The sequence below is a fragment of the Capnocytophaga cynodegmi genome (genome assembly GCF_002302475.1).
Lineage (GTDB): Bacteria > Bacteroidota > Bacteroidia > Flavobacteriales > Flavobacteriaceae > Capnocytophaga > Capnocytophaga cynodegmi.
In genome coordinates, this window is the sequence record NZ_CP022378.1 from 1,719,174 (window position 1) to 1,834,516 (window position 115,343).

The 115,343-nt window shown below is 35.3% G+C and carries 84 protein-coding genes, 2 tRNA genes, 2 other RNA genes and 1 pseudogene (2 of these 89 cut by a window edge); 50 read left to right on the top strand and 39 right to left on the bottom strand.

The genetic code is table 11. The features are described from left to right. Together CGC48_RS07730 and CGC48_RS07735 are read left to right on the top strand one after the other, a co-directional pair. Window positions 1–22 carry the 3' portion of a DNA polymerase III subunit gene (locus CGC48_RS07730; RefSeq protein ID WP_098029126.1) on the top strand. It extends 1,100 nt beyond the left edge of the window, so the window shows 22 of its 1,122 coding nt (coding positions 1,101–1,122); its start codon lies off the left edge, out of view; the stop codon is at window positions 20–22. Between the two features lie 10 nt (window positions 23–32). After that, the gene (locus tag CGC48_RS07735) at window positions 33–410 is read left to right on the top strand and encodes a hypothetical protein (protein ID WP_098029127.1); all 378 of its coding nucleotides are present in this window, start codon (window positions 33–35) and stop codon (window positions 408–410) included. Window positions 411–415: 5 nt separating this feature from the next. On the opposite strand, the gene CGC48_RS07740 is transcribed toward CGC48_RS07735, so the two are convergent. Then, window positions 416–1,165, bottom strand: coding sequence for a lysophospholipid acyltransferase family protein (locus tag CGC48_RS07740; RefSeq protein WP_098029128.1), 750 nt, complete (start codon window positions 1,163–1,165; stop codon window positions 416–418). 253 nt (window positions 1,166–1,418) lie between these two features. After that, on the bottom strand, window positions 1,419–2,510 hold the full coding sequence (gene bioB, locus CGC48_RS07745) for a biotin synthase BioB (RefSeq protein ID WP_098029129.1): 1,092 nt from the start codon (window positions 2,508–2,510) through the stop codon (window positions 1,419–1,421). A gap of 332 nt (window positions 2,511–2,842) precedes the next feature. Between bioB and CGC48_RS07755 the strand changes: the two genes are divergently transcribed. Further along, window positions 2,843–4,651, top strand: a complete 1,809-nt coding sequence (locus CGC48_RS07755; RefSeq protein WP_098029131.1) for a GNAT family N-acyltransferase — start codon at window positions 2,843–2,845, stop codon at window positions 4,649–4,651. Between the two features lie 13 nt (window positions 4,652–4,664). After that, window positions 4,665–6,053, top strand: a complete 1,389-nt coding sequence (locus tag CGC48_RS07760; RefSeq protein WP_098029132.1) for a leucine-rich repeat domain-containing protein — start codon at window positions 4,665–4,667, stop codon at window positions 6,051–6,053. A gap of 14 nt (window positions 6,054–6,067) precedes the next feature. Here the strand turns inward: CGC48_RS07760 and CGC48_RS07765 are convergent, their stop codons facing one another. The 6 genes from CGC48_RS07765 to CGC48_RS07790 all read right to left on the bottom strand — a co-directional run bounded on the left by CGC48_RS07765 (window position 6,068) and on the right by CGC48_RS07790 (window position 14,499). Then, window positions 6,068–6,949: a DMT family transporter gene (locus CGC48_RS07765; protein WP_098029133.1), complete on the bottom strand. Its 882-nt coding sequence runs from the start codon at window positions 6,947–6,949 to the stop codon at window positions 6,068–6,070. Between the two features lie 179 nt (window positions 6,950–7,128). Beyond that, window positions 7,129–8,298 carry a gliding motility-associated C-terminal domain-containing protein gene (locus CGC48_RS07770; RefSeq protein WP_098029134.1) on the bottom strand — a complete coding sequence of 390 codons (1,170 nt, stop codon included), beginning with the start codon at window positions 8,296–8,298 and terminating at the stop codon, window positions 7,129–7,131. A gap of 89 nt (window positions 8,299–8,387) precedes the next feature. Further along, window positions 8,388–9,410, bottom strand: coding sequence for a hypothetical protein (locus CGC48_RS07775; protein WP_157909889.1), 1,023 nt, complete (start codon window positions 9,408–9,410; stop codon window positions 8,388–8,390). A gap of 38 nt (window positions 9,411–9,448) precedes the next feature. Next, window positions 9,449–11,611 (bottom strand): hypothetical protein, encoded by a 2,163-nt coding sequence (locus tag CGC48_RS07780; protein ID WP_098029136.1) that lies wholly within the window; start codon window positions 11,609–11,611, stop codon window positions 9,449–9,451. A gap of 146 nt (window positions 11,612–11,757) precedes the next feature. After that, window positions 11,758–13,326, bottom strand: coding sequence for a sialidase family protein (locus tag CGC48_RS07785; RefSeq protein ID WP_098029137.1), 1,569 nt, complete (start codon window positions 13,324–13,326; stop codon window positions 11,758–11,760). A gap of 15 nt (window positions 13,327–13,341) precedes the next feature. Then, window positions 13,342–14,499, bottom strand: a complete 1,158-nt coding sequence (locus CGC48_RS07790; protein ID WP_098029138.1) for an AGE family epimerase/isomerase — start codon at window positions 14,497–14,499, stop codon at window positions 13,342–13,344. A gap of 226 nt (window positions 14,500–14,725) precedes the next feature. Between CGC48_RS07790 and CGC48_RS07795 the strand changes: the two genes are divergently transcribed. The 7 genes from CGC48_RS07795 (at window position 14,726) to CGC48_RS07825 (ending at window position 24,463) form a co-directional block, all read left to right on the top strand. Further along, complete coding sequence (locus CGC48_RS07795) at window positions 14,726–15,439, top strand: FadR/GntR family transcriptional regulator (RefSeq protein ID WP_098029139.1); 714 nt, start codon at window positions 14,726–14,728, stop codon at window positions 15,437–15,439. Window positions 15,440–15,518: 79 nt separating this feature from the next. Beyond that, on the top strand, window positions 15,519–18,272 hold the full coding sequence (locus tag CGC48_RS07800) for an outer membrane beta-barrel protein (RefSeq protein ID WP_098029140.1): 2,754 nt from the start codon (window positions 15,519–15,521) through the stop codon (window positions 18,270–18,272). A gap of 129 nt (window positions 18,273–18,401) precedes the next feature. Continuing rightward, window positions 18,402–18,950, top strand: coding sequence for a DUF3575 domain-containing protein (locus CGC48_RS07805; protein WP_041989337.1), 549 nt, complete (start codon window positions 18,402–18,404; stop codon window positions 18,948–18,950). A 94-nt stretch (window positions 18,951–19,044) separates the two neighbouring features. Then, a complete protein-coding gene (locus tag CGC48_RS07810; protein ID WP_098029141.1) occupies window positions 19,045–20,271 on the top strand; it encodes a 3-phosphoshikimate 1-carboxyvinyltransferase in 1,227 nt (408 codons plus the stop codon). A gap of 192 nt (window positions 20,272–20,463) precedes the next feature. Continuing rightward, on the top strand, window positions 20,464–20,769 hold the full coding sequence (locus tag CGC48_RS07815; protein WP_041989332.1) for an HU family DNA-binding protein: 306 nt from the start codon (window positions 20,464–20,466) through the stop codon (window positions 20,767–20,769). A 221-nt stretch (window positions 20,770–20,990) separates the two neighbouring features. Then, window positions 20,991–22,532, top strand: coding sequence for an Rne/Rng family ribonuclease (locus CGC48_RS07820; RefSeq protein ID WP_018279319.1), 1,542 nt, complete (start codon window positions 20,991–20,993; stop codon window positions 22,530–22,532). A gap of 161 nt (window positions 22,533–22,693) precedes the next feature. Beyond that, window positions 22,694–24,463 carry an aminopeptidase P family protein gene (locus CGC48_RS07825; RefSeq protein ID WP_098029142.1) on the top strand — a complete coding sequence of 590 codons (1,770 nt, stop codon included), beginning with the start codon at window positions 22,694–22,696 and terminating at the stop codon, window positions 24,461–24,463. 66 nt (window positions 24,464–24,529) lie between these two features. Here CGC48_RS07825 and CGC48_RS07830 read toward each other — a convergent pair whose 3' ends face one another. The 3 genes from CGC48_RS07830 to CGC48_RS07840 form a co-directional block, all read right to left on the bottom strand. Further along, window positions 24,530–25,375 carry a hypothetical protein gene (locus CGC48_RS07830; RefSeq protein WP_098029143.1) on the bottom strand — a complete coding sequence of 282 codons (846 nt, stop codon included), beginning with the start codon at window positions 25,373–25,375 and terminating at the stop codon, window positions 24,530–24,532. Between the two features lie 130 nt (window positions 25,376–25,505). After that, window positions 25,506–27,488, bottom strand: a complete 1,983-nt coding sequence (locus CGC48_RS07835) for a DUF5689 domain-containing protein (protein WP_198537133.1) — start codon at window positions 27,486–27,488, stop codon at window positions 25,506–25,508. Window positions 27,489–27,538: 50 nt separating this feature from the next. Continuing rightward, window positions 27,539–30,253: a carboxypeptidase-like regulatory domain-containing protein gene (locus CGC48_RS07840; RefSeq protein ID WP_098029144.1), complete on the bottom strand. Its 2,715-nt coding sequence runs from the start codon at window positions 30,251–30,253 to the stop codon at window positions 27,539–27,541. A 385-nt stretch (window positions 30,254–30,638) separates the two neighbouring features. On the opposite strand from CGC48_RS07840, the gene CGC48_RS07845 reads away from it, so the two are divergent. After that, a complete protein-coding gene (locus CGC48_RS07845; RefSeq protein WP_018279312.1) occupies window positions 30,639–30,890 on the top strand; it encodes a type B 50S ribosomal protein L31 in 252 nt (83 codons plus the stop codon). A 47-nt stretch (window positions 30,891–30,937) separates the two neighbouring features. On the opposite strand, the gene CGC48_RS07850 is transcribed toward CGC48_RS07845, so the two are convergent. From CGC48_RS07850 to CGC48_RS07860, 3 genes are read right to left on the bottom strand one after another with little or no spacing between them, the layout of a single operon-like run. After that, window positions 30,938–31,753 carry a 2,3,4,5-tetrahydropyridine-2,6-dicarboxylate N-succinyltransferase gene (locus tag CGC48_RS07850; RefSeq protein WP_098029145.1) on the bottom strand — a complete coding sequence of 272 codons (816 nt, stop codon included), beginning with the start codon at window positions 31,751–31,753 and terminating at the stop codon, window positions 30,938–30,940. 35 nt (window positions 31,754–31,788) lie between these two features. Continuing rightward, complete coding sequence (locus CGC48_RS07855; protein ID WP_098029146.1) at window positions 31,789–32,313, bottom strand: adenine phosphoribosyltransferase; 525 nt, start codon at window positions 32,311–32,313, stop codon at window positions 31,789–31,791. 35 nt (window positions 32,314–32,348) lie between these two features. Then, window positions 32,349–32,768: a nucleoside-diphosphate kinase gene (locus CGC48_RS07860; RefSeq protein WP_018279309.1), complete on the bottom strand. Its 420-nt coding sequence runs from the start codon at window positions 32,766–32,768 to the stop codon at window positions 32,349–32,351. A 163-nt stretch (window positions 32,769–32,931) separates the two neighbouring features. Between CGC48_RS07860 and ffs the strand changes: the two genes are divergently transcribed. Continuing rightward, window positions 32,932–33,030: signal recognition particle sRNA small type (gene ffs / locus CGC48_RS07865), an RNA gene on the top strand. Window positions 33,031–33,041: 11 nt separating this feature from the next. Here the strand turns inward: ffs and CGC48_RS07870 are convergent. Both CGC48_RS07870 and CGC48_RS07875 read right to left on the bottom strand, forming a co-directional pair. Then, window positions 33,042–33,788, bottom strand: a complete 747-nt coding sequence (locus tag CGC48_RS07870) for a TerB family tellurite resistance protein (RefSeq protein WP_098029147.1) — start codon at window positions 33,786–33,788, stop codon at window positions 33,042–33,044. Window positions 33,789–33,892: 104 nt separating this feature from the next. Continuing rightward, window positions 33,893–34,798, bottom strand: coding sequence for a helix-turn-helix domain-containing protein (locus CGC48_RS07875; RefSeq protein WP_157909890.1), 906 nt, complete (start codon window positions 34,796–34,798; stop codon window positions 33,893–33,895). 101 nt (window positions 34,799–34,899) lie between these two features. Between CGC48_RS07875 and rhaD the strand changes: the two genes are divergently transcribed. From rhaD to CGC48_RS07925, 10 genes are all read left to right on the top strand, one after another. After that, window positions 34,900–35,706, top strand: coding sequence for a rhamnulose-1-phosphate aldolase (gene rhaD, locus CGC48_RS07880; RefSeq protein ID WP_018279306.1), 807 nt, complete (start codon window positions 34,900–34,902; stop codon window positions 35,704–35,706). A gap of 109 nt (window positions 35,707–35,815) precedes the next feature. Beyond that, on the top strand, window positions 35,816–37,243 hold the full coding sequence (gene fucK / locus CGC48_RS07885) for an L-fuculokinase (RefSeq protein WP_098029149.1): 1,428 nt from the start codon (window positions 35,816–35,818) through the stop codon (window positions 37,241–37,243). A 4-nt stretch (window positions 37,244–37,247) separates the two neighbouring features. Further along, window positions 37,248–39,032, top strand: a complete 1,785-nt coding sequence (locus CGC48_RS07890; protein ID WP_098029150.1) for an L-fucose isomerase — start codon at window positions 37,248–37,250, stop codon at window positions 39,030–39,032. A gap of 37 nt (window positions 39,033–39,069) precedes the next feature. Then, entirely contained in the window at window positions 39,070–42,219 is a 3,150-nt protein-coding gene (locus CGC48_RS07895; protein WP_157909891.1) for a SusC/RagA family TonB-linked outer membrane protein, read from the top strand. Between the two features lie 18 nt (window positions 42,220–42,237). Then, entirely contained in the window at window positions 42,238–43,989 is a 1,752-nt protein-coding gene (locus tag CGC48_RS07900; protein WP_098029152.1) for a RagB/SusD family nutrient uptake outer membrane protein, read from the top strand. A gap of 226 nt (window positions 43,990–44,215) precedes the next feature. Continuing rightward, complete coding sequence (locus CGC48_RS07905; protein WP_232780477.1) at window positions 44,216–47,293, top strand: SusC/RagA family TonB-linked outer membrane protein; 3,078 nt, start codon at window positions 44,216–44,218, stop codon at window positions 47,291–47,293. Window positions 47,294–47,325: 32 nt separating this feature from the next. After that, on the top strand, window positions 47,326–48,837 hold the full coding sequence (locus CGC48_RS07910) for a RagB/SusD family nutrient uptake outer membrane protein (RefSeq protein ID WP_232780479.1): 1,512 nt from the start codon (window positions 47,326–47,328) through the stop codon (window positions 48,835–48,837). Between the two features lie 226 nt (window positions 48,838–49,063). Further along, complete coding sequence (gene fucP, locus CGC48_RS07915) at window positions 49,064–50,359, top strand: L-fucose:H+ symporter permease (protein ID WP_098029154.1); 1,296 nt, start codon at window positions 49,064–49,066, stop codon at window positions 50,357–50,359. A gap of 191 nt (window positions 50,360–50,550) precedes the next feature. Continuing rightward, entirely contained in the window at window positions 50,551–50,910 is a 360-nt protein-coding gene (locus tag CGC48_RS07920) for an SPOR domain-containing protein (RefSeq protein WP_098029155.1), read from the top strand. A 28-nt stretch (window positions 50,911–50,938) separates the two neighbouring features. After that, on the top strand, window positions 50,939–52,393 hold the full coding sequence (locus tag CGC48_RS07925) for a sensor histidine kinase (protein ID WP_098029156.1): 1,455 nt from the start codon (window positions 50,939–50,941) through the stop codon (window positions 52,391–52,393). A gap of 21 nt (window positions 52,394–52,414) precedes the next feature. Here CGC48_RS07925 and CGC48_RS07930 read toward each other — a convergent pair whose 3' ends face one another. Next, window positions 52,415–53,539 (bottom strand): formimidoylglutamase, encoded by a 1,125-nt coding sequence (locus tag CGC48_RS07930; RefSeq protein WP_098029157.1) that lies wholly within the window; start codon window positions 53,537–53,539, stop codon window positions 52,415–52,417. 187 nt (window positions 53,540–53,726) lie between these two features. Between CGC48_RS07930 and CGC48_RS07935 the strand changes: the two genes are divergently transcribed. The 3 genes from CGC48_RS07935 to porW all read left to right on the top strand — a co-directional run bounded on the left by CGC48_RS07935 (window position 53,727) and on the right by porW (window position 58,318). Continuing rightward, entirely contained in the window at window positions 53,727–54,947 is a 1,221-nt protein-coding gene (locus tag CGC48_RS07935; RefSeq protein WP_098029158.1) for an aminotransferase class V-fold PLP-dependent enzyme, read from the top strand. 28 nt (window positions 54,948–54,975) lie between these two features. After that, entirely contained in the window at window positions 54,976–55,716 is a 741-nt protein-coding gene (locus CGC48_RS07940) for a M15 family metallopeptidase (protein WP_232780481.1), read from the top strand. A 91-nt stretch (window positions 55,717–55,807) separates the two neighbouring features. After that, window positions 55,808–58,318: a type IX secretion system periplasmic lipoprotein PorW/SprE gene (porW, locus tag CGC48_RS07945; protein WP_098029159.1), complete on the top strand. Its 2,511-nt coding sequence runs from the start codon at window positions 55,808–55,810 to the stop codon at window positions 58,316–58,318. A 50-nt stretch (window positions 58,319–58,368) separates the two neighbouring features. On the opposite strand, the gene ilvA is transcribed toward porW, so the two are convergent. The 10 genes and pseudogenes from ilvA to CGC48_RS07995 form a co-directional block, all read right to left on the bottom strand. After that, the gene (ilvA, locus tag CGC48_RS07950; protein WP_098029798.1) at window positions 58,369–59,628 is read right to left on the bottom strand and encodes a threonine ammonia-lyase IlvA; all 1,260 of its coding nucleotides are present in this window, start codon (window positions 59,626–59,628) and stop codon (window positions 58,369–58,371) included. Window positions 59,629–59,812: 184 nt separating this feature from the next. Continuing rightward, on the bottom strand, window positions 59,813–61,282 hold the full coding sequence (gene ilvC / locus CGC48_RS07955; protein WP_098029160.1) for a ketol-acid reductoisomerase: 1,470 nt from the start codon (window positions 61,280–61,282) through the stop codon (window positions 59,813–59,815). 155 nt (window positions 61,283–61,437) lie between these two features. Then, window positions 61,438–61,977: an acetolactate synthase small subunit gene (gene ilvN / locus CGC48_RS07960; protein WP_098029161.1), complete on the bottom strand. Its 540-nt coding sequence runs from the start codon at window positions 61,975–61,977 to the stop codon at window positions 61,438–61,440. A gap of 78 nt (window positions 61,978–62,055) precedes the next feature. Continuing rightward, window positions 62,056–63,738 (bottom strand): biosynthetic-type acetolactate synthase large subunit, encoded by a 1,683-nt coding sequence (gene ilvB / locus CGC48_RS07965; RefSeq protein WP_098029162.1) that lies wholly within the window; start codon window positions 63,736–63,738, stop codon window positions 62,056–62,058. Window positions 63,739–63,820: 82 nt separating this feature from the next. Continuing rightward, a pseudogene (gene ilvD / locus CGC48_RS07970) lies at window positions 63,821–65,503 on the bottom strand (dihydroxy-acid dehydratase). Between the two features lie 419 nt (window positions 65,504–65,922). Beyond that, a tRNA-Leu gene (locus tag CGC48_RS07975) sits at window positions 65,923–66,008 on the bottom strand. Window positions 66,009–66,029: 21 nt separating this feature from the next. After that, window positions 66,030–66,102: transfer RNA gene (locus tag CGC48_RS07980), tRNA-Gly, on the bottom strand. A 121-nt stretch (window positions 66,103–66,223) separates the two neighbouring features. Continuing rightward, window positions 66,224–68,011: an arginine--tRNA ligase gene (gene argS, locus CGC48_RS07985; RefSeq protein WP_098029163.1), complete on the bottom strand. Its 1,788-nt coding sequence runs from the start codon at window positions 68,009–68,011 to the stop codon at window positions 66,224–66,226. Window positions 68,012–68,142: 131 nt separating this feature from the next. Further along, window positions 68,143–68,577: a DUF4268 domain-containing protein gene (locus CGC48_RS07990; RefSeq protein WP_098029164.1), complete on the bottom strand. Its 435-nt coding sequence runs from the start codon at window positions 68,575–68,577 to the stop codon at window positions 68,143–68,145. Between the two features lie 25 nt (window positions 68,578–68,602). Further along, the gene (locus CGC48_RS07995; RefSeq protein ID WP_098029165.1) at window positions 68,603–69,322 is read right to left on the bottom strand and encodes a hypothetical protein; all 720 of its coding nucleotides are present in this window, start codon (window positions 69,320–69,322) and stop codon (window positions 68,603–68,605) included. Window positions 69,323–69,515: 193 nt separating this feature from the next. Between CGC48_RS07995 and CGC48_RS08000 the strand changes: the two genes are divergently transcribed. The 6 genes from CGC48_RS08000 to CGC48_RS08030 all read left to right on the top strand — a co-directional run bounded on the left by CGC48_RS08000 (window position 69,516) and on the right by CGC48_RS08030 (window position 80,145). Continuing rightward, complete coding sequence (locus tag CGC48_RS08000; RefSeq protein WP_232780482.1) at window positions 69,516–71,873, top strand: hypothetical protein; 2,358 nt, start codon at window positions 69,516–69,518, stop codon at window positions 71,871–71,873. A 42-nt stretch (window positions 71,874–71,915) separates the two neighbouring features. Continuing rightward, a complete protein-coding gene (gene ruvX / locus CGC48_RS08005) occupies window positions 71,916–72,326 on the top strand; it encodes a Holliday junction resolvase RuvX (protein ID WP_098029166.1) in 411 nt (136 codons plus the stop codon). A 293-nt stretch (window positions 72,327–72,619) separates the two neighbouring features. Then, window positions 72,620–75,880 (top strand): SusC/RagA family TonB-linked outer membrane protein, encoded by a 3,261-nt coding sequence (locus CGC48_RS08010; protein ID WP_098029800.1) that lies wholly within the window; start codon window positions 72,620–72,622, stop codon window positions 75,878–75,880. 18 nt (window positions 75,881–75,898) lie between these two features. After that, complete coding sequence (locus CGC48_RS08015; RefSeq protein WP_098029167.1) at window positions 75,899–77,365, top strand: RagB/SusD family nutrient uptake outer membrane protein; 1,467 nt, start codon at window positions 75,899–75,901, stop codon at window positions 77,363–77,365. 212 nt (window positions 77,366–77,577) lie between these two features. Beyond that, window positions 77,578–78,873, top strand: coding sequence for a tyrosine--tRNA ligase (gene tyrS, locus CGC48_RS08025; RefSeq protein WP_098029169.1), 1,296 nt, complete (start codon window positions 77,578–77,580; stop codon window positions 78,871–78,873). A 72-nt stretch (window positions 78,874–78,945) separates the two neighbouring features. After that, the gene (locus CGC48_RS08030) at window positions 78,946–80,145 is read left to right on the top strand and encodes an OFA family MFS transporter (protein ID WP_018279270.1); all 1,200 of its coding nucleotides are present in this window, start codon (window positions 78,946–78,948) and stop codon (window positions 80,143–80,145) included. A 51-nt stretch (window positions 80,146–80,196) separates the two neighbouring features. Here CGC48_RS08030 and CGC48_RS08035 read toward each other — a convergent pair whose 3' ends face one another. The 4 genes from CGC48_RS08035 to CGC48_RS08050 all read right to left on the bottom strand — a co-directional run bounded on the left by CGC48_RS08035 (window position 80,197) and on the right by CGC48_RS08050 (window position 84,737). Next, on the bottom strand, window positions 80,197–81,465 hold the full coding sequence (locus tag CGC48_RS08035; RefSeq protein ID WP_098029170.1) for a PepSY-like domain-containing protein: 1,269 nt from the start codon (window positions 81,463–81,465) through the stop codon (window positions 80,197–80,199). 35 nt (window positions 81,466–81,500) lie between these two features. After that, window positions 81,501–81,938 carry a PepSY-like domain-containing protein gene (locus tag CGC48_RS08040; protein WP_098029171.1) on the bottom strand — a complete coding sequence of 146 codons (438 nt, stop codon included), beginning with the start codon at window positions 81,936–81,938 and terminating at the stop codon, window positions 81,501–81,503. A gap of 26 nt (window positions 81,939–81,964) precedes the next feature. Then, window positions 81,965–82,411: a PepSY-like domain-containing protein gene (locus CGC48_RS08045; protein WP_098029172.1), complete on the bottom strand. Its 447-nt coding sequence runs from the start codon at window positions 82,409–82,411 to the stop codon at window positions 81,965–81,967. A 139-nt stretch (window positions 82,412–82,550) separates the two neighbouring features. Continuing rightward, on the bottom strand, window positions 82,551–84,737 hold the full coding sequence (locus tag CGC48_RS08050) for a glutamine synthetase III family protein (protein ID WP_018279266.1): 2,187 nt from the start codon (window positions 84,735–84,737) through the stop codon (window positions 82,551–82,553). A gap of 259 nt (window positions 84,738–84,996) precedes the next feature. On the opposite strand from CGC48_RS08050, the gene serS reads away from it, so the two are divergent. The 4 genes from serS to CGC48_RS08065 all read left to right on the top strand — a co-directional run bounded on the left by serS (window position 84,997) and on the right by CGC48_RS08065 (window position 90,642). Next, the gene (gene serS / locus CGC48_RS08055) at window positions 84,997–86,265 is read left to right on the top strand and encodes a serine--tRNA ligase (protein WP_098029173.1); all 1,269 of its coding nucleotides are present in this window, start codon (window positions 84,997–84,999) and stop codon (window positions 86,263–86,265) included. A gap of 237 nt (window positions 86,266–86,502) precedes the next feature. Then, the gene (gene ileS / locus CGC48_RS08060; RefSeq protein ID WP_098029174.1) at window positions 86,503–89,979 is read left to right on the top strand and encodes an isoleucine--tRNA ligase; all 3,477 of its coding nucleotides are present in this window, start codon (window positions 86,503–86,505) and stop codon (window positions 89,977–89,979) included. 90 nt (window positions 89,980–90,069) lie between these two features. After that, window positions 90,070–90,240, top strand: coding sequence for a hypothetical protein (locus CGC48_RS11750; RefSeq protein WP_157909892.1), 171 nt, complete (start codon window positions 90,070–90,072; stop codon window positions 90,238–90,240). A gap of 21 nt (window positions 90,241–90,261) precedes the next feature. Beyond that, complete coding sequence (locus tag CGC48_RS08065; protein ID WP_018279263.1) at window positions 90,262–90,642, top strand: TraR/DksA family transcriptional regulator; 381 nt, start codon at window positions 90,262–90,264, stop codon at window positions 90,640–90,642. Between the two features lie 62 nt (window positions 90,643–90,704). Here CGC48_RS08065 and CGC48_RS08070 read toward each other — a convergent pair whose 3' ends face one another. Continuing rightward, window positions 90,705–91,469, bottom strand: coding sequence for an exodeoxyribonuclease III (locus CGC48_RS08070; RefSeq protein WP_098029175.1), 765 nt, complete (start codon window positions 91,467–91,469; stop codon window positions 90,705–90,707). Window positions 91,470–91,579: 110 nt separating this feature from the next. Next, window positions 91,580–93,697, bottom strand: coding sequence for a peptidylprolyl isomerase (locus CGC48_RS08075; RefSeq protein WP_098029176.1), 2,118 nt, complete (start codon window positions 93,695–93,697; stop codon window positions 91,580–91,582). A 299-nt stretch (window positions 93,698–93,996) separates the two neighbouring features. Here CGC48_RS08075 and CGC48_RS08080 point away from each other — a divergent pair, with 299 nt between their 5' ends. The 11 genes from CGC48_RS08080 to CGC48_RS08130 all read left to right on the top strand — a co-directional run bounded on the left by CGC48_RS08080 (window position 93,997) and on the right by CGC48_RS08130 (window position 104,610). Beyond that, window positions 93,997–94,560: a hypothetical protein gene (locus CGC48_RS08080; protein ID WP_098029177.1), complete on the top strand. Its 564-nt coding sequence runs from the start codon at window positions 93,997–93,999 to the stop codon at window positions 94,558–94,560. A gap of 23 nt (window positions 94,561–94,583) precedes the next feature. After that, window positions 94,584–95,273 (top strand): LOG family protein, encoded by a 690-nt coding sequence (locus CGC48_RS08085; protein ID WP_018279259.1) that lies wholly within the window; start codon window positions 94,584–94,586, stop codon window positions 95,271–95,273. Between the two features lie 8 nt (window positions 95,274–95,281). Beyond that, the gene (locus CGC48_RS08090) at window positions 95,282–95,689 is read left to right on the top strand and encodes a hypothetical protein (protein WP_013997262.1); all 408 of its coding nucleotides are present in this window, start codon (window positions 95,282–95,284) and stop codon (window positions 95,687–95,689) included. 233 nt (window positions 95,690–95,922) lie between these two features. Further along, complete coding sequence (locus CGC48_RS08095; protein WP_018279258.1) at window positions 95,923–96,615, top strand: DUF6261 family protein; 693 nt, start codon at window positions 95,923–95,925, stop codon at window positions 96,613–96,615. A gap of 80 nt (window positions 96,616–96,695) precedes the next feature. Beyond that, complete coding sequence (locus tag CGC48_RS08100; RefSeq protein ID WP_394336571.1) at window positions 96,696–98,876, top strand: S46 family peptidase; 2,181 nt, start codon at window positions 96,696–96,698, stop codon at window positions 98,874–98,876. Window positions 98,877–99,030: 154 nt separating this feature from the next. Continuing rightward, the gene (gene deoC, locus CGC48_RS08105; protein ID WP_098029178.1) at window positions 99,031–99,690 is read left to right on the top strand and encodes a deoxyribose-phosphate aldolase; all 660 of its coding nucleotides are present in this window, start codon (window positions 99,031–99,033) and stop codon (window positions 99,688–99,690) included. A gap of 85 nt (window positions 99,691–99,775) precedes the next feature. Beyond that, the gene (locus CGC48_RS08110) at window positions 99,776–100,252 is read left to right on the top strand and encodes a CvpA family protein (protein ID WP_098029179.1); all 477 of its coding nucleotides are present in this window, start codon (window positions 99,776–99,778) and stop codon (window positions 100,250–100,252) included. Between the two features lie 516 nt (window positions 100,253–100,768). Beyond that, window positions 100,769–101,821 (top strand): NAD(P)/FAD-dependent oxidoreductase, encoded by a 1,053-nt coding sequence (locus CGC48_RS08115; RefSeq protein ID WP_098029180.1) that lies wholly within the window; start codon window positions 100,769–100,771, stop codon window positions 101,819–101,821. Window positions 101,822–101,862: 41 nt separating this feature from the next. Further along, entirely contained in the window at window positions 101,863–102,969 is a 1,107-nt protein-coding gene (locus CGC48_RS08120) for a hypothetical protein (RefSeq protein WP_018279253.1), read from the top strand. A gap of 3 nt (window positions 102,970–102,972) precedes the next feature. Next, on the top strand, window positions 102,973–103,302 hold the full coding sequence (locus CGC48_RS08125; RefSeq protein ID WP_018279252.1) for a 2Fe-2S iron-sulfur cluster-binding family protein: 330 nt from the start codon (window positions 102,973–102,975) through the stop codon (window positions 103,300–103,302). A gap of 78 nt (window positions 103,303–103,380) precedes the next feature. Then, window positions 103,381–104,610, top strand: a complete 1,230-nt coding sequence (locus CGC48_RS08130) for a BaiN/RdsA family NAD(P)/FAD-dependent oxidoreductase (RefSeq protein WP_098029802.1) — start codon at window positions 103,381–103,383, stop codon at window positions 104,608–104,610. Window positions 104,611–104,684: 74 nt separating this feature from the next. Here CGC48_RS08130 and rny read toward each other — a convergent pair whose 3' ends face one another. The 5 genes from rny to mfd form a co-directional block, all read right to left on the bottom strand. Further along, on the bottom strand, window positions 104,685–106,256 hold the full coding sequence (rny, locus tag CGC48_RS08135) for a ribonuclease Y (RefSeq protein WP_098029181.1): 1,572 nt from the start codon (window positions 106,254–106,256) through the stop codon (window positions 104,685–104,687). 52 nt (window positions 106,257–106,308) lie between these two features. Then, a non-coding RNA gene (gene ssrS, locus CGC48_RS08140) (6S RNA) lies at window positions 106,309–106,415 on the bottom strand. 60 nt (window positions 106,416–106,475) lie between these two features. Continuing rightward, window positions 106,476–106,763: a cell division protein ZapA gene (locus tag CGC48_RS08145; protein ID WP_018279249.1), complete on the bottom strand. Its 288-nt coding sequence runs from the start codon at window positions 106,761–106,763 to the stop codon at window positions 106,476–106,478. Between the two features lie 8 nt (window positions 106,764–106,771). Next, the gene (locus CGC48_RS08150; protein WP_018279248.1) at window positions 106,772–107,062 is read right to left on the bottom strand and encodes a hypothetical protein; all 291 of its coding nucleotides are present in this window, start codon (window positions 107,060–107,062) and stop codon (window positions 106,772–106,774) included. Window positions 107,063–107,175: 113 nt separating this feature from the next. Then, the gene (gene mfd, locus CGC48_RS08155) at window positions 107,176–110,511 is read right to left on the bottom strand and encodes a transcription-repair coupling factor (protein ID WP_198537134.1); all 3,336 of its coding nucleotides are present in this window, start codon (window positions 110,509–110,511) and stop codon (window positions 107,176–107,178) included. Window positions 110,512–110,798: 287 nt separating this feature from the next. Here mfd and pruA point away from each other — a divergent pair, with 287 nt between their 5' ends. From pruA to CGC48_RS08170, 3 genes are all read left to right on the top strand, one after another. Beyond that, window positions 110,799–112,424 (top strand): L-glutamate gamma-semialdehyde dehydrogenase, encoded by a 1,626-nt coding sequence (gene pruA / locus CGC48_RS08160; protein WP_098029182.1) that lies wholly within the window; start codon window positions 110,799–110,801, stop codon window positions 112,422–112,424. Between the two features lie 521 nt (window positions 112,425–112,945). After that, a complete protein-coding gene (locus CGC48_RS08165) occupies window positions 112,946–113,704 on the top strand; it encodes a DUF6261 family protein (protein ID WP_098029183.1) in 759 nt (252 codons plus the stop codon). Window positions 113,705–113,889: 185 nt separating this feature from the next. Next, a complete protein-coding gene (locus CGC48_RS08170) occupies window positions 113,890–115,068 on the top strand; it encodes an aspartyl protease family protein (protein ID WP_098029184.1) in 1,179 nt (392 codons plus the stop codon). Window positions 115,069–115,239: 171 nt separating this feature from the next. Here CGC48_RS08170 and CGC48_RS08175 read toward each other — a convergent pair whose 3' ends face one another. After that, a protein-coding gene (locus tag CGC48_RS08175) for a 5'-methylthioadenosine/adenosylhomocysteine nucleosidase (RefSeq protein ID WP_098029185.1) crosses the window boundary here: on the bottom strand, window positions 115,240–115,343 show its end. Its footprint extends 589 nt past the window's final position; the window shows 104 of its 693 coding nt (coding positions 590–693); its start codon lies off the right edge, out of view; its stop codon occupies window positions 115,240–115,242.

A 115,343-nucleotide genomic window follows, 5' to 3' on the forward strand; every position in this document is an offset into this window, starting at 1 on the left:
ACGACTTTTACATACAAAATAACTCAATTTTTATGGATTTTGCTTTGGTTTTTGTATTTCTATTTCTGATTATAACATTTGGATATAGTGCTTTTGAGAAGATTGTAGATTTCAGAAAATCAGTAATTTATTATAGAGATTATCTTTCAGATACTTTTTTGGAGAAACATATCGCTGTAATATTGTTTTTTGTTATTGCCGCAGAAGTGGTTTCTACAATTTTGTTTTTGGTTGGGATTTTTGAAATTTTCAGTTTGGGAGCTGTTTTCTATGGCTTCTATGGGCTTGTTATCGCTTCTTCTACTTTGCTTTGTTTTTTGTTTGGACAACGTTTAGCAAAAGACTATGAAGGAGCCAGAGGAATTGCTATTTACTTTATTATCTGCTTGATAGGACTTCTTGTGTGTTAAAAGGTTTATTGAGTTGATTTTGCATCTGCTTCCAATTCTTGAAGTATTATGTTTCTGACTTTTTCTTTTAAAGAATTTTTGTCGTTAAAGGTTAGTCCTTGTGTAGGAACAAATGAATGTATTTTTACTCGCATCTCTCCTGGACTTCCAGCAAAAAAACGAAAAGGATACAATCTTTTATTATCAAAAAAAGTCATTGGAATAATAGGAATCTGAAAATCAATAGCTAAACTGAAGGCTCCATCTTTGAATTTATCTAACACAACAGACTCATCTGGTACACCTCCTTCTGGAAATATGCAAATACTTAACCCTGAATTGAGTCTTTTTTTAGCAGAAGCATACACCTGTTTTCTACTTTCCGCACTTGATCTATCCACTAAAATGGCAAATCTCTTATAGAAATAACCAAATACAGGAGTTCGTGCAAGTTCTTTCTTTCCTACAAAAACAAACGGATTTTTACTACAAACGTACATCAGCATTACGTCCGTTACACTGGTGTGATTTGCAACCAAGATATAACTTCCTCTTTTTTCAATAAATTGATTTTTAGATATTTCTGTATAAAAGCCCATTCCGTAAAGAATTGGTTTTGCCCAAAGGTTTCGTGCTACCCAGTAAAATTGTGGATACCATTTTTCTCGTAACGTAAAAACGAACAAAATTGGGGTCAATAGTAGTATAATGATTGTTACCAATACGTAAAACCATATTTTCCAAATGAGCCAAAAGGCGTATTTCAGAAAAGTCATTCCTTTTTAAAATTTTGAGGGTGCAAATATACAAATTTGTTGAATATACATTTTTGAGGATTTTATTATGCATTGGTAGTGATACATAAAAAAGTAAAACACGGCAATTGAACCGTGTTTTTATGTTTCCTTTTTGTTTACTCAGTTGATAAACTTGGTATTACACAAGAATAGATTTATTGTTGATGTCCAAGAAAATCATTTCCCTGTATTTTAAAAAGAGATAAACTATAACTAATCTGACGAAATGTTTTTATTCTTTGATTTTTGTTTTTCGTTTGTTTTCGTTTCGTTCAATTTTATGTTCGGGGCGTGTCCATTTCGGATTTTCACCCAGTGCAACATATTTGGAATCTTCTGCTTCTGTGGTTGTAGGTTGTGCGTGTTTTTCAAAAGGTTTCTGTGTACGCATACCCAACATTTCGAACATCATCATATCTTCGTTGATATTTGGGTTGGGAGTTGTCAGTAGTTTATCCCCAGCAAAAATAGAATTTGCTCCTGCAAAGAAACACATCGCTTGTCCTTCACGGCTCATTTGGGTTCTTCCAGCTGAAAGACGTACTTGAGTTTCAGGCATTACAATACGAGTAGTGGCAATCATTCGAATCATTTCCCAGATTTCTACAGGTTTTTGGTCTTCCATTGGGGTTCCTTCTACAGCTACTAAGGCATTTATAGGAACAGACTCAGGTTGTGGATTTAAGGTAGAAAGAGCCACGAGCATTCCTGCACGGTCTTCTAAAGATTCTCCCATACCGATGATACCGCCACTACAAACAGTAATGTTTGTTTTTCGTACGTTTTCAATGGTTTGTAATCGGTCTTCGTAACCTCGTGTTGAAATTACTTCTTTATAGTATTCTTCTGAAGTATCTAAATTATGGTTATAAGCATAAAGCCCTGCTTCAGCCAATCTTTTTGCTTGATTTTCAGTTAGCATACCCAATGTACAGCAAACTTCCATATCTAATTTGTTGATAGTTCGAACCATTTCCAAAACTTGGTCAAATTCGGGACCATCTTTTACGTTTCGCCAAGCAGCACCCATACAAACCCTCGAAGCTCCTGATGATTTTGCCCTGAGAGCTTGTGCTTTCACGTGTGAAACAGTCATCAATTCCTCTAATTCAACGCCTGTGTGATAGCGAGCTGCCTGAGGGCAATAACCGCAATCTTCCGAACATCCTCCCGTTTTGATAGATAATAAGGTAGAAACTTGTACCGCGTTTGGATCGTGAAACTGACGATGTATTGTAGCAGCTTCATAAAGCAAATCCATTAAAGGTTTTTTATAAATAGCGATGATTTCTTCTTTAGTCCAATTATGTCGAGTTTTGTACATATCCTTATGAATTTATTTTTATTTTATGATGAGAAAAAGCCAGAAAAGAAATGGGGTTCTGGTAAAACTTTTTCGAGTTGCAAAAATAATAAATATAATGAGTTGTTAATTCTTTTTCATAACTTTTATGTAAAAAAGATAAGATTTATAAATTTCAATTTTAAAATAATTTTGATTCTATTTTTATGTAATTATTTTATTTTCAATTGTTTATTTGTTGTTTTGAGTGTTAAGAATATTGTGGTTATATTAAAACTTTTTATTTTTAAAATTAAATTCTCTACCTTTGTAGCTTCTGAAATTGTTAATAAAAACATAAGGATATTTAAAATATGGGTCTTGTAAGTGCAAAAGAGGTTGCTAAGGCTATAAACCTTGATAAATATGGTTTTATGGGGACTTTTGGAGGCTGGGTGCTGATGAAGCTACTTCGGCTTTCAAAGTTGAATGCCATTTATGACAGGAATAAACACTTACAAGGGCTTGATTTTTTAAATACAATTTTGGACGAGTTTGAAATTCAGTTTCAAATTCCTGAGGAAGATTTAAGAAACATTCCCAAAGAAGGAGCTTTTATCACAATATCAAATCATCCATTAGGAGGAATTGATGGAATATTGCTACTAAAGTTGCTTTTGGAGAAACGCCCTGATTTTAAAATTATGGCAAACTTCCTCTTGCAACGTATTGAACCTCTTGCTCCCTACGTGATGCCTGTGAATCCGTTTGAAAATCACAAAGATGCCAAATCAAGTGTAATCGGGTTTAAACAGACAATCAAGCATTTGCAAGATGGAATGCCTTTGGGGCTTTTTCCCGCAGGAGAAGTTTCTGTTAGTCGCGAAGGCAAACTTGTCGTTGATAAACCTTGGGAGGAAGCCGCTATGAAACTTGCTAAAAAGGCTCAGGTGCCAGTTATCCCCATTTATTTTCACGCTAAAAATAGCAGATTATTTTATTCGCTTTCAAAAATTAGTGATACGTTACGTACGGCAAAATTACCTTCGGAATTGCTAACTCAAAGGAAGCGAACTATCTACATCCGAATAGGAAAGCCAATATCTGTAAACGTACAAGAAGAATATAAGGATATTGATTCTTACACAGAATTTCTGCGTAAGAAAACGTATATTTTAGCAAATACATTTGAGCAAGATAGAAAATTTATTCCTTTAGCTGCTGTATTGAAAGCAAATAAATTTCCAAAAACTCCTGAAGAAATTATTAAACCTGTCGGTACAGAATTGATAGAGAAAGAAATAGAATGTATTACCGAGAAAGGGCATCGTTTGCTAAAGACAAACAATTATGAGGTTTTTTTAGCACCTTGTAAGGATATTCCAAATATAATAAAGGAAATAGGAAGGCTTCGTGAAATCACGTTCCGTGAAGTAGGGGAGGGGACGAATGCCTCCATTGATTTGGATTCGTTCGATGAATACTATTATCATTTATTTTTGTGGGATGTTGAAGCTAAGAGAGTTGCAGGAGCGTATCGTATGGGATTGGGAGCTGAAATTTTTCCAAAATATGGAATAGAAGGCTTTTATACGCACGATTTATTCCGTTTCGAGCCCGAATTGTATGATATGATGAGCAAAACCATTGAAATGGGACGAGCATTCATTATTCCTGAATATCAGCAAAAACCAATGCCTTTATTCCTTCTTTGGAAAGGGATTGCACACACTACATTACGTTATCCAGAACATCACTATTTGTTGGGAGGCGTAAGCATAAGTAATCAGTTTTCGAATTTTTCGAAATCGTTGATGATTGAGTTTATGAAATCAAATTTTTATGATCCTTATATTGCTCAGTATGTGCGTCCTAAAAAAGAATTTAAAGTAAAAATAAAAGATGCTGATAAAGATTTTATTTTTGACGAAACTCAAGCTGACCTTAACAAATTTGATAAAATTATCGATGAATTAGAGCCAGGGAACTTACGTTTACCTGTTTTGATAAAAAAATATATTAAGCAGAACGCTAAAGTAATTGCTTTCAACGTAGACCCAATGTTTAACAATGCTATTGATGGTTTGATGTACATTCGTATTGCCGACCTTCCTGAGAGTACAATGAAGCCAGTTATGGAGGAATTTCAGGCAGAACTAGAAGCGAAAATGAAAGCTAATTAACTTAAAATTAATTATGTATAGGAATTACAAACTTCAGATTTTTTTTATCCTTATTTTAGCATTGTTTGTAAATAATCTTCTTGCACAGCAACATTCGGAACTTTTCTATATTGAAAATAATGTTTTAAAAGGTTGTAATCGTGAGAAAATTCCCGCTGATGGAAAGATAAAAATTCCGTATTTTGTAAAAATAATTGAAAAGGAGGTTTTCAAAGATTGTAATCAATTACAATATGTTGAAATTCCAAATACAGTAGAAATTATTGAAGAGAAAGCTTTTTTCAATTGTACTAATTTAACTTCAGTTGATATTCCTGATTCGGTTGTTCGAATAGGAAAGAATGCATTTACTTCTTGTGTTAATCTGACTTCTGTAAATTTTTCGGAATCATTGCAGAGTATTGAAGATGAGGCTTTCAAGTCTTGCTATAATATTGAGAGTATCAAACTTCCTAATTCGGTTACTTTGTTGGGAAAAGGGGCATTTATGGAGTGCTTCAATTTGAAAAATGTGATGCTTTCCAGTAAGATTTCAGAAATTCCACAAAAAGCATTTTATCAGTGTAAATCTCTTAAAGTCATTCAAATACTTTCAGGAGTTACTCATATTAGGGCAAGTGCATTCGCTTTCTGTGAGTCGCTTAATTCTGTTAAAGTATTGGGAGATTTGGAATATATTGGGAATGATGCTTTTGAACATTGTAAATCACTAAGAGAAGTGTATTTGCCTGATTCTGTGGTATATCTTGGAACGAGCGTTTTCTACAATTGTTCACGTTTAGAATCTGTTGTTCTTCCCAAAAATCTTGCACAAATTAAAAATGATACGTTTTTGAATTGCCATCGTTTACAAAATGTTATTTTGCCAGAAAAGTTAGAAAAAATAGGAATGCATTCGTTTCGTAATTGTCATAGTATCACATACGTAGAGTTTCCTAATAGTGTTACTGACATACTTTTTGGAGCGTTTAATGAGTGCAAGAATTTGCAAGAAATTAAGTTGTCTAAACTATTGAGTCATATTGGCTCTTTTGCATTTGCTAATTGCATCAATTTAAGGAAGATAGAAATTCCTAATCTGGTAACAGAAATTGGAGATAAAGCCTTTTATGATTGTAAAAGCTTGACTTCAGTTAAGTTCTCAAATCAAACTCAAGTGGTTGGTGTTCAGTCTTTTTATGGTTGTTCCTCTCTGAAAAAAATAAAACTTCCTGCTTCCATTACAAAAATTGGTTTGGAGGCTTTTCGAGGTTGTTCTTCACTGCTTGAAATGCGTTTAGATGCTATAACACCTCCCGAAATAACACGCACAATAGGTTATAAAGGAGTTTTGGTGGTGCCTCAAAAAAGTAAGGAAATTTATCAAGAAAATCCGTTGTGGAAGGATAATGTTTTTAAGTGATAAATTATTTGATTTCAATGAAATAACTTTTCGTTGTTTCTCTTTCTCGCTTTTATAACTCCATTCAATACAATTGCCAAAAGCATCACTGCTGAAGCAAGATAGAAAACAACACTCATATGTTCCGATCCACCAAAGATAAGATACGCAAAGAAAATACCATAAACGGGTTCTAAATTCACTGCCAAGACCAATGTAAAAGGTGATATATATCGCATCAATCGGATAGACTCAAACATCGGATAAGCTGTGAAAACGCTTGCTAGTAACAAGGTCCACCAAAAGTCATTTAGAGAAATAGTTCCTACTCCAACAAGGTTATCTGTAAACAAAAAATAGAGTGTGAGTATCAAAAATCCTCCAAAAATTTCATAGGTTATAATATTCCCCGAAGATGTTTGTCCGTGTAATCTGCCGTTAAAAACACTAAAGAGAGCTCCAAAAAAAGCACATAAAATTCCATAAATGATTCCTTCTTTGTATCGAATTTCTGTTTTGAAGATGAGTAACATACAGGCTGTAATAACAACTCCCATTAGTATTTCTGTCCAATCAATTCGTCGACGAAAAACCAGAGGTTCTATAAAAGCTACAAAAAGCGTGGCAGTAGAGATACACGCTAACGTGATGGATACATTTGATACTTTAATTGAATGAAAAAAAAGAAGCCAGTGAATCGCCATTAACGAACCTACTCCTACGAGTTTTACTGCCAAATCTCTTCGTACAAAGATGCTTTCCTCTTGAAAAAAAGTTATGAAGGCAATAAGAAAAACAGACGTAAGCCCCATTCGATACCATACTAAATGATTGGCATCTAATGAAATCAATTTTCCTAAAATGGCAGTAAATCCCCATAGGAAGACAATGAAATGCAAACGTAATTGTGCTGACATCTATTCTATTTTGAATTGGAGGGCTAAAATAAATAAAAAATATAAAACACAAAAAAACAACTTAGGAAAAAGCATTTCAAACCAATACACTTATTTTAATGATAAGAGGAGAGTTTCTTTGTGTAATAACACGAAAGAAATATAACACTTAAAGAGAAAAACAACGGAATATTCTAAAATTAAAGTGTACCTGAACGGATGTAAATGTATCCTGTCTTTTGTTTACCATCGTCAAAAGTAATGACATAGAAATAGGTTCCGTTAGGTAAAACCTCTTTGCTTACAGTGCGTTTGTGCTCGGAGAATCCGTTGAAGCGTTCACCATCAAGCATATAGTTTTCTTTCTCGTACACTTTTACTCCCCAACGGTTAAAGATGGTAACAACGTTTTTCTTGTTGCATTTTTCGCAATACTTTTTGAGGTCTTCTAATTGCCATACGTCGTTAGCACCATCATCATTTAAAGATAATGCGTTAGGGATAAACATCTTTTTAAAGTCTTCCTCACATGAATTGTTGGAAACAACCTCAACTAGTAGGCTTACTGCTTGGCTTTGACAGCCTTTTTCCGTTTGACAAACAGCATAATAAGTGGTAGAATTTGAAGGAATTACTTCAGACTGATTGATTTCCTGCGTAAGGGCAGCATCTTCAAACCAACATACAGTGTCATCACCACACTGAATACTTGTAATGCTCACCGACTGACCTAAATAGATACGTACAGGGAAGGCTGAAACATCAGGCTGGTTGGCTGGCACATTTCGTTCAATATGTACTGTTGTAAGCTCACTTTGGATGCCATTAACAGTTTGTTGCACCCAATAAGATATGGTGTTTCCTTTTGGAATGTCTTTAGTGTCTACTACAATCGAAGACGTAGTTTCACCTGTATTCCATAGTAATGTTCCAGTATAATTGGACGCCTCAAGCAAAGCCGTAGCGTTATCACAATTGTATTTTATATTAATTTTTGGAGGAGGAACAACTTCAACGACCTCAATAGTTCCTATTTTGAAGTTAGAAGAACATCCGTCAGAAACTTGTACTTTATAATAGTATTTTCCTGCTTCAAGCCACTGTACTTGTACTTGATTTCCAGTATTTCCGTTAAGAAAAATTGCTTTGGAAGGAGGACAATTTCCTGCTGTTTTGGCAAAATCTAAATTTGAAGTAGGTACATACAACTCCCAAGTGTACGTGCTTTGAGGTACGTCACCGACAGAAAATGTGGAAGTTTGCCCAACAACAATCTTACTCTGTGCAGAAATTGTACTGACAAAGCAACAAGTTAGTAGGCTTAATACCCACAAGAATATAGGAGTGATATGTCTGTTTTGCCTGAGCATTTATATTCTCTGTAAGAGTTGTAATTTTCTGGAGTATAAAAACCTCCAGAAAACTACGCTGCATATTTTGAGAAAGTTATTAGCTTATGTTATTGAATTTGAATTATAAACTCACCAGAGTCAGCTGTAATGGTAGGACGAGCCAATATTTTTTGATTTGTTTTTTTATCGTTTCCGTCTGTTAACTCTATGCAGTTATTATCAACGTCTCTTTTTCCTAAACTTCCGTCTGCAAGAACCATCTGTCCTTTTGTTGCAACTTCAATCGCCTCATCATTTAAGCCTTCGTAAGTGCCATTATCAATTGTTACTTCTAAAATAAATTCGGTTTTACTGGTTTTATCTACTGAGGTTATTGTCTGCATATTTCCATCATTGGTTAACGTTCCAAAATTTTCAAATGTATTTCCAGCACCTCCATTCCATTTAACAGAAGTGTACTTTCTTCCAACAGAGTTATCTTTTCCTGCAAGATTAGGTAATGTAATGGTTGGTTTCCATTCTCCAGAAAAGCCAGTCATAGTAACTTTATAGTAAAGGGTATTTGTGCCATAAATATACCTTACCTTGTCTCCTTCAATAGTAGCAGAGGTAATGTCAGCAGAACAAACTTGAGGATTGCCCACAAAAGGATTTCCTGCATTATCTATTACAGGTTTGATTTCCAATGTGAATTTATTCAAAGGTTTGATTTCCATTGCTTTCAAGTTTACTGCATTACATCCATTTTTAGTTTCTGTATATTTAATTACTAAATAAAAAGGATTCGCATCGGTTAAAGCATCAGGCTTCCAAGCTAACTGAAGGCTTTTGCTTGTCCCTGTGTTAGCATTATAAGGCGATCCTCCTCTCAAAGAAAAGAAATTATTGTTTTCTGGTAAGATGTTTGCAGTATTTAACAGATTGGCATCTTTGGTTACGTACCATTGATAGTTTCCATTTCCATCGAAATTATTAGGAGCAGTTCCTCCTGTAATGCTAACTTCATAGGTATAGGTGGTGCCTATTTCAGGCTTGTTTGGGGTTGGAGTACAATTATTTGCAGGTGTACCCTGTGCATAAGCACCTACTGATAAAATGGCTAAAGCCATACTTAAAATTAACTTTCTCATTGTTAAAAAATTAGAGTTAATAATTATTTATTAATATTTTATTGAAATTCAAGGTTAGGTCGTGGGGTAATCCGCACTTGTCGGGTTATATGGTTATATTTTTGTCCGTTGCATTCTAGCCAATAGGTTATGGTATAAGTTTTATCGGAGGAAGTTGCATTTTCAAAAGATATATTCCCCAAAGTGGAGGGTTGCCCCGTTCGTGTATTACTCAAATCGTTATTGATTGTCCATTTCAAGGTAGGATTTGGGCAACAAGGAACTGAATTTACCACTACATCAAGTGCCGTATCTCCCAAAGGTAATACATAACTATTTTCCATTATGATGGTGTTTCCGTTATTATCATAAACCGCCGATACAATTTCGGGCAAACACCACGCAACATCCTGGAAAGGAGCTATGAAAGGAGCTACTACATTTATTACCTTCTTCTTGTCAGTGAAATACGTAGTACAGCTGTTTGCGTCTCTAACCCATAAAATCTCATAAGTGAACTCGCCCTTATCATTAGGAATGTGTTCTATAACCAAACTATTTTGGTTATTTTCCAATGGGAATTCCTTTTCTTTAGGAGTTTCTCCCGTCTTTGTAGCTTTCACCCTCACGGTAAAGGGAGGTTTTCCTGTAAAAGTAACCCACGGAATTTGTGCTTTTGAAGTGTTTAAACATAGCGTGGTATTCTTCTCCAAGAATGTAGCTGTAGGCAAAGGATTTATTGTAATATTGTCAGTTTTGTGTATTGAGGTTGTACAGCCTTTGCCATCAGTGATGGATTCATATTCATACTTAAATGTTCCTGTTTGGTTGGAATTGATAGGAATATTGAAAGTATTCTCGTTGCTTTTGACCTGTAAAGTCACACCATTTAGCTTATAAGAAAGTGTAAAAGGCGGTGTTCCTCCACTACCACTATTTACCACAACTCTAATTTCAGCACTCCCTCCTTGGCAAAGCTTTTTTGAACTAGGTCTTATGCTGACATCAAGTTTTTTTAAAACTTCTATTCTTACAGGATTAGAAAGAATATTCTCCCTTTTTTCGGTCATTCCAATATTTTTGAAACGAACTGAAGCTCTTCTAAAAAGGTAATACACTCCTGGTTGATTAAAAGGGGTGGTTTGTGTATCTGGCGTATAATCTTTTGAAGTGGCTCCAATGATATAGGTATGCTTATTATCATCTAAAGACTTTGTGTAATACCATTGGAAGTCAAATACCATATTATAGCCTTGCTGTTGTCTTCTATTAAAGTCATCTCCCGTTATAGTAGAAGCTTGCTCACCTTGGCAAATAGTCTGATCTCCAATAATGGTGTTTTCAATAATTTTGTTATGATCATTAATTTCAAATAAATATCTGAAAGGTACACCTTTATTGAAGTATTCATAATTGAGTGTGTTGTTTCCCGTTAGTTTAATAATTTGATTCTCAACTGGGTTATAGCCTGTGCTATGGCTGGTTCTCCAGTTGTTATAGACTGGTTGATTGTCCACAGACAGGCGAGTACCATCATCAGCTCCCATTGTAACATAATATAAACCTTTTCGGGTGGTTTTCATAAAGGCTTTGGTAGAGAAGTAATTAGAAACTTTAAGTCTCTCAAAATTATTGGATAAAACACTTATAGGGGTTATATTGATATGTGAACTATAGAAATGAAAACTTTCATTTTCATCTCGATATCCTAAATAATTTTCGAATAGGACATCTCTTCCACTTTCTGGAGCAATATTGTTTTGTTCTCCATAAAAATGAATTCGCCATTTGTTTACCTCAGAGGGTGGTATGTTGGGTATGTCTGTTGTGTTTCTCTTTCCAGCGACCTTGATCTTAATTCTACTAAATACGCCTCTATAATAAATTTTTAACTCCCCAGAGAAAGGGGCAGTAAATGTTGTTTTTGGACTGAAAAATGATGAAGAAGTATTGTCTACATGTATCTCATGTTCTCCTGAGCAAATATTAAGATTCGTTTTATGTGCATCAATCTCATATTGAATGCCTTTTATTACATTAAGTGCTATATAGTTGTTTTTGCTTATAGGAGCCTCTATTCCTGCATTATCTCCAAGTCCCCACTCTGGCGTAACCACTTGTCCTATTTGCGTTCCGCCTTGGCATTGAGAATACAAGAAATATTCTCCTAAAAAAGAGAATATCAAACACGAAATAAGCTTTATTTTGAGTGAGTTAGTCATCTGAAAAGATGTAGAAATGGCATTGTATTTCTGGTGTGCAAATGTATATCAAAAAAAGAATACTGCAAAATTTTAACGATTAAAAAATAATAAACACAAAACTCTTACGAAAAACGTAAGAGTTTATGAATCATTTTTGATAAAAACTATTTTTGAATTAATTCCTCAACTGGTATTTTTTGAAAAATCAAGTCTCCTGCGCCTTCGTAAAGTATTCCGATGTATTTATCGTCAATAATCGACATACACGAATACCCAAATCCTTCGTTTTCATAAAGTTTTAGGGTTGGGAGTTTGTCCCACGTATTACCGTCATCATCACTTACCTTTATGGTCATATTCACACGCTTTTTGGCATCTGCTGGATTGGAGAAAAATAGATATTTTTTCCCATTTTTATCCAGTGAAATGATACTTGCCATACAATTGGGCTCGGTTAGTGCTTTACGTGATGTGCTGTGTTCTGTCCACGTTTTTCCAAAATCGCGAGTAACAGCCACTGAACGTCCGTGAAAGGCATCGGAAAGCGTGTAATTCTGCCGATTTCGGTCGTCACGCATATTAAGCATTATACTTCCGTCAGAAAGCTGAACCACCTGAGCCTCTGTGGTGTGCGATTTTGCTCCCGTTCCGCAGTGCCACGTTTTTCCGTGGTCGTCGCTATATATTAAGGTAGAATGTGGTACTTGGTTTTCATCTTTGTATTGTGCCGCAAACATTATTTTTCCATCGTTTAGGGAAATGCCACTACCTGGTCCGTTGAAGAAAAGATACCATTTCGGGTCTTTGGTTTGAGCCGTGATGTTGATAGGTTCGCTCCACGTGATGCCGTCATCTTCACTTTTAACGAGCATCAACTGACCGGTTTCGTGGGGTGTCATACCTGGTTTGGAAGCCCACCACGCCATTTTGTCTTTATCGTGTCCGTGGAGCCAAAACGCTGCTACCCAAATTGTTCCTGTAGTTTTATCAACCAATACGGCAGGGTCGCCAATTCCGTTGAGACGATTATCAAGTCCGCCCCATTCGCCCAAATCCATAATTTCCTTCATCGGTTCCCAAGTTTGTCCGCCATCGGTGCTTCGGCTCATTCCTACGTTTACATCTTCCTGCAAATCCTTGCAATTGTTGTAACGATTGTCGTACACCGCGATGAGCGTTCCTTTGTTGGTGGTCGCCAATCCAGGGATACGATAACATTCAATGCCGTCTTGTTTCTTATCGCGAAGCGTTATCCCAAAGCGTTGTGAAGCACTTTTCGGATTTACATATACGTATCGTGACCCATTTGATAAAAATTCGATTTGAAAAACTTTAATTTTGTTCAAAAGATTCGGATTTTCAGTGGTTTTTGTTGTCACCCAAACATAAGTGTTTTCAGTTTTGGGCAAATAATTACCTTTCAGAAGTGTTGTCGATTGAACGTTTTTAGTAGAAGCGAATTGTTGTGCTTCTTTAAAGTTTTCTTTATCACTTACATAGATAGCTATTTCACTTAAATCCAAAGATTTTAATTCGGATTTGAGTAAAACTTTTACCTCTGTGATAGCATTCAAATTTTTAGTAGCTAACTTGAAAGAAGCTAATAAATTCTCCTTGCCTGTGACCAAAGGCATTTCGGGCTGTGTAAATTCGCCTCCGCCGATTACGTTTTTTTGGCTTCCACAAGCCGACAAAAGAACAAAAGCGAATAAAAGATAAAAAATTCGATTCATTATGATGCGTTTTATTTATTGATTTTCAATTTTTTCAAAAGTTTTCCAACATTGGAACATAGCTCTCGGTACGTGGAAGCAACCTTTCCATTTTCCGCCTTTAAGAGTGAGCAAAGGTTTTCCTTCACGATTCAGGTAACCGAACCATTCACCGTACTCAGGGTCAGAGAAATGCGACCAAGCATAGTTGTGAACTTTTTCGTACCACGTCCAAATCTCCGAGTTTTTGGTGTGCAAATACGCCTTTGAAAGTGCTACCAAAGTTTCTAAATGCACCCACCAAAGTTTTTGGTCCCATTCCAATTGTTGTGGCGGATTTCCTTTGGAATCCATAAAATACAGAATGCCTCCGTGTTTTTCGTCCCAACTGTAATTGAGTATGTTAAGAATGGTTTGTGTCGCTTTTTCGATGAGCGATTGGTCACCACGACGTACGGCAATATCAATCATAAACCACATCGCTTCGATACCGTGACCGGGGTTTAGCAATCGACCGTTAAAGCTATCTTCTTTGCTCCCGTCAGGGCGAACATTCTCAAAAATAATTCCCGTTTCAGCATCTAAAAACACGTTCATTACTTCGTTGATACTGAAATCTATCGTTTTGTTGATTTCTTCTTCCGAAAGAACGCTTTCCAATTCCAAAACCAAATTAGAAAGAATCATCGGGAGTGAAAACCCTTTGAGCGGACGCACATCGGTTGTTTTTTCGTATTTGCCTTTGGGATTGTTTTGTTTTTTTAATATGTTGTGATATGTACTGATAGCCAGTTTTTTATAAGTTTCATCGCCCGAGGCTTTTGCATACTGACTGAAAGCCATCGCTGCAAAACAATCCGAAAAAATGTTGTAAGGTTGAACCAGCGGTTTGCCATCGCGAGTGACTGCAAAATAGAAATTCCCGTCGCTGTCTATTGCGTGATTTTTCAGAAATTCAACGCCTAATTTTGAGATTTCAAGCCATTTTGGGTTTTTCTCTACCTGATTGTAAAGCATTGCAAAGGTCCACGCTTGTCGCCCTTGCAACCAGATGAATTTATCGGTGTCAAAAACGTTTCCTTCGCGGTCAAGGCAAGTGAAATATCCGCCAAATTCGTGGTCTAACGAATGTTTTTCCCAGAAAGGAATAACATCTTCTAGTAATGTTTTTTTGTAAAGTTCGCTATGTTTCATTTTTCAATTTTGATTTTGTTTGAATTATTTAACTTTGTATTAAAATCACTTTTTTTATGGCAAAAATTTGCTTTTTTTATGATAAAAAAATATTTTAGCATCGTTTTTGAAAAAAGATAAAGTTAATCGCCACCTAACAAAGGCAAAAATATGGAAAAAAGTCGAATATAAAAAGGGATTATTTTTTATTTCGCTCGTATTTGTTACGTTTTAATTGCAATTAAGTATGGAAAAAATCAAGTTTCAACCCCTTGAAAATATCACATTGGTTGATCGCATTGAAAAGCATATTATGGAACATATTAAAGAACATAAGCTCAAACCTGGAGATGCTCTTCCAAAAGAAATGGAACTGGCTGAATGGTTGGGAGTGAGCCGAACAGCTGTCCGCGAAGCAATGTCGCGTTTGCGTACCTTGGGGTTAGTGGAATCAAAAAAGCATCGCGGAATGATTTTAAAAGAGCCAGACTTGATTAATAATATTCAAAAAGCAATTGATACTAAGATGTTGGACGAGAATACATTGCAAGATTTGTTTGAATTTCGTTTGATGTTTGAAATTGGTATGGTTGATTTTGTTTTTGCTCGGAAAACTCCAGAGCAAGTTGCTGAATTGGAGCGATTGGCAAGAGAGGCTAATTATGAGTATGTAGATAATTATTTTTCTTTGAAAGATGAATTTATGTTTCATAGTACACTCTATAAAATGGCTAATAATCAGACACTTTTGCGTTTTCAAGAGATGTTACTTCCTGTTTTTCAGTATGTTCACGATTTTCAGGAAAAAGAAATTACCAATTTAAATGAAGGGAATACATTAGTTACACATCTGGATTTGGTGGAAGAACTCAAAAATGGTACTCCACAGTCATTCAGAGAGGCAATGCGTATGCACTTAAGTCCTCATTTTCAAAGAATGAGAACACGAAGAGTAATTTAATTTTTAACTTAATTGTAAAGTATATTTTAAAACTATTTTGAATAGTTACTTTTGCTAATTATTTCTAAAAACAACCAAAATGAATAAGAATTTCACATTGCTATTTCTATTATTTCTGAGTTTTTCTGCTTATTCTCAACAATTTACCATTACAGGAAAAGTGTACGACAAATCTACTCAAAAACCTCTTGAAGCTTCTACAGTCTTTTTAAAATCGGTAAAAGATTCTACTTTAGTGAATTACACCATTTCTGATGCCAAAGGGATTTTCAATTTAAAAGGCAAAACCCAAGAGCAAGAGTTAGATTTGTTCATCACTCACATTGGGAATGCTCCTTACAAGAAACGAATTACCACACCCAAAGGGACACTCGATTTGGGGCTTATCCAAATGGAGATGCAATCCGAAGAATTAGAGGGAGTTACGGTGCTTTCCGAAGCTATTCCCATTACGGTGAAAAAAGATACCCTCGAATTCAATGCTGATGCTTTCAAACTTCGCCCTGATGCTACGGTAGAAGAATTGCTTAAAAACCTACCGGGCGTTGAGGTTGATGCTAAAGGAAACATTACGGTAAACGGAACGCCCGTGAACGAAATTCTGGTAAACGGAAAACCTTTTTTTGATGATCCTAAAATCGCTACAAAAAATCTTACCAAAGAAATCGTCAAGAAAGTCCAAGTGAGTGATACCAAAACCAAAGAACAGAAATTTACCAAAGAAGAAGGCGACCCGAACAATAAGTCGATAAACATTGTACTGAAAGAAGATAAAAACAAAGGCTATTTCGGACGAGCCACCGTGGGGTATGGTAATAAAGACCGCTACGAACTCAATGGTTTTGGAAATTATTTTCAAGACCAAACCCGTGTTTCCGTATTAGGTAGTTCAAATAATATCAATACTTTAGGGTTTCAATATGATGAAATCTTTGGAATGATGGGTAATGTGGAAAGTCGTACTGTTTCACGGGGTAGAATTTCTATGGACGGAATGGATTTTGGAGGCAGTGACGGATTTAATCAATCGCATATTGCAGGAATAAGTTATGTAGATGAGTACGGCAAAACGATGGAAGTGGACGGCAATTATTTTTATACCTACAATGATAACGAATCTTACTCACGAAACGACCGAGAAACTACCTTGCCCGACCGCCACTATTTTTCACGCAACGAGCAGTGGGGCAATTCGTGGAATGATTCGCACAATTTCCGAAGTGAATTGGAATACAAAATCGATTCGTTGACTCAAATTTCGGTACGTCCGCGAATTGCTGTAAGTAAAGGTAATAGCAGTAACAAAAGCGAAGAAGCCTCTTATGATAGTGATAGAAATCCTGTAAATCAGAGTCTTTCCAAAAGTAATTCGCATAATCATAATGTGAATTTTGAAAATCGGGTTTCTTTCAATCGGCGTTTTAAGGGGACAAAAGGTTCGTGGGGAATATCTCTGTCAAACACTAACAATCGTTCAGAACGAGAACAAGAATTGTACAATACACGTGTGATTTTCAGAAGCCATCCGCATCCGTTCACACAAATTCGTGACCAACACCAAGATACCGATAACCGAAGTGACCATTACTATGTTCGGGCAACTCTTCGTTATCCGCTTTTCAAAGATTTTTTGCTTCGGGCGGGATATAATCTATCTAAAACCGATGCTAAAAATAACGTAAATACCTATGATGTAGATGCTAACGGAAATTATACCGATTTTAATACAGCATTAAGTTCTGATTTTCTGACGGAAAACACACGGCACAAACCCGAAGTCGGATTTGAATGGCGTACGGGGAAATTCCGTTTTAATAGCGATGTGGGAATGATTTACAATAGAATTGAGAATCAGGATTTTCTTCGGAATTTGGAGTTAGATAAAACGTTTCGAAACCCAGATTTCCGATTCCGAATGAATTACGAAATGAAAAAAGGATCAAGTATCAATTTTAGCTATGATACCAGTACACGCGTACCGAGCGTAACTCAGTTGCAACCTATTGATAATGTGAATAATCCGCTACATACATTTACTGGAAATCCGGATTTGAAACCCTCTTTTATAAATGCTTTTCGTATGTCTTTCAGCAATTACAATTGGGAGACCCGTAGTGGAATATTTGTATATTTTACTACTGAATTTCAGGAAGATAAAATCACGTCAATTACTTTAACCAATGATGATTTGACTCGAAAAACCACCTACACTAATGTTGATGGCGATTTTTTGATTAATGGAGCTGGTAATTTTAACAAATCATACAAGTTGGATAAAAATAAAATCGGATACAGATTGGGCTTTTTTGGAAGTATTGATAAAAATAATCTTTTTAGTAACGGAACGCGTTATGCCATAATCAATTATGGGCTATATCCGACCGTTAATTTGGAATATAATTACGACGAAAAAGTGGATTTGGATTTTGAATACTCTCCTTGGTTTAAAAAAGCTAATTATGATTTGAAAGTTTTTAAAAATCAGAATTATTCAGGGCAACGTGCTTCGTTTAGAATTACAACATATGTACCTAAAAATGTGATTTTTGGTAGTGATATTGAGTTTTCTTATCAACCCTATATGAATGATGGTTTTAGAAAAACTTATTTTTATTGGAATATGAGTTTGGGCTATAAATTTTTGGGTGAAAAAGCCACTTTGCAACTTAAAGCCTTCGATTTGCTAAACCAAACCGTAGATGCGTGGCGAACCATCACACAAGATTACGTGCAAGACTCACAAAAACTGATGCTTAAACAATATTTTATACTTAGTTTTTCATACAAAATCAACAAAGTTGGTGGTAAAAAGCAATCAAAACCGAAGACGTAGTAATGTGAAAGTTTTCAGATAAGTTTGTCATTTAATTGTATTTAATAAGCTAAAGACGTAAACCAGTTTTGTTTTTTATTTTAAAGTATATATTTTTGTATCAATAACTTCAACAGAAATTTTATATTTATGAAAAGATGTTTTGTTTTTTTACTGCTACTTTCTTCGTTAATAGCGTACTCGCAGGAAACTTCCAGAAAGTTAAATCCAGATTTTAGAAAGAATGAACTTAGATTGAATGCTCTTCTTTTGCTTTTTGAAGGAATGGAGTTTTCATACGAACGGGCTTTGAATTATGATTGTTCAGTAGGAGGTTCTTCTTTGATTTTAGCATACAAAGATTCTGATTTAGAGTCTGGTATGAATTACAACGTAACTGCTTTCGGAAGGTATTATTTCGGGAAGAAGCCTGTGTCAGGATTCTTTTTAGAGACCTTTCTTATGTTCTTCAACAGAGATAATTTTATAGATTATTATGATTATAACAGGAGTTATTCGTTGAGAAAGATAGAAAGGGAAACTAATGTTGCTCTTGGACTTGGTTTTGGAGTGAAATGGATAAGAAGAAATTTCAGTTTTGAACTTAGTACAGGTTTAGGACGTGTTCCACGTTCTGCTTACAACGGGTATATTCCTTTTGTGGGGCGAGGTGCTTTTGGTGTAGGCTATCGATTTTAGTTTAGACAATAAATTTCTATAAAATTACCTGAGGAACAATACATTTTGTTGTTTTTCAGGTATTTTTTATTTTTGTGATGAATATAGACAAATTATGGATAAAAAATTGCCGAAATCAATATTGATTTCTGGAAAGAAAATTGAAATTTCAGGTTCAAAGTCAGAAACTAATCGTTTGTTATTACTACAAGCTATTTATCCCGAGATTGTTATGAAAAACGCCTCTGAGTCAGATGATTCTGAAGTGATGAGAAAAGCTCTTCAGCAACAAACAGGTAAAATAGATATTCATCACGCGGGAACTGCAATGCGTTTTTTGACTGCTTTCTTTGCCATTCAAGAAGGAAAAGAAGTGATTCTGACAGGTTCAACTCGAATGAAACAACGTCCAATTCATATTTTGGTACAAGCCCTTCAAGATTTGGGAGCAGAGATTTTATATTTGGAAAATGAAGGCTATCCACCGCTACATATAAAAGGTAAAAGTTTGGGAATTAGTGAGGTAACTATGTTGGCTAATGTAAGTAGTCAGTATATTTCTGCATTATTGCTGATTGCTCCATTTCTTTCTAAAGGTTTGAAAATAAAGCTACAAGGAGAACTTACTTCTGTTCCTTATATCGAAATGACTTTATCCTTGCTTTCTGAAATTGGTGTAAGTTCTGATTTTGAAGGAAATACGATATGTGTCCAACCTTTAAAAAATATTCAGAAAAAAGAAATCACTGTGGAATCGGATTGGAGTTCTGCTTCGTATTGGTATTCTTTTGTGGCATTGTCGGATATAGGAATATATTTAAAATTAAGTAGTTATAAGGAGAATAGTTTGCAAGGAGATAGTATTTTGTCGGAAATTTATACGTTTTTCGGCGTTGAAACAATCTTTTCTAATAATGAAATCATAATTCGTAAAACTAAATTGGCTAAAGATTTGATTTTTAAGTATGATTTACGAAATGCTCCTGACATAGCTCAAACCATTGTTGTAACTTGCTTTGGATTAGGATTGGCCTGTGAAATCTCAGGACTTCATACCTTGAAAATTAAGGAAACAGACCGTTTGGAGGCCTTAAAAACAGAATTATCGAAATTGGGAGCGAAAATAGAAGTATCTGATAAGGCTTTATTTTTAGAATCAGGAGGAGTAATTCGTCAGAATGTGAGTATTGAAACTTACAATGATCATCGTATGGCTATGGCTTTCACTCCGTTAATGCTCAAAACAGATATCATAATTTGTGATTCTGAAGTGGTTTCAAAATCATATCCTAATTTTTGGAAAGATGTAGAGAGCGTACTTATTCAAGATGAGATAGGTTAAATAAGGTTTTTGATATAGTGATGTGTTTTTTATTTATTGAAAATCAGATCGCTACGATTGTGTTTTGTTTAAAACCACTAAAAATGAGGGTGTAAATGAAAAAAAAGTGCTAACATTGTGTTTTTTAAATAATTAATTTATATCTTTGCACTCCGATTTTATTCAAAAATATTAATATAAAAAATATATAAAATGACAAAAGCAGAAATCGTATCAAAGATCGCTGATAAGTTGGGTCTTGATAAAAATGACGTTCAAGCAACGGTAGAGAATTTTATGGAAGAGGTGAAAGCTTCTTTAGAAAGTGGTAATAACGTGTATTTGAGAGGTTTTGGTAGCTTCATCATCAAAACAAGAGCAGAAAAAACAGGAAGAAACATCTCTAAAAATACTACTTTGAAAATTCCTGCACACAACATTCCTGCCTTTAAACCTGCAAAAGTTTTTGTTGAAGGTGTAAAAGCTAAAGTTAAAGTAAAATCAAGTAAAAAGAAATAATTAATTAAGGAGATAAGCTATGCCAAGCGGAAAAAAAAGAAAAAGACATAAGGTAGCAAACCACAAACGTAAAAAAAGAGCGAGAGCTAATCGCCACAAGAAGAAAAAGTAGTTTTTAACTACTTTTTTCTTCTTTTAAGAAATGTTCTTTGAAAAAAACTGATATGAATAAAAAGTATTCATAATCAGTTAAATAGTGTTTAACAAAAATCCAAAAAAGAGTGAATAAAGAATTAATCATTCGTTCTGGTTCCTCTTATATAGATTTTGCTTTATTGAAAGAAGGAAGGCTAATTGAGCTTCATAAAGAAGAAGGTTCAAACGGATTGGGAGTAGGCGATATTATGCTTGCCAAGATACGTAAACCTATTCAAGGGCTTAATGCCGCTTTTGTAGATGTAGGTCACGAAAAAGATGCTTTCTTGCATTATCACGACTTGGGTCCGCAACTTGCCTCATTATTAAAATTTGTGAAGCAGGTAATTTCAGGGAAACAGAAAGATTATTCTTTGAAAGACTTTCCCTTGGAACCAGACATCAACAAAGATGGCAGTGTGGTTGATGTCCTGAAGGCAAATCAGCCTATTTTAGTCCAAATTGTGAAGGAACCAATATCGACCAAAGGACCAAGGATAAGCTCAGAACTATCCATTGCAGGAAGATATTTGGTTTTGGTTCCTTTTTCGGACAGAATTTCCATCTCTCAAAAAATAGAAAGCAAAGCCGAGAAAGAGAGACTTCGACGACTTCTGCAGAGCATAAAGCCCAAAGGATTTGGGGTGATTGTTCGCACTGTTGCAGAGGGTAAGAAAGTTGCGGAACTAGACAAGGACTTGCAAGTTTTATTCGAACGTTGGGTTTTGATGTGTAGGAAGATACATAAGGCGGTGTTTCCGTCGAAGGTGATGAGTGAAATTAACCGAACGGGAGCCATTCTTCGTGATATGTTTAATGACACTTTCTCCGGAATTCACGTAGATAATGACCTATTGTATGAACAAGTTGTAAAATATGTTCAGAATATTGCACCAGGTAAGGAAAATATCGTTAAACATTACCGCTCATCGGTTCCAATTTTTGAAAAATTCCATATTGAGCGACAAATAAAAACAGCTTTTGGACGCACCGTTTCGATGACAAAAGGAGCTTATTTGGTTATAGAACACACAGAAGCTCTGCACGTTATCGATGTAAATAGCGGAAATCATTCTAATAAAGCAAACGACCAAGAGTCCACAGCTTTGGCTGTAAATTTGATTGCTGCCACAGAGATTGCAAGGCAACTCAGACTCAGAGATATGGGAGGAATTATCGTGGTGGATTTCATTGATATGTCAAATACAGACAATCGAAAAATCCTTTTCGACCACCTTCGTAAAGAAATGGAGGAGGATAGAGCGAAACATAAGGTGTTGCCTCCGAGTAAGTTCGGGCTGATTCAAATTACACGTCAGCGGGTACGCCAAGAACTAAACATCAAAACTAAGGAAGAAAATCCAAGTAAGGAAGGTGAAATAGAAGCACCAATCGTTCTGATTGATAAAATCAATACAGAACTTGAAAGCATTATTAAGGAGGGAACTTACAAAGGAAGGATTGTGCTTAATGCTCATCCTTTTGTTTCAGCATATTTAACTAATGGTTGGAATTCAATTCGTTTTAAATGGTTTTTGAAATACAAACGATGGATTCAGATTATGCCACGTGACGCATATTCTTACTTAGAATATCGTTTTAAAACAAAAGCAGGAACTCCTCTTTAAAAAATAGAAAGCTTTGCAAGAAATTGCAAAGCTTTTTTGTTTTCTTGAATCTAAAGAAAAATGAAAAAAATCCATAAAGTTTGAAAAATAATTTATTACCTTTGTCAGAGTCAATCATTAAAAAAAGTAATATTCAAAATACATTACAACATATTTACACAATGAATACACCAGAAAAAATATCTCTTTTAAGAAAGCAGATGCAGACTGAAAATATCGATGCATTTGTGGTTTTTAGTGCCGACCCACATCTGAGTGAATATTTACCAGAAGAATGGCAGGAACGCGTTTGGATTTCGGGTTTTACAGGTTCGGCAGGTTTTGTAGTTATCACAAAAGATAAAGCTGGACTTTGGACGGATTCTCGGTATTTTGTACAAGCTCCTATCGAGTTGAAAGGCTCTGGCATTGACTTGTTCAAGGAGGGAGTGGAAGGAACTCCTGATTATACCGAATGGCTTATTACGGAACTTCCAAAAGGAGCTACGGTGGCTTTAAATGCTTTGGCAACATCACATTTGGCTTGGGAAAAGTTAGAAAAAGCACTGAAAAGTAACGACATAAAACTTGTAAATAATCCATTACTAAAGCAAATCTGGACAAATAGAGATAAGGAAGCAATTCATCCAATTTTTGTCCATCCTGATAAATGGGCTGGGCAATCAGTAAAGGATAAATTGAGTTCCATTCGTAAGAAAATGTTGGAAAAGAACACGGACTTACATATAATCACAGCTCTTGATGATGTTGCTTGGACTTTAAATCTTAGAGGAAGTGATGTGGCTTATAATCCAGTTTTTTTGGGATATATTGCGTTATCTGAAAAAGAAGCTGTTTTGTTTGTTGATACGGCAAAGGTAAATAATGAAGTAGAAACTCACTTAAAGTCGGCTAATGTAACGATAAGTGAATATGATGATTTCTTTAAGTATTTGGCAAATATAAAAAATCAAAGAATATTGATTTCGCCAAATACAAATCAGGAGATTTTCAATGTTTTACAAGATAAGAACACATTGGTGCAAGCTCCTGCTCCAGGAAATTTGATGAAAGCGACCAAAAATGAAACAGAGTTGGAAGGATTCAGAACGGTAATGGTGCGTGATGGTGTGGCTATGGTTAAATTTTTGTATTGGTTAACACACCAAGTAGGGAAGGAGCCAATGACAGAATATAGCATAGGTAAGAAGTTACGTGATTTTCGTGCTGAAGGAAAGAATTTTGTAGGGGAGAGCTTTGGAAGCATAGTTGGTTATCAGGGAAATGGAGCGATTGTGCATTATTCTGCACCTAAAGAGGGTAGTAAAGAGGTTTTTGCAGAAGGCAGTATTCTAGTAGACTCAGGAGGACAATATTTGGAAGGAACAACAGATATTACACGTACTATTCCTTTGGGTAAAGTTTCTCAGGAATTTATTGATGATTGTACGTTGGTACTCAAAGGAATGATTCAACTTGCTATGGTTCAGTTTCCTAAGGGAACTAAGGGGGTACAATTAGATGCATTTGCGCGTATGTCTTTATGGAAAAATAAAAAAGATTACGGACACGGTACAGGACACGGTGTAGGTAGCTTTATGAACGTACACGAAGGACCTCAAAACATTCGGAAAGATATGAATCCACAGGAATTGTTAGTAGGAATGGTTTGTTCCGATGAGCCTGGCTTCTATTTGGAAAATAAATATGGCATACGTCACGAAAACTTAATTGCTGTACGTGAAGCGGAAAGTAATGAATTTGGAACTTTCTACAATTTTGAGACGCTGACTCTTTGTCCGTTTATGCCTAATTCAATCAATGTAGAATTACTTTCAGATGAAGAAAAAAATTGGTTGAATGATTATCATAAAACTTGTCAGGAGAAATTATCTTCACACTTGGAAGGTGCTGTGAAACAATGGTTTTTGGAAATTACAAAACCAATTTAAGATGTTTTTAAGAAAGGCTTCAAAATCAAACTTTTGAAGCCTTTTTCTTTTTTCAAGTTTAAAAATTTAGAAACGGAAAATCCCACCTACTCCTAAGATTGTTTCAAAAAAGAAAAATGTTTGATTTGCTTTATCCGTAATGCTCTTTGTAGTGCGGATATCATACATATTGATATATCCTCCCTTGAGTTCGCCAACAAGTAAAAAGTGTTTGAAGAAAACCAAATGTAATCCTGCCTTAGCACTCAAGCCATAACCAGCGATGTGAAATTCATCATAGCGTTCTTTGTTGAGGAGTTTTGTGTCTGAACGAGGGTAAAGCACTCCAGTACCTAATCCTTCTGTTAAGTTTACTTGAAATTTATCTGTATTTCTAATACCAAATAATTTTGAAATGTCATCAACTCGTGAAAATTCAATGGTAACATAATTCAATCCATCGGTATGCTCAAAAGTTAAAAAATCTTCAGTAAGTACTTTATCTTCATTGTTATATGTCCCGTCGTGAGGTGTTCCACTTCCGCTGATGTAACCATTTATTTTAACGGTTTGATCTTGTTTCATTACGTATTTCATATGATCAACTCCTGCTGAAATAGAGTAGTTGTTGCTAATGAAATACCCCACTCTTGCGTTTGTTTGAGGAATGGTCATTCGCAAAGGGTTGATGTAATCAATATGCCATCCTTTAGGTTTGTCGATAGCAGAAACATCACTCAGGGTAAAGTTATAATTACTTCCTTTGAACTGAATATCTGATTTACTGTAATATCCTCTATTTCCTCCCCAATACATAAAAAATTTACCTTTGTTGTTGGCTGTGTAACGCTCGGGACTAACTTGTCCTGTTTGTGCAGAAACTGAAAGGAAACTCATACACCCGATAAAAAATGTAGCTATACTTTTTCTCATATGTAAAAAAAATTAACATTAAAGGACGCAAAAGTATTGTATTTGTAATTAATAGCAAAATAATTTTAGCAAAAGGGTTAAATAAAAAAGAGGCTTAAAAAAAGCCTCTTTTTGTGTTTTTTTATATCTTTTATTCAGTCCACTCAATGTCATCTATAACAATTTGACCTTGAGTTGATTTTAGGGTTATTGTAGTGCTTTCTGATTTATTAATTTCTATAGTATGTGTACCAGAAGCATCTTTAGCAATTTTAATTTCATCTAATTTCGTATCACTATCTTTAGCACCAGAATATATTACCAAATTTCTATTTTTAGGGCTTGTGTAGGCTGCTTTATATTTGAATTTTAGTGTTTTAACTCCTTTTGAGAAAGTTATTTTTATATATGGATTATCTTTGTTGGAATGTAACATCAATCCTTTTCCACTGATGGCAAACTTATCCATATCTAAACGGGCTTTGTAATGAAGTGTTACATTGCCATTTGTTAGGCTTCCTGTGTTGCTATATTTGTTTGCATCAGCAATAGTGTTGTTAAGAGATTCAAAATCAAATATATTACTTCCTGATGAACCTCCTCCAGAGTTATCTCCATTGTTGTTGTCAGGAGCTGTACCAAAAATTAAATCGGCTTCTTGTGAGTAAACAATTTCTTTTATAGTAACTCCTGTTTTAGGATTGGTGTAATCTTCAAAAGTTCCTGTTACAGTAATTTCTTGACCCTGAATTTTTAGTTTGTTCTTTGTTTCTTGAGAAATTTTATCAAAAACAGCTTTTGGGGCATAGATTTGAACCATTGTATTGTCAGAAAATTTGAAATAAGGTTTGTTTTGTTCGATGACAATTTTCCCGTGAAGTTTTACTTTTTTTCCAACAACGTAATCAGAAGCAGTTGCTTTTGAGTCTTCTAATTCAACAATAGAAACGTTTGGAGTTGTTCCGAAAACTAAATCATCCTCCTGTGAATAAACGATTTCTTTTATAGTAACTCCTGTTTTAGGATTGGTGTAATCTTCAAAAGTTCCTGTTACAGTGATTTCCTGACCTTCAATCTTTAGTTTGTCTTTTGCTTCTTGAGAAATTTTTTCAAAAACGGCTTTTGGAGCATAGATTTGAACCTTTGTATTGTCAGAAAACTTGAAATAAGGTTTGTTTTGGTCGATGACAATTTTTCCGTGAAGTTTTACTTTTTTTCCAACAACGTAGTCAGACGCAGTTGCTTTTGAGTCCTCTAATTCAGTAATTGTTCCAGAATTTCCACCACTACCAACAACGATGATATCTTCCTGAGGATTATTTATCATAAACTGATATGTGGAACCATATTTTGTTAAAACTCCCGTAACTTCCAAGAGACCTGATGCAACAGGTTCGTTGATAAATTTTGCATACTTGCTGGTTCTGAAAGTAATGGTTTTTCCGTTGGAATCAATCAGGTTATAATTAGTTCCGTTTTGTGGGTCATTTTTAGCAATGTGATACGTTTTTCCAGAAGCACTACTTTCAAAAGAAACATTCTTCAGCGTAATTAATTGGTTTACATTTTCATTTGTCTTTAGAACATCAATCGAAGTATCTGCCTTTGTAAGCTCAGCTCTTTTTTTCAGAGACTCTTGCATATTGTAGACGTGTTTTTTGTAGATAGCCTCAGCCATTTGTCCTACGCTTTTTCTACCACTTCCGCTTGTGTAGATATCATATCCTATCTCCAGTCCTCCGTTGTTAATTTGAGTAGTAAGTCCTTTCAAACGAATTTGAACTTTAGCTCCCACAGGAAATTCTGTGTACAATCCACTTTTGTTGATGGATACAGAAACTCCAGCCGTTTTATCCGCATTTTGGATATAGATTTTCTTATAGAAATTTCCACCTTCATCGCTTGAAACAACATATCCTTCGATGGCGTCGTTGCTCGTATAAGGAGTAACATCTGTAGTTGCAGAAGCTGCTGCTTGGGTGAACGTTACTATTTTTCCGTCAAAAGCAGGGATATTCTTTTTTAAGTCTTCTAAGTTAGGAAGTTCATAATCAGTGTCTTTTACGCACGAAATAAATCCGATAGCTGAAAGTAAAAGTACACCATACATTAAAGTTAGATTTTTCAGTTTCATAATCTCAATTGATTAAATTTACTCAATAATTCAAAAATATTTTATAGTTATTACATACTTACTGCCAAATTGACCATATATGTTCGTCCGTAACCTACAAAGTAACGAGGACCAAATGAAGGTACACCATTGGCATTATCCCGAACCATATCACCATAGTTGGCAGTACGAGATTGTTCAAAGCCACCTGAAACAAATTCTCTTCCAAGAACATTGTTTATACTAGCAATCAGGTTGATATAAGTTTTCTTCACTCTCCACGATTTTCCACCCACAAGGTTTAACAAGAAGACATCGTCCAAACGCTCTTGTTTTAATAATTTGCGAGCAAGTGTTTCATCAATATTAGTGAAGTAATTTTTCGTATCAGGGTCGATGAAAAAGTTTCTAGTACGATTTATTGCAGAAATGGAGATGTAGTTTCGAGCTAACAAATTAGCTGTTGCTCCTATCCACCAATATTTTGGATTGCGATATTCCAATCCTAAAGAGTACGCTTGTTGTGGACCACTTGGTACACGGTAGTTTTTCAAATGTACTTGATCGATTTCAATCACTCCAATTTCTCCCGAAGAAACATACATTTTCGGATTGTTTATGTAAGTGTGTTGGCCAATAGCTGCAACTGCGGTTAATTTTAATGTAGGAATGATTTGAGCTTCTGCTCCAAATTCTAAACCAAAATGTTGTTTTTTGATGTTATCAACTGTCTGAGAAACAAAATCACTTGATATTTCATCAGTTAGTGTGGTTTCGGTAAAAAAGAAATTCGTTTCAGAAGTGTTTTCAATATGAGTGAAATAACCTGTTAACCGTGATTTAAAGTAGGGCATTCTCAGTATGTAACTTCCATCAACGGTATAAGCAGTTTCATTTTTTAAATTTGGAAGCAATCTGTTGGAATTTCGTATGTTAGCAAATGTATTACGTACTGATTGTGGTGTGTTAAAGAATCCTGTGTTCAGTTGAAATACGTGACGACCTGTAACAGCATAGGTAAGACCAGCTTTGGTACTCACCCCATTGAAAGTTTGTTTGGCACTTTTTCCGTATGAATCAGAAAAGAGAAGGTAGTTGAATTTTCCATCTCGTTGATAATCCGTGTAGTGGTAACGACCAGCAACAAATAATTCCAGCTTCTTGAAGTTAAATTCCACTTGTGTGAAGAATTCGCCTACATTGCTTTTTAACCCATAAAAATAATTCCATTTGTCGCCTACTTTCTTCTGTAAATCAATGTCATTTGCATCATAAGGCCTATTGGCAAAATAGTCATAATTCATAAAATGTGAACCTCCCAATAAATCATCAATTTCAGCATAGTTTTCAGAAGAAATGTTTTTGTAAACGATACCTGAGGTTAGTTTTATTTTCTCGTGAATTGGTGTTGAAAAATTAACATTTCCAGTAAAAGTACGTTCGTCGTTTACATCATTGCTTATAATGAAAGCACTTCTTCCATTAGTTGTATTATTATTTGCATAATAGAGTGAATTCCAGTCTAGTTGTGAATTGTTTAAGAAATAGTCTTTTTGTAAGTTTGCTAAATCCCAGTTTGCTCCCGATTCTTGATTGATATAATAACTTGGTAAATTTTTATAATAATTTGGTTCAGGATTTTGGGCATTTGCATAGCTAATTCGTGTATTTCCAATCTCTCCAAATTGATAACCCAAGTCAATATTCAGACGGGTATTTTCTTTGTTATAGTTATAGGATAGAATAAAAATAGGTTCGGAGACAATTCTGTTTCTTGAGTTTCGAATATCACCACCTTGTTTTCCCCAATAAGGATTGTATCTATATCCTTTCAAATCAATTACTTCTTGTGTTAGTGGAGAAGTTTTTCCTCTGCGAATGGGCGAAAACATAGCAATAGCATTTAAGCTATGATGATTGTTAAGTTGATATTCTAAGGCTCCGAAGAAAGAATACGCGTTATAAAGCGTTCCATCAACCCAACTTCCGTTAGCTGCCCAACGACGTGATGCAGATAAGCTATAAGCCAATTTGTTAGACAGAATTCCAGAATTGTAAGTAGCCATTATTCTTCCTGTATAGCTTCGATTTCCTGCTGAGGTGGAAAAACGAAGACCTGTTCGGTTGAGCGACGGACGAATATTGATATAGTTTGAACCTGACATTCCTCCAAAGGTATAGTCCGATTTGTTAATTCCTTGGCTAAGTTCCTGATTTCTGGTAACATCATTCAGTCCGCCCCAATTAGCCCATTGAGCTCTTCCATTTTCAATTCGGTTCATAGGAATACCGTTGATGAGTAACGTAACATCTTTGGAGTCGTACCCTCGCGGTTTGAAGAAAACAGAACTGAAATCGTAAGCAGCACGTCTGGTAAAAATGTCTTGAGAACTGTGTAATAACCCAGAAATCATATCAGCTCCACTTTCATCATCTTCCAGCTCACTTTCGGAGATAACAACAAGTTGTTCAGCTTCTTGCGTTAAGTCAGGCTCTAAATAAATTTCTGAAAGAGATATTTTAGGACCAAAAGCATCTACTGGCATTCGTACATCGTTGTATCCATTGAGTGAAAAATGGAAAGTGTAATTGCCTTCCGCAAGTTGTATGGAAAAATGTCCGTTGTTATCTGTATAAATTTCGTTTGAAGTTTCTTCTACGATAATTTTGACATTTTGTAGAGCCGTTTTTGTTCGAAAATCAATAAGTGTTCCCTCAACAACAGATTGTGAGAATATAGGAACAGACAAAAACATCATTAAACAAAAATAGAGTATTCGATACATATTAAATAGATTTTTAAGTATTTAATCATTTTAATTAGGAGTACACAACCCACAAAGTTAAACCAAAAGGCTCCTAAATCCAAAATATTTAACACTGTTTTTGGTTTATGGAAAAAACTTTAGAAAAGGATTGCAAAGGTACACAAAAATACGATTGATTCTAATGTAAATTTAAGAAATTTATCTATATGGTATTCTGGATAAAATTCTGATGATTTTGTAAGAAATTTCAAGATGATTTGAAAAATGTAGTGACAAATAACTTGTTGTTTAGTTCGAAGTTATAAAATTAATTTGATTTTTTTGAAAAAAGTGTTGTTAATTAAATAAATATCACTACCTTTGCCCCTTGAAAAATTTAAGAAGATAAAAAATATACATTGCAATGAAAAAAGGAATACATCCAGAGTCTTACAGATTGGTAGCTTTCAAAGATATGTCAAATGAGGATATCTTTATTACAAAGTCTACTGTTGATACAAAAGAAACTATTGTGGTTGAAGGTGTTGAGTATCCATTGGTAAAATTGGAGATTTCAAGAACTTCACATCCTTACTACACAGGTAAGTCAAAACTTATTGATACAGCAGGGCGTATTGACAAGTTCAAAAACAAATATGCAAAATTCAAAAAATAAGAAGAATTTAGAATATAAAAAAACCTCCCATCTTGGGAGGTTTTCTTTTATACAGACACATTGTATTCTCTCAAAGCGTCATTTAGTGATGTTTTTTTATCGGTAGATTCTTTTCTTTTGCCTATAATTAACGCACAAGGTACTTGAAAATCACCTGCAGGGAATTTTTTTGTGTAACTTCCTGGGATAACTACCGAGCGTTCAGGCACGTAACCTTTTAACTCAACTGGAGTTTCTCCTGTAACATCGATAATTTTAGTTGATGCGGTAAGTACTACATTGGCTCCCAGAACAGCTTCTTTTTCAACACGGACACCCTCCACAATAATACATCGGGAACCTATGAATGCTCCATCTTCAACAATTACTGGTGATGCTTGTAATGGTTCAAGAACTCCTCCTATGCCAACGCCACCACTGAGATGTACGTTTTTCCCTATTTGAGCACAACTTCCAACCGTAGCCCAAGTATCTACCATTGTTCCTTCATCAACGTACGAACCGATATTTACATAACTTGGCATTAGAATAACTCCCTTTGAAATGAAAGCTCCGTGACGAGCAACTGCATTGGGCACCACCCGAATTCCTTTTGATTCGTAATCTTTCTTCAACGGAATTTTATCGTGATACTCAAAGATTCCTGCTTCAAGTGTTTCCATTTTCTGAATGGGAAAATAAAGCACAACTGCTTTTTTCACCCATTCGTTTACTTGCCAACCCTTTTCGGTAGGTTCAGCAACACGTAATTTTCCACTATCTAGTAAGTTAATAACTTCTCTGATGGCTATTTGTGTGCTATCTTCTTGTAAAAGTTCACGATTTTCCCAAGCGTTTTCTATTTTTTTGCGTAATTCTGTCATAAATAATTAATGATTGATATTCAAAATGATTCATTTTAGTATTTCAAAATACTAAAAACGTCGTGATTCTCCAGTTTTTTTATACCATTAAGAAAGGTTAATTCTATCAAGAAGTTTAGTTGAATAATATTTCCTCCGAGAGCTTCAACCAATTTTACAGCAGCTTCGGCTGTGCCTCCAGTTGCTAAAACATCATCGTGGATTAATACATTTTCTCCTTTTTTGATGGAATCGGAATGTATCTCAAGTTTATCCTGTCCATATTCTAAATCATAGGTTTGGGCAAGTGTCGTAAACGGAAGTTTTCCTGGTTTTCGAACGGGTACAAACCCAGCGTTAAGCCGTTGCGCTAATAATGTCCCAAAAAAGAAACCTCGACTTTCCATTCCTACAACTTTGTCGATTTTTACATCTTTGAGTTGCTTTAGAAATAAGTCCAAAGCCTTATTCATAGCATCTGGGTCTGAAAGAATTGGTGTAATATCTTTAAATACCACACCTTCTTTTGGGAAATCTTGTATGTCTCTAATCTTATTTTTTAAATAATCTATTTCGTTCATTTAATGTTGTGATTTGAAGCCTAAAATTGACTTTTTTAAAAAATTTCTCTTCCTGAAAAGTGGAAATTACTTTCTAGTTCTGCATTTTCGTCACTATCCGATCCGTGCACTGCATTTTCAGTAACAGATTTTGCATATTTTTTGCGAATAGTTCCTTCTGCGGCATCAGCGGGATTAGTAGCTCCGATTAATTTTCTGAAGTCTTGCACGGCATTTTCTTTTTCAAGAACCGCAGCTACGATAGGTCCTCTTGTCATAAAAGTAACTAAAGTGTCAAAAAACGGACGTTCTTTATGAATTGCGTAAAAAGCTTCAGCGTCACGTTTTGTTAGTTGAGTGAATTTCATTGCTTTAATTTTAAATCCAGCCTCAACGATTTGGTTTAAAATTGCCCCTATATGTCCGTTTTCAACAGCGTCGGGCTTAATCATTGTAAGTGTTCTGTTTGTTGCCATAAGATAAACGTTATAAAATTCGTGATTATTTTTTATGCTAAAATGTTATATATCAATTTTTATAGTAAATTTTCTTTGTAGAAAAGGAGACTTCTGACTTACAAATATACACTTTTTTTTGTAAAAAAACTTGTTAAGTAGATAAAAGTATGTATATTTGCACCGGCAAGTCCTACACGACCAGCTCCTACAGAATCCTCCAGGGTGGGAACACAGCAAAGGTATGTGGTTGTAGCGGTGCGATGTAGGTAGCTTGCCTTTTTTTATTGGGCTTTATAGCCCTCTTTCTTTTTGTATCTGTTCATATGCTTTTTGCACTTGTTTGAACTTTTCTTCAGCTCCTTTCTTTATAGCTTCATCTTGTGTAATTACTCTATCGGGGTGGTATTTTTTTGCCATTTCACGATATGCTTTTTTTACTTCAGCATCTGTTGCGTTTTTATTGATTTCCAAAATGGTATAGGCATCACGAATACTTTCGGTTTGGCTATGAACGAACATTGCTTTAATACTTTCAAAATCGTTTGGCGAAATTCCGAAGTAACCTGATATTTCTTGTATTTGCTTAACTTCTGAATCACTAACAATTCCGTCTGCTTTTGCAATCCCGAATAAAAAATGAACAATTTGCAAACGAGTTTCGTAAGGAGTTCTGATTTTCAAATATGTACTCACTCGGTATGCCGAAATCTCTCGTCCTTTAACAAGTTCGTTAAATGTACGAAAAACTGCGTTTGCTCTTTCTTTTCCGTACATTTCCACAAATCGCATACGCACAAAGTCTAGTTCCGATTGGCTTACTTGCCCATTTGCTTTTATTACCAAAGAGCATAAGGATAACAAATTTACCTCAAAATCAGCAGGGCTTACAGTTTGTTGCTGATTGTTTTGAAAAATATTTCCAAAGCTTCCGCCTGTTTTTATTGTTGTATTCTTAAACAAATATCCTATGATAAAACCTAAAATTGCTCCTGGTAATTTAAAAAAAATAAATCCCAATACAGCTAAAATCCATTGCATACTTCTATTATTTTTCGGCAAATATAATATTTTTACATTATCTTAAGAGTTGAAATGAAGAATTTCTGTTTGAAATTATAAGCTGGTGATTTGATAGTTGTTTTTTAAGAGATTAACTTTCTGATTTTGCAATATTCACCAGGAGAGACGCCTCGTATTTGCTTAAAAATTCGAGAAAAATGATAACGATCGGAAAAGCCCAATTGATGTGCAACTTCTTCAATAGAAAGTTCGCTATGGTCAAAAAGTCCACAAGCATTATTAATTTTTCTTTCTTTTATAAAAAGCTGTAATGGGGTTTCCATTACATTGTGAAAAAGTCTTGAAAACGAGTTGGTTGCCATATGAACCAATGACGCTAACTCATCATTCGTGTAATTCTGGGAAATATTTCTGTCGATATATCGAATAACAGTAAGTACGCGTTTATCCATTCTTGCAGAATCCCATAATGTGCTGTTTAACTGTGATATAAATTCAAAAATAAGTGATTGTAAATACATTGTGGTGGAAAAATCAAAAACATTTCCTTTTTTTAGGTATTGAGTAAGATTTTCGAGTTTCTGTTTCTGAAAAGGGCTTAAATCAATCGTGTAAATACCTTCTTTTACATAGTCGAACGGAATCCCAAGATTGAAGTGGATATACAAATGTAATAGTGAATTTTTACTTATAATTTGTTCATCTTCGTCTTCATCTACTCGCTTGCCTATTACTTCATCGTTTTGTGAATTATCATTTTTTGATGAAAGAAAACACGAAAAATAGGGAGTGTTGGGTGGAATGATGTACAAAGTGTCTGGTGACATCGCATATTCTTTTTGGTTATAGCCGATAATTCCTCCATAGTTTTTATTCCAATAAATTCTCCAATAAGGGAAAGCCATATCTGTTGTATCCCATTTTTGCAACTGCCAATATCTACAGCACCATAACTTCAGTCTGACAGAAGTGAAGATTTGCTCTACTTTGGAAGGGTCACCCTTTTGTGCTAAACTTTCTTTCCTCATCTTAAAAATGTTTAAAACAGATACAAAAATACAAAAATTATTCATTTTTCAATCTGTTAGTTTTGAATAATTTTGTCTCGTAATTCAAAATACTATATTTAATGGAGACACATCAACTACCTAGTTCAGTACAAAAAGAAATACTTAAAGTAAGTGAAGTAGCAAAATATTTGTGGGAGCGTGAGTGGGCTGAGCGTAATGCTGGTAACATCTCAATAAATTTGACAGAGCATTTCTCTCCATCTGACTTTGATTACCTTACAAGCTATGTTGCTTCCCGACAACTTCCTTTAGAAGCTGCCAATCAAACATATTTTATTACTGGTACAGGTTGCTATTTACGTTCACTTATCAATAACATAGAAGAAGCTTCTTGTATTATTCATATTAATAATTCTGCTTCAGGGTATGCAATTGTTTGGGGAGGGAAGAGCAAACCTTTTGCTCCAACAAGCGAATTGATTTCACATATCAAAATACATTGTTTTAATCAAAAGTATAAACCTACATACAAAGCTGTTCTCCACACACATACCATTGAGTTGATTGTATTAAGCCATCACGATATCTTCTATGATGAGGCTAAATTTAATCATTCTCTTTGGAAACTTTGTCCTGAAATTCGTGTCTTTGTGCCTAATGGTGTTCACTGCTGTCCGTATGCTTTATCAGGAACTGAGGCTTTGGCAGATATTACTATAGAAGGCCTTAAAAATCACGACGTTATTTTGTGGGAAAAGCACGGAGCTTTAGCCACTGGTGAAGATGTTGTTAAAGCATTCGATTTTTTAGATGTAGCTAACAAAGGAGCCAAAATGTTACTTATGGCGTGGGCTGCAGGGTTTGAACCACAAGGAATGAGCGACGAGCAACTTAATGAATTGGAAAGAAACTTTTTAGGGAAATAATCATTTCTACTAAGTTTGTTATAAATTAGATATAAAAAAGATATAAAACTAACTTTTTCATTACCAGACCATAACCATCATTTATCAACCAAATTTAAAATTATTACCTATGAATCCGTTGGCTATCATTTTTGATTGTGGAGCTACCAATGTTCGGGTAGTGGCTATTGATGCACAGGGTAAGATAGAAGCCCAGCAGTCCTACCCGAATCAGACGGATATAGATCCTAATTTCCCAGAAGGACGCATTTGGAACCTTGATGTAATTTGGAATAAACTTGTAAGAGCTTGTAAAGCAGTAACAAGCCAGATAGACCCTCAACGCATTGTTGGTATAACCACTACAACATTTGGTGTAGATGGCACTTTCGTTGATGCACAAGGTAACTTGTTGTACCCTGTCATTTCGTGGCAATGTTCAAGAACTGTTCCCGTTTTAGAAAATATAGATAAATATTTGTCTAAGAGTGAATTATATTCTGAGTCAGGAGTTTATCCTTATAACTTCAATACAATAAACAAGCTAATTTGGTTCAAAGAAAATCACCCTGAAATTATCAATAAAGCTGAAACCTTTCTGTTTATGCCTTCTCTTCTGAATATGAAATTAACAGGATTGAAGTGCAATGACAATACGATGATTGGAACTTCGATGTTAGCCAACCAAAGCAGCCAAAATTTATCTAAAAAAATATTCGAAAAACTACAATTATCACCAGATATTTTTGGAAGAATAGGCAATTCAGGAGATGTTGCTGGAAAAGTAATTGCTTCAGCTTCACAACAAACAGGTCTTCCCGAAGATGTGCCTGTTTATCTCGCTGGTCACGATACTCAATTTGCTATCATTGGTTCAGGAGCGGACGTCAATCAGCCTGTGTTAAGTTCAGGAACTTGGGAAATTTTGATGACCCGAAGTGAAAAAATTACAACCTCTTCTCAAGAAATGGATTTAGGAATTACAACCGAATTTGATGCCGAAAAAGGAAAATACAACATTGGTGTAAACTATGTTGCTTCAGGAATTCTTGAGTGGATAAAAAACAATTTCTACGGAAATTTGTCTGGTTCAGAATGTTACGAAGCAATGATTCGTGAAGCGGAGCAAATCCCGCAAGGAGCTGAAGGTGTGCGTCTGAATCCTAATTTTTATGCTACACAAGGTGTTTCGAGAGGAAGTATCGAAGGGCTTACACTTAATACAACCAGGGGTCATATATATCGTGCAGGATTAGAAGCTTTGGCTAACAAACTCAAAGAAGCTCTTGTTTCGATTGAGAAAGCAGGTAAATTCAAAGCTGAATCTATCATTTGTGTAGGAGGAGGTTCCAAAAATGCATTGTGGAACCAAATTCGTGCTGATGTTTGTGGCATTCCTATAAAAGTTATCGAACAGAAAGAAACAACTGTACTTGGTGCTTCGTTTTATGTTTTTACATCTGCAGGTGTTTTTAGCTCAATAAAAGAAGCTCAGAAAATTGTAAAACAAAGCAGTATTTTCTATCCTAAAACAAAAATTACATCAATTAAAAGTTAAGAATATGAAGGAAAGATTAATAGGGCGTTTGCCTAAAATAGGTATCCGACCCGTAATTGATGGGCGTGAACGAGGCGTTCGTGAGTCGCTCGAAGTACAAACAATGAAAATGGCACAAGCTGCTGCCAAACTTATCGAAGAGAATTTACGTTTCCCGAATGGACAAAAAGTGGAATGCGTTATTGCTGATACAACTATTGGTGGTGTTGCCGAAGCTGCAATGTGTGCCGATAAATTTCAACGTGAGGGAGTGGGCGTATCGCTAACTGTAACTCCTTGTTGGTGTTACGGAACGGAGGTTATGGATACTGACCCGCTTGTCCCGAAAGCTGTTTGGGGTTTCAATGGAACGGAACGTCCTGGAGCTGTGTATCTTGCTGCGGCTTTGGCAGGTTATTCACAAAAAGGATTACCAGCTTTTGGTATTTATGGCCACGAAGTACAAGATGCTAACGATACTTCTATTCCAAAAGATGTTCAGGAGAAAATCCTTCGCTTTGCTAAAGCTGGGATTGCGGTCGCTTATATGAAAGGAAAATCTTATCTATCACTTGGTTATTCTTCAATGGGAATTGCAGGTTCAATGGTAGATATTCATTTTCTGCAAGATTACTTTGGTATACGTACTGAGTTTGTTGATATGATAGAAATTCTACGCAGGATAGATGAAGGTATTTTCGACCAAGAGGAATATAAAAAAGCAATGGAATGGACGAAAAAACATTGCAAAGAAGGTATTGACATCAACAAACCTCATAATAAAATAGACGATAAACGTAAAGAATACGAATGGGAAATGGTTGTAAAAATGACTATTATCATTCGAGATATGATGGTAGGAAATCCTAAACTTAAAGAAATGGGTTTTGGAGAAGAGTCACACGGACGAAATGCCATCGTTTCAGGCTTCCAAGGACAACGTCAATGGACGGACTACTTACCAAATGGCGATTTTGCTGAAGCTATTTTGAATTCTTCTTTTGATTGGAACGGCATCCGTCAGGCTTTTGTAGTGGCCACAGAGAACGACTGCCTCAACGGAATTTCAATGCTTTTCGGACATTTACTAACGGGAACAGCCCAAATATTCTCAGATGTTCGTACTTATTGGAGTCCTGAGTCGGTAGAGCGTGTTACAGGTAAAAAACTGACTGGCAGAGCAAAAGATGGGATTATTCATTTAATCAACTCAGGTTCTACGACCCTTGATGCTACGGGACGAATGCTAAACGATAAAGGAGAGCACGTTATGAAGCCTTACTGGGAAGTAACTGAAAAAGATGTTCAAGCGTGTTTAGAAAATACACTCTGGCCACAGGCTGACCACGAGTATTTCCGTGGAGGAGGCTATTCTTCACAGTTTAAAACTGTTGGGGAAATGCCAGTAACAATGTGCCGACTCAATTTGATAAAGGGTATTGGACCTGTGTTACAGATAGCTGAAGGTTGGACGGTGGATATCCCTGATGAAATCCACAAAGTATTAGACGAACGTACTAATCAAACGTGGCCTACTACTTGGTTTGTTCCGCGTTTGGATCCAACTAAGGATAATTTCAAAGATGTGTACTCAGTGATGGCTTATTGGGGAGCGAATCACGGAGCAATTTGTTATGGTCATATAGGAGCCGATTTAATTACATTAGCGTCAATGCTTCGTATTCCAATTCAGATGCACAACATTGCTGATAAGGATGTTTTCCGTCCGTCAGCGTGGAGTGGCTTTGGTATGGACAAAGAAGGTTCCGATTATCGTGCCTGTCAAACTTATGGGGCTCTGTATAAATAGCCTAAAAATTAGTAATCATTTTTTAAAACAATCAAATATGTTTAAACAATTATGTGTAATATTTGTGCTGTTGGCATTGCCATTATCAGCACAAGTTAAAGTAACTGGAAAGGTTACCGATGAGAGTAATAATCCATTGCCAGGTGCTAGTGTCTTGGTAAAGGGGACTACGCACGGAGTTAGTTCCGATTTTGACGGAAACTATGCAATTGAAGCCAAACAAGGTGATGTGTTGGAAATTTCTTTTATCGGGTTTCAGACCCAAACCAAAAAAGTAACAGGTAGTGGTAAACAAACTATTAACGTAATATTAAAGGAAGATGCACAACAACTTAGCGATGTGGTAGTTGTTGGATATGGTACTCAGAAGAAAGAGAATTTAACTGGTGCTGTAGCAACTGTTGATTCAAAAGTACTTGCAGATAGACCTATTACAAAATTATCAGAAGGATTACAGGGTGCTGTTGGAAACTTGAATGTAACAACTGGAACTGGAGGTGGAGAACCTAACTCAAGTAAAAACTTGAATATTCGCGGTTTTACAGGATTGGGAAGAAGTGATGGACCTCTTATTGTAATTGATGGAGTACAAGGCGGAGACCTTAACGCTGTAAACCCTAATGATGTTGAAAGTATTTCAGTAGTGAAAGATGCCGCAGCGGCAGCCGTATATGGTTCTTCTGCACCTAATGGAGTGATTATCATAAAAACGAAACAGGGACGTAAAGGAGCAAAAACAACTTTTTCTTACTCTAATAATTTTGGATATGCTCAGCCTATTGGAGTTCCTAAAATGCCAAATTCTCTTGATTTTGCAAATTTTTATAACGAAACAGCTGCTAACGCTGGGCGTTCTCCTTTGTTTGCAAATGAAGTCATTGATAGAATTAAAGCTTATCAAGCAGGAACTTTTCTTGATGAAACTGTAAAACAGCCAGGAGAAAATAAATGGAGCGAATGGATGGGAGCCAATGCTAACAACGATTGGTTTAAAATTTTACTAAAAGACATTTCTCTTTCATCTCAGCATACTATGAGTGTTAATGGAGGTACAGAATCAACGACTTATTATGTGGGATTAGGGATTAACAAAAAAGATGGTCTTTTCCGTTATGGGCAAGATACTTTTACACGTTATAATTTGAGAGCAAATGTGACTACTGAAGCAACAAAATGGTTGACTTTTGGTGTACGTCTAGCATATGCACGGGAAGATTTTGATAGGCCTAATAGAGGAGGTGGTTTAACAGGAGATAATTGGTTTCACCAAATACCAAGAAAATTCCCTACAGTGCCACTTTTTTTGCCTAATGGTGAATATTCTCAACATAGTAACATTCCATATATGGAGAATAGCCGTTTCAAAGAAATTTGGGATAAACCTTCATTAACAGGAGAAATAATTTTTAAGCCTTTCAAAGGTTTCTCTACAACTGTTAATTATACTTACTCAGGGTCTTTTGGAAATAACTACAATCATTGGGCTACGATTTACGAAACACTCCCTGACGGACAAAAAAGAGCTATGGAACACACTAGTGTTAACTCAATTGAACGTTATTTTGAGAGAAGAGAGGATCATACTTTCAATGCTTTTACCAATTATGATTTTCGTTTGAACAAACACGATTTTAAATTGTTGGCAGGTTTTGTAGGTGAACGTTCATCTTTTTTATCTATGTCAGCTTCGAATAATAACTTGTATTCAGATACTTTCCCTTCATTAAGTCTTACTTCGGGAGCTTCTCCTTCTATTTCAGACACTATTCGTCACTTGGTTAGTGCAGGGTTTTTTGGCCGTATAAATTATAGTTACGATGATCGTTATCTAATTGAGGTTGTCGGACGTTACGATGGTGCTTCTAAATTTTTAGCGGATAGTCGTTGGCGATTCTACCCTGGTTTTTCTGCTGGTTGGAATGTTCATAGGGAAAGTTTTTGGCCAGAAAATGATGTGGTTACATCGTTAAAACTTAGAGGTTCTTATGGAAGTTTAGGAGATCAATCTTTATCTATATATGAAAATGACTGGTATAAGAGAACTTATCCTTTTTTTCCTAACTTAGGAACAACTTCAACAGCCAAAAGTAATTATATTTTTGAGAAAGGACGTGAAGCTTATATAACATTGCCAGGATTGGTTGATCCAACTCTTACTTGGGTTACAACTAACACTATTGATTTTGGTTTTGATGCTTCTTTCTTCAAGAATCGTTTGTCGTTAGAATTTGACTGGTATCGCAAAAATGTGAAAGATTATATTGGACCTGCCGCCTTATTACCTAATACTCTTGGAACTGGGGTGCCACAAACCAATAGTGTTGGATTCCGTACTGATGGTTGGGAAGTAACTTTGAATTGGAGAGATCAAATTGGGGATAATTTTACGTATGGAGCGAAATTCATACTAAGTGATTACCAGGGAGTTGTTACAGAGTATCCTAATGAAAAGAAATTTATTAATAATTGGTATGTAGGAAAAAAAATGGGAGAAATATGGGGATATGAGACGGATCGTTATTTTAAAGATGATGCTGATATTGCTTCGTCGCCTGATCAAAGCAAATTGTACAAAAATTGGAGTGCAGGAGATATTAAATATAAAGACCTCAATGGTGATGGAGTAATTGACTGGGGAAATGAAACTCTTGACAATCCTGGGGATAAAAAGATTATAGGAAATGATACACCTCGTTATAATTATAGTCTTTTGCTCGATGGTAAATACAAAAATTTTGATTTTAGTATTTTCTTACAAGGTGTTGGAAAACGCGACGCTTGGGTAGGAAGTAACTATTTTTGGGGTATTACAGGTAGTGAATGGCAAAGTTCTCCTTTTACAATCCACCTAGAAGATCGTTGGACGCCAGAAACCCCTGACGGATATTTTCCTAAGTTTTATATGAATGGAGATATGATGAATAAAAACAATCGACAGCAAACAAAGTACTTGCAAGATGCCAGCTATTTGCGTATCAAAAACTTACAGGTAGGATATTCATTACCTAGTGATATTATTGAAAAACTAAAAATGAGTAGATTCAGATTATTTGTAGGTGTGGATAATTTGTATACTTTCTCTCCTATGAAAAAACATTCTGTGTTAGATCCAGAGTTATCCATCAGAGATGCTAAGATTTATCCTTTACAACGTACCTATTCTATAGGGCTTAATCTGGAATTTTAACAATTTAAAATATTCGAAATGAAAAACATATTTAAAATAGTAGCTTTAGGTGCTTTAGTGCCTTTTACTGCCTGTCAGTTAGATGAAACTCCTAAAGATCATATAAGAGATGAGGATTTTTGGAAATCCACCAATCAAGTACGTTTATACGCTAATAATTTCTATAATAACTATCTTCCGGGTGATATTAGGGCATACCATACCTTTGGACCTTATGGAAAAGATGCTGATGAGGGTAGTGATAATATGATTAAGGTTGATTATGACAGAAATAACCTTAATGGGGAAAGACAAATTCCTGCAAGTGATAATAATAATTGGAATTGGGCAAGTATTCGAAATGTTAATTACTTCTTAGGTAATTATCACAAAGTACCTGCTAAATTTGATGAATATAAAAAATATGTTGGTGAAGCATATTTCTTTAAATCACTACTTTATTTTTCTTTGTTGAAAAAATATGGTGATTTGCCTTGGTATGAAAAAGCATTGACACTTGATGACAAAGAAGAGCTTTACAAAGAAAGAGAATCTCGTTATGAGATCGCACATAAAATGATTGCTGATTTAGATAAGGCTATTGAATATCTCCCAGCCAAAACAGCAGGAGAATCTTTTCGTGTCAATAAAGAAATTGCACAACTTTTAAAAGCTCGTATAGCGTTGTATGAGGGTACTTGGGAAAAATACCACGCAGGAACACCTTTTGGTGTTGTAGGAAAAGATGGTTCTGACTTCTTGAAATTGGCAGCTGATGCAGCTGATGCAGTTATTAACTCTGGAGCGTACTCATTGGACAATGAAGGTGTAGAGAATGGCTACTGGTCATTATTTAACCAAACAGACTATTCCACAAGTAGAGAAATTATGCTTTGGAGAAAGTACAGCCCCTCTGATGGACTTTATACATTTTGGGCAAGATACTCTCGACTTGGGCTTGGAAAAGGGTTTACTAAGAGTTTGATAGATACTTACCTTTGTACTGATGGGAAACCTATTACAAGCAGTTCTCTTTATAAAGGAGATGCTACATTGGTAGATGTTGTGACGAACAGAGACCCTCGTTTGAATCAAACTATGCAAGTAAATGATGGTAAACATTTTATTACTCATAATTCAACTCCTCCTAATGCATTCAAGTATCCCGCATTTTACGGACCTAACGAGGATAAATGTGTGACAGGTTACCAGTTGTATAAAGGACATAATACAGACCAGACCCAACAAGAAATTGGCAAGGGCTCTGCGGGATATATCTATTTCCGTTATGCTGAAGCTCTTTTAATTAGTGCAGAAGCCAAAGCAGAGCTAGGAACAATCACTCAGATGGATATAGATAATACAATCAATAAATTGAGAAAAAGAGTTGGGATGCCAAGTCTAAACATTAATGCTATTGAAAAAGACCCCAATTGGCAGTTCCCAGCACTTTCTCCTATCATTAATGAAGTTCGAAGAGAACGTAGGGTAGAGTTAGCAATTGAAGGGTATCGTCACGATGATATTTGGCGTTGGGCAGCAGCTGATGAGCTTATTGTTGGATGGAAACCTAAAGGAGCTAAGAAAGCACAATTTGCACCATTTATTGATAAGGAGTTTACGCAAGACATTTATAACGCTTTACTACAAGATAGTAATGGCTACATAGACCCTTATCAAAAGACACTACCTTCTGGTTATCAATTTAAAGTTGAAAGGGATTACTTGTTGCCAATTCCAATAGATCAAATAACTTTAAATCCTAAATTAAAACAAAATCCAGGCTGGTAATTCATAATTAGAGAGCATATCTATGAATTGATAAAAAGAGACCAACTTTAAGTTGGTCTCTTTTTGTGTTAAATATTTTTTGGTATTAAAAAATATTTTTGTTAATTTTTTTTATAAAATAAAATTTTAATAAATTTGTAGAGTAAAAACTTGTTTTTTAAATGTGAAGTGTTTTCTAATACTTTCGATTTGTAATTATATCGAAACTTTTAAATTAAATCAAAATATGTTGAAACAATTACTTGCAATACTTGTGTTGATGTTATTGGCATTGCCACTATCAGCACAAGTAAAAGTAACTGGAAAGGTTACTGATGAAAACAATAGTCCTTTACCTGGTGCCAGTATCTTGGTAAAAGGGACTACACGAGGAGTTAGTTCCGATTTTGATGGGAACTATGCAATTGAGGCCAAACAGGGCGATGTGTTGGAATTTAGTTTTGTGGGATTTCAAACACAAACTAAAAAAATAGGACAGGGAGAAAAAATTACACTTAATGTAGTGTTAAAAGAAGATGCACAACAACTTGGGGACGTAGTAGTAGTGGGGTTTGGAGTTCAGAAAAAAGAAAATCTAACAGGAGCTGTGGCTACCATTTCTGCAAAGGAATTAAGCAAACGCCCTGTGACCAACCCTCAAACTATGCTACAAGGACAGGTTCCTGGATTGCGTGTTGTACAAGGTACAGGACAACCTGGAGCTGAAAATGTTCAAATTAGGGTGCGGGGACAAGGAACTTACAGTTCTGCAGGTTCAGATCCTTTGGTGCTTATTGATGGAGTGCCAGGTTCACTGAGTTCTCTAAATCCTAATGATATTGAAAATATTTCTGTATTGAAAGATGCTGCTTCTGCGGCTATTTATGGTTCACGAGCTGCTAATGGAGTTGTCTTAGTTACAACAAAATCAGGTTCTGATGGAGCTTTTAAGGTGGAATATGTTAATAATTTTGCTTTGCATACACCAACAAAGATGCTGGATATTGTTACTAATTCTGCTGAGTATATGCGTCTTTTTAACGAAGCAAAAAGAAATTCAGGGATTGCCTCACCAAAGGATACCTATACAGAAGAGATGATTAGAGCTTATGAAAGTGCTACCGATCGTGAGAAATATCCTAATTTTGATTGGTTAGATTATATGTTTAATCCTGCTTTCGTGCAAACGCATAATTTATCACTTAATGGCGGAGTGAAAGGTACCATTTATAATTTAGGTTTGGGGTATGTAGATCAACCTGGAACTATGAAAGGCTTTGATTTTGAGAAAGTAAATTTTCGTCTGAATTTGAAATCAGATATTAAACCTTGGTTTACAATTGGGGCAAACGTAGGTTTAGAGAGAGGCCTACGAGAACAACCTCGTCAAAACCAAGACGACGCTTTTCTTTCAACCTTAGCACAAGCACCTACCTATGCACCTTTTTTATCTGATGGGCGTTACGTGAGTAGTGCATATGATTTCGAATCTAGAAACAAAAATATGGCAGCAATTGTTGAAAATGATGTGTTGAAGAAGAATAAAAAGTATGATGTTAGTTCACAACTTTGGGCAGATATTAAGTTGTTAAAAAACTTAAATTGGTACACCAAAATAGCGGTTAACTATACGCAACAAGGGGAAAAAGATTGGCGACCTGATGTGGTTCAGTACAATTTTCATACAGGTGAAAGAACAGGACTCCTTGATGTGGGAGGACAGGGATTGCAGGTTACTGAAACGAGGAACTTCTATGCTAATTTTTTCTCTTACTTGAAGTATGCTACTACATTAGGAGAAAGTCATAATGTAAATTTACAGGTTGGTTATAGTCAGGAGGAAAACACATATAATTTTTTGAGAGGCTATCGTCAGTATTATCCCTCAATGATTTTACAAGAACTTGATGCAGGTACAGCAGCGGTACAAACTAATAAAGGTACATCTACTCAGTGGGCTTTACAATCGGTATTTGGGCGTTTTAACTACGATTATAAAGGACGTTATCTGTTGGAAGGAAATGTTCGTTATGATGGAACTTCACGTATTGCTAAGGATAACCGATGGGGAGTATTCCCTTCTTTCTCTGTAGGTTGGAGGGTTACTGAGGAAGAGTTTATTAAAAATGCAAACATAGGTTGGCTAAATAATTTGAAGTTTCGAGCATCATATGGTATGTTGGGTAACCAGAATATTTTTTTCACAGATGGAGGAATTGATTTTCCTTACGGTTATCAAGATTTGTTAGGATTTGAAGGAGCATATCCATTTGATAATCTAACTTTAAGTCCTGGTGTTGCTCAAACTGCTCTTGCGAATAATTCTATCAAATGGGAATCAACTTCAGTTACTGATTTTGGAGTTGATTTAACCTTGTTTAAAGGTTTATCTGTAACATATGATTATTATCGTAAACACACATACGATATTTTACGCAGAGCGCAGGTTACCAATGTTTTGGGGAAATCTGCTCCATATATAAATGATGGTGATATGATTAATTATGGGCACGAAGTTTCTGTTCAGTATAACGGTGCTATCAATGGAGGAAAACTAGATGGGTTTATGTATGGGTTAGGGTTTTATGTAGATATATCCCGAAATAGACTTACAAATTTTGGAACACGTGAAATTGATAGTTATGTTATTCGAGAGAATGATTTGCCTTATAATTCATATTACGTACTTGAAAAAATTGGAGTGTTTCAAAATCAGAAGGAAATTGAAAATTCTCCAAAACAGTTTAGTGATGCAGTCGTTCCGGGTGATTTTAAATATCGTGATGTGAATGGAGATGGCGTAGTAAATAATGATGATCGTATTGTAGTAAACGGACGTTTTCCAGATTTTGAATATTCCTTTAATGCCAATGCCTCGTGGTTTGGTTTTGACTTTTCCTTGTTATTTCAGGGAGTCCAAGGACGGAAAATTTATGCCAATGGTTGGGGATATGATCCTTTCAGGCAGGGAACACCTCCTACTCGTGATTTTGCCGATAATCGTTGGACGAAAGAAGGTTCCACTAATGAGTATCCTCGTTTGACCTTCGATTTTTCTAACAATTCACAAAATAGACGTCCTAGTACGTGGTATTTGCACGATGCGTCTTACTTGCGTTTGAAAAACTTAACATTTGGATACTCATTTCCAACTTATGTTACTGAAAAATGTGGGATAAGTAAGTTAAGAGTGTATTTTTCTGGAGACAATCTTTTCACTATAACTAATTATAAAGGGCTTGATCCAGAACGCTTACAAGATGGACGATTTGCACAGTATCCTCAAAACAGGATAGTGTCAATGGGACTTAATATTGAACTTTAAAATATGAAATGATGAAAAAGATAACTATATTAATGACGACAATATTCGTGTTGTTGGCTTGTGATCGTGATTTTTTGGAACTTAATCCAAATGATAGACCTTTTTCCAGCACCTTTTGGAAGACAAAGGCAGACTACACCTTGGCTTTAACTGCTTGTTATGGAGCGATGCAAGATACTTATTTCTCATCTCGACTTCCTATTTGGGATAATTTAACCGATAATGGTTTTGACCAACACACCTTTGGAGGCTCCTCCGATATTAAGCAGGGTAATATTTCTTCAACAAATCACGGATTTATAGCTGAGGTTTATAAAAGGTCTTTTGAGTACGTAGCACGTGCTAATGATTTCATAGAGAAATTACAGGCTTTTGAAGGGCTAAGTGCAGAAGAAAAAAAAGTTAGCGAAGCAGAGGCTCGTATGATTCGAGCACACTTTTATAGTTACCTTTATCGTTGTTATGGAGATGTTCCCATCATCGATAAACCTCTCACACTCGAAACACAATATCAACCTAAAAAGTCTGCAGAAGATGTGTATCAATTTATAATGAAAGATTTGGATTTTGCAATAGAAAACTTATCTTCTGGGACTTATCTTAGTGCTAAAGGACTATGGACACAAGATGCTGCTAAAGCTTATAAAGCTCGTATGATTCTGTATACTGCTTACGATGAACAAGGGAATGCCGTCTCTTCAAAAATGTTAGAAGCACAAACTTTACTCAATAGTATTTCAGGATACGAATTAGCTCCAAATTTTGAAGATAATTTTCTCAATGCTAATCAGGAAAAATGCTCTGAAATTATGATGTCAGTGAAGTTTTTAGCACCTAATAATTACACTCAAGCTGATGTTTGGTATGGCAATTGGGTAAATGTAGCTCCGTTGGCTAATTTTATCAATGAGTTTGAAATGGTTGACGGCTCTCAAGGAGTTCCAGTAGAGTACACAGGTAAAGGTATTGTTAATACGACAGTTTTCAACAAACAGGCTATGGCAAAACGAGACTCCAGATTAGCGAAAACTATCTTTATTGAGAAATATTCTGTTAATGGAGTTGAGTACAAATCAGGTAATCCTTCTCATACAAATATAGGTTTAGCAAAATTTTTAGACCCAACAGCACAAGTGCCTTATGATTATGGAACACAAAGTCAACAAGACTGGATAATTATGCGTTATGCAGATGTAATGCTAATGAAAGCTGAGGTAGAAAATGAACTTGGCAATGTGTCTATTGCTAAGGATTATGTTGATAAGATACGTGTGCGTTCTTCAATGCCTATACTTCCGAGTGGATTATCGCAAAGTGATATGCGTACTCGCATCCGTCACGAACGCCGTGTTGAATTAGCTTTTGAAGGGCTACATTATTTTGACTTGAAACGTTGGAGAGTTGCTAAAACCACTCTTAATGCAGTCAAAGATGGAATGTTGGACTACAAATTTGAAGATAAAAATTATCTTTGGCCACTTCCTCAATCAGAAATAGATAGAAATAAGGGGATATTGGTTCAAAATCCTAACTATGAAAAGTAAATAATTAAGCCTCCCTAAGGAGGCTTAATTATTTATAAAACACTTATTAGTAGTCGTAAATGTTTCGTTTCTTTCTTTTTATTCTGAATAAAAGATTAGATGTAATAAAAATTAAGAATTATTATTACTATTTTTCACTGATTGAATTTCTATTTATTTTGCTAGTTTCTTTTGAAAATATCTTTAAAAAGCATAACTTTACGCCATACAAATCAAAACCAACCATATGAAACCAAAAATAGTAGAAAAAAAGTACATTATTCCTTTTGTACTTATAACCAGTTTGTTCGCTCTTTGGGGCTTTGCTAATGATATTACCAACCCTATGGTAGCTGCATTTCAGACTGTGATGGAAATTCCTGTGAGTAAAGCCGCCTTAGTCCAGTTTGCTTTTTATGGAGGTTACGGAACTATGGCAATCCCTGCTGCAATTTTTGCACAGAAATATAACTACAAGAAAGGAATTTTATTGGGATTGCTGTTGTATTCCGTTGGGGCTTTATTGTTTTATCCAGCTGCACAAAGGCAAGAATTTTCTTTCTTCCTAATTTCACTTTATATCTTAACTTTTGGATTAGCTTTTCTGGAAACTACGGCAAATCCTTTCATTCTTTCAATGGGAAGTGAAGTTACTGCAACTCGTAGGCTGAATCTGGCACAAGCTTTCAATCCAATGGGTTCGCTTTTAGGAATGTTTGTTGCTTCGAACTTTGTCCTTTCTAATTTAGAATCAGATAAACGTGATGGTGCTGGAAATCTGATATTTCAAACTTTGCCCGAGGCAGAAAAGATATCAATCCGAACTCACGATTTGGGAATCGTTAGCCAACCTTACATTCTTCTCGGTTTTTTTGTTTTACTGATGTTGATTGTGATCTCTCTTGTTAAAATGCCTGAAACACAACAAAAAACTACTGAAAAAATAGATTTTTTAGGAAGCCTTAAAAGATTGTCTGTAAATAAGATATATCGTGAAGGAGTTATAGCTCAAGTTTTTTATGTAGCTGCTCAGATTATGTGCTGGACGTTTATTATTCAGTATGCTGAGAATATCGGTTTGGATAAAGCTACTGCTCAGAGATACAATATTTTAGCAATGGCTATTTTTCTTTCTTCACGATTTGTAAGTACTTTTTTGATGAAATACGTAAAGGCATCACTTATGCTCACGATTTTCGCCATTGGTGGATTTGTTTCTATTTTAGGAGTCATTTTTATCGAAGGAATGTTAGGTTTATATTGCTTGATTCTCACATCAGGTTTTATGTCATTGATGTTTCCTACAATTTATGGCTTAGCACTCGAAAATACAGGAAAAGATACAGGATTGGGAGCAGCAGGATTAGTTATGGCTATTGTGGGTGGTGCATTGATGCCTCCTTTACAAGGAAGTATTATTGATTTGCAAAAAGTTGGCAATCTTGCAGCTGTTAATGTTTCTTTTGTACTTCCGTTATTATGTTTCTTAATTATAGGTATTTATGGATTTCGAGTGCACAATAGCAAAAAATTAGGCTCATAATACTTTTAATTGTTTTTTATTGTAATAAATCTCTATGGAAGAAAATTCTATAGAGATTTTTTGTTTTCTGAAAAAAATTATAATTTTTCTAATGTTCTCTTGCATAACTAATTGTGTAAATCTAAAAATAATTTGTCTTTTGGGCTAAAATCATTATTTTTGCCTTCTATTCATCAAAAGAAAGAAAATTTATGGTTCGTTTACAAATTGTTTTGGGATTTATTTTTACACTTATAACTTCTTCTTTATATTCTCAAGTAACTATTAATCAGGAAAATAATATTTCTGAGTTAATGGAATTGAAAAAAGAAGTAGCAAAAAACGAGAGTGCTTATCAAATACAAATTTATAACGGAAATATTGCAGGAGCTAACGAAGCTTTGACAAAGGTTAAGGAACAACTCAAACAATATCCTTCTCAGTTAATTTTTGAAACTCCGAACTACAAAATCCGAGTTGGAAGTTTCAGAACTCGGCTTGAAGCTGAAAAACATTTGATTGAAGTAAAAAAAGTATATCCAGCAGCTTTTGTAATGGCTCCTAAAAAATAATTTTTTCAGAAAAGTGAGGGGTTTTGGTATGTTTAAGAAAAATTCGCTTCGGTTGCGTATCTTTCTGAGTATGACTTTCTTGGTGTTGATCGCTTTTGCTACTATTGCAGTGGTGATGATTCTTCAATACCAAAAACAAGCTGTGGAATATCACGATGAGCGATTGATAGACAAGGAAAGCCAAATCAAAACCCAAATTCAGTATGTTCTTTCACAAACTACATATCCAGTTGAAACATCGTATATTCCTTTGATTTTCAGGGAGTCAATATATAATATTGCTAATATTTTAAACGTAAACTTTGATTTATATGATTTTAATGGAAATCTCCTAAAAAGTTCACGAGCCGTAATTGGTAATAAAAAGGATACTTTGAAAATCTCAAAGGAAATTTTACAACAACTTTCAACAAATATTGATAAACGTTTTTCTGAGCATAAAGAGCTGGAAGGCAGGGGGTACCAGACTTCGTATGGCTACGTAAATGACTTGCAGTTTAAACCAATTGCCGTTTTAAATATTCCTTATTTTGAAAACGATACGTTCAATGAAAGAGCTTTGGAAGGGTCTTTGTACAATCTTTCAATGGTGTATTTTTCATTGTTGGTTTTAGCACTGATTTTGGCGTATTTTATCTCATCTTATATAACTAAGTCCTTGAAAACCATTGAAAATAGGCTTGAAAGAACTCGTCTTTTGGAACGGAATGAAAAAATTATACTTAAATCGCCAAGTACTGAAATAGGTCAGTTAGTAGGAGCTTATAATAGTATGATTGACGAAATTGAGAATAGTAAAGTGTTGTTAGCCAAGTCCGAAAGAGAACAAGCCTGGAGAGAAATGGCTAAACAAGTGGCTCACGAAATAAAAAACCCACTTACCCCAATGCGGCTTTCTGTACAAAGTTTTCAACGAAAGTTTGGAAAGCAGCCTGAAAATAACGAGGAAGTAAATGAATTTTGTGAATCGATGATTCAACAGATTGATATTCTGAGTAATATATCAACAGCTTTTTCTGCTTTGACCAATATGCCTGATAAAAATGATGAATACTTTAATGTCGTTCCGATAGTTAAAAGAACGTTGGATATTTTTGATTCTAAGCATATTACATTTACCTGCCCAGAAAAGGAAATTGTGGTTTTGTTTGATAAAGACCAAATGGGGCGTGTTGTAACTAATTTAGTGAAAAATGCCTTACAAGCAACTGAAGGTCAGGTTGATAGAAATATTATTGTTTCTTTGGAACAATCAGATGATTTTGTTGAACTATCTGTAAGTGACAATGGTATAGGTATTTCCTCAGAAAATATGGATAAGATTTTTGAGCCAAAATTTACTACTAAATCTACAGGAAGTGGTTTGGGACTTGCGATGGTAAAAAGTATTGTTTCATCTTACAACGGAACAATCTCTCTAACTTCTGAAGAAGGTAAGGGGAGCACATTTGTCGTTCGGCTAAAAAGTGAGAAACAGCAGTAAACCATTGTTTGCTAATTCTATTTATTGCATTGATTTTCTGTAAGATTTCCACCATCTTTCAGGTATAATTCCTTGAGTTGCTTCAATATATTCCTTTTGATTGCAAGGCATTAAGCCTAAAGGTAAATGATTTTGATGTCCTGAAAATTTGTCGCTTCCTGGTTTCATCCACCAACGACCTGTGGAGTTGCTTTTAAAAAATTCGATTTGGACATCGTCAATCGGAACGATATACTTTGTATAGTTGTCATCATTAACAATAGGTAATTCTTTGATTCTGAAATTATATCCTTCATAGAAATACCAAATCATTTCAGCTACTAATTCCGAAGCTAATTCCGTTTGTGGGATATTAAAAATTCCGTAAACTTGTACATTATTGCTGATACCTGCATAACGAGAAATAGTACAAATTTCTCGATTCGAAAATCCATTCACGTAGCCCGTTTCGCTATTTACATCACGAGCTTGAACGCTTGTCATATCTACACTTACAAGGTCTGCATCACGCACCGCTGGTTCGATTGAAGGTAAGTCATTGACCACATTTCCTAATCGGTAGGCATCGAAGCACATTTTGTCGAGCAAATCTAACTCTTCTTGTGCTACATAATAAGATTGATATCCTAAGTTGGTGAAGTCGAATAAGTTATTGGGGCTTTCTGTCAGGATTTTACTAAAATAAGAGTTTTCTGAAAATAGCTCTTCCTCATCATTAAAGTCGAATTTTGCATCAACGCTTACCAAATTTACCATTTGTTCTAACTCATCAAAACTTCGGTACAAGGCGTATGTTAAATGCTGTTCGCCACCAACCACGATTAAAGTAATTCCTTTTTTTGCAAGATAGCTGACCATTTCTCTGATAGCAAAGTAAGTGTCCTTTACCGAAGGACTTTCTATCAAATTTCCTAAATCTGCTATCGTGAAATTCCAATTTCCTACATAAAGGGAATATAATTTCTTCCGAAAATTGGTCATTTTTTGAGCTGAATTTTCAATACAGATAAATGCAATTTTAACTCCTTCCAAATCAGGTAATCCGTCTTCCAAAATATGTTTTTTAATTTGAAAACCAATTTGTTGTTGTTTGTATTCTTGCGAAGTGATTGAATTTGAAATAGGTTGTAAATAAAATAAAGGCATTTTGTGTATTAAAAATTAGTTATCAACTATATATCAATGAAATCTTACAATTGTGGATAAAAGTATCAAAAATATGATTTACCTTCAGCCACACCTGAGCTACAAAGTTACATTTTATTTTCAATTCGTTATAAATATCATAAAAAAATAAATACTTTTGCTTCTGTAGAATTTAAATCAATCACTGATGAAACCTATTGAAGAAATCCGAAAAGATTTTCCTATATTGGAACGAAAAATAAATGGTAAACCTCTGATATATTTTGATAATGCAGCTACATCACAAACGCCTGTTCAAGTGATAAATAGTATCGTACATTACTATTCTTTTTTGAATGCTAATATTCATCGAGGTGTACACACGCTCAGCCAAGAAGCTACAGATGCTTATGAGAAGGCTCGTGTGAAGTTGCAACGTCATTTTAATGCGAAAAAGTCATCTGAAATTATTTTTACTTCTGGAACTACAGAAGCTATTAATCTGGTAGCCAATGGATATGCCTCAATTTTAACTGAGGGAGATGAAATTATCATTTCTGCATCAGAGCACCATAGTAATATAGTTCCTTGGCAATTTGCCTGTGAGCGAAGTGGTGCAATTTTGAAAGTCATTCCAATGGATAAAAAGGGAATTTTGGACCTCAATGCATTTGATAAATTGTTAACCAATCGAACAAAATTAGTATGTGTACAGCACGTTTCCAATGCGTTAGGTAACATACACCCTATTGAAATTATCATTGAAAAGGCTCACGAAAAAGGAGCTGTGGTATTGGTAGATGGTGCTCAATCCTCTCCACACATTCAACCTGATGTTCAGGCTCTTGATGTTGATTTTTACGCTGTATCTGCTCATAAAATGTATGGTCCGACAGGTGTGGGAATACTTTATGGCAAAGAAGAATTATTAAATAAACTTCCTCCGTACCAAGGTGGGGGAGAAATGATTAAAGAAGTTCGGTTTGAAGCTTCTACTTATGCCGATTTACCACATAAATTTGAAGCGGGAACTCCCAATATTTGTGGAGGAATCGCCTTTGGAAGTGCAATAGATTATATTCACGAGCTTGGAATTGAAAATATAGCAAATTATGAGCACAAGTTGTTAGAGTATGCTACCCAAAAGCTCAAAACTATTGATGGAATTGAAATTTACGGAGATGATAATCTGGCTAAACGAACAGCTGTTATTTCATTCAATTTGAAAGGAATACATCCATATGATGTAGGTACTATATTGGATAAGTTAGGAATTGCTGTCAGAACAGGACATCATTGTGCTCAACCCATAATGCAGTTTTATGGCATTTCGGGGACTATTCGGGTAAGTTTCGCGGTTTATAATACCTTTAAGGAAATAGATTTTCTCATCGAAAGTCTCAAAAAAGCACAAATGATGTTACAATAATGCGAAAAATATAAATCAAATTCAGAAAATGAAAAACGTACTTTTTTTTATTTTCCTTTCTGTGTTATTTTTTTCTTGTAGAAATAATAATGAAAGTCGTTCTGCTAAAATGGAAATAGATACAGTTAAAGTAGAAAATATATATAAGGCTGATAATGTACTTATTACAGAAAATGAAGATAACGAGTTTGATATTTCTAAAAGAGAAGAAAAAATATCACCTCATACCGACTTTGTGAATATCAAGCGTTTATCAGATGATTTTATTTTGGATATCAAGTATGCTACTGAAGATAACTTTTTGAAACAAGCGGTATATGATTGTCCTGAATGTTATTTGCGTAAAGCTACAGCAAAGGCTTTGTTAGCTGCTAATGAGGAGTTTAAAAAATTGGGTTTTCGTATTAAATTATTTGATTGTTATCGTCCTCTTTCAGTACAGAAAAAAATGTGGGCAATTTTGCCAGGAACGCATTACGTAGCAAATCCTGCCAAAGGTTCAAAACACAATCGAGGAGCTGCAGTGGATTTAACTCTGGTTGATATGAATGAAAAAGAGCTTGATATGGGAACTCCTTTTGATTTTTTTGAAAAGGAAGCACATCATACTTACACAAATTTGCCTGAAGAAGTGTTGAAAAATCGAAAACTTTTGAAAGAAATTTTGCATAAACACAATTTTAAGTCGATTTACTCCGAATGGTGGCATTATGAATTTCGTCCTGAAATTAATTCAAAAGTAGAAGATTTTGTATGGGAATGCGAATAAAATCTTTTCCTAATAAAAAATTAAAAGTCTTTTTTTTTCAAAATAAAAGCAGTAACTTCGTGGTTCAATTAAGATTTTCATAAAACAAAAAATGAAAAAACGTGTTCAATATTTTTCTTTTTTTGCTGTGATTCAGTTGCTTGTGTTTGGGTGTACTCCTAATGCAAACACGTACTACAATCGGCAAATGCAACCCATCGTTACCAAGTATAATGTTCTTTTCAATGGTGAAGAGGCTTTTGATTTGGGATTAAAGGAACTTCAAGAGCAATACCAAGATAATTTTAGCGAGATTTTACCTGTGGAACCTATCAAGATGTCAGGAAAAATACAATTAGATGGTATTGAAAATCCAAATTTTGAACGAGCGGAGGAAAAAGCTATCAAAACAATTCAGCTGCATTCAATGGTTTTCAAGGGTGTCCAACGGAATTATAAAATTGATGACGCATACGTTCTGTTAGGAAAATCACGTTATTACAACGAACGTTTTCTTCCTGCTTTAGAGGCTTTTAACCATCTACTTACAAACTACGGAAAAAGTGAGCGTATTCCCGAAGCGGCTATTTGGGTACAGAAAACAAATCTTCGGTTGGGAAAAGACAAAATTGCTATAGAAAAACTTCACGAATTGCTGGAGACTGAAAAATTACGTAGAAACGATAAAGCAGAAGCTTATGCAACGTTAGGTCAGGCGTATATCAATCAAGAAATGTATCCCAACGCAGCTGAAGCCCTTTACTTGGCAGGAAAGTTTACTAAAAATAAGTTACTCAGAGGAAGATATTATTTCATTGCCGCCCAGCTTTATGAGAAGCAAAAACAGAGAGATTCCGCCGTTGTTGCCTATGAAAAAGTTATTGATTTGAACTGGAAAATTTCACGGAAATTGTGGGTGGAAGCTCAAGCAGGAAAAGCTCGAAATAAAGATTTTTCTCCTGAGCAGAAACAAGAATTCTTGGAATATTTAACAAAATTAGAAAAACGTTATGAGCATAAGGATTTGTTAGATGTTCTTTATTTTATGCACGGAGCATTAACTCAAGAAAATAACAAAGTAATTGCTACGAGTTTCTATCGTAAGTCGTTGAAAAACAATAAAGAAAATAATTCTCTTAAAGCAAAAACACACGAACGACTTGCAGAAATTCTGTTTGAACAAAAAGATTATACAGGAGCATACCACCATTTGGATAGTACGTTGGCTTATATTCCAGAATATACTTTTGAGCGTCTTTACATCGAGCGGAAAAAAGAAAATTTAGCTAAAATTACGGAACTTGAGTATGTTGTAAAACATAATGATAGTATTATAAAAATAGCAAGATTATCCAAAGAGGAGCAATTGAGTTTTTTTCAAAAACACATTGATTCCGTGCAAAAGGTTGTAGAACAAAAGCAAAAAAATATGACTTCTGCAGAAGATTTAGGTTCAGGATTTTATGTTCAAAATCTTCCTGAACAACAAGGAGGGAAGTTTTATTTTTACAATCCGATGGCTATTGCCTATGGAAAGCAACAATTTCAGCAGTATTGGGGAAATCGTGCATTGGAAGATAATTGGCGTTGGTCGTCAAAGGTAAAAAAAGCAACTACACAATCTTTGGAAGAATTTGATAGTGAGTTAGTTGCTGTTGAGGATGATTTTGTAACAGCAGAATCTTTTGTTGAAAAATTACCAAAATCGGAAATTGAAATAATACAATTAGAAAAAGATAGAAATCAGGCTTTATATCAATTAGGAGTTTTATATAGAGCAAAATTTGGAGACAATGAATTATCTATCAGTCGTTTGGAGAGTTTGCTAAATGCCAATCCAGATGCTAATTTAGAAGTTGGAGCCCTCTATGAGTTGTATAAAAATCATCTCGATTTGAATAGTTCAAAATCTGAAGATTTTAAAAATCAATTATTTAACAAATTCCCAGAGTCAGATTATGTTAGTATTTTGAAAGGAAATATATCTTCTCAACAGCAGAAAGACCAGAAAGCTCAAGAACTTTTGGATACGCTTACAGCTGATTTTCAGAAAGGAAAAATTTTAGAAATTCTGCAAAATTTGGACGAAAATAGACTTTCTTTCCGTGAAACAGCGGTAGCTCCCAAATTGGAAATGTTAAAGGCTGATGCGATTGCTCGTTTGTATGGCGTTGTATCTTATCGTGAAGCCCTTGAGCAAGTTAAGGTTAATTATCCCGAAACAGATGAAAGTAAACTTGCTGCTGAATTATTGGAAAAATTGAATAATATTGAGAAAGAAGAGTTTGTTTCCGATGAAAAGACGAGGTCTTGGAAAGTAGTTCTTGCAGATGTTTCTACGGAAAATAGGGAAGAAGTTAAATTACAACTTATTGAGAAGTTGGCTACTATTTCGGATAAAATTTCTATGTCAGAAGATATTTACAGCCCTGATGAAACTTGGCTTGTTATTCACGGACTTCAAAACCGAAATACAGCAGAAAGTATCATTGAAAAATTGCAAGAAATCCAAACAAATCATAAGTTTACTAGCTTTGTTATTGCAACTGAAAATTATCGCTTGGTGCAAATTAGAAAAGAGAAAGAAAAGTATTTTGATTACGAAAAGAATCTCGTTGAGTAACAATTTCATATTGAACATAAAAAAAGCTATCTATTTGATAGCCTTTTTTATCATACTAAAAACTGAAATAAATCGGGTTTGTTGTTCAGGTAATCCCCATAGAAGTTGCGTTGTTTCATCCGGTCGATAAGTGGTTGAAGGTCAGCTTCATTTTTAAGTTCGATGCCTACTACGGCAGGTCCGTTTTCGCGATTGTGCTTTTTGGAGTATTCAAAATAGGTAATATCATCTGTTTTTCCGAGGATTTCAACCACAAATTCTTTCAATGCACCAGCGCGTTGTGGAAATCGAACGATAAAATAATGCTTTAAATTGGCATAAAGCAAGGCACGTTCCTTAATTTCTGCCGTTCGGGTGATGTCATTATTGCTTCCGCTGATAACACAAACCACTTTTTTACCCTTAATTTTTTCTTTGTAGAAATCCAGAGCCGAAATTGATAACGCCCCAGCAGGTTCAACTACAATAGCATCGCGGTTGTACAGATCCAAGATGGTTTGACATACTTTCCCTTCAGGGACAAGCACAACATCATCTAAAAATCGGTTACAGATTTCAAAATTTAAACTGCCCACTTTCTTTACCGAAGCACCATCTACAAACTTGTCAATTTCAGTGAGTTCCACAGGTTTTCCTGCTTTCAACGCTTCTTTCATTGAGGGGGCACCTAAGGGTTCAACTCCAATGATTTTCGTTTGTGGAGAAAGCGTTTTAAATACGGAAGAAAGCCCTGCTGAAAGTCCGCCACCACCTATGGGAACAAACACATAATCAATCGGTTCGTTGGCTTGGTCGAGAATTTCCAGCCCAATAGTGGCTTGTCCTTCAATGACTTTTTCATCGTCAAAAGGAGGGACGAACGTTTTTGCGTTTTCTGTTGCAAATTTTATTGCGGCATTGTTGGAATCATCAAAAGTATCGCCTTCCAAAACTATGGTAACGTTCTCTCCGCCAAATATTTGTACTTGTTCAATTTTTTGTTGTGGAGTAGTTACAGGCATATAAATATCACCTTTGATATTTAATATTTGGCAAGAAAGTGCCACACCTTGTGCGTGATTTCCGGCACTCGCACAGACGATTCCTTGTTGCTTGTCTTGCTCGGAAAGGGAGCTGATTTTGTTGTACGCTCCTCGAATTTTATAGGAACGTACTTGTTGTAAATCTTCTCTTTTAAAATAAATTTCCGCTTCGAATAAATTGCTTAATCGCACACTTTTTGAAAGCGGTGTGGTATTTATCACAGATTTTATCCGTAGCATTGCTTTTTGTACTTCTTGAACTTGTGGTATGTATGTTGTTACCTCCATATATTTCCTTAATTTTCCTAGGTTATTTTGTTTTTCTTTGATGAAGCATTTATCTTTTTCTCGGTACAATTGTTCTTATGATTGACGTATTTATAGTTCTGAATTTTTGATGTAACATACTATTTTTTTATTATTATGTTTCAAGACAAAAGTATAAATATGAAAATAAATGATTAAATTTAAACTATTTTATCCGCTTCATATCAGTCATATAAGCCCTTAAATGTGCTCCAATTACTTCAATTGGGTGTGAGGCTATGGATTTGTTCACTTGAATTAAATCAATATTGTCGATTTGGTTTGAGGCAGTGAAATGACGCCCGATTACATTGTTTTCTACTCCGTCGATATAGGCAGCAATGAGCGATCGGCATTCGTGGTCAAACAAATAGCAGCCGTATTCGGCGGTGTCGGAAATGGTTTTATTCATTTCGTATAATTTTTTACGAGCTATAGTGTTGGCAATCAGAGGCAATTCGTGTAGTGATTCATAATATGCTGATTCGGCTTTTATGCCTGATTCGGTCATTACTTCAAAAGCCAACTCCACCCCCGATTTTACCATCGCTACCAATAATGTTCCGTAGTCAAAATAGGTTTGTTCTTCAATAGTTTCCGTAGTGATAGGAGTTTTCTCAAAATCGGTTTCAGCCGTAGCGGAACGCCACGTAAGCAAGTTTTTATCGTTGTTTGCCCAATCTTCCATCATCGTTTTTGAAAAATGTCCGCTTAAAATATCGTCCATATGTTTTTCAAAGAGCGGACGCATCATCTTTTTCAAATCTTCGGAAATGGCAAATGCTCTTACTTTGGCAGGATTCGATAGACGATTCATCATATTGGTAATTCCGCCGTGTTTTAAGGCTTCGGTAATGGATTCCCAACCGTATTGAATGAGTTTGGCTGCGTATTCAGGGGCAACTCCTTCGCGTTTCATCTTATTGAAAGCCAATATCGAACCTGTTTGTAAAAGTCCGCACAGAATGGTTTGTTCGCCCATCAAATCCGATTTTACTTCTGCTACAAATGATGAACGTAGTACTCCGGCAGTGTCGCTTCCCAAAGCTGCTGCGTAGGCTTTTGCCCACTCAAAACCTTTGTTCTCAGGGTCATTTTCGGGGTGAACGGCAATCAAAGTCGGTACACCAAATCCACGTTTGTATTCTTCACGCACTTCCGAACCCGGCGATTTTGGAGCTACCATAATCACGGTAATATCTTTGCGGATTTCGATGCCTTCCTCCACGATGTTGAATCCGTGTGAGTAGGATAAAGTCGCTCCTTGCTTCATCAAAGGCATAATCTTGTTAATCACCGAAGTATGTTGCTTGTCGGGGGTTAAATTACACACCAAATCTGCCGTAGGAATAAGCTCTTCAAAAGTGCCTACTTGAAAGCCGTTGGCGATGGTATTGGTGTACGAGGGGCGTTTTTCGGCGATGGCACATTCACGCAAAGCGTAGGAAACATTCAAACCCGAATCACGCATATTCAACCCTTGATTAAGCCCTTGGGCTCCTGCTCCCACGATAACAATTTTTTTTCCTTTTAAGGCTTCAACTCCTTGACTGAAATCGCTTTTCTGTAATAATTCGCAAACGCCTAATTGTGCTAATTTTTCTCTGAAATTTAGGGTATTAAAATAATTTTTCATTGTTTTTTCCGATTTAATTTAAAGATTTATATGGATTGTGTTCTTAAAAATATGATGATAACTTTTGGTGTCAAACCGAATAAAATCAAAGTTCTTGGAATTAAAGATTTGATTTTACTCAACTTGAAAAAACTGTTTTCTTACATCATACTCTACTATTTTTGGTTATCTACCTCATATTTGTTGAGCAAGGGAGATACTTTCATTTCCGATTTTGAAATAGCAATTCGTGCCGAGCCCGAAAATTGCATAATTCCGTAAGGTTTCAGCTTCTGATAAAGTGCTGCGATGGACTCTCGTGAGCCTGTTTTTGAAATTACATAAAAATGTTTATAAACAGCAACAATATTAGCATTATATCGCTGAATTATAGCTTGAATGGGAGTTTCTTCATCAAAAAGGGAAGCCGTTGGCATTTTGAAAAGCGAATTTTCAAGAGAAATGATTTCTTCATCGGTATGATAAAATACTTTGATGATTTCTATCTGTTTTTCAATCTGTTGAACCAAATGTTCTACCCATTTTTGAGTGGTATGAGTCACAATAATCATTCGAAATACATTGTCAATTTCCGATGCTGACACATTGATGCTTTCCATATCAATATGTCTTCTGAGGAAAATCCCCGTCACTCTGTTGAGTAGCCCAAGCTGATTTTCCGAATATATGGTGATGGTGTATGTTTTTTGTTCCATATTTACAATTTTATGTTTGAGGTTTTAAAGTTTCAGGTTCAAGGTTTTATTGTTGATTGAACTTCTTTTGTTGCTTTTTTATTTCAGCCTCACTTCCGAAACTGAAGCTCCTGTGGGTACCATCGGGAAAACGTTGTTTTCTTTCTCGACACGAACTTCCAAGAAATAAGCCTTGTCGGAATTGAGCATTTCTTTAACAGCTTCTTCCAAATCGCTGCGTTTGGTAACCAATCGCGATTGAATGTGATACCCTTCTGCAATTTTAATAAAATCAGGATTTATCATTTCGGTAGAAGCATATCGGCGGTCAAAAAATAGTTCTTGCCACTGACGAACCATTCCTAAAAATTCGTTGTTTAAAACTACAATTTTCACAGGAATTTGCGACTGAAAAATCGTTCCCAATTCTTGAATGGTCATCTGAAACCCACCATCGCCAATTACTGCAACTACTTGTTTTTCAGGAACGCCTATTTTTGCTCCGATGGCTGCCGGTAGGGCAAATCCCATTGTGCCCAATCCTCCTGAAGTGATTTTACTGCGTGAATTTTTAAATTTCGCATAACGACAAGCCATCATCTGATGTTGCCCCACATCGGAAACAATAACCGCTTCGTGATTAGAACATTTATTTATCAATTCTAAAACTTCCCCCATTGTAAGTCCTTCTTTTTCAGGATATAATTCGTTTTTAATAACGGAATCATATTCTTCTTTGTCATATTTTTTGAATTCTTCTCGCCACGTTGTATGTTTTTTCTGTTCCACTAACGGAAGTATTTTCTGTAAAGCCTCTTTTACATTGCCCAATACGGCGACATCAGCCTTTACATTTTTGTTGATTTCCGCAGGGTCAATGTCAAAATGCAACACCTTTGCTTGTTTGGCGTATCTGCTTAAATCGCCCGTTACGCGGTCATCAAAACGCATTCCCAAAGCGATGAGTACGTCACACGTATTGGTCATTACATTGGGTGCATAGTTGCCGTGCATACCTACCATTCCCACGTAATTGGGGTGTTCGGTGGGTAGTGCCGAAAGTCCTAAAATGGTCGCTGCTGCGGGGATATCGGTCTTTTCTAAAAAGGATTTTAGCTCGTTTTCAGCTTGACCTAAAATGATTCCTTGTCCGAAAACAACATAGGGTTTTTGTGCTTGATTGATGATTTGTGCGGCTTCAGCTAATTTTGAATCATCTATTTCAGGTACAGGATTATAGCTTCGCATTCGAGTACATTTCTTATAGTCGAACTGAGCAACTTGGTCGAACTGAGCGCTTTTTACGATGTCGATAAGTACAGGTCCGGGTCTTCCCGAACGGGCAATGTAAAAGGCTTTGGCTATTGCTTCGGGTATTTCTTCTACTTCCGTGATTTGGAAATTCCATTTGGTTACGGGGGTAGAAATTCCGATGATGTCTGTTTCCTGAAAGGCATCTGTTCCTAAGAGGTGCTTTGCTACCTGTCCAGTAATGCACACCAACGGCGTGGAATCGATTTGGGCATCAGCAATTCCTGTGATGATGTTGGTTGCTCCGGGGCCTGATGTGGCAAAAACCACACCTACCTTTCCAGTAGCTCTTGCGTAGCCTTGTGCGGCGTGGATAGCTCCTTGCTCGTGGCGAGTGAGGATGTGTTTCAACTGATTTTGGTATTTGTAAAGTTCGTCGTAAACAGGCATTATCGCCCCGGCGGGGTAACCGAAAGCTAAATCAACCCCTTCGGCTAACAAACATTTGATTAAAACTTCTGCTCCTGTCATATTTATTTAAAGATTTGATATTTAATGATTAACTACATTGAATAATTTACAGTCGATTTTAATTGTGTGTTGAGGCTCTCGACTAAAATTCATCGGTAACACAACCTTGTGAGGCGGAACTTACCGTACGAGCGTATTTGTAAAGCACCCCTCCTTTGGCAGTATCTTTTAGTGGTTTGAGGCTGAAATTGGCTCGTCTTTGAGCTAATTCTTCTTCGGTGAGATGTACATCAATGGTGTTTTTTGCAGCATCGATGGTAATCAAATCACCATCTTGTACCAATGCAATATTGCCACCATTTTGTGCTTCGGGCGAAATGTGCCCAACTACAAATCCGTGCGAACCTCCCGAAAATCGTCCATCGGTGATGAGTGCTACTTTTTTGCCCAAACCTGCCCCCATAATGGCAGAAGTCGGTTTTAACATTTCAGGCATTCCCGGACCTCCTTTCGGACCTTCATAGCGAATGACCACAACTGTTCCTTCGGTGACTTCGCCTTTGGCAATTCCTTCATTGGCAAGAAATTCACCTTCATAAACTTTAGCTTTTCCGGTGAACGAAAGTCCTTCTTTACCCGTAATTTTTGCTACAGCTCCTTCGGTGGCTAAATTTCCATAGAGAATACGAATATGTCCCGTTTCTTTGATTGGCTTTTCTAACGGATATATAATATTTTGGTTTTCAGAAAGTGATGGTACATCTGCAAGATTTTCAGCTATTGTTTTACCTGTAACTGTAAGGCAATCACCGTGAAGTAATCCTTTTTCGAGTAAATATTTCATCACAGCAGGGATTCCGCCAATGTGGTGTAAATCTTCCATAACGTACTTTCCGCTTGGTTTAAGGTCTGCGATAAAAGGTGTGGAATCGCTCAACTTGGCAAAATCATCAATAGTCATCGGGATTTGAGCTGCTTTTGCAATGGCTAAAAAGTGCAATACGGCATTGGTAGAGCCTCCCAAGGCAACCACCAATCGGAAAGCATTTTCGATGGATTTTCGCGTGACGATATCGCGAGGTTTGATGTCGTTTTCTTGCAGATAACGCAACGCTTTACCCACTTTGAGGCATTCTTGTCTTTTGGCATCACCTGAGGCAGGAGTTGAAGAGTTGTAAGGCAAACTCATTCCCAATGCTTCAATAGCCGAAGCCATTGTGTTGGCAGTGTACATTCCGCCACAAGCTCCTTCGCCCGGACAGGCTTTGTGTATTACTTCCTTATATTCTTTTTCATCAATAGTTCCTGCTACTTTTTGTCCCCACGCCTCGAAAGCGGAAACTACATCGAGTTTTTTTCCGTTATGGCAACCTGCGGCAATTGTTCCGCCATACACCAAAATTGAAGGTCGATTCAGTCTGAGCATTGCCATTAAAGCTCCAGGCATATTTTTGTCGCACCCTACCACTGTAACGAGTGCATCGTAACACATTGCTTGAATTACCGTTTCGATAGAATCAGCGATAATATCTCTCGAAACCAAAGAGTAACGCATTCCGTAAGTACCCATTGAGATTCCATCTGAAACTCCTATAGTGTTGAAAATCAATCACATAGAACCCGATTGCTGTACGCCCTCCTTAATTTTCAAAGCTAAATCATTTAGATGCATATTACAAGGATTTCCCTCGTAACCCGTACTTGCGATGCCTACTAAAGGTTTTTTTAGGTCGTCATCGGTCAGCCCCAAAGCGTGTAGCATTGCTTGTGCTGCAGGTTGCGTATCGTCTTGTGTAACTTGTTTGCTGTATTTATTTAATTCCATATTTTGATGATGATTTCTGAATCAAATTTTAAAAATAAAAAAACCTGCATCTAATTTCTGATGCAGGTTTTCTGTGTTTTACATATACGAAGCCTCGCATCAATAGGTGTTATTGATGATAATAATAAGGCTAATAATATTATAAAAATATACTCTTGTCACTTTTTCAAGTTTTCGAGTGACAAAAGTAATAAAATATATTAAAACTCCAACTGTTGTTGAAAATAAATTTTGAAAAGGATTGATTTTTTGTTTTTTATTCTATTTGAAGCTTGAATAGCTTATTATATGTTTTGTAATTTTAATTGAGAGAATATATACGATTAAAGAATATAAATCACTGATAATAAGTAAGTCAGAATATGTTTAATAAAAAAATCGCAACACTTTCATTATAAAAGCATTACGATTTTTTGTTGTACTCGGAGCGGGACTTGAACCCGCACAGGCATTGCTGCCCACTGGATTTTAAGTCCAGCGTGTCTACCGATTCCACCATCCGAGCCCTTTATTAAGGCAATAAAAGAGCGAAAAACGGGGTTCGAACCCGCGACCTCAACCTTGGCAAGGTTGCGCTCTACCAACTGAGCTATTTTCGCAAGAACAATATTTTTCAAAAGCAACCCCTAACCGATTGCGAGTGCAAAGATAACAACATTTTTTTACTTGGCAAATATTTTCTCTTTTTTTTGAAAAATATTTTTCTGTCTGAAAAGCATTTTACATTCTCTCAGGAACTTGTATCCCGAGCATTGCAAAAGCCGATGCAATAATCTCACTTATTTTTTTACAAAGCGACACCCGAAACTCTCTTTTTGCTACATTTTCCTCTCCCAAAATGGATACATTCTGATAGAAGGAATTGAAATCTTTTACCAAATCATACACATAATTGGCAACGACCGCAGGGCTGTACGAATCTGCTGCGTTTTGCACCACTTCGGGGAAAAGTGCCATATTTTTAAGAAGCGTTTTCTCCTTAGGGTGTAATTCTGAAATTGAAAGACTTTCTGATTTTGAGATTTCTATTTCGTTGTATTTTCGTAAGATAGATTTGATTCGGGCATAAGTGTATTGCACGAAAGGACCTGTATTTCCTTGGAAGTCAATAGATTCTTTCGGGTCAAAAAGAATACGTTTTTTGGGGTCAACTTTCAAAATATAGTATTTCAAAGCTCCCAAACCGATGGTGTGATACAATTCCTTCTTCTGATTTTCATCATATCCGTCTAATTTGCCTAATTCTTGCGAAATTTCTTCGGCTGTTTGCTCCATTTCGGCAATTAAATCGTCGGCATCGACCACAGTTCCTTCACGACTTTTCATCTTTCCGCTCGGTAAATCTACCATTCCGTAGCTCAAATGATATAGATTTTCAGCCCAATCAAAGCCTAATTTTTTCAGAATTAAAAACAAAACCTTGAAATGGTAATCTTGCTCATTTCCAACGGTATAAACCATTCCTTTTACGTCAGGATAATCTTTTACGCGTTGGGTTGCGGTACCAATATCTTGAGTGATGTACACAGAAGTTCCATCGGAGCGAAGTACTAATTTTTCGTCCAAACCATCAGCGGTTAAATCACACCAAACCGAGCCGTCTTCTTTCTTGAAGAAAACGCCTTTTTTTAATCCTTCTTCGATGATGTCTTTTCCTAATAAATATGTGTCACTTTCGTAGTAGTACGAATCGAAATCAACGCCTAAATTTTTGTAAGTAGTTGAAAATCCGTTGTAAACCCACTGATTCATTTCTTTCCAAAGGGAAATAACTTGCTCGTCTCCGGCTTCCCATTTTCGAAGCATTTCTTGTGCTTCCAAAAATATGGGTGCTTGTTTTTCAGCTTCTTCTTTGGTTTTTCCTTCTGAAATAAGTTGCTCAATTTCAGATTTATACGCTTTGTCGAAAGCTACATAGTAATTCCCGACGAGTTTATCGCCTTTAAGTCCTGAATTTTCAGGCGTCTCATCATTGCCAAAACGTTGCCAAGCAATCATTGACTTGCAGATGTGTATTCCTCGGTCGTTGATTATCTGAGTTTTATATACTTTATGTCCGGCTGCTTTTAGAATTTCGGCTACCGAATATCCTAACAAGTTGTTGCGAATATGCCCTAAGTGCAAGGGTTTGTTGGTGTTAGGCGACGAATATTCAACCATTATGGTCTTTTTGGAATTGGGCTGAGCCAAACCAAAATGAGTTTCGTTTTCTATACTTTTCAGAAAATCAATGTAATAAGAATCCAAAATTACTAAATTCAAAAATCCTTTAATTACATTGAAACTTTCCACCTCTTTTACATTTTCTTGTAAAAAAGTTCCGATTTGTTGCCCAATTTGTTCAGGATTTCCTTTAATCTGACGTAACATCGGGAAAATTACAATAGTAATGTCGCCTTCAAACTCTTTTTTAGTTTGTTGAAGTTCAATGTTTTCGAGTGAAACTCCAAAAATTTGTTCACCCGCTTTTTGCGTATATTTCTTTAGTATTTCTTGTAAATTCTGCATATTTGATTTTTTCAATTAGAGTCCACAAAGGTACGCAATTTCTAAAAGAATTTTTATTTTTAGGGTCTTTATATGCCTATAATTTATTGTTTTTTGTAAGTAAAGACAGAAAAGAATTGTAATTTAGACGGTTAGAAATTTTCTTTTATAACATCTTCGTATTCATACCAAAACTCTTCAAATTTCAGCATTTTTTCATATAAAAATTCCATAGTTTCTCGCCAAGTATTTTTATTGTGAATGTTTACATTCTCTTTTTGGACGTAAATACGGCTGATTTCTTTATCGTTATCTAAGACATAACAATCCTCAAAAATGGCATCTGGTAGATATTCTTCAAGTAAAATGCTTTTCAAGGAAACTAATTTTTCATAATATAATATTCTGTTACTTAAAATATTATCTTCGATGTCTAAGGAAACAATAGCCTTTTTTGTGTCAAAATAGAATTTAAAGCTGAAATCTTTGATTTTGGTATCATATAACACCCATTTGCGGGGAAAGGATTTTCCGAAGGAAGTCCAAAATTCTTCACGTAATTTTTTAGCTTCTGCTTTGCTGTACATAAAAATTGAAAAATGTTTTTATGTTTTAGAATTTAACATTAAATACTTTTTGTTGTAATTTTTCGTCTTTGATAAATTCAAAAACATATTGATTTTCAGTTTTATAGAATATGCCTTGATTGCCGTGTTCATCTTCTGCAATGTAAACATTAGACAAAGAAGTTTGCTTTATTTTTAGAACTATTTTTGGTGTATTATCAATCAGTTGAAAACCTAAATTATTAGGTTGAGCGTATAATGTTGTGATATTGCTATCCTTAGATTTTATTTCATTTTCAGTGATAGGTTTTGGGTTTATAACCAGTGGGTGAGAGTTTTCGTCTTTGTAGTTTTGTTTAAAAATAGTCAATTTATTTCCTGTTGAGAAAGCACTTCGAAGTGCTTCGTGATAGGCTTTTTTGAATTCTTTTTCTCTACTCTTTCCCACTTCGGAGGTGAAAACTTGTTTTCCTTTGCAGTCTGTGAAAACTAACTGAAGCCTTGTAAAGAACATTCCTGAAGTGTTTAAAATGTTTGCTCTTAGGTAGTTGCAGGGATTTTCAATAATATTATTTGGAGCTTCATTTTCAAAGAAAACCTTAAAATTTTCTTTTTCAAGAAGAAATTTTGCTAAGCTATTTAGTTGATAATCATTGTCTTTTTTCTGAAAATCAAATTTGTTGGGGAGCATTACATAAATATCACTATTCTGTCCGAACGCCAAAAAAGGAAAAAATGCTATTAACAAGTAAAAATAGGTTTTCATAAGTCTGATTGTATTTAAAATTCAGAGCAAAATTAAAAAATAATACTATTTTTTCAAAAAAGACGTGTGATTTTTAATCTTTGCAATAAGAAAAAAGGATTTTAATTGAGAAAGTTACATATTTGAAAGGCTTATTAGGTTTTGAATTGCAAAGTTTTAAAAAAAAGCATATTTTTGCGATGAGATTGGGTAAGTGAGCCGTATTTTTATAAAAATATTATTTTTAGTCTTAGGACTGGTTGCCTGTAACAAAAAAGGAAATTCTGTTAAAGGTGACATTTTGTTATTTCCTGAAAATACGCAAGTTATTTATCGGGTTAATCATAAGAATAATTTTTTGAGTGCTATCGAAAACAATGAGTTTTGGAAAGAAAACAATCCAAAACCATTGCGCAATTATGAAACGAAATTACTTAGAAGCCTTCCTACAGACCATAATATATGGGTAGCCTTCACAGCCTATAAAAACTTTTTTGCGATTACCAAGAAGGAGGAATCAGATACGTTAAGTATCTGGAAGAACGCTAATACGACAATTCAAAAACAATCACAATTTGGAAAAGAATGGTATTACACGGTTGTAGATAACAGACTGATAATTAGTAATTCTTCTGAGATTGATTCTTTTTTTAAAACTGAAACTGAAGCACAGGAAAAATCTGAAAAACAAGCTATTCTGGAACAACTTCAAAAGATTGCTACAACCGATTGTAGTGCCAATTTATTTATGCAAAAAGAACAAGCAAATCAGTTTTTTTCTTCTTTCTTTAAAACAGATGTTACAAAACCTTTCAATCATTGGCTTGCGTTGGATTTATTTTTGGAAGAGAATGACGTGAGGTTCAGCGGAATGGCAGTAGCTAAAAGCGATTACAAGGAAGATATGTTGCTGAAAGTAAAGCCTTATGAAAACAATCCGGCTGAGGTAGTTCCTTCACATATTCTGCGAATGACTTCTTTTTCTTTTGAGGATTCAGAAAAAATATCACTTCCTGACTCGGTTACGGCTTCTTTCCAAAAAACACTTAACGGGTTGGTTTTTGCACAAACTATCGACGGAAAATTTGCCGTTGCTTCGTCTTTTGATGTGGACGAAACGTTATTGCAGTTACCAATTTTGTCTGAAGAACCACAAGGAGAATTTCCTGTTTATGAATTGAATAAAGATTCTTCGTTGGATTTTTTCTCTGCTTTTGAACCTAATTTCAAACCAAAATATGTTTCTGTACATAATGATTATTTAATTTTTTCAAAAACAAAAGAAGTTCTCAGTTCGGTTATGAACGATATTGGGAGAAAAAATACTCTTTCAGAAAATAAATCCTATGAATTGCTGGAAAAAAATACAGCCTCCAATATGAGTTTGACGCGTGTTGCTAATCTGTATAATAGTGGTGAATTTCGTGAGAGATATCCTCAGATTGCTCAAAATTATCGTTGGGCGGTATTTCAGCAAACTTCTCAAAATGAGTACTATATGTTTAATTTTATGAGTAAAAAACAGACGAAAAATTCTGTGACGGATAAAATTAAAGAACGTTTTCAATTTGTGTTAGATGCTAAAATTATTACACCTCCTGCTATATTGCTGAATCACAGAACAAAACGTAGAGAAATTGTTGTTCAAGATGAAAATTATGACCTCTATCTAATCGGGAATAATGGTAGTTTATTATGGAAGAAAAGGTTAGATGGTAAGATACAAAGTTCTGTTTATCAGGTAGATTTGTTTAAAAATGGTTTTTTGCAGATGGCTTTTACAACGGAACATTCCATTTGGGTTGTGGATAGAAACGGAAACAATGTAGCTCCATTTCCTAAGAAATACAAGGGGAAAATAACTCCTTTGGAAGTATTTGATTATGATAAAAATAGAGAGTATAGATTTCTGTTTGCAGAAGGGAAAACATTACATATGTTGGATAAAAAAGGTGATGTTGTAGGTGGTTTTTTAAGAAAAAATACAGATGCAGTTCCATTATTTACTCCAAAACATTATCGAGCAGGAGATAAAGATTTTTTGGTTTATTTGTCTGATAATGGCAAGTTTAACGTGTTGCATCGCAATGGTGAGATTCGCATACCCATTCAAGGGAAATATGAATTTTCGAATAATCCGCCGCTGTTTTTTGATAATCGGTTTTTGTTTTCAACCCGAGATGGAAATCTTACCCGAATAGACTTAAACGGAAATATAGTTAAAGCGGAAAGAAATTGGGATAGAAATCATTATTTGATTGGTAATCAATATACAACTTCGTTTCTTTCTGGAAGTACTTTGTCTATCGGAAATACAAAAATTCAAATTCCTGAATCGAAATACGAAAAGCAAAAACTTTTTCGGGTGCGAGGTGTGAACTATGTTTCTGCAAACGATATTGAAAATGAAAAAGTTTATTTATGGAACGAACAAGGTAAACTTGTGCAAGACTTTCCGATGGAAGGAATTTCGCCAATAGATATAGACGTGGATTTGGATAAAGCCATTTGGATTGTTTTGGCAACAACTAAAAATCGGATAAGTGTTTATGAAATAAAAGAATTGAAGTAGGGTGTTGATTGTCAGTTTATTTTCTGTTTAAATAAAGTTGTTATGTCTCGAATTTTAGCTATAGATTATGGTAGTAAACGTTGTGGTATTGCTGTTACAGACCCTTTGCGTATTATTGCTTCAGGTTTAACCACAGTTGCTACAGATGAATTGGTTACGTTTTTAAAGAAATATATTTCTGAAGAAAAAGTAACAGAAATAGTTGTGGGGCAACCCAAACGAATGAATAATGAATTTTCTGATATTGAAAAGGAAATCCAGAAAAAAGTAGAACTTCTTGAGAAGGAATTCCCTGAAATAATAATCGTTCGTGAAGATGAGCGATTTACTTCTAAAATGGCATTTCAGTCAATGATTGACAGTGGGTTAGGAAAAAAACAACGCCAAAATAAAGCCTTGATTGATGAAATAAGTGCAACATTGATTCTACAAAATTATATGAATAGAATCTAAATCTTCCTTTTTTGTTTTAGAAAAAAATATTTTTTAAACAAAGTTTCTTTCTTTTTTATGGTGAAATTTTAATAAATTCTTTGATGATAAAATTGTGATTTAACATTTTACTTTTTATGTATTTTGAATTTATTTTTCTTTTTTGAGAAATATATAAAAATGTTTTTATTAAAATAGGTTTCGAAATAGTGTATGAGTCTTTCTTTTTTTTGTTTTTTATCTAAATAAAGTTATCTTTGCTTTCGTGTTATGTAAGACATAAGCAAAAAATAGGAATTAAACGAAATTTTACAATGAAAGAAAAATTATTAAAAAAGATCTTGATTTTTTCTTTGAGCTTCTTCTTTGGAGGGTTGATGGCTCAAGAAATAGAGGTTAGCGGTACTGTAACTTCAGCAAGTGATAAGATGCCTTTGCTTGGTGTTTCGGTAGTTGTTAAGGGAACGACTCGTGGAGTGGCTACTGATTTTGATGGAAATTTTACTATCCAAGCTAAAGATGGTGAGATTCTTCAATTTACTTCTATTGGTTTTAAGACTTTGGAGCGCAAGGTTACGGGGTCGGTAATGAATGTAGCCCTTGAAGAAGAAGCTAGTCAACTTGATGAGGTAGTTGTTACAGGGTATGCTACACAAACGCGTAAAACCTTAGCAACTTCCATCTCAAAACTAGATACTAAGGTTCTGGAAAGTGCTTCTCGCTCTAATGCAGGAACAGCTTTACAAGGAACTGTTTCAGGTCTTAAAGTAACTCAACATTCGGGGCAACCAGGAACAACTCCTGATATTATTCTTCGTGGAGGTACTTCTTTTGATGGTTCAGGAACTCCTTTGGTTTTGGTAGATGGTGTACCAAGTTCGTTTTATGCTTTAAATTCCGATGATATTGAATCAATGGAAATGTTAAAAGATGCAGCTTCCACTGCTATTTATGGTGCAAGGGCGGCTAATGGAGTGATTTTGGTAACAACAAAGAAAGGAAAAGCAGGTCGTTCTAGCATAAATTTCAAAAGTAAATTGAGTTTTAACGGACGTTTGAAGGACAGAATGGAATACCTAAATGCAGCCGATTATGTTAGATTTAATCGTATGGCTGTGAAAAACACTCAAATGGTTCAAGGGGATCAGGGATTTGATGCCTTTTTAACTGGGCAACATAGTGCCGCCACAGGAAATAACCCTTTGAATTCCATCTATACAACAATGTTTTTGGATGATACCAATCGTCATTTGCTTAATTATCAGGGTTGGCAAACTATTGAGGACCCTGTAACACCAGGTAGACAACTTATCTTTATGGATAATAGCTATTTAAAAGACCAATATTACCAAACCAGTTTTTCAAATGATTATACTTTGTCATTTGATGGAGGAAACGATAAAAGCACTTACTATTTCAGTTTAGGAATTTTGGATGATAAGGGGCTTGTTTATAATACAGGGTTTAAACGTTACTCAGGAACTTTTAATGCTTCGTACAAGATATTTGACAATTTTAAAGTATCTGGGAACGTAATTTATACTCATTCAAGTAAAATAGATTCTTTCGATAGTATATATGATATTTTCCAAAGAGCAACAGGTTTAGCACCTACATCACGTGTCTATAACAACAATCCTGATGGAAGTTTGTCTAATGAATTACAACCTGGAACGTATCGTGGTTTTGGTAATCCTCTCTATTACAGAGATAAATTTGTTAATGACAATTTAGAACAACGTTTAACAGCTTCAGGGCAATTTGATTGGCAGTTTGCTAAAAATTTCAACTTAATGGCAAGAGGAAGTTATTTTTCAATTAATGATGTTGATGAGTCATTTAACAAAGCTTTTCTGAATAGCGGAAATTTAAATACAGAGCGTATCGCATATGCAGGTTACGAAAGAACGTTGCGTCACCAATATACTTCTGTTTTAAGCTATAATAACACTTTTTTAGAAAAGCATAACGTAAATGCATTGCTAGGAACTGAATATTTTAGGGAGAAAAAATTTTGGCTTTCAGGGGCAACTCGTAAATCTCCTACCGACTTTATCCATACGTTAAATGCAGGATCAGAGGCACAAGGAAAACCAAGTTCTTCGAGAACGGAGTATGCCATAGCATCTGTTTTCGGACAATTGAATTATGATTATGATAATCGCTTTTTATTAGGACTAACCTTTAGGAGTGATGGAACATCGCGCTTAGCAAATGATAAATATGGTTTTTTCCCTGGAGCTTCATTAGGTTGGAATATACATAATGAAACTTTCTATAAAGATAAATCAATATCCAATTATATCTCAAGAATAAAACCACGTGTTAGTTATGGTGTAAATGGAAATATCGAAACATTGAGTGATTATGGTGTTCACGGTGTGTATGATAAAACAGGAATATATGATTCTCAAGGAGGGTATGCAAACACAGCATTGCCAGTATTAGACTTACGTTGGGAACGCTCTACTACACTCAACTTTGGATTAGATTTAGGATTGTTCAATAACCGTGTAAATGTGGTAGCTGATTACTTCATCAGAGATGTACAAGACAAATTATCTACCCTAACCTTACCTTTGTGGACAGGTTTTTCAGGGGTTACTGTTAATAATGGTATTTTGCAAAATAAAGGTTTTGAATTAGAAGTAAATGCAAAAGTTCTCAAAACAGAAAATTTAAATTGGGATTTGAGTCTTGTTTATTACCAAGTTAAGAATTATGCAAAAAAATTGCCTGATAATGGAATCACTAATAACCGACAAGGGGGAACTGAAATTTACGATGTAGCTTCTGGAAAAAATATTTATGTTGGAGGCTTACAACAAGGACAACGAATTGAAAACGATTTGATAGTTGCTTATATTCCAGAAGGAGTTTATAAGACACAAGCTGAAATAGATGCTGATAAGGATAGGTCTGTGGAATTTGCTTGGCAAAAGAAAACTCGCTTTTTGGGCGACACCCGTTGGAAAGATGTGAATGGAGATAATGTAATCAATCACTTAGATAGACAGGTAATTGGACGTATTACACCTAAATTTACTGGAGGATTTACAAGCAACTTGGTTTACAAAAATGTTGGTTTGTACGTAAAAACAGATTTTGCCGTAGGGCATCATATCATAAATGGGCGAAGAGTGAAAGGAATTGCTCAAACACAAGGAAACCAAAATGGACCTGTAGAAATTCGTGAATCTTGGACACCACAAAATCCAAATTCTAACGTACCACGATTTGACTTGGTTGACCGCCAAAAAAATCACTTAGCAGGTGGTGGAGATCAGGGTTCTTTACACGGAAGTAGTGCGACATATTGGGAAAAAGGAGATTACTTAGCATTGCGAGAAATTACGTTAAGTTACGACCTACAAGGCTCATTGATGAATGATTTGTTTAAGTCAGTTCGTTTGTATGTAACAGGAGCCAATTTGTTCTACTTTACCAAGTATGGAGGTAGTACGCCCGAAGACGCAAGTGCTAACAGAGCAGACTTAGGAGTGGTACAAGGTAGTGAGCGAGGGCGCTATCCATTACCACGTGTGATTACGCTTGGGCTAAATCTTACTTTCTAAATTTTTAAAATATCAAAGATGAAAAAAATAGTATTTATCATAGCATTGGTATTCACATTTAGCAGTTGTGAATTAGACTTAAAACCTGAAAGTTCTTTACGTCACAGTGGTTATTGGACTACTGAAGAGGCAGTTAATGCGGCTCACATAGGTATTTACCCGCATCTTAGAGGGTACGATAATACCTTTTGGGGAATGGGGGAATTGCGTTCTGATATTTGGGGAGGTACCACAATTGAATCTCCTTTTAGTGCTGAACTCATTAAGAATGACGTAAGTGTAACTAGAGTTCATTATGGAAACTGGGCTGAATTCTATTCTTTAATACATAAAATCAATGATTTTATTAAAAATGCACCTACGGTTCCTGCCTCTAACCAAGAGCAACGAAATCATATGATGGGACAAATGTACGGCATACGTGCATATGTCTATTATACGATGCTTAAAGCTTGGGGAGAAGTGCCTATCGCTACTGAACCTTTAACCAAGGTAGCATCTTTAGAATCTTTGAAAAAGAAACGTTCTCCTAAAGAAGATGTTTTAGCATTAGTAAAATCGGATATTGAAAAATCACTTGAATTTTTTAATACAGATAATTCAAAGTGGCTCAACAAAAATATTTACTGGTCAAAAGCTGCAACGTTAACCCTCAAAGGTGATGTATACTTGTGGTCAGGAAAGGTATTAGGTGGAGGGAGCGCTGATTTTGAAGTCGCTAAAACAGCATTGGAATCTGTTACAGGATATTCATTGGTTAATTATGAAGATTTGTGGGGACAGGCTAAAGAAGGAAATAACGAATTTATTTTTGCTTTGGATTATCAAGAAGATCAGGCAAATAACTTTTATTCTTCTATGACTGCTCGTCAAGTAGACATCAAAGGAAAGTTTGATGACGAGGGTAATCTCCTTGATAATTTTACACTCAATGGAGGTAGCCGTTATGGAGCAAGTGCGAAAGTATTTGATTTTCTAAAAGCTGATTTACAAGATCAAAGAAGTAAAACCTTTATGGGAATTTATTCGGACAAAACAGCTAAGAAATTGATAGGTACGGTTTTAAACAAATTTTTGGGAGTTGTTGAAACTGGATTACGTCGAAGCTGGAATAATGTGCCTTTATATCGTTATGCTGATGTAGTGTTATTACTTGCCGAGGCCAAAAATCATTTAGGAGAAGATCCTTCTCCAGAAATTAATAAAATACGTGAACGTGCTTACGGTAATACTTACAATGTTGCCACTCACGGTTACACAAATGCTAATAAATCTGCGAATGCTAAAGTTATTCTTGATGAGCGTTTAAAAGAGTTCGTTGGAGAAGGTAAACGATGGTGGGATTTGGTCAGAGCTGGTGATAATCATTTATTTGATGAAGTGCCTACGATGAAAGCTTCTGAATCTTACAAAATTTACTATTCTATTTCAGAAGGAATGATTGCAAATGACCCAGAGCTTAAACAAACAGAAGGTTATAAATAAATTTTAAAATTAATCTTTTGAAAAAAGTGAAAAGTAATGAGGGTTACTTTTCACTTTTTCTATTTCTTTACGGGAAGCGAGAAACAAGACGGAAGTAATTTTCGTTTCTGTAAATAAACTTTCAACAATTCGTATACTATTTTTTTGAAAGAAATCATACTTTTTAATAGTTCTTTTACCTATCTTTGCGCACATTTTTGAAATTGAAAATAATGAAAAATTTTGTACAAGAATTACAATGGCGTGGAATGATTCAGGATATAATGCCTGAAACAGAGCAACATTTATTGGAAGGAATTCGTTCGGCGTATGTGGGGATTGACCCAACTGCAGATTCGCTTCATATAGGACATCTTGTGGGAGTGATGATTCTCAGACATTTCCAAAATTGCGGGCACAAACCTTATGCTTTGGTAGGAGGAGCTACAGGAATGATAGGCGACCCATCGGGAAAGTCAGTTGAGAGAAATTTACTTACAGAAGAAGTTCTAGCTCATAATATCGAGGGAATAAAAAAACAATTGGCAAAATTCTTGGATTTTGAAAGCAAAGAACCTAACAAAGCAGAGCTTGTGAATAACTACGATTGGATGAAGAATTTTTCGTTTTTATCTTTTATTCGCGATATTGGTAAGCATATTACGGTTAATTATATGATGGCAAAAGATTCTGTGAAAAAGCGTTTCGATCCGAGTGAAAATACGGACGGAATGTCGTTCACTGAATTTTCATACCAGTTAATTCAAGGTTACGACTTTTTGCACCTTTTCCGAGAGAAAAATTGTACACTTCAAATGGGAGGGTCCGACCAATGGGGCAATATCACCACAGGTACAGAAATGATTCGTAGAATTGCAGGAGGGAAAGCCTTTGCTATGACTTGTCCGTTGATTACCAAAGCCGATGGAACAAAATTCGGAAAATCTGAAGGAGGAAATATTTGGCTCGACCCAGAGAAAACTTCGCCTTACAAGTTTTATCAATATTGGATAAATACTTCTGACGAAGACGCTGAGCGATACATTAAAATATTTACGATGCTTTCCAAAGAAGAAATAGAAAGTTTAACTGCAGGACATAAAGAGGCTCCTCATTTACGTCTGTTGCAAAGTAAACTGGCTGAGGAAATTACGATTTTAGTTCACGGAAAAGAAGAATTGGAGAAAGCCATTCAAGCATCAAAAATCTTGTTTGGAAATTCAACTTCAGAAGATTTAAAGAAATTAGACGAACAAACTTTTCTTGATGTTTTTGATGGAGTTCCACAGGCTGAAGTCTCCCGTTCAGATATCGAAAACGGACTGGATATGATAGCCATACTTTCTGCTAAGACGGAGTTTATAAAAAGTAATTCTGAAGCTCGTAGGGCATTGAAAGAAAACTCAATTTCAGTCAATAAGGAAAAGGCTTCTGATAATTATATCGTTACACAGAAAGATTTAATAAATAATCAATTTATTTTACTTCAAAGGGGAAAGAAAAATTATTTTGTAGTAAGAGTAAAATAGAAATAACCAAAACCACGAGTTGAAAAGTTCAGTTCGTGGTTTATTTTTTTGTAAAATTAAAAAGCAAATATTATGTCAAACTCTTGGAAAACAGCAATTATTGGTACGTTAATTCATTTATTTTTAGGGACAGTTTATGCTTGGAGTTTTTTTCAAGTTCCAATAATGGAAAACACCAATTGGAATAATACCGAAACGACGATGGCTTTCAGCTTAACAATTCTGACGTTGGGGATTACTGCCTCGTGGGCAGGACGAAAATTGGAAGTTTACGGACCTCAAAAACTGACGATTATAGGAGGAATTTTGTTCGGATTAGGATATATTTTAGCTTCATATGCTTTGGGAAGTGTGAATTTATGGTTGTTTTATCTTTGTTTTGGAGTAATAGGAGGCTGTGGCTTAGGACTTGCGTATGTAACTCCAGTTGCGGTAGTTAGCCGATGGTTTAGCAAAAATCAAGGATTAGCCACAGGAATGGTGGTGATGGGTTTTGGTTTAGGAGCTTTTATGATGTCCAAAATATTAGCTCCAATTTTCTTTGAATTGACAGAAAAAAATGTTGCTTTGAGTTTCCGGTATTCAGGAATTTTATTTTTGGTAGCAATTCCTTTATTAGGAGTGTTCTTAAAGTTTCCTCCTCAAAATGAGGTGGTTTGTGAAAAGAAGGAAGTCATTGAAACAGAGAATTCAAGTAGAAAAACAATTTTGATATGGACGATTTTCACATTGAATATTATTGTAGGAATGATTTTTCTGTCTTTTCAATCGCCTCTTCTTCAGGAGCTTATTCAAAAAGAAGAACAGGTTGATAAAGAGTACTTGGTACAAGCTGGAGCTACTTTAATAGCTGTAAGCGCATTTTTCAATGGAATTGGGCGTCTTCTTTGGGCAAGTTTGTCGGATAAAATGGGGCGTATCAATACGTTCAGAATGCTTATAGGACTTGAAATAGTTTGTTTTATCTTACTGATTTTTACACAAAATGTGATTTTATTTTCGGTCTTGGTGTGTTTGGTTCTCCTTTGTTATGGTGGAGGTTTTGGAATACTACCTTCTCTTGTGAGAGATGAATTTGGAAAAGCAAATATGTCTAAAATGTATGGAAAAATGCTAACAGGTTGGGGAATAGGAGGTTTGATAGGTACACTAACTACAGCTTTTTTGAAAGATACGTTCAATGAAGATGCGGGTATTTATGTGTTTTCAACAGGACTTGTAGTTTCAGTAGTAGCTTTTCTGTTATGTTTTCTAATAAAAGTAAAGAAATAATCAATAGTAAATAAAAAAAGCCCTCAGAATTCTGAGGGCTTTTTCGTTTTGTTATTCTAATCTTATGAAGTTGCCATTCAAATCAAAAATTAAGTCTTTGTGAAATCCTACAAGTTCTACCTCGTAAGAATAGGCTTTCTTTTCAATGCTGTTGAAAGCGTATCTCGAGTAATTTGCTTGTACGTATCTTCTTATTGCAGCAGGAATGAATCCTGTTGGAATAGATTGTCTGTCAGGAGCATCAACGTTTATCCAATTACCATTTAGGTCAAAATCAATGTCAACACCGTTAACTAAGTCGTACTCTACTTTGTTAGATTCTACCTCAATTTTTTTAATAGCAATTGAAGGGAAGTGAGTAGCTAAGAAGTTATTGGCATTTGTTTGAACAACTTGAGGAATTGTTCCTATAATGGTTGTATTACCTGTTCCAGCGTTTCCGTTTCCTCCGTTGTTGTTACCTGAACCAATAGGTTGTCCGTTAGCGTTGAAGTGAATATCATTTTTGATTCCAACTAATTCTACTTCGTAACCTGTAACAGTTTTTTCAATTCCGTTGATAGTATTATTAGGATATGCTGTTCTCAGGTGATTAATAATATTTTGAGGAATGAAAGCTGTGTTTGACAAAGCTTGTCCATCACGAGCATCAACGTTTATCCAATTACCATTCAGGTCAAAATCAACATCAACATCATTAGCTAAATCGTAATCTACTTTATTAGATTCTACTTCAATTTTGGTAATAGCAATCGAAGCGAAATACGTTTTCAAAAATTCATTAGCTTTAGTTTGAACAACTTGAGGAACTGTTCCTACAATGGTTGTGTTGCCTGTTCCAGTATTCCCGTTTCCACCGTTGTTACCTGTTCCAGAAGATATAGGTTGTCCATTAACATCAAAATAGATGTCTTTTTCAACTCCTACAAGGTCTACCTCGTAACCTGTTTTTTTCTTCTCAATGCTATTGATGGCATTTTTAGGATAAGTAGTTGTTACGTGGTTAATGATGCTTTGAGGAATGAAATCCATTGAAGTTACTACTGCAGACAAGGCTTGTCCATCACGTGCATCAACTTTAGTCCAATTTCCATTTGCATCGAAATCAACTTCTACTCCATTGGATAAATCAACAGAGTATCTTCCGTTACTCTCGGTTTCTGTTTTAACAACATTAGCACCATTAAAGTATTTACTTATGAATGATTGTGCTGTGTTAGGCAAATTGTTGTGAGGAATCAAATCGTCCTTCTCACAAGAATAAGCCATCAGAGATGTTGCGAGAGCAATAATTGCTAGTTTCGAAAAAAGTTTTCTCATAATTATGTAATTTAAATTTTTTAAAATATAATTTCTTATTTATTTAGCCTTACGAAGTTTCCGTTTTTATCAAATATCAGTTCTTGAGTTAAGCCCAAAAGCTCTACTTCATATCCTGTTGCTATTCTCTCAATGCTATTTATTGCATTTTTTGGATAGTTCTGAGTTATGTATGAAGTAATCGCGTTGGGAATGAACGACGTGTGTAAAAGAGCTTGTCTATCAGATGCCTTTACACTTGTCCATCTTCCTTGTGCATCAAAATCAATTTCTGTTCCATTTGTAAATCGAACATCGTAACTTCCGTCATCATCTCTCATAGATTGAGAAATTTTAAGATCAGAGAAGTGCTCAGTAATAAATGATTGTCCTTCATTAGGTAAGTTATTGAAACTTAAATTTCTGCTATCGTTGTCGTTACAAGAAACTAAAAATGATATTGCAATGAATAGGCAAAGTATAGTTTTTTTCATAAGTCAAATTTGTTTATTGAATAAGCTTAATCATCAATTCTTAAGAATTTTCCAGCACGATTGAATTCTAAATCAAGTCCGTTAGAAAGTTCAACTTCATATCCATATTTGCGTTTTTTTATTTCTTTCACAAAAGTATTCGGAAAGTTTCTCTGTACGTGTTGAGCTACTCCAGAAGGTATAATTTTCGCTGGAACTTCACTAGTTCTTGATTTTACTTCTTCCCAATCTCCATTTGAATAAAATTCTACTTCTGAACCATCATTGAAAACAACGGTGTATTCTTTCTTAACTAAATAATCTGTATCCACCCAAACAGAAGCTATATTTTCTTCTGAAAAATATTCTTTAATGAAAGATTGTGCTTTTGCAGGTAATTGGCTGAAAGAAATAAATCTGTCGTCTTGTGCAGAAGCAAATGTTACAGTGAATAAAGCAACTAATAAGGTTGTGATTTTTCTAAAATTTTTCATACGATAAAAAAGTATTTATTTGTTTACAGGAGCAAAAGTATCTGAAGATTTGGGAAAGATTTAGGAATACAAAAAATCTTAGAAAATAATTTAGGAAGATAAAAAAGCACTTTGAAAAAAAGTGCTTTTTGAAGGGATTTTAGTTTGTGAATAATAACTCACGATATTTAGTAAGTGTCCACAATTCGTCATCAACCATTGTTTCTAATTTATCACAATGGTAACGAATTTCATCGAAAAATGGTTTTACTTTATTGCAATAAGCATCAGCTTTTTCTTCGGCAGAAATGAGTTTGTTTGCTTCTTTTCGAGCCTCAATCATTGCGTCTACTTTGCTGTGAATCATTTTTATATGATTTGATATGCGTTTGATTAATTCTATTTGTTCATCAGCAACTCCTTGATAGTCATTTCCAAAGATTTCTTTCAAACCTTTTACATTTTCAATTAGCGTGTTTTGGTATCTTACGGCTGTTGGAACTACGTGATTTCGAGCAATATCTCCGATTAAACGACCTTCAATTTGGATGTTTTTGGTGTATTCTTCCAATTCAATTTCGTAACGAGCTTCAATTTCAACTCGGGTCATCACTTTCATTTCTTCAAATAAGGCGATTGCTTTTTCCGAAATATTTGCTTTTAGTGCTTCGGGGGTTGTTTTGTTATTACTCAGCCCTCTTTTTGCAGCTTCTTTTTCCCAAGCCTCGCTGTATCCATCTCCTTCAAAACGGATTTTTTTCGATTGTTTGATATATTCTCGTAATGCGTTGAAAATGGCTTCGTCCTTTTTAAGTCCTTTATTATCGATTAAGTGGTCTACTTCTTTTTTGAATTCGATAAGTTGTTTGGCGACAATTGTATTGATGATAGCCATCGGTTTTCCGCAGTTTGCTTTAGAACCTACTGCACGAAACTCAAATTTATTTCCAGTAAAAGCAAAGGAAGAAGTTCGGTTTCTGTCAGTATTATCCAAGAATAAATCAGGAATTTTACCTACAACGTTAAGCTTCAAGTCTGTTTTTTCTTCTGGAGAAAGTTTTCCTGTAGAAACGTCCTCTAACTCATCTAAAACTTTAGTAAGCTGTTCGCCAATGAATACGGAAACAATAGCAGGAGGAGCCTCATTCGCTCCCAAGCGGTGGTCATTACTCGCTGAAGCTACAGAAGCTCTGAGTAGTTCTTCATATTCGCAAACAGCTTTTATCGTACAAATGAAGAAGGTTAAAAACTGCAAGTTTTTCATTGGTGTTTTTCCTGGGGCAAGTAAGTTTACGCCAGTGTCAGTGGCTAATGACCAGTTGTTGTGCTTTCCTGAACCATTTACTCCAGCGAAAGGTTTTTCGTGGAAAAGAACCACAAAGTTATGACGCTCAGCGACTTTGTTCATAACGTCCATCAAAAGAGAATTTTGGTCAACCGCCAGATTAGCTTCTTCAAAGATGGGAGCTAGTTCAAACTGGTTGGGAGCAACTTCGTTGTGTCTTGTTTTTGCAGGAATTCCCAGTAGTAAACATTCGTGTTCTAAATCACGCATATAGCTTAATACTCTATCGGGAATTGAACCGAAGTAATGGTCGTCAAGTTGTTGCCCTTTAGCAGCTTGTTGCCCCAAAAGCGTACGTCCAGCAAGTATAAGGTCAGGACGTGTGTTTGCTAAAGCCTTATCTACCAAGAAGTATTCCTGTTCCCAACCCAAAGTTGGGGTAACTTTCGTCACATTTTTGTCAAAGTATTTGGCTACCTCTGTGGCCGCTTGGTCGATGGCAGCCATAGCTTTTAATAAAGGTGTTTTATTATCAAGAGCTTCTCCTGTGTAAGAAATGAAGATTGTTGGTATACAGAGAGTAGTTCCGTAAACGAATGGGGGAGAGGACGGGTCCCAAGCGGTATAACCACGAGCTTCAAAAGTATTTCGAATTCCTCCATTAGGAAAGCTCGAAGCATCTGATTCTTGCTGTACTAATTGTCCTCCTCCAAATTTTTCGATGGCTTTACCTCTTCCTACAGGCTCAAAAAAGGCATCGTGTTTTTCGGCAGTAGTTCCTGTTAAGGGCTGAAACCAATGTGTATAGTGAGTTGCTCCTTTGGAAATTGCCCAATCACGCATAGCCGCAGCAACTTGGTCGGCAACTTTGCGGTCAATTTTTATTCCATAATGAATGGAATTCATTACACTTTCAAAGGCTTCACTTGTCATAAACTGACGCATAGCCTCTTCATTGAAAACATTTTTTCCGAAAAGCTCAGAACGTTTTCCTTTTTCAGTAATTACAACAGGTTTTCTTAGTCCTACTTCTTTTAAAGCGTTAAAACGTAAATTTGGCATATGTGGTGTGTTTTATGGGGGCAAATGTAGAAATAATATATCAAATATCAATAATACCCCTATGAAAATTATTATGTGTTGTGCAAAAATAATAGTTTTTTTCATTGGTTTTGTTTTTGAAGAAGATATTTTAACTTTCTAACAGAAGATGTGACCAAGTTATTTATGGTACAGAAAATGTATCATAAAAATACTTTTTTTGCCTTTGTGAAATATTATTGTAATTTTGTCTTTCAAAAACAGATAAAATATAATTGATATGTTGCAACTTACCTTTGTCAGAGAAAATAAAAATGTCGTTTTAGAGGGACTCAAAAAGAGAAATTTCAAGGATTTACACATTATAGATTCAGTAATTGATTTAGACGAAAAACGTAGAGCTACACAAGTTGAGTTAGATAATGTGTTAGCAGAATCGAACGCAATTTCAAAGGAAATAGGAATGTTATTTAAGTCAGGCAAAGTGTCTGAAGCTAATTCTTTGAAAGAGAAAACGGTGGAGTTGAAAGATAAATCAAAAACTTTATCCGATAACCTTGCAGAAATTTCAGAAAAATTAAACGATTTATTATATCGTATTCCTAATATTCCTAATGAGTTAGTTCCTTTTGGTACTTCTGAAACGGATAATGAAGTAGTTTTTCAGGCTGGAGAAGTTCCTAATTTAGGCGAGAATGCTCTGCCCCATTGGGAGTTGGCCAAAAAGTACGATATAATTGATTTTGAGTTAGGTGTGAAGATTACAGGAGCGGGTTTTCCTGTTTATAAAGGAAAAGGAGCTAAGTTGCAACGAGCTTTAATTACCTACTTTTTGGACAAAAATACTGAAGCCGGTTATCAGGAATTTCAAGTGCCACACGTTGTGAATGAAGCTTCAGGATTTGGAACAGGTCAACTTCCTGATAAAGAAGGACAAATGTATCATATTGGTATAGATGATTTGTATTTAATTCCTACTGCTGAGGTTCCAGTAACTAATTTTTTTAGAGATGTGTTAGTTTCTGAAAATGAACTTCCTATTTGTTGCACGGCTTACACGCCTTGTTTCCGTCGGGAGGCTGGAAGTTATGGAGCTCACGTTCGTGGATTGAATCGTTTGCACCAATTTGACAAGGTTGAAATCGTTCGTGTAGAACACCCCGATAATTCGTACAAAGCTTTAGAAGGAATGGTAGAACACGTAAAATCAATCCTCAATGAGCTAAAGTTGCCTTACCGAATTTTGCGACTTTGCGGAGGAGATTTAGGCTTTACATCTGCTTTAACTTATGATTTTGAAGTGTATTCGACAGCTCAGCAAAAGTGGTTGGAAATCAGTTCGGTATCTAATTTTGAAACGTATCAGGCTAATCGATTGAAGTTACGCTATAAAGATTCTGACGGGAAGAATAAATTAGCTCATACACTTAACGGAAGTTCGTTGGCTTTGCCACGTGTTTTGGCAGGGATTTTAGAAAATTATCAAACCGAAGAAGGTATAGTTGTGCCTGAAGTGCTTCGAAAATATACAGGATTTGATATTATTTGATAATTAAAAAATAGAAAAATATAAAGTTGTTCAAAATATCTTTTTTGAGCAACTTTTTTATTTAATTTCGATGTGGAAACATTTTTCTGGAGAAAAAGGTAATTCAAATTAAAATAAATAGGAAAAGATTTGGTCGTTATTCCATATTTTTTCTTAAATTCGCACATTTAAAAAAGTAGTTAATAGTATAAAAATTCGTACTATTGTTTTTCTTTTAGTAATTTATAAGTTTTGGAAATGAAATTCACAGAGCACAAAAACTTAGATTTATCAGTCGTTGCCAAAGAGATACTTACATATTGGCAAGAAAATAATATTTTTGAAAAAAGTATTGAAACGCGTGAGGACAAAGAGCCGTTTGTATTTTTTGAAGGTCCGCCTTCGGCAAATGGGCTTCCGGGCATTCATCACGTAATGGCACGTACGATTAAGGATATTTTCTGCCGTTATAAAACTCAAAAAGGATTTCAAGTAAGACGAAAAGCAGGTTGGGATACGCACGGACTTCCTGTGGAGCTTGGCGTGGAAAAAGAATTGGGCATCACCAAAGAAGATATCGGAAAGAAAATTTCGGTGGAAGACTACAACAAGGCTTGTAAAGAAGCCGTAATGCGTTACACCAATATTTGGAATGACCTTACCGAAAAAATGGGGTATTGGGTAGATATGGAAAGTCCGTATATTACCTACAAATCCAAATATATGGAGTCGGTTTGGTGGCTTTTGAAGCAAATTTACAACAAAGGATTGCTATATAAGGGCTACACCATTCAGCCGTATTCGCCAAAGGCAGGAACAGGACTTTCTTCTCACGAACTCAACCAACCAGGTACGTATCGTGATGTTTCCGATACTACGATTGTGGCTCAATTCCGTGTGAAAAATTTCTCATATCAACTAATAAATCAATTCAAAGATTTAGGTGAGAATGTATTCATATTGGCTTGGACAACAACCCCTTGGACGCTTCCGTCAAACACAGCTTTGGCAGTGGGTAAAAATATTGATTATGTGCTGGTTAAAACTTTTAATCAATACACTTACGAGCCGATTTATGTAATTTTGGCAAAAGATTTAGTGTCAAAACTATTTGGAAGTAAATTTGCCGAAGGTGGAAATTCTGAAATATTTGACCGAATCGAGCAAAAATGGAACGAAATTCCTAATAGAGACGATGCTTTGGATATTATCAATGTCGCAATTGTGCAAACCAGCGAGATGAAACACGCTAAAATTCCGTATCAAATTCTTGCCGAATTCAAAGGTTCTGATTTAGAGGGTACTACTTATGAGCAACTCATTCCGTGGTTTAGTCCTGCGGAAAATGCTGACCAAGCCTTCCGAGTAATTACAGGTGATTTCGTAACTACGGAAGATGGGACAGGAATTGTACACATCGCTCCGACTTTTGGGACTGATGATGCTCGTGTTGCCAAAGAAAACGGGATTCCGCCAATGCTCATCAAAGATGAAAACGATAATCTTGTTCCGCTTGTGGATTTACAGGGCAGATTTGTAAAAGGCAAAAATGTTCCTGAAATTTTTAGCGGAAAATACATCAAAAACGAATATTACGACCAAGATGCACCAGAAAAATCGTGGGACGTAGAGTTAGTAATTCTCTTAAAAACTGAAAATAAAGCTTTTAAGGTGGAAAAATACGTCCACTCGTATCCGCATTGTTGGCGAACTGACAAACCCGTTTTGTACTATCCGCTCGATTCTTGGTTCATCAAAATTACGGACGTGAAAGACCGCCTTTTCGACCTAAATAAAGACATCAATTGGAAACCCAAAGCTACAGGTGAAGGACGTTTCGGAAATTGGTTACAAAATGCCAACGATTGGAATTTGTCGCGTTCCCGTTATTGGGGAATTCCGCTTCCGATTTGGCGAACTGAAGACAAAAAAGAAGAAATTATCATTGGTTCTGTGGAAGAGTTAAAGGCTGAAATTCAGAAGTCTATCGCTGCAGGATTGATGAAAGAAGATATTTTTGCTGATTTCCAGGTAGGAAATATGTCTGACGAGAATTACGAAAAAATCGATTTACATAAAAACGTGGTAGATAAAATCATTTTGGTTTCAGCATCGGGCAAACCGATGAAACGCGAAAGTGATTTGATTGACGTTTGGTTCGATTCGGGAGCGATGCCTTACGCACAATGGCATTATCCGTTCGAAAACAAAGAAATGGTTGAAAACACTTGGAAAACAGCTGATTTCATCGCCGAAGGAGTTGACCAAACACGCGGGTGGTTTTATACGCTTCACGCGATTGCAGGATTGGTTTTCGATGGAATTTCATACAAAAATGTGGTTTCCAATGGATTAGTTTTGGATAAAAACGGACAAAAAATGTCCAAACGTTTGGGCAATGCCATTGACCCCTTCACTACTTTGGAAGAATACGGAGCCGATGCCACACGTTGGTATATGATTTCCAATGCCAATCCGTGGGATAACTTAAAGTTTGATTTGGAGGGCGTTGCCGAAGTTCGTCGTAAGTTTTTTGGAACGCTTTACAACACCTATTCATTCTTTGCTTTATATGCTAATATTGATGGATTTACATACAAAGAAGAAGAAATTCCGTTAGAAAAACGTCCTGAAATCGACCGTTGGATTTTGTCGGAACTTCATACCCTTATCCAAAAGGTTGATGAGGCTTTTGCCGACTATGAGCCTACGCGTGCCACTCGCTTAATTTCGGATTTTGTTCAGGAGAATTTAAGTAACTGGTATGTGCGTTTGTGTCGCAGACGTTTCTGGAAGGGTGAATATGAGGAAGATAAGATTTCGGCTTATCAGACCTTGTACACTTGTCTTCTGAACGTGGCAAAGCTAATGGCTCCGGTAGCTCCGTTTTACGCAGAGGTATTATACAGAGATTTGGTGTCAGGAACCCAAAAGGAAACGGCAGAAAGTGTGCATTTAACCATTTTCCCTACAACAGATAAATCGTTTATTGACAGGTTGTTGGAGAGTAAAATGGAAAAAGCTCAAAACATTTCATCTTTGGTATTATCGCTTCGTAAAAAAGAGATGATAAAGGTGCGTCAGCCGCTACAAAAAATTATGATTCCTGTATCAAACGAAGCTGAAAAAAGGGAAATTGAGGCAGTTGCCGATTTGATAAAATCGGAGGTAAACGTTAAAGAAATTGAACTTTTGGAAGATGTTTCGGGTATTTTAGTGAAGCAAATTAAACCAAATTTCAAAACTTTGGGACCTCGTTTCGGTAAAGATATGAAATTGGTAGTTGCTCAAATACAGAATTTTACGCAAGAAGATATTCACAATATCGAAAAAAATCGTGAAATTATTATAAAATTAGAAGAAAAAGATGTAACTTTAAGCATTGAAGATGTAGAAATCACCACGCAAGACATCGAGGGGTGGCTTGTGGCAAGTTCAGGGAATTTGTTGGTAGCCTTGGATATTCATATCACTGACGAGTTGAGAAAAGAAGGAATCGCTCGTGAGCTGGTGAATCGTATTCAAAATATCCGAAAAGATAGCGGTTTTGATGTTACGGATAAAATCAATATCTGTATTCAAAAACAAAAAGCCGTTGAAGAGGCTGTTTCGGACAATTTGGAGTACATCAAAAGCGAAACCCTTACTAGTGAACTTACGTTTGCTGAAAATGTTTCAGGCGAACCTATTGGGTTTGATGATATAGTAACGAAAATTTCCGTGGAGAAAGTGTGATAATCAGATTAGGAAAGGGTTTGTTTTAAAAATTAAATAGATTATTTTTACAATAAAATAAAGAAATAAGACTTAAAAATTAGGAATTCGTTGATTATCAAAAAAGCTTTATTGGGCTTGTTATTTGGTAGTTTTAACCGAAGTGTTGTTGGGGTTTTTGCTTATGTGGAATCGGTAGATTTTCTAATTTTTTTGATTCCAGCGATTTTGATTTGGACTATTATTTTGCCGAAATTAGGGAGGCATATCGAAAATGTTTAACGACACAAATAGGAAATAATTATGGAAGAAAACATCAGAGTTAGGTATTCCGATAAGGAATTAGAAGAATTCAAAGTTCTTATCGAGGAAAAGATTAAAAAAGCTCAGGCAGATTTAGAGCTTCTTAAGAGTGCTTATATGAATAGTGCAACTAATGGCACGGAAGATACCTCACCTACTTTTAAGGCTTTTGAAGAGGGTTCGAAAGTGACAAGTAAGGAAGAAAACACAACTTTGGCAATTCGTCAGGAGAAGTTTATTCGTGACCTTAAAAATGCACTTATTCGTATAGAGAATAAAACTTATGGGGTTTGTAGAGTAACAGGCAAACTGATTGATAAACGCCGTTTGTTGGCCGTTCCTCATACAACGCTAAGTATTGAAGCAAAGAATTTACAATAATTTTCAAGAAGAAGTCGTTGCTATTGATTATCTCTCGCTTTTTTTGACTTCTTCTTGGAATATTAATCTTCAATCTCCACCAAAATGGGGCAATGGTCGCTGTGTTTTGCTTCATGGAGAATTAAGGCTCGTTGCAGTCGATTTTCGAGAGGTTGTGCAACTAAATTGTAATCAATTCGCCAACCTTTATTGTTGTTACGAGCATTTGCACGGTAACTCCACCACGAGTAATTGTGAGGTTCTTTGTTGAAGTGACGAAAGCTGTCAATAAATCCACTTTTTATAAAATTGTCAAGCCATTCACGTTCCACAGGTAGGAAGCCAGAAACATTGGCGTTTCGTATGGGGTCGTGAATATCAATAGCCTGATGACATATATTATAATCACCACAGATTACCAAGTTTGGGTGTGATACTTTTAGCTGGTTGATATAGTTTTGAAAATCATCCATAAAGGTGAATTTGAAGTCTAATCGTTCAATGTTTGTGCCAGATGGTAGGTAAAGGCTCATTACCGAAACTGTATCAAAGTCAGCACGTAATATGCGTCCTTCAGTGTCCATATAGTTGATGCCACTTCCTACTTCAACGTGATTGGGTTTTATTTTGGATAGTATCGCAACTCCGCTATATCCTTTTTTTTCGGCACTATGCCAATATTGGTATTTGTATCCTAAATCTTCAAAAGCCGTTTTTTCAATTTGTGATTCCAAAGCTTTGATTTCCTGCAAACAAAGTACATCAGGATTGGCATTTTTTAGCCATTCTGTTAGTCCTTTTGCCATTGCAGCACGTACGCCATTTACATTGTAAGATATGATTTTCATTAGTTACTTATTTGGGTTGGCAAATGTAAAAATTTTTAGTAATAAAAATATATCACGAAATAAAAAAGGAAGGTAAATTTACCTTCCTTTTTTTGCTTTTTGATTATCTTTTAGTAGAATAGACTAAGATTTTCTTTTATCTCAGCTGAATTTTTAAGAGCATTCAAAACTTCTTCTGATGCACGGCTTAATTTTAAGCCCTCCAAAGTTTTTGCAAATGATTTGTAGTTGTCAATTGCAGGAGCTTTCGTAGTAGAAGTAACCTCAATTACGTAAACGCCATTTTCTCCTTCAATAGGCTTAGAAACCTGCCCTTGTTTCAAAGAGAAGGCAGTACCTACAACTCTTGGTTCACGTCCCTCACCGATAATTGTTGGATTGTTCATTGATAAACCTGTAGCTGTTTTTACCTCACCTTTGTTTGCAGAAGCAATAGCATCTAATGAATTTCCTTTGGCTTTTTCAGCAAGAATTTCGGCTTTTTTCTGACGGATTAAAATTGGTTTTACAATAGGAGAAGCGTCTTGAACAGAGCTAATTCCTTTTTCACCTTTTTTGGTAAGTTGAGCCACGATATAGTTTCCTCCTGAAGTAAACTTACGAATATCACCTACTTTGCTATCTTCTTGGAAAATCCATTGTACAATGGCACGATTGTTTCCTAAACCTATGATATACTCATCGTTTTGTTTAAGATTATCAGCACGAAGTACAGATAAATCAGATTTTTTGGCAACTTCACTGAAATTTTTAACATCAGCCAATGCGTCAATTTCGAACTTAGAAACTTTTGAGAATAACTCATTTAATGTAGCTTCAGAAGGTTCAATTTTGCGTGTGATGGTTGCAATTTGCACAGCATCAGTCTTTTCTGCAATTCTCACTACGTGAACGCCAAAATCAGTTTCAACAATTCCGATATGCCCTGTTGGATTTGAGAAAACAAATTCTTCAAAAGGTTTAACCATTCTTCCTTTTGTGAAAAAACCTAAATCGCCTCCACTATAAGCAGCTCCAGGTTCTTCTGAATTTTCTCTTGCTAACGCAGCAAAATCGGCACCAGAGGCCTGTGCAAGAGCTAATATTTCTTTGGCTTTTGCTTGAGCTTCTTCTTTAGTACGTGTAACATTCTGGTTTGCAGCTTGGCTTCCTGTGTAAGGAATTAAAATATGACTTGCTTTTACAGCTCCATTAGCTTCTTTGGCAATCATACGAGAAAGTTTCAAGCTACCACCATCTTCATATGGTCCGAAAACTTTTCCAATAGGAAGTATGAATAAAGTATCGGAATAACTGGAAGATAGTTGTTCTTTAGTCACAAATAAAGAATCGTAAGGAGTATCAGAATGTTTATCAACAAACTCACGAATTTTTGTCGTTTTTGCAAAACCTGCAATTGTGTCATTTGAATTTGTTTGGTTATTAAAAACAACTTCTGGAGAAAGCAATTTGTTTAAAGCCTCTCTACTTGCTTGAATATCACTATCTGAAGCCTTTTCATTAACAACTATGTATTGAATGTTACGGAAAGTTTCTTGCTTGAATTGTTTTTCGTGTTTGTTAATGTATGATTTTATTTCGCTATCAGTTACAGTAATTGTACTATCAGGAATTGAGCTATACTGCAAAGCCACGAATTTTATATCTGCTTTGTCTTGCTCTTGATGGTAAGCAATTTCTGCTTCAGCATTAGTAGCTCCCAATCCTCCACGTATCAAACTGAAGTACATTTGTTGCTTAGCTCCCTCAATAAGAGCTTCTTCTTGCATTTTCCATTGTTGGTAAGCCTGAGGATTAGTTGCTTTTAGGGTAGCTAAATAATTGATGAATTTTGATGAGTCAAAAACGCCAAATTCATTTGTGAATTCTTGATTTTGAGCTATTGGGCTTTTTGATAGAATAGAAATGATTTGGTCTTTTTCAACACTTAGTCCTAATTTTTCAAATTGTTGTTTTAGAAGAATGTTACGAACATTTTGTTCCCAAACGTATTTTGCAGCTTCAATGGAACTTGCCTGTCCGTTTGCATTTTGAATGGTAGCTTCTACTTGGTAGCGGAAAGCATCAATAGAAACATCTTCTCCGTTAACGGTTCCTACTTCTGTGGGGTGCGAATTGCTAAATCTTCCTGAACCAATAAAGTCAGAGATTACAAAAGCAAACAACGCTAACCCAATAATCACGATGAGAAATACTGTACGGTTTCTAATTTTTTCAAGAACTGCCATCTTTCGTTATGTAATTTTAGTATTATTAATTTAGTGGGCGAAAGTAATACTTTCTGAGCAATAATAAAAATATCTTTTCAATATTTTTTAAAAAAGGATTTTTACAGACTTTTTTAGTTCATTTCAAACGAAAGAAATAGATGAATTCCAACCTTTGTTCAATCACCAGTTTTATTTGAAGAGGAAGTTTTGATTTTAAATTTCTGAAGATTTTTTAAAAATACAGCCAAACAAAGTTATTTAAACTACCGGTTTTGAGTCGTTTTTTTATATATTTGCCTCTTTAATTTAAATTTTCTATGAAAAAACTTTTTATCGGTGTTTTTACGCTATTAGGATTTGCGGTGGTTCAAGCACAAAATGCAAGTGTTGAAAAAGATATTATTGGCATTCAAGTTGGGTTGTTCGGAGCAAATGCTTACAACGAACATAAACTCTCTGATGCTGTGGCACTGCGTTCACAATTGAGTTTACACGTAGGTTTCTGGACAGGGACAATGTATGAAAAGACAGGCTTTTTGCTAATTCCTGCTGCTTCGCTCGAAGGTAAATGGTACTACGGATTAAATCGTCGTGTGAAGAAAGGAAAAAACACCAAAAATAATAGCGGAAACTATTTTTCACTTCGGGCTGAATATTTCCCTAATTGGTTTATCATCTCCAATTATAATGATATAACTAATAATAATAACTCTATTAGCATAATGCCTACTTTCGGTATTCGTCGTAGTTTTGGCAGAAATTTCAATTACGAATTCAACGTGGGATATGGTTATTCGCAAACACTGGGTAAAAATCCGAATAGCAAAGGAGGGGCTTTTTCGTTGAGCTTTAAAATAGGATATGATTTTTTTAAACGATAAATAAACATTTAAATATACTTTCTATGAATAAAAAACAACATTCTAAAGTTTGGAATGAGATTAAAACCAATGATTCTTGGTCAATTTTTAAAATAATGGGAGAATTCGTAAACGGATACGAAAAACTCAGTGAAATAGGTCCGTGTGTATCTATTTTTGGTTCGGCTCGTACCAAATCCGATAGCAAATACTACAATTTGGCGGTGGAAATCGCTGAAAAAATCGTGGAGTCGGGCTTTGGAGTGATTACAGGCGGTGGACCCGGTATTATGGAAGCCGGAAATAAAGGAGCGCGTAAAGGAAATGGCTCGTCAGTTGGGCTAAATATCGACCTACCTTTTGAACAACACGATAATCCGTATATCGACAGAGATAAAAATTTGAATTTCGATTACTTTTTTGCTCGTAAAGTAATGTTTGTTAAGTATTCACAAGCATTCGTTGTGATGCCAGGAGGATTTGGGACAATGGACGAACTTTTTGAAGCTATCACGCTTATTCAAACTCAAAAGATTGATAAATTCCCGATTATTTTGGTTGGAAGCGAATTTTGGAAAGGACTTGTGGATTGGTTTCAAAAAACACTTTTGGACGAATTTCAAAACATTTCTCCCGAAGATATGTTCCTTTTCAAAGTTGTTGATACAGCAGATGAAGTTGTCGATATTATCGAAAAATTCTATCTAAAATATAATCTTCGACCTAATTTTTAGTAAAACTTATGAAGTCAAAATTACCTATTTCCGCAATTGTAGGCACGGTCTCTGTGGTGGTTATCATCATTGTGGTGATGATGTTTGGATTGCCTATTTACAACGTGTGGCAACAAGAAATGGCTGGTAAGGCTGAAATGGCAAAAGCTGAACAAAACCGAAAAATTCTTATTGAAGAAGCCAAAGCTCGATTGGAAGCCGAAAAACTTAACGCTCAGGCTGAAATTGAGAGAGCAAGAGGTATGGCAGAAGCAATGAAAATCGAAAACGGAACGCTCAATTCGGTTTATAATCAGTATTTATTTATCCGAACGCTCGAAAAATTGGCAGACAAAGGCAATCTTCCGCAGATTATTTATATGCCTTCCGAAGGATTAGTTCCCGTGATGGACGTTTCTAAAAACAAAACTGAATAAGGCATCAATCAGGCAAAACAATGCCGTGACTAAATAGTTAAACCTCTGTTTGCGTTGTTTAGGTGGATAACTATTTAGTGATGATTACCTAAGGATTGCAGAAAAGTGTAATCATTTAGTTAAAAGTTTCTTCCGAAAGAAGATATAAATCACTTTTTAGTCGGAGGCTTCCGCAAGATGAAGCTACTAATGACTAAAAAATCATACACTGAATTACTCAAAATTTATATACAATGAAACGATTATTAACAATAGTACGTGTTTCCGAATTGGCTGATATAGCTCATCGTTTGGTGGGGCTTTTTCATCAGGAAAATGAATTACAAACAGATGCTTTTTTGAAAAATCTGTTTGAGAAAATTGACACACAGGCTACGGCACTTTCGGTGGCTATCAAAAAAGAAGTTGCCGTTTCCAAGTTGGAAGAAGCGGACAATCTGCGTGACGAAACGATTATGAATTTAAGCAACATATTGCTGGGTTATCGCTCGATGCGTTCGCCTGAAATCCGTGAAAGTGCCGAAAAACTATATGCTGTTTTTGACCGTTACGGAACGAAAATCACACGTGAAAACTACTCGAGCGAATCGGCACATATCGAATCGCTTTTACGAGATTTTTCCGCCACCGAGTTGCAAGAAGCTATCGGAAAACTTTTGGGAGTATCCGATACGATAGAAGAGCTTCGCACCCGTCAGACGGCTTTCCATACCGAGCGAATGGCGTACGAAAAGTCTGTTTCCGAACAAGAATTCGACGAGTCGGCAACAGCTCTGAAAAAACCTTTATTGGGGCTTATCAATACAAAATTGATTAGTTATCTGGCTGCTTTACAGGAAGAAAGTACTTACACTAACTTCTCGAAAGTGGTTTCACAAGTAATTGATGATGCCAATACTACCATCAATCGCCGAGGGAAAAAGTAGCTTTTTTGTACTTGATTGTAGGTGTAGCTAACCTATTCATACTGAAAAACATAAAAAATAAATCAATGACGATACAAATGATGAAATACGTAAAACTTTTATTACTACTTTGCTCGGTTTCATTCTATGCACAACAGGGCGGAATGTGGATTCCTTCGCTTTTGGAGGGAATGAATGAAAAAGAAATGAAATCGCTGGGAATGAAGATGTCAGCAGCAGATATTTACAGCGTGAACCATTCTTCACTTAAAGATGCGGTGCCGCACTTTGATGGCGGTTGTACTTCCGAGGTAATTTCTCCAAAGGGGTTGTTACTTACCAATCATCACTGCGGATATGGCGAAATTCAGTCGCACTCCACGGTTGAAAACGATTATTTGGCAAATGGCTTTTGGGCGAAAACTCTTTCCGAAGAATTGCCTAACCCTGGTGTGAGCGTTACGTTTATCGTTCGTATTGAAGATGTTACGGCTACTATTGTCAAAGGCACGGAAAGTCTTTCTGTTGAGAGCGAAAAAGCCAAAATCATCGAAAAAAACATTGCTGAATTGGTTAAAACATCACCCAAAGAGGTGTGGCAGGAAAATCGCGTACGAGCTTTCTATAACGGAAATCAATATATTTTGTTCGTGGTAGAAAACTTTAAAGATGTGCGTTTGGTGGGAGCTCCGCCGTCTTCTATCGGAAAATTTGGCTCAGATACAGATAATTGGGTGTGGCCACGACATACGGGAGACTTTGCTCTTTTCCGCATCTATGCCGATAAGAATAATCGTCCTGCCGAGTATTCCAAAGATAACGTACCTTACACGCCCAAGCATTATTTTCCAATTTCGTTGGACGGCATTTCCGAAGATGACTTTACGATGGTTTTCGGTTACCCAGGGCGTACGCAAGAGTACCTTCCAGCAGTTGCTGTTCAGCAAATTGTTGATGTGTTGAACCCTGCAAAAATCGGAATTCGTGATGTGGTGTTGAAAGTACAAGACGGCTATATGCGTAAAGACCAAGCCATTAAGATTAAATATGCTTCTAAATACGCACGAGTAGCAAACTATTGGAAAAAATGGATTGGCGAGAGTCAAGGTTTGAAAAAATCAGGGGCGGTAGCTTTAAAGAAAAAGCAAGAAAGCATCTTCCAAAAGAATGTTGAAAAGGCTGGAAAATCAGCAGCGTATGGGCATTTACTTTCTGATTTTGCTAAAAAATATCAAGAAATTGAGCCGTATGCCTTAGCTAATGATTTATTTAGTGAATTTGCGTTGAGAAATATTGATTTTCTTACCAATGGTTATCGCATTTGGCAATTACAAAACGTTTTGCAAAATCGTGGTGTACAATCGTTTGAAGATAGAAAAAAGAATTTACAATCGACTTTCAAAGGTGTGTTTAAAGATTATGAAAAGTCGGTAGATAAAGATGTTTTTGAAAAAGCAGTAGTTTTCTATGCACAGCATATGCCGAAACAATTCCTAACCGAAAAGTTACAAAATTTTGATGCAAAAACATTGGCGGAAAGCCTTTACGAAAAGTCATTGTTAGCCACCGAAGCAGGAGTAGAAAAATTGCTTACTGCTTCGCCTGAAACCTTTGAGAAATTGGTAAAAAATGATGTGGGAATGCAATTCGTTTCCGAGCTGATAAATAGTTTTGCGAAAGAGGTTGCTCCAACTTATGGGCGTTTGAATGCGGATATTGAGGCTTTGCAACGTACGTATATGAAAGCTATTTTGGAGTTTTCAAAGCCTGAGGATAGAATTTTCCCTGATGCAAATAGTACATTACGTGTTACTTACGGAAAAGTAAAAGGATATGCCCCTGCCGATGCGGTATATTATAGCCCTGTAACCTATTTGGAAGGTGTGATGGAAAAATACGTTCCGAACGATTACGAATTTGATGTTCCGCAGAAATTACGTGACTTGTATGAGAAGAAAGATTTTGGAGCTTACGCAGACAAGAACGGAAAAATGCCTGTTTGCTTCATCGCTACCAATCATACCACAGGCGGAAATTCGGGAAGTCCTGCTATTGATGCACACGGAAATCTCATCGGACTTAATTTCGACCGCGTTTGGGAAGGTACAATGAGCGATATTCATTACGACCCTGAAATTTGTCGTAATATTATGGTGGATATTCGTTATGTTCTATTCATCATCGATAAATATGCAGGAGCAAAACACCTCATTGACGAGATGAAATTGGTGCATCCGAAGAAGAAAACTTCTTCTAAAAAATCAAAGAAAAAACGTAAATAAAATGTTTGTATAAAATTACAAGAGCTTTCGTGTTAATTAATACGGAAGCTCTCGCTTTTTGTTACTAAAAACAGCTTTTTTCTTTGTTTATCATTGTTCAAAAAATAAATCGTAACTTTGCGAAGTTTAATTTTTTTTAAAATATACAACAAATATGAAACTAAATAAATTTATTGACCACACACTTCTGAAAGCTAATGCAACTATTTCAGAAATTGAAACACTTTGTAAAGAAGCTGTTACGTATGATTTTTTCTCTGTTTGCGTGAATAGTGCATTTGTGCCGTATGCTAAAGATTTTTTAAAAGGTACAGATATTAACGTATGTAGTGTTATTGGTTTCCCTTTGGGAGCTATGAGTTTGAAATCCAAAGTTTTTGAAACAGAACAAGCTCTTGCAGATGGGGCAAATGAAATAGATATGGTAATTAATGTGGGACTTTTAAAATCGGGAGAGGTTGATAAAGTTCGTGAAGAAATTGCTCAAATTAAGAAAGCTTGTGGAAATAACGTACTGAAAGTGATTTTAGAAACTTGCTATCTTACCGATGAAGAAAAGAAATTGGCTTGTAAACTATCTGTAGAGGCAGGTGCTGATTTTGTGAAAACTTCTACAGGATTTGGTACAGGAGGAGCAACTCTTTCGGACGTTCAGCTTATGAAAGAAGTCGTAAACGGAAAGGCTAAGATTAAAGCTTCAGGAGGGGTTCGAGATTTTCAAACAGCAAAACAATACATTGATTTGGGAGTAGAACGCATCGGAACTTCCAACGGAATTGCCATTGTCACGGGTGGTACAGGGATAGGATATTAAATTGATATTGTTAGAAATATGATAATTTAAGGAGTTATTCTATAATGCATGAATTATCATATTTTCGTTTTTACGATAAAACGTTATGAATACAGTAGATATTATATTATTGATTTTCTTAGGTTTTGGCTTAATTCGAGGTCTTTGGAGAGGAGTTATTATTGAGTTAGCTTCGTTACTTGCCATTGTTCTGGGGATTTATGGAGCAATTCATTTTTCGTTCTATGTCGCTGGAATTTTGAATCAACATTTGTCGCTGGATAAGTCAACAACAGAAGCTGTTTCATTTGCTTTTACATTAGTACTTATTATGTTGATTGTTATGTTGTTGGCAAAGTTACTTACGAAGGTTGTGGAGTCAGTTTCTTTAGGGTTTTTGAATAGATTAGCTGGTGGAATTTTTGGTGTTTTAAAGGTGACTATTATCGCTGGTTCATTGTTCTTGATGCTTGAAAAAACGTGGCAGATAACGAAATGGATACCTGAAAAAACATTGCAGAATTCTGTGCTTTACGAACCTATAAAAAGTGTAGGGGAGTTGTTCTACAAAAATATTTTTTAAGTGGAAGTTTTGTTTATTTCTGAAAATAAAAGCTAATTAAATGTTAAAAATGTTTTTTGTTGATTATATTTAGTAATGTAGCTTGAAAATACTGAAATGAATACGTACATTTGCGGAGGTTTATCGTTATCTGAGGAGTTAAATTTGACTCAAGTAAAGAACTACTCTTATCAATCTTAAAATTATACAGATATTGAAAAAGAGTATTTTTCATAGATAAAATACAGAAAATAATTTTTGGGAAGTGATGTTGTGAGAAGGGGATAGGCAGTATTTTTTGGACTTTCCCAAAGCCAAGATAAAAGTATAATACTTCATATTTACCACACAACTGTGGTTATTTTTTTAAGACAAGTTTTCAGAAGTTTGTCTTTTCTTCCTAAATTCTTAATTCTGTTTTGTTTGTAAAATGACTGAAGGAAAAATTTGAGTTTTTCTAAAAGTTGAAAATATTTTTGAATATAAATTGTTAAAATAAAGCGACTTATTATAGTACGGAGTTTTTTGAAATAAAAAATGAAAGAAACAGATATAATTATCGTAGGAGCAGGACCTACAGGGCTTTTTGCGGTATTTGAAGCAGGATTGTTGAAGTTGAAGTGTCATTTAATAGATACATTACCACAGCCGGGAGGGCAGTTAGCAGAGTTATATCCTAAAAAACCTATTTTCGATATTCCTGGCTATCCGAGTGTAGGAGCAGGTGAACTTGTTGACAATTTGATGGAGCAAATCAAGCAATTCCAGCCCGAATTCACGCTTTCTGAAACTGCTGAAACCATTGACAAGAATGAAGATGGAACCTTTGTAGTAACTACTAACAAAGGAACGAAGATTAAGGGAAAAGCTGTAGCTATTGCAGGAGGTTTAGGTACTTTTGAGCCACGTAAACCAGAATTGAATAATCTTGCAGAATATGAAGAAAAAGGATTAGAATATTTTGTGAGAAATCCAGAGCAGTATGCAGGAAAACGTGTTGTAATTGCAGGAGGAGGAGATTCTGCTTTGGATTGGAGTATTTATCTGGCAAATATTGCAAAATCAGTGACTTTGGTTCATCGCCGAAATGAATTTCGTGGAGCATTGGATTCTGTTGAAAAGGTAAAAGTACTTAAAGATGTAGGCAAAATCAATTTGATGACTCCTTGCGAAGTGGTTGAAATTAAAGGCAATGGAAAGGTGGAATCACTTGTTTTGGAGAAAGAAGGAATTCAGCAAGAAATAGAAACCGATTATTTTATTCCGTTGTTTGGACTTACTCCCAAGTTGGGGCCTATCGCTAACTGGGGATTAGAAATCGAAAAGAATGCTATTAAAGTAAATAATGCCCTTGATTACCAAACAAATATAGAAGGAATTTATGCTATTGGGGATATTAATACATATCCAGGTAAGCTGAAATTAATCCTTTGCGGATTTCACGAAGCTACATTGATGTGTCAAAGCATTTATAATCGATTGAATCCAGGGAAAAAATACGTTCTTAAATATACAACTGTGGCGGGTGTTGATGGCTTCGATGGGAGTCGAAAAGAAGCCGAAAAAGCCGTCGTAAAATCGATAGAGTAAAAAAAAATTGAAAAGCATATAGTACTAACGAAAGATTGATGATGATGAGAAAAATAAACAAATGCTACTTATTTGCCCTACTATTAACAATAAGTATAAGTACACTACAAGCTCAAACAGATACAATAAGCCCTAAGAGATTATCACTAAAAGGAAAAGTTAAGAAAATTGAAGATTTTTCCTACTTTTTGGAAGCAAATCCAAAAGGAAAGAGAACAATTGATGGGAAAAGGTATAATATTTATCCTTTTGTAGAAGATTGGAATATAGAGAAAAACGAGTCAAAGTACACAAAAACAAATATTTCGTGTGAATTTGACAGGACAGGGAAAAATACCAATCTAGTTACCTATTATGCAGAGGGCAATCCTTTCAAAGAAGCCAATTTTGTGTATGATTTGGGAGGAAAATTGATTAAAAGTCAAACGAACATTAAAGTTTCCGACGGAAGTTTTGTAGTTAACAAAAAGTATGTCTACGATGATAATAAACGTTTGGTGAAAATTGATGAACACGATGGAAATCAGTTGCTTAAATCAGTTGTTTTTGCCTATGATAAGTTAGGGAATTGCATTGAAAAAAGCAAAAAAATGGAGATGCCTTTATCCTTTGAAGAGCAAATACAGGTTATTGAAAATCAAAAAGATTTTTCGGAGCGGACATCTATGGAGTATGTCAAAAAAGAAACCTATCAATACAACAAAGCAGGAAAGGTTACTCTTTCAGAAAAATCTTTTCCAGAACAGAAGGTTTTTTTAAGAACTGAAAATGAATACGATAAGAAAAATAAATTGATTAGGGCGAAGTTCTTAAATGAAGAAAATGAGGAAACAAATTGTTCTTATCAGTATGATGAAAAGGGGAGGTTGAAACAAACCATTTGCACGGCGAAAGATAATACCGATTTTTATTTGGAAATGAATATCGTTTATAAGCCGTCAGGAAAAGTAGAAACCATAAAAACAAGAACTGATGTGATTTCTAAAAAAGTGTTTGATGAAAATGGGTTACTCAAATTGCACAGAACTTCAGAATTTGATCATAAGTACAGGTATTCTTTCGACAGAAAAGGAAATTGGAAAGAAGCTGTCCTTTATGAGAATGGAATTCCTACCAAAATCAGAGTCCGAAAAATAGAATATTATTAAAAAATGAGTGATATAACACTTAAAATAACAGACCGAGATGGCGTGTCGCACGAATTGAAAGCTCCTACGGATATGAGTATGAATTTGATGGAGGTAATGAGGGCTTATGAAATTGCTCAAGATGGAGAAATAGGTGTTTGTGGAGGTATGGCAATGTGTGCGTCGTGTCAATGTTATGTGCAAAACGATGTGTTGTTGCCAGAAAAATCTGATGAAGAAGAGGCAATGTTATTTGAAGCATACCACGTGCAAGAAAATAGCAGATTGGGTTGCCAGATTCTCATCACAGAGGAAATAGATGGGTTGGAGGTGATTTTAGCACCTTATCCATAGTAGATTAAATTTTTCATAGTTTAAATGGGGGCGAATTTTGGTTCGCCCTTGTTTGTTGATGTAATTTTTGATAGAAATATGTACGATATATTAGTTATAGGAGGCGGTGCGGCAGGTTTTTTTACGGCAATTAATTCTGTGGAGAAGAATCCTTCTTTGAAAATTGCCATTTTGGAGAAAGGCAAAGATGTACTCACTAAGGTGCGAATTTCAGGTGGAGGACGTTGTAATGTAACACACGCCGAGTTCATTCCTCAGAATTTAGTGAAAAATTATCCACGAGGAGAAAAAGAACTTTTAAGTCCTTTTCATCGTTTTATGTGTGGCGATGTTATGGAATGGTTTGAAAGTAGGGGAGTTACGTTGAAAACTGAAGATGACGGACGGGTATTCCCTGCTTCCAATACATCTGAAACGATTATAAAATGTTTTCTTGAACAAGCTAAATTACATAAAGTAGAACTATTTACTGAACAAAATGTGACCGATTTTCATTATAATGAAAAATTCTGGGAAATAAGGACAACAAAACAAAAGTTTTTGGCTCGAAAATTGGTTGTAACAACGGGCAGTAATCCAAAAATTTGGAAAATTCTAACTTCTTTGGGGCATACGATTGTGGAGCCTGTACCTTCTCTATTTACATTTAATACGTCGGATAGTTTCATAAAAAAATTAGCAGGAATTGCAGTTAATGCAGAGGTCTTACTACGAGATAGGGAAAATAAAAGTTTGAAAATTAAAAATATATCTCCCGTTCTTATCACTCATTGGGGATTTAGCGGCCCTGCGATATTGAAATTGTCTGCTTGGGGAGCAAGAATATTGGCAGAACAAAATTATCAGTGCATTTTGGAGGTAAATTGGCTCGTTCAAGGTGAAGAAACTCTTAATCAGGAGGAAACTTTGCTTGTTTTACAAGAAACTAAAGAAAAACAAGCTCGAAAAATGTTGCAAAATACACCATTATTTCAACTTCCTAAACGATTGTGGGGTAATTTGTTACAGAAATCAGGGGTTTCTCCCAATGAGCTTTGGTCAGATTTAAGTAAGGTACAACTTCGTGTTTTAGCGGAAACACTGACTTGTTCAAGGTTTATGATTGACGGAAAATCTGTTTTTAAAGAAGAGTTCGTAACAGCAGGAGGTGTTTTACTCTCTGAAATAAATTTTAAAACATTTGAAAGTAAGTTTTTGAAAGATTTGTACTTGGCAGGAGAAGTGATTGATGTTGATGCTATCACAGGCGGATTTAACTTTCAAAATGCATGGACTGGAGCTTATTTGATATCTGAGGCTATTAGTTGATTTGAAAGTAAAACAGCCCATTTCTTATAAAAAAAACAGGCTGTTTTCCGCTTTAATAACTATGAAAACAAAACTTATTTAGCAATATTTACGGCTCTTGTTTCTCTAATAACAGTGATTTTTACCTGTCCTGGGTAAGTCATATCTGTTTGGATTTTTTGTGAAAGATTGAATGACAATTCAGCAGCTTTATCGTCGCTAACTTTCTCACTTTCAACAATTACACGTAATTCACGTCCGGCTTGAATAGCATATGCCTTTTTAACTCCTTGGAAAGAAAAAGCAGCGTCTTCCAAATCTTTCAAACGTTGAATGTATGAATCTAATACTTGGCGACGAGCTCCCGGTCTTGCTCCACTAATAGCATCACAAACTTGAACGATAGGTGAAAGTAGTGAAGTCATTTCAATTTCGTCGTGGTGAGCTCCAATAGCATTACAAACTTCAGGTTTTTCTCCATATTTTTCAGCCCATTCCATACCTAATATAGCGTGAGGTACTTCAGTTTCAACATGTGGAACCTTACCAATATCGTGCAACAACCCAGCGCGTTTTGCAAGTTTTACGTTTAATCCTAATTCAGCAGCCATCAGTCCACATAACTTTGCTACTTCACGTGAGTGTTGGAGCAGATTTTGTCCATATGAGGAGCGATATTTCATACGTCCAACACATTTAACAAGTTCTGGGTGTAGTCCGTGTATTCCTAAGTCAATCACAGTACGTTTACCAATTTCTACTATTTCGTCTTCAATTTGTTTAGTTGTTTTTTCAACAACTTCTTCAATACGAGCAGGGTGAATGCGTCCGTCTGTAACCAATTTATGTAGTGAAAGTCGTGCGATTTCTCTGCGGACAGCATCAAAACAAGATAAAATAATAGCTTCGGGGGTGTCATCTACAATAATTTCAACACCAGTCGCCGCCTCCAAAGCACGAATATTTCGACCTTCACGCCCAATGATGCGTCCTTTTATATCATCTGATTCTAAGTTGAAAACAGAAACACAATTGTCAATTGCTTCTTCTGTTCCTATTCTTTGTATGGTGTTGATAATTATTTTTTTAGCTTCTTGTCGAGCGGTTAATTTAGCCTCTTCTATGGTACTTTGAATGTAAGCCATTGCATCGGCTTGAGCTTCACTTTTTAGTGAATCTGTAAGTTGTGTTTTTGCTTCCTCTGCTGAAAGTCCAGAGATAAGTTCTAACTGTTTTACTTGGTTTTTGTGCAAACGCTCAATTTCTTCTTGTTTTTTGTCAATGTTTTGTAAGCGTTGTTCAACATCTTTGTTTTTGTTGTCTAACTCTTCTTTAAGACGTTTGTTTTGAGCTAATTCGTTAGAAACTTGTGATTCTTTATCACGAATGCGTTTTTCGGCTTCTGCCATTTTCTTGTCTTTACTCGCAATTACTTTTTCGTGTTCAGATTTCAGTTCTAAGAATTTCTCTTTTGCCTGTAAAATTTTATCTTTTTTGATGTTTTCAGCTTCATTTTTAGCGTCTTTCAGTAGTGTAGAGGCTTCTGTTTGAGCATTTGAAATAATTTTTGAAGCATTTTTCTTTTCTAATACTTTTGCAATTGCAAACCCGATAACTAATCCGAAGATGGCCGCAATAACAATTCCTAATATAAGTGTCGTTGTCATTTGTTAATAAAAAATTATATATAAAAAAAGCCTACATTGATAAGAGTTTTGTAAACTCCTAAAAACAGGTTTAGGGCTACTGAGTTGGTCAAGTATCCGTTCTAGGACGGCTCGCTTTAACAACTCCACTTACCCTTTATTAGGTTGTAAATGTTGAGTTTACTAAAAAGTGCAATCAATGTAGGCAGTAACTTTGCTATTCTAAAGAACTTATTTTATTTAAATAATGGAATCCATTATTCTACTAATATTTTCCAATTTTTCTTTGATTGTTAAATCTTGGTTATTTTCATCAATCTTAGTTTGCTCAATTTTTGTTGCTAAAACAATGGTACACATTGCCAAAGCGTCTCTTTTATCTTTCAACTCATAGTTTCGTTCAAAATTATGAATCATCTCATTAATCTCCTTTGCAGCTTTTCTGAATCCTTCTTCTTGTTGAGGCTCAATAACCAACGGATAAACTCTGTCAGCTATAGAAAGCTTTATTTTCAAGGTATCATTCATTATTGAAACTATTTTGAAAGCTGAGCGATACAAGTATCAATCTCGCGAATTAAAGAGTTTATTTTTAATTTCGCCTTTGCTTTATCTTCATTACTGCCAAGAATACTATTTGCAATTTTTGCGGCTTCATTTTTTTCTTTCCAAACTAAAACTTCCCTTTCTAAATTTTCTTTTTCTTTGGTAAGAATTTCTATTGTTTGGTTAAGTTTTTGATTTTCAGATTTTAGTTCATCTACTTTTTCTTTCAAAGAAGTCGCTTTTTCCTCAAGTAACTCCACCAAATTACTTATGTTATTCATTGCAAATTCTTTAATATTCTCTGGTTTGCAAAGTTAAAACAGAAATATGTAAAAAACAATTTTTTAATCAACTAATTACTTTCGTAGTTGAGTTTATCATTTATTTATGAATTTTATTTTTCAAGTAATCGCATAATATTTAAAGCTTTATCTATTGAGGTTATACCTTCAAAGATAAGCAACAACCGTAGTCCGTTGCGGGTTTCTTTTTCTTGCATTTTGCATCGGTCGGGGTGGCATTGCACAAATTGCAATACTTTTTGAAAACGAGAACTTTGATAAAACGGACTTTCTTGGTCGGAAATAAAATATCCTGTCATTTTTCCGTTTTTCATTACTAATTTTTCGATTCCCATTTTGGTTGCAAACCATTTCAGACGTACGCTATTGAGTAAATCGACAGCCTGAGGAGGCAATTGCCCAAAACGGTCAATCAGATTCTTTTCGTAGGTTAGTAAATCGGCTTCCGAACTGATGTTACTTAGCTCGTTGTAAAGGTTTAATCGTTCCGCAACTCGGTTTACGTAAGTATCTGGAAATAAAAGCTCAAAATCACTATCAATTTGTGTGTCATTTAGATATGATTTGTCTTCTTCCTTCGTTTGATACAATTCCGAAAACTCGTTTTCTTTCAGCTCTACGATGGCTTCTTGCAAAATTTTCTGATAGGTTTCAAATCCGATTTCGTTAATGAAACCACTTTGTTCTCCACCGAGCAAATCACCCGCTCCTCGTATTTCCAAATCCTTCATCGCAATATTGAACCCGCTTCCTAAGTCCGAAAATTGAGCAATGGCTTGTATTCGTTTACGAGCATCATCGCTCATCGCTACAAACGGAGGTGTGATGAAATAACAGAAGGCTTTTTTGTTGCTTCGTCCCACACGTCCACGCATTTGATGTAGGTCGGACAAGCCAAAATTATGAGCGTTATTGATGAAAATCGTGTTGGCATTAGGCACATCTAAACCACTCTCGATGATGGTCGTTGCTACCAAAACGTCATAAGCTCCGTCCATAAAGGCAAGCATTGTTTCCTCGAGTTTTTTGCCGTCCATTTGCCCGTGACCTACGGCTATTTTGGCATCAGGAACGAGTCGTTGTAGCATTCCTGCCACTTCACGGATATTTTCCACTCGATTATTGATGAAAAATACCTGTCCGCCTCGCTGAATTTCGTAAGCAACGGCATCACGGATAATTTCTTCATTGAAATGGATAACTTGACTATCAATAGGATATCGATTTGGTGGAGGTGTATTGATTACTGACAAATCCCTTGCTGCCATCAAACTGAATTGCAATGTTCTTGGAATTGGAGTTGCCGTAAGTGTCAGTACGTCAAGGTTTTCTTTCAGCGTTTTGAGTTTGTCTTTCACACCCACACCAAATTTTTGCTCTTCATCAACGATTAGAAGTCCTAAATCTTTGTATTTAACACTTTCATTTACAATTTGATGTGTTCCTATGATGATGTCCAGCGAACCTTTGGCGAGTTCTTCCAGAATGTTTTTTTTCTCTTTTGCCGTTCGGAATCGATTTAAGTAATCAATCCTCACCGGAAAATCTTTCATTCTGCTGCTAAATGTCTGATAATGTTGAAATGCCAAAATGGTTGTAGGTACCAAAACGGCTACTTGTTTTCCGTTATCAACCGCTTTAAAGGCTGCCCGAATGGCAACTTCTGTTTTTCCAAAGCCAACATCGCCACAAACGAGCCTATCCATTGGTTTCGGACTTTTCATATCGGCTTTGACTTCGGCAGTAGCTTTGCTTTGGTCGGGCGTATCTTCGTAAAGAAAAGAGGCTTCCAATTCGTTTTGCAGATAACTGTCGTGAGCAAAGGCAAAACCGCTAGATTCTTTCCGTTTGGCATACAATTGAATAAGGTTGAAGGCGATTTCTTTAACCCGAGCTTTTGTCTTCTTTTTCAGGGCCTTCCACGCTCCCGAACCTAGTTTGTAAATCTTCGGAGGTTTGCCGTCTTTGCCGTTGTATTTCGTAATTTTATGTAGGGAATGAATGCTGACAAAAAGTACATCGCGGTCGCCATAGATAAGTTTGATGGCTTCCTGCATTTTGCCTTCTACTTCAATTTTTTGTAATCCTGCAAACTTCCCGATGCCGTGGTCGATATGCGTAACATAATCACCAACAGTAAGTTGAGTGAGCTCTTTAAGCGTAATGGCTTGTTTTTTAGCATATCCATTTTTTAGGTGGAACTTATGATAACGTTCAAAAATCTGATGGTCGGTAAAGACGTTGATTTTATTGTCCGAATCCACAAACCCGCTGTGTAGCGATAAAATGGCGGTTTGATAATGCACTTTTTGTTCCATTTCTTTGAAAATATCATCAAAACGCTTTGCTTGTTGCTCGGTGGAACAAATAATGTAATTGGTAAAACCTTCTTCGTGTTTCTCGTTTAAATAGCTGATTAATAGTTCAAATTGCTTATTGAATGCAGGTTGTGGATTAGTTCTAAAAACGATTTTTTCTGAAGAAAATAATGAGTTCGCTCCTGTGAAAATAGATTGAAAAGAGCCGATACGTTCCAAAAGTTCATTACTTTGACAGAAAAGTACTTCGGGAGCGATATGTTTGACTTCGTTCGATAGTTTTTCGTAAATTTCAACGGATTTATTAAATAATTTATCGATTTTTTGAGGAAAACTATCAATATCCTTGGCGATGAAAAGCGTTTCTCCCGAAATGTATTCCAAAATGGACTGCCTTACTTCTTCATTTTCCTTATTTTCGATGTTTGGGATAATCGTAATTTTTGATAATTGTTGTGTAGAAAGCTGTGTTTCAACATCAAAAGTTCGGATACTTTCGATTTCATTGCCGAAAAACTCAATGCGGTAAGGTTCGTTGTTCGAGAAAGAAAAAACATCAACAATACCACCACGAACTGAAAACTCCCCAGGTTCGGTGACGAAATCTGTTCGGTTGAAATTGTAAGTAAAAAGCATTTCATTGAGGAAATCCAAAGATAAAGAGTCTCCTTTTTTTATTTTTAAGGTGTTCTTTTCGAGTTGTTTGCGAGTAATTACCTTTTCAAAAAGAGCCTCAGGATAACTCACCACAATCAAAGGCGTTTGATGTGAACCCAATCGGTTTAACACTTCGGCACGAAGCAATACATTGGCGTTATCCGTGTCTTCAATCTGATACGGACGGCGGTAGCTGTCGGGGAAAAATATTACGTGTTCATCGCTCAACAGGCTTTCCAAATCATTCAGAAAATAGGCTGCTTCTTCTTTATCCGAAAGCATCACAAACAAATTTCGTTTCGTATTTCGGAAAAGATTGGTAATGACAAATGATAATGAAGCTCCTGATAAATGATTGATAGTTAAACAACGTTCGCCTTCGTTTATTTTTGAAAGCAATTCGGTATATGATATATTTTCAGAGGTCTTTTGAAGAATAGGATTCGTTTTCACAAAAATTTTTCTGCAAAATTACTATTTATTTTTCAGAATGAAACAAAGAGAAATTAGTTTTTGTCTGGAAAATACAGAAGATTAAGACGCATTTTAGGGTTTTCTTAAACGATTTTTCACAAATTATCTCTTTTTTTATATGGTTAAAAAACAGATAAATTCAAAAACAATGTTTCTTTTTTTTGCGGTTTGTGTTTTTTTCTTAACTTAGCCGAAACAAATAAAAACGTGAAAGAAAACATTTGATTACTTTTACGTAATTTCATCAATTTAAAATAGTAGTAACAATGGGAAAAGGATTTTTTAAAGTGCCAAAGGCTGTGAACGAGCCTGTAAAATCATATGCCAAAGGAACACCTGAAAGAGAGGCAGTTCTGAAAGCATATAAAGAACTCTGGAACAATTCCGTAGATGTTCCTTTGTATATCGGGGCAGACCAAATCAAAACAGGGAAAACTAAAAATATGATTGCTCCGCACGACCATCAACACGTGGTAGGAACATATCATCTTGCGGAAAAACAACACGTGGAGAAAGCAATTGCAACTGCTTTGGAGGCCCGTAAGAAATGGGCGGCACTTCCTTGGCAAGAGAGAGCGTCCATTTTTTTGAAAGCAGCTGAACTCATCGCGGGACCTTATCGAGCGAAAATCAATGCCGCTACAATGATTGCACAATCCAAAACAATTCATCAGGCGGAAATTGACTCGGCTTGTGAACTTATCGACTTTCTTCGGTTCAACATAGAATTTATGGCAAATATCTACAACGACCAACCAATATCATCAGAAGGAATTTGGAATAGAGTAGAATATCGTCCTTTAGAAGGATTTGTATATGCAGTTACGCCTTTCAACTTTACAGCCATCTCAGGAAATTTACCAGCTAGTGCCGCTCTGATGGGGAACGTAGTAATTTGGAAGCCAAGTAACGCCCAAGTATTTTCAGCCAATGTAATTATGGAAATTTTTAAAGAGGCTGGACTTCCCGACGGGGTAATCAACTTTATTAACGGCGACGCTACAATGATAACCGAAACATTGTTAGCAAGTCCTTATTTCGCTGGAATTCATTTTACAGGGTCAACAGGTGTGTTCCAAGATATCTGGAAAAAAATAGGCAATAACATACATAATTACAAGACCTATCCGAAAATAGTAGGCGAAACTGGAGGTAAAGATTTCATCGTTGCACATCCATCGGCAATTTCTAAACAAGTGGCAACGGCAATCACGCGTGGGGCATTCGAGTTTCAAGGACAAAAATGTTCAGCAGCATCGCGGGTATATCTTCCCAAATCGAAAGCTGATGAAATTTTGAATTTTGTTAAAGAAGATGTACAATCTTTCAAAATGGGGTCACCAGAGGATATGGAAAACTTTATTACTGCTGTGATTCACGAAAGTTCGTTCGATAAATTAGTTAAGTATATTGACCAAGCGAAAAAAGACAAGGACGCTGAAGTGTTTGTTGGGGGTAACTACGATAAATCGAAAGGATACTTTATTGAACCTACCGTTATTGTAACTACAAATCCGAAATATACAACAATGGAAACGGAGCTTTTTGGTCCGGTGGTTACAGTATATGTATATGACGACAACCAATGGGAAGAAACACTCAAATTAGTAGATGAAACTTCGGAGTATGCACTTACAGGGGCTGTTTTCTCACAAGATAGATATGCTCTTAACCAAGCAATCAAGGCGTTGGAAGATGCAGCTGGTAACTTCTATATCAATGACAAGCCAACTGGAGCTGTGGTAGGGCAACAACCTTTTGGTGGAGCTAGAGCATCAGGAACTAATGATAAAGCAGGTTCAGCTCAAAACTTATTGCGTTGGGTTTCTCCTCGATTGATTAAAGAAACCTTTGTTCCGCCTGTAGATTATCGTTATCCATTTTTAGGTTAAGAAATCTCAAATAATAAATCTTTGTCAGAAAACTATTTTGGCAAAGATTTATTTTTATAAAAGAATAACATATTTAGAAGCATATTTTCTATACTATAGAAAAAATATTCTGAAAATTAAGATGATTATTTTTTGATGTGATAATGAAATTAATACTATGAAATGATTTTCTCAAATTGGGTAGATGAAAAATGAGTTGTGTAGATGAAATCTCATATCGAGAAAATATAAATTGTATTTTTTTTAATTTTTCTTTTCTTTGTTTTTATTGATTTTATTATTATTTAGTTAATTATAAAAGAAGATTTTTAAAATAAATTTTTGTGTATAATTTTTCAAAGTGAGATGTATTTGTTTTAAAATAGTTTTTATTTTCCTGCTTTGTATTTTATATAAAATAGAATTGATGGTTGATAAAACAAACTATTTTTATATGCATAATGAAAATATTGATAATATCTTATTTTGAAAAATTGTAAAATATAAATCGATTGAGTATAACTATAAAAAAATAACTTACTATGAAAAATTTAAAGTTAATAACCATTCATCTTCCCAGTTTAAAAAATGCAGAGTTTGCACAATTGTTAGTTCGTTTTTTTGAGGATTTTGAAAAATCGGGATTGGATATAGAAACAGATGCTGATTTTAAAAGATTGTTTGAAGAAATTAAAACTAAAAAACCTATCTTTGATGAAACAATAGACCAAGTTCGTGGTAATGCTGACTCTACCAAAATATTACAAGCTCATAAAGAACGTAAGTTTTCTTTAAAATCATTTAAGTCGGCATTAAATGCATATAAGTATTCAAGTAATCAAAAGGAAAAAGATGCATACACAAGTATAAATTTGCTCCTTGCAGAATATAAGGGCGTAGAAAATGAAGGATATGAGCAAGTAACATATCGTTTTGCAAATCTCACAGAGAGACTACAAAATGAAGAATATAAAAATCAGGTTAAAGAATTATCTTTGGCTAAATTTATTACAAATCTGTCAGAAGCAAATCGTCATTTTAATGAACTATTTGCTAATCGTTCTTCTCAATTATTGAAAAAACCTACTTATAATGTAAAGGAACTCAGAAAAGAAATTACTACTATTTATAAAGATTTGTCGGATTATATCTATATTTTAGCTCGTGTGCGTGATGATGAATTTTTTGTAAAATTACTTGGTGTTGTTAATAATGGTCGTAAATACTTTGATGATATGATTATCGCCAGACGGAACGTAGCTAAAATGACTTCAAAAAAAGATAAAAACAAAACCGAATAAAATATTCTAATTAAATTATTAATTGTAGATTTGGACTTTATCTTTTGTTTAAAGACTTTAGTAAGTGATTTTTGTGTGCATAATAATCATTTAAGTATTATCACATTACTAACTAAAGTCTTTATTTATTTTTTTATTATATTTACAATTATATAAAAACTAAACAATAATGTAAAGAATTAAGTATGAGAAGTAAAAGTATATCTTATATTTTTTTAGTAGCTATTTTATGTATAAATTTTAGTTGTAAATCTCCTGTAAAGATATTGAAAAAAGGAGAAGTAATCATTACTGAAAATATAATGAAAGTTCCAATTGATATTAAGACAAAATTACCTTTTGTAAAAGTAGAAATAAATGGAAAAGAGTATAATTTTTTATTTGATACCGGAGCTATGACTTGTATTAGCTTCGATTTATATAAAGAACTTCAACTAAAATCAAAAAGTATTTATAATATATATGATTCACAAGGGAACGAAAAAGAAGAAATGATAACTATACTCCCGCAGTTAAAAATGGGTAGTATTTTGATGAAAAATGTAGGTTGCGTTGTAATTAATTTTGATTCTTTTGAATTTAAATGTACAAAGATTGATGGAGTTATTGGGTCTAATCATATCAAAGATTTGTTTGTTAAGGTTAATAATCAAGAAAAGGTTATTGAATTTACAAAGGACTTTTCTCTTTTAGATAAAATAGGATTTGATAAAGAATGGGACTTTATTGAAGATAAACAATACAGACCTATACTAATTTCAAACTTTTATGGTAAAAAAATGGGTTTTGTATTTGATACTGGAGCTAATTCATATATAGATATAACTAAAAAATTTGTTGATGAAGTAAAAGATAGTATCAAATCACCTATTATTACTTTCGAGGGGCATAATTCTGTAGGGATTTATGGAAAAGATAAAAAGAATAAATATATATACTATTTTAAACCTGAACAACTTGAAATATCTGACCATTCTTTCAATGGTGAATTAGTTTCTACAGGTTCTAGTAATCTTATTGGCAATGATTATTTAGAACATTTTGACTACATTTTAGACTGGAAACATAAAAAAATATATTTCAAAGAACTTGATAGACCCAATACAAAGAAAATTTTTTCTTTCTCACCTGGTTATTCAGATAATAAATTCATTGTTTCATCTATTTTAAAAACAGAAAATCATCCTCTCCGTTTGGGAGAAGTTATCGTAAGTATAAATGGGCAAAAAATAGATAAAATGTCGCAAGAAGAGTTATGCAATCTATTCTTAAACAATTATAAATTGGATACTATAACAATAGAAGTTCTAAGAGATAATCAAGTTTTGCCTTTCACATTTACAAGAGAAGATTTTTTCAAGTAGTAATGCAGTAAATTAATATAAGATATTCATTTCTAAAAAATAGAAAACACAAATAAAAAACCTGTTTCTTAATCAAGGAACAGGTTTTTTATTATATGGTTCAAGATGATAGAATTTTAAATATTTCTCTCTTGAACTGATAATTTTTAATGATGTATAATTTTGAAAAAATTAGTTTGCTATATGTTTGATAATATCAATATTAATTTCTGCGGATAATTTTCCTGCTTCTACCACAAATTTTTCATAGGAAATGGCGTTTCCTTCTCCAGCCT

What these genes read in the sequence shown, in the direction of transcription:
- CGC48_RS07735 (WP_098029127.1), top strand. Translation starts at nt 33, where the DNA reads ATGGATTTTGCTTTGGTTTTTGTATTTCTATTTCTGATTATAACATTT.
- CGC48_RS07740 (WP_098029128.1), bottom strand. Translation starts at nt 1,165, where the DNA reads ATGACTTTTCTGAAATACGCCTTTTGGCTCATTTGGAAAATATGGTTT.
- bioB (WP_098029129.1), bottom strand. Translation starts at nt 2,510, where the DNA reads ATGTACAAAACTCGACATAATTGGACTAAAGAAGAAATCATCGCTATT.
- CGC48_RS07755 (WP_098029131.1), top strand. Translation starts at nt 2,843, where the DNA reads ATGGGTCTTGTAAGTGCAAAAGAGGTTGCTAAGGCTATAAACCTTGAT.
- CGC48_RS07760 (WP_098029132.1), top strand. Translation starts at nt 4,665, where the DNA reads ATGTATAGGAATTACAAACTTCAGATTTTTTTTATCCTTATTTTAGCA.
- CGC48_RS07765 (WP_098029133.1), bottom strand. Translation starts at nt 6,949, where the DNA reads ATGTCAGCACAATTACGTTTGCATTTCATTGTCTTCCTATGGGGATTT.
- CGC48_RS07770 (WP_098029134.1), bottom strand. Translation starts at nt 8,298, where the DNA reads ATGCTCAGGCAAAACAGACATATCACTCCTATATTCTTGTGGGTATTA.
- CGC48_RS07775 (WP_157909889.1), bottom strand. Translation starts at nt 9,410, where the DNA reads ATGAGAAAGTTAATTTTAAGTATGGCTTTAGCCATTTTATCAGTAGGT.
- CGC48_RS07780 (WP_098029136.1), bottom strand. Translation starts at nt 11,611, where the DNA reads ATGACTAACTCACTCAAAATAAAGCTTATTTCGTGTTTGATATTCTCT.
- CGC48_RS07785 (WP_098029137.1), bottom strand. Translation starts at nt 13,326, where the DNA reads ATGAATCGAATTTTTTATCTTTTATTCGCTTTTGTTCTTTTGTCGGCT.
- CGC48_RS07790 (WP_098029138.1), bottom strand. Translation starts at nt 14,499, where the DNA reads ATGAAACATAGCGAACTTTACAAAAAAACATTACTAGAAGATGTTATT.
- CGC48_RS07795 (WP_098029139.1), top strand. Translation starts at nt 14,726, where the DNA reads ATGGAAAAAATCAAGTTTCAACCCCTTGAAAATATCACATTGGTTGAT.
- CGC48_RS07800 (WP_098029140.1), top strand. Translation starts at nt 15,519, where the DNA reads ATGAATAAGAATTTCACATTGCTATTTCTATTATTTCTGAGTTTTTCT.
- CGC48_RS07805 (WP_041989337.1), top strand. Translation starts at nt 18,402, where the DNA reads ATGAAAAGATGTTTTGTTTTTTTACTGCTACTTTCTTCGTTAATAGCG.
- CGC48_RS07810 (WP_098029141.1), top strand. Translation starts at nt 19,045, where the DNA reads ATGGATAAAAAATTGCCGAAATCAATATTGATTTCTGGAAAGAAAATT.
- CGC48_RS07815 (WP_041989332.1), top strand. Translation starts at nt 20,464, where the DNA reads ATGACAAAAGCAGAAATCGTATCAAAGATCGCTGATAAGTTGGGTCTT.
- CGC48_RS07825 (WP_098029142.1), top strand. Translation starts at nt 22,694, where the DNA reads ATGAATACACCAGAAAAAATATCTCTTTTAAGAAAGCAGATGCAGACT.
- CGC48_RS07830 (WP_098029143.1), bottom strand. Translation starts at nt 25,375, where the DNA reads ATGAGAAAAAGTATAGCTACATTTTTTATCGGGTGTATGAGTTTCCTT.
- CGC48_RS07835 (WP_198537133.1), bottom strand. Translation starts at nt 27,488, where the DNA reads ATGAAACTGAAAAATCTAACTTTAATGTATGGTGTACTTTTACTTTCA.
- CGC48_RS07840 (WP_098029144.1), bottom strand. Translation starts at nt 30,253, where the DNA reads ATGTATCGAATACTCTATTTTTGTTTAATGATGTTTTTGTCTGTTCCT.
- CGC48_RS07845 (WP_018279312.1), top strand. Translation starts at nt 30,639, where the DNA reads ATGAAAAAAGGAATACATCCAGAGTCTTACAGATTGGTAGCTTTCAAA.
- CGC48_RS07850 (WP_098029145.1), bottom strand. Translation starts at nt 31,753, where the DNA reads ATGACAGAATTACGCAAAAAAATAGAAAACGCTTGGGAAAATCGTGAA.
- CGC48_RS07855 (WP_098029146.1), bottom strand. Translation starts at nt 32,313, where the DNA reads ATGAACGAAATAGATTATTTAAAAAATAAGATTAGAGACATACAAGAT.
- CGC48_RS07860 (WP_018279309.1), bottom strand. Translation starts at nt 32,768, where the DNA reads ATGGCAACAAACAGAACACTTACAATGATTAAGCCCGACGCTGTTGAA.
- CGC48_RS07870 (WP_098029147.1), bottom strand. Translation starts at nt 33,788, where the DNA reads ATGCAATGGATTTTAGCTGTATTGGGATTTATTTTTTTTAAATTACCA.
- CGC48_RS07875 (WP_157909890.1), bottom strand. Translation starts at nt 34,798, where the DNA reads ATGAGGAAAGAAAGTTTAGCACAAAAGGGTGACCCTTCCAAAGTAGAG.
- rhaD (WP_018279306.1), top strand. Translation starts at nt 34,900, where the DNA reads ATGGAGACACATCAACTACCTAGTTCAGTACAAAAAGAAATACTTAAA.
- fucK (WP_098029149.1), top strand. Translation starts at nt 35,816, where the DNA reads ATGAATCCGTTGGCTATCATTTTTGATTGTGGAGCTACCAATGTTCGG.
- CGC48_RS07890 (WP_098029150.1), top strand. Translation starts at nt 37,248, where the DNA reads ATGAAGGAAAGATTAATAGGGCGTTTGCCTAAAATAGGTATCCGACCC.
- CGC48_RS07895 (WP_157909891.1), top strand. Translation starts at nt 39,070, where the DNA reads ATGTTTAAACAATTATGTGTAATATTTGTGCTGTTGGCATTGCCATTA.
- CGC48_RS07900 (WP_098029152.1), top strand. Translation starts at nt 42,238, where the DNA reads ATGAAAAACATATTTAAAATAGTAGCTTTAGGTGCTTTAGTGCCTTTT.
- CGC48_RS07905 (WP_232780477.1), top strand. Translation starts at nt 44,216, where the DNA reads ATGTTGAAACAATTACTTGCAATACTTGTGTTGATGTTATTGGCATTG.
- CGC48_RS07910 (WP_232780479.1), top strand. Translation starts at nt 47,326, where the DNA reads ATGACGACAATATTCGTGTTGTTGGCTTGTGATCGTGATTTTTTGGAA.
- fucP (WP_098029154.1), top strand. Translation starts at nt 49,064, where the DNA reads ATGAAACCAAAAATAGTAGAAAAAAAGTACATTATTCCTTTTGTACTT.
- CGC48_RS07920 (WP_098029155.1), top strand. Translation starts at nt 50,551, where the DNA reads ATGGTTCGTTTACAAATTGTTTTGGGATTTATTTTTACACTTATAACT.
- CGC48_RS07925 (WP_098029156.1), top strand. Translation starts at nt 50,939, where the DNA reads ATGTTTAAGAAAAATTCGCTTCGGTTGCGTATCTTTCTGAGTATGACT.
- CGC48_RS07930 (WP_098029157.1), bottom strand. Translation starts at nt 53,539, where the DNA reads ATGCCTTTATTTTATTTACAACCTATTTCAAATTCAATCACTTCGCAA.
- CGC48_RS07935 (WP_098029158.1), top strand. Translation starts at nt 53,727, where the DNA reads ATGAAACCTATTGAAGAAATCCGAAAAGATTTTCCTATATTGGAACGA.
- CGC48_RS07940 (WP_232780481.1), top strand. Translation starts at nt 54,976, where the DNA reads ATGAAAAACGTACTTTTTTTTATTTTCCTTTCTGTGTTATTTTTTTCT.
- porW (WP_098029159.1), top strand. Translation starts at nt 55,808, where the DNA reads ATGAAAAAACGTGTTCAATATTTTTCTTTTTTTGCTGTGATTCAGTTG.
- ilvA (WP_098029798.1), bottom strand. Translation starts at nt 59,628, where the DNA reads ATGGAGGTAACAACATACATACCACAAGTTCAAGAAGTACAAAAAGCA.
- ilvC (WP_098029160.1), bottom strand. Translation starts at nt 61,282, where the DNA reads ATGAAAAATTATTTTAATACCCTAAATTTCAGAGAAAAATTAGCACAA.
- ilvN (WP_098029161.1), bottom strand. Translation starts at nt 61,977, where the DNA reads ATGGAACAAAAAACATACACCATCACCATATATTCGGAAAATCAGCTT.
- ilvB (WP_098029162.1), bottom strand. Translation starts at nt 63,738, where the DNA reads ATGACAGGAGCAGAAGTTTTAATCAAATGTTTGTTAGCCGAAGGGGTT.
- argS (WP_098029163.1), bottom strand. Translation starts at nt 68,011, where the DNA reads ATGCAGAATTTACAAGAAATACTAAAGAAATATACGCAAAAAGCGGGT.
- CGC48_RS07990 (WP_098029164.1), bottom strand. Translation starts at nt 68,577, where the DNA reads ATGTACAGCAAAGCAGAAGCTAAAAAATTACGTGAAGAATTTTGGACT.
- CGC48_RS07995 (WP_098029165.1), bottom strand. Translation starts at nt 69,322, where the DNA reads ATGAAAACCTATTTTTACTTGTTAATAGCATTTTTTCCTTTTTTGGCG.
- ruvX (WP_098029166.1), top strand. Translation starts at nt 71,916, where the DNA reads ATGTCTCGAATTTTAGCTATAGATTATGGTAGTAAACGTTGTGGTATT.
- CGC48_RS08010 (WP_098029800.1), top strand. Translation starts at nt 72,620, where the DNA reads ATGAAAGAAAAATTATTAAAAAAGATCTTGATTTTTTCTTTGAGCTTC.
- CGC48_RS08015 (WP_098029167.1), top strand. Translation starts at nt 75,899, where the DNA reads ATGAAAAAAATAGTATTTATCATAGCATTGGTATTCACATTTAGCAGT.
- tyrS (WP_098029169.1), top strand. Translation starts at nt 77,578, where the DNA reads ATGAAAAATTTTGTACAAGAATTACAATGGCGTGGAATGATTCAGGAT.
- CGC48_RS08030 (WP_018279270.1), top strand. Translation starts at nt 78,946, where the DNA reads ATGTCAAACTCTTGGAAAACAGCAATTATTGGTACGTTAATTCATTTA.
- CGC48_RS08035 (WP_098029170.1), bottom strand. Translation starts at nt 81,465, where the DNA reads ATGAGAAAACTTTTTTCGAAACTAGCAATTATTGCTCTCGCAACATCT.
- CGC48_RS08040 (WP_098029171.1), bottom strand. Translation starts at nt 81,938, where the DNA reads ATGAAAAAAACTATACTTTGCCTATTCATTGCAATATCATTTTTAGTT.
- CGC48_RS08045 (WP_098029172.1), bottom strand. Translation starts at nt 82,411, where the DNA reads ATGAAAAATTTTAGAAAAATCACAACCTTATTAGTTGCTTTATTCACT.
- CGC48_RS08050 (WP_018279266.1), bottom strand. Translation starts at nt 84,737, where the DNA reads ATGCCAAATTTACGTTTTAACGCTTTAAAAGAAGTAGGACTAAGAAAA.
- serS (WP_098029173.1), top strand. Translation starts at nt 84,997, where the DNA reads ATGTTGCAACTTACCTTTGTCAGAGAAAATAAAAATGTCGTTTTAGAG.
- ileS (WP_098029174.1), top strand. Translation starts at nt 86,503, where the DNA reads ATGAAATTCACAGAGCACAAAAACTTAGATTTATCAGTCGTTGCCAAA.
- CGC48_RS08065 (WP_018279263.1), top strand. Translation starts at nt 90,262, where the DNA reads ATGGAAGAAAACATCAGAGTTAGGTATTCCGATAAGGAATTAGAAGAA.
- CGC48_RS08070 (WP_098029175.1), bottom strand. Translation starts at nt 91,469, where the DNA reads ATGAAAATCATATCTTACAATGTAAATGGCGTACGTGCTGCAATGGCA.
- CGC48_RS08075 (WP_098029176.1), bottom strand. Translation starts at nt 93,697, where the DNA reads ATGGCAGTTCTTGAAAAAATTAGAAACCGTACAGTATTTCTCATCGTG.
- CGC48_RS08080 (WP_098029177.1), top strand. Translation starts at nt 93,997, where the DNA reads ATGAAAAAACTTTTTATCGGTGTTTTTACGCTATTAGGATTTGCGGTG.
- CGC48_RS08085 (WP_018279259.1), top strand. Translation starts at nt 94,584, where the DNA reads ATGAATAAAAAACAACATTCTAAAGTTTGGAATGAGATTAAAACCAAT.
- CGC48_RS08090 (WP_013997262.1), top strand. Translation starts at nt 95,282, where the DNA reads ATGAAGTCAAAATTACCTATTTCCGCAATTGTAGGCACGGTCTCTGTG.
- CGC48_RS08095 (WP_018279258.1), top strand. Translation starts at nt 95,923, where the DNA reads ATGAAACGATTATTAACAATAGTACGTGTTTCCGAATTGGCTGATATA.
- CGC48_RS08100 (WP_394336571.1), top strand. Translation starts at nt 96,696, where the DNA reads ATGAAATACGTAAAACTTTTATTACTACTTTGCTCGGTTTCATTCTAT.
- deoC (WP_098029178.1), top strand. Translation starts at nt 99,031, where the DNA reads ATGAAACTAAATAAATTTATTGACCACACACTTCTGAAAGCTAATGCA.
- CGC48_RS08110 (WP_098029179.1), top strand. Translation starts at nt 99,776, where the DNA reads ATGAATACAGTAGATATTATATTATTGATTTTCTTAGGTTTTGGCTTA.
- CGC48_RS08115 (WP_098029180.1), top strand. Translation starts at nt 100,769, where the DNA reads ATGAAAGAAACAGATATAATTATCGTAGGAGCAGGACCTACAGGGCTT.
- CGC48_RS08120 (WP_018279253.1), top strand. Translation starts at nt 101,863, where the DNA reads ATGATGAGAAAAATAAACAAATGCTACTTATTTGCCCTACTATTAACA.
- CGC48_RS08125 (WP_018279252.1), top strand. Translation starts at nt 102,973, where the DNA reads ATGAGTGATATAACACTTAAAATAACAGACCGAGATGGCGTGTCGCAC.
- CGC48_RS08130 (WP_098029802.1), top strand. Translation starts at nt 103,381, where the DNA reads ATGTACGATATATTAGTTATAGGAGGCGGTGCGGCAGGTTTTTTTACG.
- rny (WP_098029181.1), bottom strand. Translation starts at nt 106,256, where the DNA reads ATGACAACGACACTTATATTAGGAATTGTTATTGCGGCCATCTTCGGA.
- CGC48_RS08145 (WP_018279249.1), bottom strand. Translation starts at nt 106,763, where the DNA reads ATGAATGATACCTTGAAAATAAAGCTTTCTATAGCTGACAGAGTTTAT.
- CGC48_RS08150 (WP_018279248.1), bottom strand. Translation starts at nt 107,062, where the DNA reads ATGAATAACATAAGTAATTTGGTGGAGTTACTTGAGGAAAAAGCGACT.
- pruA (WP_098029182.1), top strand. Translation starts at nt 110,799, where the DNA reads ATGGGAAAAGGATTTTTTAAAGTGCCAAAGGCTGTGAACGAGCCTGTA.
- CGC48_RS08165 (WP_098029183.1), top strand. Translation starts at nt 112,946, where the DNA reads ATGAAAAATTTAAAGTTAATAACCATTCATCTTCCCAGTTTAAAAAAT.
- CGC48_RS08170 (WP_098029184.1), top strand. Translation starts at nt 113,890, where the DNA reads ATGAGAAGTAAAAGTATATCTTATATTTTTTTAGTAGCTATTTTATGT.